Raw genomic sequence first — 115,343 nt, forward strand, 5'->3', positions numbered from 1 at the left:
CTTTTTTCAGCGATGAGATCCGCCATCACCGCACCCATCCACACCGACATCTGGGTACCGTGTCCGCTGTAGCCCATGGAGTAGAAGACCCCATCATGCTCGCCCGCGTGCGGCAGCCGATCGGCGGACATATCCACCATGCCGCCCCAGCAGTAGTCGATGCCCGCCTGCGCCAGCGGCGGAAAGAGGCTGGCCAGCGTTCCCTGCAGAATTTCACCGCTGCGCGAATCGGAGGTAGGATTGCTGACCGCGAAGCGCGCGCGGCCACCAAATACCAGCCGACGGTCGGCGGTGGTGCGGAAGTAGTTGCCGAGGTTGAGCGAGGTAACGTAGGTGCGATCCTGCGGCAGCACCTGGCGGATCAGCGCGTCGCCCAGCGGCGCCGTCACCACGATAAAGCTGCCCACTGGCACGATGCGGCGCTGGAACCAGCGGAACGGCCCGACGTTGGAGCAGCCGGTCGCCATCAGCACTTTATCGGCGAGGATTTCGCCTCTGGCGGTCTGCACCCGGTGGCGATAGCCGTCAAGGCGGGTTAAGCCCGTCACCGCGTGGTGCGGGAAAATTTTCGCCCCGCTGCGCGCCGCCGCTTCCGCCAGGCCGATGCCGAATTTGCCCATATGCATCTGGCCGCCGCGCTGTTGCAGCAGCCCGCCGTGAAAGGCGTCGCTGTCGACTTCGCGGCGAATGTCATCTTTGCCGATGAGCTCGATCTCGGGGTCCACGGTGCGGCGCATCAATTCCCAGGCCTCGCGCAGCCCGGCGAAATGGGACGCCTTGCTGGCGAGCTTGAGCTTGCCGCACAGGCGAAAATCGCAGTCGATCTGCTCGTTGCGCACCAGCTGTTCGACGTAGCTCACCGCATCGTCATAGGCGCGGTAGAAGCGCGTCGCTTTCTCTATGCCCTGGCTCGCCACCAGCGAGGCGAAGTTCTGCGCCACGCCGGTATTGCAGTGGCCGCCGTTGCGCGCCGAGGCCTGGCTCATCACCTCGCCGCTCTCAAGCAGCACCACGTCGAGGCCGCTGCGCGCCAGGCTCAGCGCCGCCGAGACGCCGGTAAAACCGCCGCCGATCACCACCACATCGGCGTGCGACGGCAGCGAGCCTGCCGCCGCGCCCTGAAACGGCGGCGCGGTGGCCTGCCAGAACGATTCGAGTTTCATAGCGCGATCCTCAGAGTCCGACCAGGGCGGGCAGTCCGCCGATGTCAGGGATTTCGGTATAGCCGTAGTAAGGGTTAGCCGGTTCATGACCGCGATTTACCCAGGCTTTATGGGTGATGCCGAGATCGTGCGCCGTCATCAGGTCGTAGCGGAAGCTGGAGGAGACGTGCAGGATCTCTTCCGGCCGACAGTTAAGCTTCTGCAGCATATATTCAAAGCCTTTCATCTGCGGTTTGTAGGCGCCCACCTCTTCGGCGGTAATCGCCAGATGGATCGGCGCGCCCAGTCGCGGAATATGGTGCGGCAGCAGATCCTTCATCGAGTTGCTGAGCAGCACCAGCGGGAACTCGGTCGCCAGCTTCGCCAGCCCGGCCGGCACGTCGGGGTGCGGGCCCCAGGTGGCGCAGTCGGTGTAGATATAGTCGCTATCCGCCTTATCCCATGCGACGCCCCACTTTTTGCAGGTGCGCTGTATCGCATTGCTCACCACGTCGTAATAGGGCTTCCAGGCGCCCAGCACTTCATCCAGGCGATAGCGGGCGAAATCGGTAGTAAAGGCCTGCACCTCTTCTGCCGCCACGCGATCGCTAAAGCAGCGCGCCGCTGCGCCTGCCATGTCGAAGTTAATCAGCGTGCCGTAACAGTCAAAGGTGATGAATTTCGGTTTAAACAGTGCCATGACGCGACCTCGTGTTGATCAGGAAAGGTTAAAAATCGATAAGTACGCTTTTCTGGCGCTGGCAGGCCTGAAACGCCTGCCGCCCCAAATCTTTGCCGATGCCGGATCCGAGAAAGCCGCCGGTGGGAATGATGAAATCGCCGGAGCGGCCGTAGCGGTTGACCCACACGGTGCCCGCCTCGATAGCGCGTATGGCGCGCATCGCGCGCGGCAGGCTCAGGGTATGCACGCCCGCGCACAGGCCGTAAATCTCATGCGCCGCCAGCCGTAGCCCCTCTTCTTCCTCGTCGAAGGTCTGCACCGTCAGCACCGGGCCAAATATCTCCTGCTGCACCGCCGGGTTATCCTGCGCCACGCCGCACAGCAGCGTGGGCTGCCAGAACCAGCCGTCGCGGGTGTCGGCGAAACGCTCGCCGCCCACCAGCACTTCCGCGCCCTGCGCTTTCGCGGCGGCCACCACCGACGCGACTTTTTGTCCCTGCCGCTCGTCGATCAGCGGCGCGTAGCGGCTGTCGCCATGCCAGGTGACGCCAGGCCTCACGCTGCGGCATAAGGCAGCGAGGCGATCGAGCAGCGGCGCGGCAATCGCGCGCTGCACAATCAGGCGGGTGCCCGCCACGCACGCCTGGCCGCCGTTGGCGGTAAAGCCGCGCAGAATGCGCTGCGCCAGCACCTCGATGTCGCCCGCGTCGTCAAATACCAGCTGTGGGCTTTTGCCGCCCAGCTCCAGCGTCACCGGCTTCATGCCGTGCTGCGCCACGTCGCTCATGATGCGCGAGCCGGTCAGCGTCGAGCCGGTAAAGGAGACTTTGCGCACCAGCGGATGGGTCACCAGCGCGTGGCCGGTCACCGCGCCGCTACCCTGCACGATGTTAAGCACGCCGGCCGGCAAGCCGGCCTGCACCGCCAGCTCCGCCATGCGCACCGTGGAGAACGGCGTCAGCTCAGAGGGTTTGAGCACCACGGCGTTGCCCGCCGCCAGCGCCGGGCCGCACTTCCAGGAGGCCATCGACAGCGGGAAATTCCACGGCGTAATGGCGCCGACCACGCCGTACGGCTCCGCGATCAGCATGCCGAGGCTGCTGTCGCGGGTAGGAAAGAGATCGCCGCTGTACTTGTCGGCGCACTCGGCGTAGAAGCGGATTGCTTCGGCGGTAAACGGAATTTCATGCTGCGCCACGTCGCTGATGGGGCGCGTGGAGCCGAGCGCCTCCAGCTGCGCCAGCAGGCTGTCCTGCTCGATGAGATCGGCCCAGCGGCGCAGCACCCGGCCGCGTTCGCGCGGCGCGCAGCCCGACCAGCCGCTGGTTTTCAGCGCCTGGTGCGCCGCCTGCACCGCGCGATCGACGTCGGCGGCGTCAGCCTCATGCAGCGTGGCGTAGACTTTGCCGTCCGACGGGCGTTTTACCGCGAACGCCGCACCCTGGGTCTGGATGTGATGGCCGTCAATATAGTGGCCGACAGGAAGCGAAACTTTTTCAGGGTCGAAACTTAACATGGATAAATCCTTATTTGTTACACCCGTCAACCATTATGGAATTAGCGCGCTGGCAGGGCTTATATTCAGCGCGAATAAGCTCATGACAAAAGGTAATGCAGAAAGTATGCCAGCCACCCGAAAAATTAAAATGCGTTTAAAACTGCGCAAAAAAATTTTCTGCCGTATTGAAAGCGGAAATTTTGCGTAATTGCCGAACCAATAAACAAATGATTTGGCTCACAAATTTCATGCATTGCCGTGGTGCATTGCGCATGAAACTTGCACTAAAATGGCCAGCGACGATAAAAACCCGACACAGCGCACAAAATAAAAAAGCGTTTGCCGCAGGTGCGGAAAACGCTTGCATCAGAAATTTAATGTTAAGGCTGAATTAATTCAGGCTGCCAATATGAAAGGTTTTCTGCTCCAGATATTCTTCAATGCCATAGCGCGACCCTTCCCGGCCTATTCCCGATAATTTTACGCCGCCGAACGGGGCGACCTCCAGAGAGATGGCGCCGGTATTAAAACCGACCATGCCAAATTCCAGCGCTTCGGCGACGCGCCATGCGCGGCGAATATTTTCCGTGAAGAAGTAGGCGCCCAGGCCATAGGGCGTATCGTTGGCCATCGCGATCGCCTCCTCTTCCTCGTCGAAGATAAACAGCGGCGCTACCGGCCCGAACGTCTCTTCATGGGCGATACGCATCTGGGTCGTGACCCCGCCAAGCACCGTCGGCTGCACGTACGTGCCGCTGCCGTGGCTGGCGCCGCCGGTCAGCAGCTCCGCGCCCTGCCCCAGCGCATCCTCGATGTGGCCGTTAACTTTCTCTACTGCGCGGTCGTTGATCAGCGGGCCGATGGTGCTGCCGGGCGCAAAGCCGTCGCCGACCTTGAGCGTGGCGACCGCCTCCAGCAGCTTCGCCACGAAGCGGGGATAGATGCCGCGCTGCACCAGAATGCGGTTGGCGCAGACGCAGGTCTGTCCGGCGTTGCGGAATTTGCTGACCATCACGCCCGCCACCGCAATATCGATATCGGCGTCATCAAAGACGATAAACGGCGCGTTGCCGCCCAGCTCCAGGCTCAGACGTTTAACGCTGTCGGCGCTCTGCTGCATCAGCAGCTGGCCGATGCGCGTCGAGCCGGTGAAGGAGATTTTGCGCACCAGACGGCTGCCGGTCAGCGCCGTGCCAATCTCCGTCGGCAGGCCGGTCACCACCTGCAGCACGCCGGCTGGCAAGCCGGCGCGCTCCGCCAGCACCGCCAGCGCCAGCGCCGACAGCGGCGTCAGCTCTGACGGCTTCACGATAATCGGGCAGCCCGCCGCCAGCGCAGGCGCGACTTTGCGGGTGATCATGGCGATGGGAAAGTTCCACGGCGTGATGGCCGCCGCCACGCCAACCGGCTGCTTCAGCACCAGGATGCGGCGATCCTCGCTCGGCGCCGGAATGGTGTCGCCATAGATACGGCGCGCCTCTTCGGCGAACCATTTGACAAAGCTGGCACCGTACAGCACTTCGCCCTTCGCTTCGGCCAGCGGCTTGCCCTGCTCGGCGGTCATGATGGTCGCCAGGTCGTCGGCGTTGTCGAGGATCAGCTGATGCCACTTCTCCAGCAGCGCGGCGCGGCTGGCATTCGGCGTCCTGCCCCAGGCGATACGCGCCGCCTCGGCGCAGGCGATAGCCGTTTCAGTCTCTGCACGGCCCAGCGCCGGAATGGTCGCCAGGGTTTCACGGGTGGCGGGATCGACCACCGGCAGGGTTTCGCCGTTATTTGCATCCTGCCAGCAACCGCCAAAAAGCGCCTGCTGGCGCAGCAGATCGGTATCCTTTAGTTGAAGACGCGACATCTTACTTCCCCTGTTTAATCGGTTTTCTTCCACTCTATCGCGTCGCCTCAGCGCAGGATGTTTTTCTCGCCGGGCAGAAACCGCAAACAGCGAGTTTTGCGCGCAGAAAGAAAATTTTATGCCGCACGGCTGCTATGCTCAGTTTTTAAACAAGGAGATAACCATGAGCGATCATATGTGGCGTGCGGTCGATGATTACTTCACGCAGACGCTGGTGAAACCGGATGCGGCGCTCTCGTCGGCGCTGGCGCGCAACGCGGCCGCCGGTCTGCCGCCGATTGATGTCGCGGCCAACCAGGGGAAACTGCTCTACCTGCTGGCGCGCATGATGAACGCCTCGCGCATTCTGGAGATCGGCACGCTGGGCGGCTACAGCACGCTGTGGCTGGCGCGCGCGCTGCCGGAGAACGGCAAAATCGTGACGCTGGAGTTTTCGCCGCAGCATGCGCAGGTGGCGCGCGAGAATTTCGCCGAGGCGGGCGTGACGGATAAAGTCGAGCTGCGGGTGGGACCAGCGCTGGAGAGTTTGCCGACGCTGCAGGGCCCCTTCGATATGATCTTTATTGATGCCGATAAGCGCAATAATCCGCACTACCTGCGCTGGGCGCTCAAGCTGGCGCGCGTCGGCAGCGTGATTATCGGCGATAATGTGGTGCGCAGCGGGCGGATCGTCGACTCGCAGTCTCCGGATGAAAACGTGCAGGGGCTACGGCAGTATCTGCGCGACATCGGCGAGAATCCGCACCTGACGGCCACCGCCCTGCAAACCGTCGGCAGCAAAGGCTGGGATGGCCTGCAGCTGGCCCTTGTCGAGTCGCTGCCGGATTAGATCTGAAAGTCGATCGCCGGCTCTTCTTCGTTTTGATAGGAGAGCGCCTGGCGTTTGATCTCTTCCAGCGACAGGTTGGCGTTGCACAGCTCCATAAACTGCCAGACATAGTTGCGCTGCAGCTGCCCGCGCTTCAGACCAAGCCAGACGGTATTGGCGTCAAACAGGTGATGCGCGTCGATGCGCACCAGCGCCTCTTCCGGCTGAATGTCGCACGCCTGATCGGCAAGGATGCCGACGCCCAGCCCCAGTTCGACATAGGTTTTCACCACGTCTGAGTCCTGCGCGCTCAGCACGATATCGGGCTTCAGGCCGGCGCTCTGAAAGGCGCGGTCGACGCGCGAGCGCCCGGTGATGCCCTGACGATAGGTAATCAGCGGGTAGCGGCTCAGGGTGCTGAGCGATACCGGCTGCTGCTGCGCCAGCTCATGACCGCGGGGCACCAGCAGCGCATGATGCCAGCTAAACCAGGGGAAGGCCGCGAGGCTGGGGTTATTTACCAGCAGTTCGCTGGCGATGCCGACGTCCGCTTCGCCTGCCAGCAGCATGGCGACGATCTCCTGCGGCGAGCCCTGGTTAAGCTCAAGCCGCACGTTGGGATAGAGCTGGCGAAACGCCTTGATGACGCGCGGCAGGCTGTAGCGCGCCTGGGTGTGCGTGGTGGCTATCGTCAGGATGCCGCTGGTTTCATTGGTAAAAACGTCCGCCAGCCGGCGTACTTTTCCCGCCTCGTCAAGAATGCGTTCGGCAATGGTCAGCAGCGCCTTACCCGGCTCCGTCATGCCCAGCAGGCGCTTGCCGCGGCGAATAAAAATCTCTACGCCCAGTTCATCTTCCAGATCGCGGATATGACGGCTGACGCCTGACTGTGAGGTAAATAGCGTATTTGCCACTTCCGTCAAATTGAACTCGCAGCGCGCTGCCTCACGGATGATTTTAAGTTGCTGGAAATTCACGATATTTACCTCACTTTACGAAATTGTTACTTCCGATGGTAAGAAGGTTTATTGATATCAACAAATAATAAAAAATTTATGCTTATGCGCAGTGGGAATATAAGGCAAGGGACATACGCGCTGCCGGAGAGCTTCTTTAATGCTTAAGCGCTAACGGGATCACAAAATGAAAGCGCAGCGGCCAGAGCGGCTTGAAGCGGAGAGGCTTCAACGCACACCCTGATAACATTACAAAAAGTAGGGATACTTATGCAGGCTGCAGATGTTTTAAAGATGAAGTTCCAAAGCGACAGGCTGCTGGCGCTTTATGCGCAACAGGGCGTGACCTCCACCTGGAAGGCAATGAAGGGAATAGGCTCTGATATTTACTCTGGCGTGGAGCGGGCTAGCTGGTATGCGTCGTGCCTGATTCCGGCCTGTCACGATGTTTGTGGTGGATTGATTTCAGAAGAAAAAAGAATGCTCTGCTCGATTTTGTCTGTTTTTCGCCGTCGTGATGTGATTGCTCATATGTTTAAGCTTTATTTTGAAATGATCATTGACGACTGCAGTGCCGGAAATAAAACAAATCGCATTCGACATGCCAATGCAAAAATTACCGAAGCTGCCACCTCCATACCGACAGGCAGAGCTACCCGTCTTGCCTTATCTCTGACGCTTGCTCAGTCGCTCGCTGCGTCTGATATTGTATCGCAGACCGCTATCAAACGCCTGTCGCGACGAATACCAACCATTGTTATGGCATTTCAGCTTTTTGGCACCGAGCAAAAATGCGCCCTTGCCGCCCGTCGGCTCAAGGCCCTTGATGCCGAATATTATGCAGTACTCTATCAGGCTGAAGTTGAGATGCTGTATTACTTTATTGAACCTGTGCTTTCCACGCTGATCACAAAACATCAATTGCAATTTCATCATGACTTTGATGGGTTTTACAGCTTTATAAAGGAAGCCTTTCATGTTTAAAAGCTTATTATCGATACTTTTTACTGAGATTTTATTTCCTGTCTGGATAGTTGCATGGGCATCTCTGTTCCTTTATCTCTTCCCAGACTATTGGCACATACTGACGCTAATATCGATAATTGTCTTTATTGTCATTCATCCAGTTTTATTTGGACGGTTTGATAAATACGATAAATAATCACTTGAAAAGGGAATTTTATGTCTAATCCAGCTTACCTGTGGCTAACAGATGAAAATGGCTCGCCGATGAGGGGGCCGTCGCTTGTGTCAGGCCGTGAAGGCGCCATCAAGCTAAAATCATTTACCCACAATGTTAATATTCCTGTAAATGGCAATACCGGCAGATTAACGGGAACGCGCGTTCATATGCCCATTATGTTTCAGAAAGAATTTGATCGCGTGACGCCGCTGCTTTTTCGCGCGCTAAGCACGGGTAAAACGCTCAGGTCCGCTATAATAAAAATGTACCAGATTAATGAGGCGGGTATAGAGCAGGAATATTTCAATATTATTCTTGAAGGCGTAAAGCTGACCTCTATCCCGGCGCGCAGACAGGGACGCACCTTGAAAGGGTCTGTTACGCTACGAGAAAATCACCTGGAAGCATTGCGACGGGAATATTCTTTTCACCGACTCATGGAATGAGCGAGCAACCGGTTAAGGCGGTTAACTGCTATATAAATAGGTCGGTCACTGCCTGATAACCTGTATGAAGGCGCAAAAGCGGCCCCGCAGGACCGCCAGCACCCCTTAACTGACCAGCAGCAGCGGCCGCTCTTCTGCCATCGGTTTATTCAGCAGCGACAGCAAAATATCTTTTACCGCCTGCGCAGAGGGTGAGAGCGGCAGGCGCGCCGACACGTTCAGCGACAGCGGCAGATTAAGCGCCGGACTGTTGATGCGCGCCATCCAGGCCTGAGTTGAGCTCACCAGTGCACGCGCGGCAGATTCCGGCAGCACCGTGACGCCCGTACCGCTGGCGACGGCGGCGGTCAGCATCGAGAGCGACTCGATCTCGCCGATAATGCGCGCGCTGAGACGACGCAGCGAAAAGGCTTCGTCTACCCGCTTGCGCACCGCGCTGTAGTCGCGCGGCAAAAACAGGCTCATCTGCGCCACCTCAGCTAAATCTACCGATCCGCCGGGGCAGTCGGTGGCGCCGACCAGATAAAGCTCCTCTTTCATCAGCGGCAGACTGGTGATGCCCGCCGTCGGCGCGCGATCGTAAAGCACGGCCATATCAAGCTGGCCGTTCATCACCTTTTCATTAAGCATACTGCCGCTGTTTTCATGCAGATAAACCAGAATCTCCGGATGCTGTTCGCGCACCGTTTGCAGCAGCGGCATGGTCAGCGAAGAGGCCGCCGTGCCTGGCGCCATGCCGATGGAGACCTGACCACTCAGCATCTGCCCGGCATTGATCACCGCCGTCTGCGCCTGTTCGCACTGCCGCAAAATGGTACGCGCATGTGCATAGAGGATTTTACCGGCTTCGGTCGGCGTCACGCCGCGCTTGGTGCGAATCAGCAGCTGCTGATCCAGCTCGTTCTCCAGCGTAGCGACCTGTTGACTGAGCGCAGGTTGCGCAATGTGCAGCACTTCAGCCGCCTGCGTCAAACTGCCAATATCGACGATTTTCACAAAGTATTTCAGTCGTCTTAAGTTCATCTTGCCTCCGTCACATTCCCCGAATGCCAATAACATCTGTTCTTGTGGCCTGCTGGCCGCCTGCTACAGAACAAATTGCAATTAGCAGGCCACTTTTTCTTGAGGCGCGATCAGGCTGCTGCAGAAAATTCCTAACAACGCGAAAAATAAGCCTTTCTGATTACCTGGAAAGAGTTAATAAGCAGCGGGAATGGTGCGTCGCTATAAAGGCGCCCCGCGGTTGCACTCTGCTGGTGCAGCCCCTGCGAGCCAGACGTGCATAAAAGTGATGACCCGAAGCAAAACCGAGGCGATAACGCGGCGGAAAGCGGGCAAATGGGGTGTATCCAGCAGGAAAACTTATTCAGAAAGAAAAAGGCCTGCGCGCGATTTCAGCGCAAGCAGGCCTGTAGCGGGAGAAATCAGCGTTTTTTGCGGTTGCGATGCATATCGATAGCGACGGCCGCCACGATAATGATCCCTTTGATAATGTCCTGAACGTAGGCGTCGACGCCGACGAAGGTAAATCCGCTTTTGATCAGGCCCAGAATGACCGCGCCAATCAGCGTGCCGGTAATACGCCCGACGCCGCCCATCAGGCTGCTGCCGCCGATTACCGCCGCGGCGATGGCGTCCAGCTCATAGGACATCCCCATGCTCGACTGGCCGCTGCTGACGCGCGCCGCCAGCACCACACCTGCCAGGCCTGAAAGCGCACCGGCGATGGTATAGACGATCACCAGATACTTGTTCACGTTAATGCCGGAGACTTTGGCCGAGGTCATATTGCCGCCGATGGCATAAACGTATTTACCGTAGCGGGTATGCTTCAGGGCGATATGAAACACCAGCGCCACAGCCAGGAAGATAATGACTGGCATTGCCCCCTGACCGACGGAGGTAAAGCCGTCAGAGAGAAAGCTGATCGGGTTGCCCTGCGTGTAGTACTGCGCCAGACCGCGCGCCGACACCATCATACCCAGTGTCGCAATAAACGGCGGAATGCCGGTGCGGGTAATAAGTACACCGTTGACCAGGCCGCAGAGCAGACCGACCCCGATCCCAGCGGCGACGGGCACCACGGCGGGCATATCTACCAGCGCCGGAAACATCGGCGACAGGCTGTCGGAGGTTTGCGCGAGGCTGGCCGCGACCACGGCCGTCAGCGCGATCACCGACCCTGACGAGAGGTCGATACCGGTGGTGATGATTACCTGCGTGACCCCGACGGCGATCACGCCGATAATGGCCACCTGGAGCAGGATCAGGATCAGCCGGTTAGTGTTCATCAGAAACGACTGATCGCGCACATACCAGCCGGCGATTTCAAAGATCAGCGCAATGCCGACCATCACGATAAAGATGCCGGTATCTTTAGGCAGTTTATGCCGCAGATTGCCGAAGAAGGATGAATGTTCAGCTGTTGGCGTAGCTGTTGCTTTAATATTGCTCATAGGTGTCTCGCGCCTCACTCGGATGCCAGCGACAAAATGGTTTCCTGGTCGGCCTCTTCTTTATCGAGGATGCCGGTAATCCGCCCCTGATGCATCACCATCACGCGGTCGCTCATGCCGAGAATTTCCGGCAGTTCTGACGACACCATGATGATGGCCACGCCGCGGTTGGCCAGCTCAGAGATCAAACGGTAAATTTCCGCTTTCGCGCCGACGTCAATACCGCGCGTCGGCTCGTCGAGGATAAGAATTTTGGGCTGCGCCAGCAGCCAGCGGGCAATCAGCACCTTCTGCTGGTTGCCGCCGCTCAGGTTGTTGATGATCTGATCCATGGTCGGCGTTTTGATATTCAGCCGCTGGATTTGCTCCATACAGTCCTGCGCCATCTTGACGTGGCTGACGAAGCCGCTTTTGCCGCTGTACTCGGGCATGTTGACGATGCTCATGTTCTCCATCACCGACAGCACGAGAAATAGCCCCGATTTTTTGCGATCCTCCGTTAAAAACGCCATGCCCTTTTCAATCGCTGTGGAAGGCGAATCGATAGTGACCGGCACGCCGTCGATCAGCACTTCACCGCTGTCGACGCTTTCCATGCCGAATAAACTCTCCATGACTTCGCTGCGCCCCGCGCCCACCAGGCCGGCAACGCCGAGAATTTCACCGCGCCGCAGGCTGAAGCTGACGTCCTGGAAGCGATCTTTACTGGTGAGGCCGCGGACCGTCAGCACCTCTTCGCCAATGGCGTTGTTGAATTTGGGAAAGAGCTGGGTCAGCTCGCGTCCCACCATCTGGGTGATGAGCGACTGACGGGTAAACTGCGCGGTGTGGTTGCTGCCGACCCAGCTGCCGTCGCGGAAAATGCTGATTTCATCGGTAATGGCGAAGATTTCGTCCATTTTGTGGCTGATGTAGATGATGGCTTTGCCCTGGGCGCGCAGGTCGCGAATGATAGTGAAGAGATGCGCTACTTCGCTTTCGGTCAGGGCGGAGGTGGGCTCATCCATAATCACGACGTCGGCGTTCCAGGAGACCGCTTTGGCGATCTCCACCATCTGCTGCGCGGCGATGCTCAGATCGCCCACCAGCCGGTCTGCCTTCAGGCGAATGTTAAGCTGGTTGAGCAGCGTCTGCGTCTGCTGGTTAAGCTTGCCGTGATCGACAAAGCCGTACTTCATCGGCTCCCGTCCCAGCCAGATATTCTCGGCGACGGTCATGTAGGGCACCAGATTAAGCTCCTGGTGGATCATGGAAATGCCGGAACGCAAGGCGTCCATGGTGTCCTGAAACTGCACCGGCTCCCCTTTAATGCGGATGGTGCCCCGATCGGGACGGTACATCCCGATCAGGCACTTCATTAAAGTGGATTTGCCCGCGCCATTTTCGCCCATCAAGGCATGAACCGATCCCGGACGCACGCGCAGCGAAACGTTATCGAGTGCCTTTACACCGGGAAAGAACTTGCTGATGCCTTCGGCTTCAAGCGCAAAAGCGGTCATACATCACCTCCGTACGGCTGAGTCGGGATCGGTTATTTCTGATTACGGTTCACGAACTGCTGCATATTGTCTTTGGTGATCAGCTGATAAGGAATATCGATGATTTTTTGCACTTTTTCACCCTTCGCCAGCTTGACGGCTGTCTGAACGGCGCCTTCACCCTGGCCGCGAGCGTCCTGGAACACCGTCGCAACCATCTTGCCGTTCTTGAGCATCTGCAGCGCGTCAGGCGTACCATCCACGCCAGCAATCAGAATGTGGTTAGGGTTTTTACCCAGCGCCTGGAGTGCCCCAATCGCCATCTCATCGTTGTTGGAGGCAATGGCCTGGATATCGTCGCCTGCGGTCAGCCAGTTACTCACCACATCGACCGCATCATTACGCATAAATTTGGCGGTCTGCTTCTGTACTACTTTGATGCCAGGGTATTTCGCGACCACCGCTTCAACGCCTTTGGTGCGGTCACGCGTGGCTTCGTTAGCGAGATCGCCCATCAGAATGGCAACGTTGCCTTTGCCGTTCATCGCCTTCGCCAGCGCTTCCATTTGCAGACGACCCGCCAGTTCAGAATCGGATCCTACATAAGCCATTTTGTCAGTTAGCTCCGCCTGGGGACGGCGGTTAACGAAGATCAGCGGGATGCCCGCTTTGGTGGCCTGATCCATGATGGGTTTAACCGCGTTGGTATCCACCGGATTGACGATGATGGCGTCAACGCCCTGACCGATAAAGTTTTGCACCTGCTGCAGCTGCTGCGAGACATCGCCTTTCGCGTCTTCCATCTGCCCCTGAACACCCTCTTTCTGCATCTCTTTCTGCATTGCAGTGCGCAGAATGGTGAGGAAGTTGTCGTCGAACAAGGCCATTGATACACCGACGGAGAGGTCTTTTGCCATCGCAGCAGCGGGCAACATGCAGGCTAACAGTGTGACAGCGAGCGTTTTTTTGATGTTCATGAGTAACCCTTATTGTCGTTAACTTGCCGACGTCGCTGAGGCTGAGAATGAAAAATATTTTTTACATTCACTCAACGTCGATGGCGGACTCAGTTCTGCTTACAGGGGTGAAATCTGGGTTTTGACGCTTTTTTGTGACCTACCCCTCCTTTTTACAATCACTTGTTTCTAATAAAGATAATTTTGAAATTCCGTTCCATTTTTCCTGACTGATTACGCGGGTGACAATAAGCAGTTTATTTATTCCATTAAATATGTTTTTGAAATTTTCATCATAAAAGCACTGAAACAGTTGTTTTAACATCAGCAAATAACAAAACTTTGACATGCATCTAACATCCAGCGGGAAATGCGTATAAATTGAGATCTTGTCAGCAGTTTGAAATCTCGCCGAATCTGTTGAAAAAGCGGCAATCCGCTGCTTTTGCGAGCGTTCAGTTGAAAAAAGTGAAATCGCGCTTTGACAAGCCAGAACGGCGTCGTTAATATTCGCCCCGTTCCAACGATTCCTCTGTAGTTCAGTCGGTAGAACGGCGGACTGTTAATCCGTATGTCACTGGTTCGAGTCCAGTCAGAGGAGCCAAATTTAAAAAGCCCGCTCAGGGAAACCTGAGCGGGCTTTTGTTCGTCTGGTAGGTTTGATAAGCGTGAGGTCGCAGCCTTATCCCTGCAGCTTACAGTCTACTCCGCTGTCTTCTTTATGGGATAAGTCACGAGAGGCTTGATCTCTTTAAGCACAAACATACTCTGCATCTCCTTGATTCCCGGCAGTCGGCGTACCACTGACATGGCGAAATCAGCATAGGAGTCGAGATCCGATGCCACAACCTGCAGCAGGAAATCGGCGTCTCCCCCGATGCTATAGCAGGCCACAACATCCTCCAGCGCGGTGACCTCTTCTTCAAACTTTCTCGCCTCCGCTTCACTATGGCTGTCGATGGCAACACGAACAAAAACCATCACACCCAGCCCGATTTTTTTACGATCAAGAACGGCGCGGTAGCCCTGAATCACTTCATCTTCCTCAAGCTTGCGTACTTTACGCCAGCAGGGAGACGCTGAAAGGTTTATCTTCTCTGCCAGTTCCTGATTCGTAACGCGCGCATCGTCCTGTAAAATTTTCAGGATCTTCATATCTGTCAGGCTGAGTGCCATAGAGGGAAATTCCTTTCTCATTAAAAGAGATAAAGGGTTATTTTTACCTGATAGTCCGCGTTACGTAAATGATATAGGCAACAATTTCCTCTTTTGCCCATGCATAATACATTCACTTTTCTAATGATATTAGGCAGCAACGCAAGGACAAAACTGACCCTATGTTAATGCACATCGTCATGTTTACGTTAAGGAACCCATGGAACTGGTCATCTCTGGAAGCCATAGATGCTGAAAGAGCCACGCGTGCTCACCCTCATCACATTGATGAAATTAAAGGATGGAGCTGCGGCAGAAATACCACTAAGCGGGATATTGCAGCGGATTTCGTGGTGATTGGCCTGTTTGAAAGCCGATCGGATCTGAATGCCTATATTATCCACCCCGATCATCAGAACGGGGTAGCGAAATGGAAATATATCGCGGACTGGAAAGTTGTTGATATAGAGCTTCCCAGTGATTTCACACTGAACAGTGGTTTGCTCTCGATGCTAGATGAGCTTCCCGTTTCCGGCTGAAATAATCCCTGTGCTATTGAGGATAAATAATGAAATTTGATGCAAGTCAACATCGCTGTACGATTATTATTGATAAAGATCTCCCCGCAGGCCAGGCTATGAATGCCGCGAGCGTTATAGGAATTAGTTTCGGCCGTACCGTTGAAAATCTTGTTGGACCTGATATGCAAAGCCTGGACGATATTAATTTTCCTGGTGTGATTTACTCACCGCTTCCCGTTTTGCTGGCATCAGGTCACTCTTTGCGTGAAATACAGGTGAGCGCGGAAAGCGACAAGGAGATTTACGTGATGCCGTTTAGCGCCCTGGCACAGTCGTGCAAAACCTATGACGAATATGGTGAAAAAATTTCCTCGGTAAAGAGTGAAAATATCGAGCTGGTAGCAATTGGCATCATTGGTCCAAAAAAGAAAATAACCAAGCTGACCGGAAATCTCCCACTCTATAAATAAAGCACTAAAGATAAAAATACACTAGCAGCAACAGACTGCTGATTATTGTGCTGCACGCATAACGACTTTACCTGGCTAAGGATGACAATATGCATGCTATTTTCAAAGAAAAAATAATTGAACAGGCCAAAAATATCTATCATCAACACCGTGACTTTAATGCAGGAAAATTCAGCACAGAACAGCTCTCTATTCACCAGAATAACCAACTGCGTGAGGTCGTCAAATATGCCAGCGAAAACTCTCCATTCTATCGTGAACATTTAAAAGGCCTGACCTACGCTGATTTAGAGGCACTGACCACCGATGGGATTAACGCGCTTCCTTTTACCACCAAAGATGACCTGAGGAATAATGGCAAATCGCTCGCCTCTGCCCCTCTTCACCAGAGCTGGATTTATTACGAAACTACGGGTACAACCGGCAAACCCACTCCCTGCCCTCGTAATGAAACGGATTCCATTCATAATAATACCCCTCTTATTATTCATTATCGCACTCTGTTTGAGCAGTTTGGTTCAAATCACATTGTGGGGGTCATGGGTCCAACTGAGCTTCATTCCACCGGCGATACCTTTGAAGATGTTTTTCGCAGCCTCGGTTACAGCGTGGTAAAAATGTGGCCGCGTTCGCCCGTGGTGGGCATGAAACGCGTTATGGCATTGATCAATGAATTGCAGATAACCGCACTGGTCTGTACGCCAGCGGTGGCTATTGCCGTGGCGCGTTTTATTCAAGCTTCTGGAGAAAAACCCTCCGCTACGAGCGTGAAGCTGATCCTGACGGTGGGTGAATTAACCACGCCGTCGCTGTTAAGAAACATTGGTGAGGTCTGGGGGGCACAGGTCTATAGCTGTATGTATGCCTCTCAGGAGTCCTCTATTCTTGCCGTCTGCGCGGCGGACAGTCACCTTTACACCATCCCGCTGAACAACTACTACGAGCTCATCGATCCCGTCAGTGGCAAAGGCTATGACGTTACGCTGGGGCAGGTGACTGGTGAACTGGTCATTACCCATCTCTATAAGGGACAGAAGCCGCTTGTTCGTTATCGTACCGGTGATATGGTGCGGTCGACTTATATGCCAGATGGCACCCAAAAAATTGTGCCTGTCGGTCGCGTGCGGGATGTTCTGACGCTTAATGGCGCCGCTTACTGCGCCTGGGATTTAGAAGCCGCGCTTCTTGAACGGCTCAACGGTTGCCTGGACTACGCGATTCAAATCGACAGAAGCGATGATGTTGACGTGCTTAATATCACCGTTGAGATGTTTGATAAGACATCTGATGTCTCCCAGGTGCTAAAAGAGGTGAAAGCACATGTCGAACAGCGCATTGCGGGCATTAAGGTCAACCTCGTTAAGGGCGAAACGAGTAGCGTAACCGCAACCTCAGCGATGGTGAGCTGGAAGGCAGCGCGCATCCACGATTTGCGACCTGCGGCAGATAACAGCGATCGTGAAGCGGCGCTTGCCCTGATCAACCGGGGTTTTAAATAATGAACGATACGTCCCCCAATAAAATCAGTGAAGCGGGCCCCATTCACCACCCCTGGAGCTACCTCAATGGCACGTTTGTTGAGGCAAATGCGGCGCTATTACCTGTCACGACGCAGGCATTTAATTACGGCACCGCAGTGTTCGAAGGCATTCGTGGTTACACACATTTTTCTGATGGAAAGCTAACGGTTTTCCGCTTAGACGAACATATTGACCGACTGCGTCAGTCGGCATCACTACTGTTAATCGATGATCTGCCCGATCGTCAGGCGCTGAAGGAAGTCATCTTGTCCTTGCTAAAGCGAAATGATGCCAGTAGCGACTGCTACATTCGCCCTATTGCTTATAAACGTCATCTTTTGCCTGGCAGTGGTTTCGGCGTAAAACTCTCTGGCATCAGTACCGGATTATCGATCAACACGCTTAATATGCGCGCCTATGTAAAACAGGATGGTCTTGCATGCACCATTTCCAGCTGGCGTCGCGTTTCCGATAACGCCATTCCCGCACGCGCTAAAATTACCGGAAGTTATGTAAACTCTGCACTTGCAATGGAAACAGCTCAGCGTGGCGGCTATAACGACGCCATTATGCTCAATCAGCAGGGTTATGTTACCGAAGCGACCACCTCTAACGTTTTTATTGTTAAAAACGGCAGGCTAATCACCCCCCCGGTGACGGCACAGATTCTGGAAGGGATTACGCGTGACACGGTGATTACACTGGCCGCCACCTGCCTGAAACTGCAAGTCGAAGAAAGAGACATCTTACCGTCTGAACTGTTGACCGCAGATGAATGTTTTTTAACGGGCACAGGCGTCGAAATATCACCAGTGAGTCAGATTGACCACCGAAAGCTTAATAGTATGGATACACAGAGTATCGCGATGACTATTAAAGGCCTTTACGAACAGTCGGTGCGTGGAGAATTAGACGCATTTAATCACTGGCTAATGCCTGTCTGTTGAACAACCCTGTTAGGTGAAACCATGCGCTATCATTTTATGGATATGGGCTTAAGTCATGCTGTTAACTGTCCGGTTTATACTTTAGGTCCTTCGGGTACCAGCAGTGAATATGCCTCTCAGTTTTTTTATCGCTGGATGAGTGATAATTACGCCAACAGCCATCATGACATTCATCTTAATGACTCTTATGAGTTAGCAAGAAATAACATCAAACATGAAAAAGGACTGCTTATTGTTGCCAATGCCTATCCGAAGATTAACGATTTTTATATGGATACGCGTCTGAAACTGCTGGCTACCTTTCTTTATAACACGCCGCTTTATGGTCTGGTGACAAACAAAAAATTGCCCGATCGACCATTATATATCGCTTCTCATCCAGCACCGGTTCCATTAATTGAGGAGTTGCTTCCTGATGGACTGCGTATTGCTCAGGTAATTGAGATGCCCTCCACCAGTGCGGCCGCACAGGCGGTGATATCCGGTGAGGTCGATGTCGCGTTAACCACTGAAATTGCCGCCGGCATCCATAAGCTCAACTTTATTTCACGAACGCGTCCGAAACATATGCTCTGGTCTGTGTTTGCCTCCCATATTTGAAAAGGATAAGACAATGACAAGATTAAAAATGCACACGCTCGACAGCGCGCCTGCGGCGAGTCGCCCTCTGCTGCAAAGTTCGATTGACGGTTTTGGCTGGATTCCATGGCAAAGCGCCTACATGGCAGAGTCACCCGCTCTGCTGGCATCTTACCAGTTTGCCCATGACGCCTTCTCGCACTGTTCGCTGAACGAAGAAGAGCGCACCATTGTGTGGATTACCACGGGCATCCTTAACTAGTGCGCCTATACGGTTCAGGCGCATAGCTGGATCGCACAGCATAAAGGGGTTTCGCCAGCGATTCTGGATACGCTTGCTCACCAGCCTGAGGCCCTGCCAGTCAGGCTGGCCGCGCTTTATTGCTTTACGCGTCAGGTCGTTTTGGCCCAGGGCCAGATCCCCGAAAGCGCGGTAGAGGCGATGCTGGCGGCAGGATATAGCCGGCAAAATATGCTGGACGTTATCCTGGGGGTTTCCCAAAAAACCATGTCAACGCTGCTCAACAGCATTGCCCATACCCAGATCGAGCCTCAGTTTCACCCTGAGGCGACACCCTGATAACGGACACTCTCCATGCAATTCATTAGTCGAAAGCAGGTGGAGCAGGTTTTATCGCCCTCAGCGTGCCTGCAACTGAGCCGGGACGCTTTTGCACTGCTCAGCCAGGGTAAAGTGAAACAGACGTTGCGCAGCGTTATTGCCTCTGAACAAGGCAGCCTGATGGGTACGATGCCCGCCTGTATTGAAGAAGGGCCCTATGCTGGGTTTGGCCTCAAAACCGTTAAGGTCGATTTCAGCCGCCACGCGCAGTCTACGTCCCACGAGGGGTGTATTCTGCTCTATGATGCGTCGGAAAAGGGCGACCTTGTTGTTGTTGACGCCGCCTCAGTGACGGAATTACGCACCGCTGCAGCTTCTGCGCTGGCTACGGATATATTGGCACCGCCTGGTGCCACCCGTCTGGCTATACTGGGCACCGGCGTTCAAGCCAGAAAACATGCGCAAATGATGATGGAAATCCGTCCGCTGCAGCATATTTCTGTCTGGGGAAGAAGTGAAGCACGCGCGTCTGTTTTTGCGGAATGGTGTCAACAACAGCTGGGACTGTCCGCCACCGTGGCGATGACGCCAGCTCAGGCGGTGGCAGAGGCGGATATCATCTGTACGGTGACGGCTGCAAAGGTGCCGTTTCTCCATTGCAGAGACCTGCCAGCTCAGTGCCATATCAATGCCGTAGGGGCATCTGCTCCCGGTTTTCAGGAAATCGACAGCGACATCTATGCGACGGTAGCACTCTACGTTGACGACCGCGAGGCGGTCTGGCACGCCTCTACCTGTCTGCTGGAGGCAAAACAGCAAGGATTGATCCCGCAGGAATACTGGGGGACAGAAATAGGAGAACGGCTTACCTCAGATGTACAGCCGACCTCGCTCAGGCTGCAGCGAACCCTGTTTAAGTCCGTGGGCCTTGCAGTGCAGGATCTGGTCTTTGCCCGGGCGGTGGTGGCGCAAACCCCGCTATCCATCCACCCCACTCTTTAATAACCTCTCTGCCCGCATCTCATTTTGACAGGAATACTTATGTTAGGAATGGCTCAAATAATTTCTTATATCGCCGCGCTCGGTTTAGCCGCGGCAATCCCGGGGCCGGGAATGACCGCCCTGGTCGCTCGCAGCGTTAGCGGAGGTGCCCGAACCGGCTTTACGATGCTTGCCGGCCTGATCCTCGGTGATTTGATCTACTTATCTATCGCGGTATTTGGTCTGGCGGTGGTCGCCCATAATTATTCATCCGTATTCACGCTGATCAACTGGGCGGCCTCACTCTATTTGTGCGTGCTGGCATGGCAGTTCTGGCGCTATCAGCCTGAGGCAGTCAGCATTGACCAGAAAGCGACAACGCAGGAGCTGGCATCAGCCTGGCTTTCAGGGCTAACAATCACGCTCGGCAATCCCAAAACCATCGCCTTTTATCTGGCGATACTGCCTCTGGTTATCTCGCTGGATAATGTCTCATTACAGATTTGGGGCGGAATGCTGGTGCCCCTCACCATTTTCGTGCTGCTGAGCGTTGGCGCGGTTTTTATTCTCGCAGCGCTTAAAATTCGCCACCTGCTCACCAGCGCTAAGGCGCAGCAACGCCTTTTTCGCTCGGCTGGCGTGATTATGCTGCTGGCGGCGTTTGGCATGGTGGTGAAGACGCTTTAGCGCTACACCGCCTCCTGCGCCACAATCCGCTCTGTCTGATGCTCATCAAGCCAGGATTTCAGCTCCTCTGATGGAGGCGCGTCGATGAACAGCGCCGCTACCGGCGCAATATTACCGATCGTTACGGCGGCGGAAGCGGTGTATTTAGTGTGGTCAGCAGCCAGAAGAGTATGACGCGCGTACGCCATCATCGTTTTCTGCAATAAGCTTTTCAAACGTTCTGCCCACCCAGTAACGCCTTGTGTTTAAGATTATCAAGCCAGCACGTAAATTCTTGATCGGCAACCGGGAGCATCGGGTCGTAAAAGCGCTTTTAATTACTCATTTGATCCCTTGCGCAGAGCACCACGCCGGTGCTTTCGGGATCGAAGGCGCAAAAAGCGCGATAGGGATGACCCCGACATTGAATGCGCAGCTTTTTTATCTTGATAAAGCGCGAGCCTCTGATGATATCGGCTCAGGGCCTGGGCTGTGGCCGATAATGTTGAGGATCTCGCCCTTAGTATACGCAGTTGCTTATCTCCGAATAATGATTTTTACGAGAATACTATTCCCGAAATGAATATAGACAGGCAACCGCTCGCGTCGCCAGACCGATCCCGCGGGCTGTGATACCATGCTGGCTGGATTTTCTTAGTGACTAAGCGCTATGTCGGACACCTCACCAAAACGAAAAAACGACCCTGAAGGGCTGAAAAAACGCATCCTCGCTGGCGCCCTGACCACCTTCGCCGAGTTCGGCATGCAGGGCGCGCGTCTGGAGCAGATCGCCGAAAACGCGCAAACCACCAAGCGCATGGTGGTGTATCACTTCGGCAACAAAGAGAAGCTCTATATTGAGGTGCTGGAGCAGGTCTATCAGGCGATCCGCCAGCATGAAACCGGCCTGAACCTGGCGGCGATGGAGCCGAAACTGGCGATGAGCAAGCTGGTGGAAGCGAGCTTTGACTACCACGTCTCTCATCCCGACTTTATGCGGCTGGTCTGCACCGAAAACCTGCTGCGCGGTCGTTATATCTCGCAGTCGCCGCGCATCAAGGCACTGAACCGCAGCGCCCTTGACGTGCTGGACGATATTCTGGCGCGTGGCCAGCAGCAGGGCGTGTTTATTCGCGAGGTCGAAACCATCGATGTGCACCGCCTGATCAGCAGCATCTGCGTGCACCACGTCTCTAACCGCTATACCTTCAACGCCCTTTTCAGCCCTGATAACAGCGAAGAGGAGAGCGTCAGCCGCAATCGCCAGCTGGCGGTCACGGCGACGCTGCGCTACATCAGTAAAGTGGGTTAAGGGAAGCGACAACGCTGTGATGGGCTACGCTTAACTAATGCCAATTAACCGATCTCAACACAGGAACGCAGTCGTGAGCAGAGACGCCGAACGTTATCCTCTACGCAACACCACCCTCAGCGCCGAAGACGATGCGCTATGGAACTGGGCGCAAAACGCCCGGGTTGGCAGCCGCCAGCAGTTACACCAACCGCGCAGCGAGGCGGAATTACAGCAGCTGCTGCGCGATAGCCACGGCCGCGTGCGCGTGGTGGGCAGTCGCCTGTCGCCGGGCCGCATGCTGAATGTCGCAGAGGATGATCTGCTGGTGGATATCAGCGCCCTTTCCGGCCTGCTGGCGCAGGATGAGCAGAGCGTCACCGTCGGTGCGGGCACCACGCTTAACGATCTCTATATTCAGCTTACCGCGCTGGACCGCATGCTCGCCGCCTCGCCCGGCGTAATTGCGGTACAGAAGCTGGCGGGCGCGATGGCCACCGGCACCCACGGCCAGGGGCTGCATCAAAGTTCGCTGGCGGACGAGGCGCTGCGTATTCGCATGGTGCTGGCTGACGGATCGATCCGCGAGTTTACGCGCGGCGAGCCGGACTTTCCCGCCGCTCAGGTGACGCTCGGCGCGCTCGGCATTGTCACCGCCGTTACGCTGCGCACTCAACCCTTCCGCATTTACACCTGCCATAAAAACGCGGTGTCGGCGGATAATCTTGAGCAGGATCTGCTGCGCTGGAACAGCGAATACGCGCTGAGCAAGGCCTGGTGGTTCGTTGACGATAACCTGATGCACGTCTGGAATGCGAACGAAGCGAGCGCGCAGGAAACCGCCGAGTGGCAGGCGAACGGCCGCGAAGTGGTGAAGCACGCCGACCAGGGCGACGACAGCCTGAACAGCACTATCGACCAGACGCTTGAGCAGATGCACCGCGACACGCAGATCCACGGCAAAGGCGGCAAGCAGTTCCGCACCGTGACGCGCTTCCGCGACTTTACCGACGTGACCGGCGACATTTACCAGCTCTTCTGCCGCGGCATTGCGGTACCGCAGATCAACGTTGAAATTGGCGTTCCTCTTTCCCGCACCCCGGCCGTTATCAGTAAAATCAAATGCTGGTATGCCGCAGAGCGGCCACATATGCACTACCCGATTATCCTGCGCTGCACCGGCGCATCGGAAGCCTGGCTCAGCCCTGCCTACGGCGAGCCGACCTGCTTCTTCGGCTTTGTGGTCTATTACGCCGACGACGGTTCGCTGTCGCAGGATGGCCTGCACTTTCTGACTGAGGTAGAGAAGCTGCTGGCCGAAGAGGGCGGCCGCCCACACTGGGGCAAATATTATGACGCCGGACGCTACGTCTGGCGCGACGTGTATCCGCACTGGGACAACTTCCGCACGCTGTGCCGCGAGCTGGATCCACAGCGCCGCTTCAGCAACGATTATCTGACCGCGCTTTTCGACTGACTTTTACAGGGAGAGAACCATGTTTGCATGGGTTACGCTGCTGACGCAGCCCGATTATCTGGTGGGCGTTAAGGCGCTGCACCGTTCGCTGAAGCAGAGCGGCACGCGCTGGCCGCTGGTGGTGATGGCCACCAATGCGATTTCGCAGACGGATTGCGCAGCGCTGCAGGCAGAAGGCTGCGTGGTGCAGCCGGTCGATCCGATCTACCCCAACAGCGCGCTGGAACAGCACTACGCCTCGGCGCAGTTCGGCGAGGTCTGGACCAAACTGCGCGCCTGGCAGCTGACCGACTACGCGCGGGTGGTGTTCCTCGACGCCGATATGCTGGTGCTGCAAAACATGGATGAGCTGTTTACGCTCGATCTTGGCGACAACCTGCTGGCCGCCTGTCACGCCTGCCGCTGCAACCCTAATCAGATCGCCTCCTATCCCGCCAGCTGGCAGCCGGAAAACTGCCACTATACCTGGCAGGATCGCGGCGAGCCTGCGCCTGTTCTGCTGGATAATTACCTCAACGGCGGATTTCTGGTGCTCACGCCGGATAATGAAGTTTTCGAAAAGCTGGCGCAGCGCGTTGCCGCGATTGTGGATCTAAAGGCTTACCCCTTTTCGGAGCAGGATCTGCTGAACGAGGCGTTCCACGGCCGCTGGCTGCCGCTCTCCTATATCTACAACGCGCTGAAAACCCTGCCTTTCCAGCACAGCCGGATGTGGAAAGAGAGCGAGGTGAAGAACCTGCACTTTATTCTGGCGAAGCCGTGGAAGCGCGATTTGCAGCAGCCCGAGAGCGAACGCGACCGCTACTATGCGCTGGATAAGCTGTGGTGGGAGAAAGCCGCAGGATGATCATTTGGGCGCGCGGCTTCACGGGCCGCGCGCTGCGCCGCTAAACCGTCTGCCAGCGCCGCTCGGCGGCGGAGACCGCAATGGCCTCCAGCACCTTCTGCACCTGCAACCCTTCGGCAAAATCGGGCCACAGGCGATCGCCCGCCGCGATGCCGTTAATCAGGTCGCGAATTTCCACCGTTTTCTGATCGTTAAAACCGATGCCATGCCCGGCCGAGACGCAGAAGTTGGCATAATCGGGATGCGCCGGACCGGTCAGGATGGTTTTAAAGCCCTGACGCCCCGCCGGTTCGTCATGCAGATAGAGCTCCAGCTCCGCCATGCGCTCCTGGCTGTAGCGCAGCGTGCCTTTGGTGCCAGTGACGACATAGGTCAGCCCCATTTTACTGCCGCAGGCGATGCGTGAGGTTTCAATTACGCCGTGCGCGCCGTTGCGAAAGCGCAGCAGCGCGCTCGCCTGATCCTCATTCTCTACCGGCAGCTGGCGGCTGGGATCTTTCGCGTCGGGACGCGTTTTGATCACCGTCATCATGTCGCCGCTCACCTCTTCGATGTCGCCGACCAGATAGTGCGCCATATTGACGATGTGCGCCGCCAGATCGCCCAGCGCGCCGAGCCCCGCCAGCGCCTTCTGGCAGTGCCAGTCGAGCGGCGTCTCCGGCTTCGCCAGATAATCCTCGTTGTGGGTGCCGTAGAAATGGACCACCTCGCCAATCTCGCCGCGCGCAATAATCTCTTTCGCCAGCTGGCTGGTGGGGTTTTTCATGTAGTTGAAGCCTACCAGGGTTTTCACCCCGGCGGCCTGGGCCGCCTGCACCATCTCTTCGGCGTCGGCCACCGAGAGCGAGAGCGGCTTTTCCGAATAGACATGCTTGCCGTGGCGGATCGCCTCCAGCGCCATCTCTTTATGCAGGAAGTTGGGCGCGCAGATATCCACCACGTCAATCGCCGGATCGCGCACCAGCTCGCGCCAGTCGCCGGTCGAGCGGGCAAAGCCAAAGGCAGCCGCCTGCTTCTCTGCCAGCGCCGGATTGACCTCCGCCAGCATCTCCCGCACGATTTCGCCTTTTAGCGGAAAAACCGTCGGTGCCTGCGCGTAGGCGATAGCGTGGCAGCGTCCGATATAGCCGCTGCCGATCATACCGATCCTGACTTTGTTCATCGACTGCCCTCTTGTTTCATAAAATGATTTTCACGGAATATACGTTTCGAAATAAACCCAGGCAAACGGCAGAGATGAGAAGTGTGAGCGGCTTTGAAATCTTAATGTTAAGAGAACTGCTGGGTTATCCAGGTAGCGTGACGCACGCGCCGCAACAGGCGTTTTTTTTCATTGCCCATAGCGGAGAAAAATAGTTTTCATTTGTCAGGTGTGAGCATGTTAACGGCGCAGCGGCCTCTGGCGTTTATTTCAGCAGTTGAACGTTTTTGTGAAAAAGGGCTTTGACATGGCCGGTGCGGGTCGATAATATGCGCCCCGTTCAAGCGATTCCTCTGTAGTTCAGTCGGTAGAACGGCGGACTGTTAATCCGTATGTCACTGGTTCGAGTCCAGTCAGAGGAGCCATATTAGAAAAGCCTGCTTTTGAAGCAGGCTTTTTGCTTTTCGGCGTCATGGCGTTAACTCAAAATAGCATCCAGCCTGGCAAGCACTTCATTTACAACAGCGTCAGGTATGCGTTCCAGCCGCTTGCCGTTCCGGGCTGCCATATCAATGGTTCTGGGCTGGTCACAGCGAATAACTCCAATCGTTTTTGTCCCTGCCCCTTCCAGTGAAACGGTGAAACCTGCCGTGCGAGCAAAGTTTCCGCCGCTGGTAACGGGAACAACAACAGGTAGCCGGGTCAGCTGGTTAAACGATGCCTTCGATACGATAAGCACCGGACATTTTCCACTTTGCTCGTGGCCAGCAATCGGATCCAGTGAAACCAGCCAGATTTCTCCTCTGTCCATTTACAGGATCTCCTTGCCCACCGCAGGCGCATCAATCCATGCTCGCTCTTCTTCGCTTATTTCAGCGTGCGGATCGCACTGCGCCAGCAGTTCCTCAAGCGAATAACGGGGCCGTTTCTGGGGTTCAATAATCAGGCATCCATTATCAATGGTCATACCTACCTCGCTGTCCGTCGACAGCTCCAGCGTTTTCAGCACGGCGGGAGGAACCGCCAGCATGATGGATCCGCCAACCTTTTTCAGGCGAATTGTATACATAAAGCACCTCCGAATATTATATTTTAATATAACATCTACGGTGGGCGATGCATAATTATTCATCAGATTCACTGTGATTTCCTTAACGTAATAAAGCGTGAAGAAAGCCTTAATCCATCGGAAGACAAAGCCGGCAGTCTTCAAAGGCAATATTTACGGTAAAACGGCAACCATTCTCATACATCAGGCGCTTCTTTCAGGTCATGAAGCACTTCGTGCACGCAGGAGCTTAGTTCCAGGTAAGAAGGCCGATAATAGAAAACTGTTTTTGCGGTTCAAAGGATTATGACGGATCTGATAAACGAAATGCGGCGCAGCTTCCGTATCCAGCCTGCGCCGCAGGGATATCAGCGGTAACGCGAAGGCAAGTTTTTCATGCGCAATGCCCAGCACAGACAAAAACTGGCCTGTCTTATCGAAAAAATTAATAACTAAACTCTTGTTCTATTGATTTAAAAAGCCCGCTAAGGGAAACCTGAGCGGGCTTCTTGCATTTATCGTCCCGACAGCCCGCCTCGCTACTCAGCCTGCCGCAGCGTTCTGATGGACGGCACCAGACAGGCCGCCAGCGTCGCCGCCAGCACCGCCGCGGCGCAGCAGAGCAGCACCGTCTGGTTGCCGAAGCGCATCGCCAGCGGCCCGGCGGCCAGCTCGCCCAGCGGGATGGTGATAAAAGATCCCATCGCGTCGTAGGCGTAAACCCGCGCCAGACGGTCGCGCGGAATGTGGGTTTGCAGCGCCTGCGCCCAGATCACGCCAAACTGGCCGAACCCCATACCGGCGATGCAGAATGCCCCCATCAGCCAGCCGGCCGGTGCGCCGCCTGCCAGCAGCAGCATAGGAAAGGCACAGAGCGCCACCAGCGTCACGCCGGTGAACATCGCGCGGCGCGGACGCCAGCGCAGCGCGATGGCGGAGCCGATAATCAGCCCGACGCTTTGCGCCGCAATCATTACGCCCCAGCGGGCGCGGCCAAAGGCGTCGTCAGCGATAACCGGGCCCAGTACCATCACCATCCCGGTGAAGGCGGCGTTAACCACGGCAAACTGCGCCACCACCGCCCAGACCCAACTGCGGGCGGTGAATTCTCGCCAGCCGTCGCGCAGATCCTGCCAGAGCGTCGCGGCAGAGGCCGCCGCCTGCGCGCCGGTGCGCACCGCGTAATAGAGCGGCGCGGCCAGCGCGAAGCCCAGCGCATCCACCGCCAGCCCCCAGCCTGCGCCCAGGGTGCTGGTAAGAATGCCGCCCAGCGACGCGCCAATAATGGTGCCGGCATAAACGCCCGACTGAATAAAGGCGTTCGCCTGGCGTAACCTTTGCGCCGGCACGGTTTGCGGCACCAGCGCCGATGAGGCGGGCAGCGCAACGCCTGCGGCCGCCCCGTTGACGGCACTCAGCATCGCCAGAGCGGTTAGCGTCGCGGCCTGCTCGAGCACCAGCCAGGCGACGCCGCTCTGAGAGAGTGCGGCGACAAGCGACGAGAGCAGCAGCACCCGATTGCGCGAGTAGCGATCCGCCAGCACGCCGCCAAACAGCAGAAAGAGGACGTTGAACAGCGAGCGCGCGGCAACCACGACGCCGAGATCGGCGGCGGAACCGCCCATATCGAGCACGGCGAAGGCGAGCGCCACCGGCGCGACGCTGTTGCCCAGCACCGTCAGCGTGCGGGCGAAAAAGAGGTGGCGGAACGGCGTGTAGTGAAAGGCGTGGCGTGGAGTGTTACGCTTCACGGCTGCGCTCCCTGCTGCCGAGCCTGATCCTTATGCTGCTGATAGTGCCTCCCTGTCGCTGGCTGCCGTCGATGTCGTGTAGGGCGAAATCATAACCGGAGTGGCGCGCGCTGCCCAGCCCCATCCCGCTCGCGCCGCATGCTTTGCCGCCGCCGAGCGGTTATCCTTACCCTGTTTATGTCAGAGAAATGAGAGCAGTTGATGGCCGCTACACGGGATATTAAAACCGACATACTGGACGCGACGCTGACGGTGATCATCAACGAAGGCGTGCGCGGCACCACCTATCGCCGGGTGGCCGATGAGGCGGGCCTCTCGCCCGGCACCCTCACCTATCACTTTCCGCAAACCGATCTGCTGCTGATGGGCGCCTTCAGCTATATGGTCGATACCATCTCCCAGGCGTTCCGCCAGCGCATGCAGAGCGCCACCGAATGCGCGGACGCCTGCGAAGCTGTGGTGGATTTGATTTGCGGCGATGTCTGGGCCAGCCAGCGTCATCTGATCCTGAGTTTCGAGCTTTACTCGCTGGCGGCGCGAAAAGCGACGTTTCGCCAGCTGCTGCAGCTGTGGATGTCGCGCAGCCGGGCGTCGCTGCACCTCTGCTTTCCCATGGAGACGGCCTGCGCGCTGGATGCGCTGATTGAGGGTTTAACCATCCATAACCTGCTCAACGACGCACCGATGAGCCGCGACGCTGTTTTGCGGGCGGTGCGAAAAATAGCTGACCCGATTCGAGAATAATATTTCGCCTCCCCCCTCGCGCCGCGCCATTTTTGTATTATTCTCTCGTACATCCGTACGACAAACAGGAGTCGCGATGACGCCTCAACAACAGGCTCGCGGCAAGTGGGCCATTTTCGGTCTGATGTTTATTCCCGGCTTTACCTGGGCTTCCTGGGTCAGCCGCACGCCCTTTATGCGCGACAGGCTCGACGCCTCAACTGAACTGATGGGCATGATCCTGTTCGGCTTCTCCTGCGGCTCGATGCTCGGCGTACTGCTGGCTGGCAAGCTGATCGCCCAGCTCGGCACGCAGCGGGTGATGCGCTACGGCATGGTGATTTTGCTGCTTGGCCTGGTGCTGATGGCGCTCAGCCTGACGATGGCGAGCGCGCTGGGCGTCTTCGCCAGCCTGACGCTGCTGGGGGGCGGCACGGCGCTGATGGACGTGGTGATCAACGTCGAGGGCGCCGCGTTCGAACGGGCGCTGGGCCGCTCGGTCATGACCATCATTCACGGCTTTTTCAGCCTCGGCACGCTGGCGGGCGCGCTGGCGGGGCTATTGATGACCGCCGCGGAGTTGAGCACCAGCCTGCACTTTGCCGCCGTGCTGCTGGCGGATGTGCTGATCGCCGCCGTGGCGCTGCGCCACCTGCCAGCGACCAGCGACGGCGAACGCAGTGAACAGACGCACAGCGGCGGCTTTATCGCGCAGGTACGCCATGAGCTGCGCGATCGCCAGCTGCTGATCCTCGGCATGGTGATCCTGGCGATGGCGCTGGCGGAAGGCTCCGCCAACGACTGGCTGCCGCTGCTGATGATTGATGGCCATAACCTGAGCCACACGCAGGGCACGCTGGTCTATGCCGGTTTCACCGCGGGCATGACGCTGGGCCGTTTTCTGGGGGGCTATGTGGTCGATCGCATCGGCCGCGTCTGGATGCTGCGCGTCAGCGCCTTCTCTGCCGCCTTCGGCCTGATGCTGGTGATCTTCTCCGATAATTCATGGCTGGCGGCGGCGGCCGTGCTCTTCTGGGGCATCGGCGCGGCGCTCGGTTTTCCGCTCACGGTCTCCGCGGCAGGCGACGGCCACAACAGCGCGATTCGCGTCACTATCGCGGCGACGCTGGGCTATCTGGCCTTTCTGGTGGGGCCGCCGGGACTTGGCTTTATCGGCGAGCACGCCGGGCTGCGCATGGCGATGCTGCCGGTGCTGGCGCTGGTGGTGATCGCGCTGTTCTGCGCCGGGGCGGCGGGCAGCCGCAGGCAGGAAAAAGCGCAGCAGGCGAGCTGATCCAGGCAAAAAAAAACGGCGGCCGAGGCCGCCGTTCTCACGCTTAGCGCCAGCCTAACTCCGGTGCGACATATTTCAGAATCGCTTCAATCACGTGCGCGTTGTAGTCGACGCCGAGCTGGTTCGGCACCGTCAGCAGCAGCGTGTCCGCTTCGGCAATCGCCTCATCCTGCGCCAGCTGCTTAACCAGCGCTTCCGGCTCCGCCGCATAGCTGCGGCCGAAAATGGCGCGCGTTTTCTCGTCGAGGAAGCCGACGGAATCCTGATCCTGGCCGCTGCGGCCGAAGTAGGCACGGTCCATGTCGTTCACCAGCGCAAAAATGCTGCGGCTGACCGACACGCGCGGCTCGCGCTTATGCCCCGCCGCTTTCCAGGCCTCGCGGTAGGCGCGGATCTGCTTCGCCTGCTGGACGTGGAACGGCTCGCCCGTTTCGTCATCCTTCAGGGTTGAGCTTTGCAGGTTCATGCCCATTTTTGCTGCCCACTCGGCGGTAGCGTTGGAGCCGGAACCCCACCAGATGCGTTCGCGCAGCCCTTCCGAGTAAGGCTCCAGGCGCAGCAGGCCCGGCGGGTTCGGGAACATCGGCTGCGGATTCGGTTTGGCGAAACCTTCGCCACGCAGCACCTCTAAAAAGGCTTCCGTATGGCGACGGCCCATATCGGCGTCGGTTTCGCCCTCCTGCGGCGCATAGCCGAAGTAGCGATAGCCTTCCACCACCTGCTCCGGCGAGCCGCGGCTGATGCCGAGCTGTAGACGGCCGTTGGCGATCAGGTCCGCCGCGCTGGCGTCTTCCGCCATATAGAGCGGGTTTTCGTAGCGCATATCGATCACGCCGGTGCCGATTTCGATTTTGCGGGTGCGCGCGCCGACCGCCGCCAGCAGCGGGAACGGCGAGCTGAGCTGACGCGCGAAGTGGTGCACGCGGAAGTAAGCGCCGTCCGCGCCCAGCTCTTCAGCGGCGACCGCCAGATCGATGGACTGCAGCAGCACGTCCTGCGCAGAGCGGGTGGCGGACTGTGAAGAGGGCGTCCAGTGGCCGAAGGATAAGAAGCCAATATTTTTCATCATTCTGTTCCTTTCGCGGGCAGGTTTCGCCCCTGCGTGAGAGATAAGATTCGATGGGCAAAGGTTACGTCAGCCGCCTCCACACTGATAGCCAATAGTTTTCAACCGCATCATCAAGTTTTTCGACATAAGTCAGTCAATCAGGATCTTTCTCTTTTTTGCTGGCGCGCCCGGTGAATAACGAGGCGGGCGGAGGGCGACGCTGCGCCGCGTATCAGGAGATAATGCGCTGGGAGTCGCAGGCCGCCGCGCTCGGCGTGACGGCCCTGTAACGCGCCCCGCGCTTAGTGACGCGCGGCGACCACCGCATCCGCCACCTGACGCGGCGCCTGCGCGTAGTGGGCGAACTCCATGCTGTAGGTGGCGCGCCCCTGCGTCAGCGAGCGCAGCGCCGTGGAGTAGCCGAACATCTCCGCCAGCGGCACTTCGGCGCGGATAATGCGGCCGCCAAAGTGCTCATCCATGCCCTGCACCTGTCCGCGACGCGATGAGAGATCGCCCATAATGCCGCCAGCATACTCCTCCGGCGTTTCGACCTCGACCTTCATCACCGGCTCAAGCAGCACCGGATCCGCCAGCTTCGCGGCGGCGCGGAAGCCGAGAATGGCCGCCATGCGGAACGCCATCTCCGAGGAGTCGACGTCGTGATAGGAGCCGAAGGTCAGCGTCGCCTTCAGGTCGACGATCGGGTAGCCGGCAATCACGCCGCTGTTCAGCGCCTCGCGGATGCCCTTTTCCACCGACGGAATATATTCGCGCGGCACCACGCCGCCTTTGGTGGCGTCTTCGAACACAAAGCCGCCGCCCGGCTGCAGCGGTTCCAGCGTCAGCACCACGTGACCATACTGCCCTTTACCGCCGGACTGGCGCACAAACTTGCCCTCGACGTCGCGTACCGCCTTGCGCACTGTTTCGCGGTAGGTCACCTGCGGACGGCCGATATTTGCCTCGACGCCGAACTCGCGCTTCAGGCGGTCAACGATAATCTCCAGATGCAGCTCGCCCATGCCGGAGATAATCGCCTGGCCGGACTCCTCGTCGGTGTGCAGCCGGAAAGAGGGATCTTCCGCCGCCAGCCGCTGCAGCGCCAGGCTCATCTTCTCCTGATCGCCTTTGGTTTTCGGCTCGATCGACAGCGAGATGACCGGCTCCGGGAACTCCATGCGCTCCAGCGTAATAACGGCGTTGGGATCGCACAGCGTTTCGCCGGTGGTGACCTCTTTCAGCCCGACGCAGGCGGCAATATCCCCGGCGCGGATCTCCTCTATTTCATGGCGCGCGTTGGCGTGCATCTGCACGATGCGGCCGATGCGCTCTTTTTTGCCCTTGACCGCGTTCCAGACGCTGTCCCCCTTGCGCAGCACGCCGGAGTAGACGCGTACAAAGGTGAGCTGGCCGACGAAGGGATCGCTCATCAGCTTGAACGCCAGCGCCGAGAAAGGCTCGTCATCGCCCGGATGCCGCTCCGCCTCGTTGCCGTTCTCATCCACCCCTTTGATGGCCGGAATATCGGCCGGCGACGGCATCAGCTCGACCACCGCATCCAGCATGCGCTGCACCCCTTTGTTCTTGAAGGCTCTGCCGCACAGCATCGGCTGGATCTCGTTGCGCAGCGTGCGCTGCCGCAGGCCGGCGATAATCTGGTCATGCTCCAGATCGCCGCTCTCCAGCCAGGCTTCCATCAGTTCATCGCTCGCTTCGGCCGCCGCCGAGACCATTTTTTCGCGCCAGGCGTTCGCCTCGTCCAGCAGCGCGTCGGGGATCGGCGCGTAGCTGAAGGTCATGCCCTGCGACGCCTCGTCCCAGTAAATCGCCTGCATTTTCAGCAGATCGACCACGCCGCTGAAATGCTCTTCCGCGCCGATGGGGATAACGATCGGCACCGGATTCGCGCTGAGGCGATCCTGCATCATCTGCACCACGCGGAAGAAGTCTGCGCCCTGGCGATCCATTTTGTTGACGAACGCCAGCCGCGGCACATGATATTTATTCGCCTGACGCCACACGGTTTCCGACTGCGGCTGTACGCCGCCGACGGCGTCATAGACCATGACCGCGCCGTCCAGCACGCGCATCGACCGCTCGACCTCGATGGTGAAGTCAACGTGGCCGGGGGTGTCGATAATATTGATGCGGTGCGGCGCGAAGCTGCCGTCCATGCCGGGCCAGAAGCAGCTGACCGCCGCCGAGGTAATGGTAATGCCGCGCTCCTGCTCCTGCGCCATCCAGTCGGTCGTTGCGGCGCCATCGTGCACTTCACCCAGCTTGTGGCTCATTCCGGTGTAAAACAGGATGCACTCGGTGGTGGTGGTTTTACCGGCATCGATATGCGCGGAGATGCCGATGTTGCGGTAACGCTCAACGGGAAGTGTTCGGGGCATGATGCGTCCTTAGTCGGTAGACGTGTGGCGCGGCGCGCAGGATTGCGCGCCGTCGGAAAAACAGCTTACGCCCACTGTACGACTAAATGCGAACAGTTTGAGCTATAATTGTACAATTGACAGATCGTAGAACAGGAATACCATGCTGGAAAATCATCCGCAGTCGCACGAGATTAAGCTGGAAAACGTGCTGTTTGCGCTCGGCAATCCGATTCGCCTTGCCATTCTTCAGACGCTGGCGCAGCACGGCGAGCAGAGCTGCAATGCGCTGCGCGGCGAGATCGCCAAATCGACCATGACGCACCACTGGCGCGTGCTGCGCGACAGCGGCGTGATCTGGCAGCGGCCCGTCGGGCGGGAAAATCTGATTTCGCTGCGCCGCGACTGCCTGGATCAGCGCTTTCCCGGCCTGCTCCCCGCCCTGCTGGCGGCGATAGCGCGGCGCTGAGCAACGCAACGCTGGCAACCGCCGCCGTCAGGTCTTAAGGTAGGAGCCTCAACGGCTAAGGGAAAATCGATCATGCGCATTCTTATCGTAGGCGCCGGGGCGACCGGCGGATATTTTGGCGCGCGCCTGGCGCAGGCGGGACGTGACGTCACCTTTCTGGTGCGCGAGCGTCGCTTCAAACAGCTCAGTGAAAACGGCCTGGTGCTGCGCACGCCGCAGGGCGTGGAGAAACTGCAGCCGCAGCTGGCGCAGGCGGGATCGCTGCGCGGTACCTGGGACCTGATTATCCTGACGGTGAAAAGTTTTGCGCTGGCGCAGGCGATAGAAGACATTGCGCCCGTCGTCGGCGAACAGACGCTGATTATGCCGATCCTCAACGGCATGCGTCATTTCGACACGCTGCGCGAACGCTTCGGCGATAAGGTGATCGGCGGGCTGGTAAAAATCAACGCGACGCTGGGCGCACAGGGTGAAGTGGTACGGATGACGGCGCTGCACCAGATCTATTACGGCGCGCTGGATGGCCGTAACGACGCGCGGCTACAGCGCGTAGACGAGGCGCTGCGCGCAGCCAGCGTCGACACCATTTTCAGCGACAATATTATCGGCGAGCTCTGGGAGAAGTGGCTGCTGCTGAGCACGCTCGGCGCAGTCTGCTGTCTGGCGCGCGGCGATACACAGCAGGCGCTCACCGCCGAGGGCGGCGAAACGCTGCTGCGCAACATCTTCAGCGAGGTGCTGGCGACCATTACCGCCGACGGCTACCAGCCGCGCCCGGCGGTAACGGCGAAAATCCTCGCGCTGCTGAGCAATCCCGCGACGCCGATGACCTCCTCGATGTATCGCGATTTGAGCCAGGGCTTTGATATCGAAGCGGAACAGGTGATCGGCGATCTGGTGAAACGTGCGGCGCGCAACGGCGTCAGCGTGCCGCTGCTCAACGCGGTGAACGTCAATTTACAGGTTTATTTAAAGAGCCGTTAACTAGCGCCCGGCAGCCAGCCGCGCCTGCACAGCGGGCAGCTGCATCAGACGATGCCAGGCGGCGTCTACCGCGTCGGGCATTTCGACTTCGCCGAAAAAGCCGGCCCCGCGCGGGCCGTAGCCCTGCTCATCGTTGCGCAGGCGCTGCACTTCGCCCATCAGCAGCTGCACGAAGCGCTCCAGCGACCACAGCCCCTGCGGCGGCGCGCCGGTGATGTGCGCCATGCCGGAATCAAGCGTTACGACCGGGGTAAATACCGGCCAGTTGATAAAGCGCGGCGCGTCGTCGCGCTCGCGCCACTGCCAGCGAAAAGTGGCGTCGGCGCGGCGCTGCAGCAGCGGATCCTGAATCAGTACCACGCGCTGCGGCCGCAGCTGGCGGGCGTCGAGCAGGCGCTGGCTGAAGGCGGCGTTTTCGCCGGAGTTGCGCGACGCTTCCTCCAGCAGCAGATTTTCTTCGTCGAGGCCGCCGAAAACGCGGGCAATCGCCGCCAGCATCTGCGCCTCGCTTTTGCCGCGCGTCTCGATATTGCGATAGAGCGGATGCAGCGCCATCGCCTGCGCCAGCGCGCCGGTGGCGTGGCCGATGCCGCCGCTGAGCAGCAAGGGCAGCCCGAACCTTTTCGCCAGCGCCACCGCGCCCTCGATATTCGGCAGCACGGCGTGGCCGGCAAGTATCGCCATATCCGCTTCGATGTCGCCTTCGACGGGCATCTCGTCCAGCGCCAGCCAGGCGGCAATAAGATTGAGATCCTGTATGGCCTGAGGGTTAAGCTGCATCTTTCCTCCGTTCGGGTTGTGCGCAGACACGCCTGCGCGACGAAAATTTTGTTACACTGGCCGCCTCTGTCCAGTGGAGAAATCAATGACTTCCCGCGCTATCACTCTTGATGACGTCGCCCGCCTTGCCGGCGTCTCCTACCAGACCGTTTCCCGCGTGCTTAACCATTCGCCGCAGGTCTCCCCGCGCACGCGGGCGAAAGTGGAAGCGGCCATGCAGCAGCTCAACTATGTGCCAAACCGTGTGGCGCAGCAACTGGCGGGCAAAGCGACGCGCACGCTCGGGCTCGCCACCAGCGATCTGGCGCTGATGGCACCGGCGCAGATCGCCTCGGCGATCCAGCAGCGCGCCAGCCGCGACGGTTACCATCTGGTGATCGCCATGCGCAGCCACAACAGCGCCGCCGAGACCGTCAACGAACTGCTGGCGCAGCGCGTCGATGCGCTGATGATTAACCTGCCGCTGGCCGCTGCGGAAGCGGAGCAGATCCAGACGCTGTGCGGCGACAAGCCGGTGATTTTTATGGATGTCGAACCCCAGGCGCAGGTGGCGCAGTGTCAGTACTCCAACGCGCGCGGCGCGCGGGCCGCCGTCGAGCACCTGGTCGCGCTGGGGCATCATCAGATTGGCCTGCTAAACGGTCCGGCGCAGGCAATTTCGGCGCAGCTGCGCGAAGCGGCGTGGCGCGAGGCGCTGGCGTCACACCACCTGACGCCCTTCTGCACGCTGCGAGGCGACTGGAGCGCCCAGTCTGGCTACCAGGCGATGCTGCAACAGCTGCCCGATCGCCTGCCGCAGGCGCTGCTGGTGGCGAACGATCAGATGGCGCTTGGCGCGATGCGCGCGCTGCATCAGCACGGGGTGGCGATTCCGGGCGAGATATCGGTGGTCGGCTATGACGATACCGCCGAAAGCGCCTGGTATCAGCCGCCGCTCACCACGGTGCGTCAGGATCTGCAGGCGCTGGGGGAGCAGTGTGTCGAGACGCTGCTGGCGCATCTGCAGGATACGCCGCCGCCCTCCCGACCGCTGGAGCCGACGCTGGTACTGCGCGCCACCACCGCCGCGCCGGGCGGCGACGGACCCGGTGCCGAGGCGCTGGCGCAGCAGCTGCAGCGCATCGCGCGCCAGCTGCTGCAGCGCTAAGGGTGGAGTAAAAGCGTCTATTCTTTTCACACTGTTTGTCAGGGAGATAAACATGCCGACTGTTCTTAGAATTGGCCCTTACCGCTTCTATTTTTACAGCCATGAACCCAACGAACCCGCGCACATCCACGTTGATAAGGAGGGTGCAACGGCTAAAATATGGTTGCATGACTTGAGCGTGGCGCGCAGTGTGGGTTTTGCTTCGCATGAGCTACGTGAACTTCAGCGTCTGGTGAAAGAGAACCAGAATCATCTTCAGGAGGCCTGGGATGCTTACTTTACAAAGTGAGAATGATATACGCGTCATGAAGGTCCATATTGACGATGACCGTCTGACTGTGGACCTGATGGACGGGCGCACTATCTCCGTGCCAGTTGCGTGGTACCCGCGTCTGGCTGCCGGCACGCCTGAACAGCGTCAAAAATGGGAATTGTGTGGCGCAGGCTACGGCATTCACTGGCCCGATCTTGATGAAGACCTGAGTACAGAGGGTCTGCTGCGTGGTGCAAAGGGAATATTATCAGGACAATGACGCTGATTTTCTCTGTATCCGTACCGTTATTCGTGACGAAACGCATATGAAAAAAAACCGCAGACTTAAAAAGCTGCGGTTTTTTTACGCTATGAAGATGAATTTGTCTTCTGTACGGCCAGTTACTGCGCTTTCGGCTCGCCCATCGATTTCAGTTTTTTCGACAGGTCGCGACGCTCTTTCGACAGATCGGCGTTTTTGATGATGTATTCATCAACGCGATCTTCGTAGTCGGAACGCATCGAGGCGATGATTTCCTGAATCGCCTCAATGCTCATGCCTGGTTTGATATATTCGCTCAGGTTATCCAGCAGCAGAACGCGCTTCTGGTTATCACGGATTTTCTTTTCGTTATCAGTGATTTCACGCTGCAGTTTGTTTTTACGACGGAACATACGCACAAACTCCAGTACGTCCTGAAATGATTGCTTGGCATTTTCCATGGTGGCACCTTTTTTTGGGCCTGCTTACGCAGGGGGTAGAGTCATAACCTTCAGCTTAGCGGTTCGCCAGCCGGGGCGACAATTGTCGCCGCTAAAATCGGACTGGCGCTTATCTTAGCGCAAAGAATGCGGCTTTCACATTAAGTCATTGTCCCTGGTGATTATTTGCGCAGCGCGAGGCGGATCAAATCGGTCATACGCTCCAGCTGCTTCGCCAGTTCCAGGCTCAGCCAGACATAGCCATAGATAGGCGTCTCTTCCAGCCCTTCGCTGCCCGCATCGGCGATCAGCTGCTTGAGCTCGCGGGTGATTTCCGTCAGCTCGTGGCTGTTGGCCACCACCTCGTCGGTCTCGCCGCGCAGCGCCAGCGCCGACAGCGCCTGCAGCGTCTTTTCGGTCATCTGCTGGGTGCGCCGCAGCGTCGGCGCGTTGAGCAGGATAAGGTGCGTTTCGCGCGAGGCCCACCAGGCTTCAATCTGCATCTCCACCGTGTTCACCATATTACGGTTAATGGTCTGAATCGCCTCGAATACCGATTTGGGAATGCGCGTCTCTTTACTCGCCGGTACCAGCAGCGCGCGCATTTTCACGACGCTGGTCAGTAGCTTGCCCAGCGGCTTTTTCAGGCGCGGCTTCTCTATCAGGTTAGGGGAAAACCCGGCGTGATAAATTTTGGCGATCTCCGCCAGCGAGTCCGACAGCTGAATGCGCCAGTGGGTATAGGCGCGCTGCGCCCAGATGGCGCTGAACAGCAGCGCCAGCAGCGAGCCGAGGATCACGTCGCCGCCGCGCCACAGCGCTACGGTGAAATCGCCCGCTGGCGCGCCGACCACCACGCTGAGCGTAATGCCGATCAGCAGCGCCATATAGGGATGTTTCCCCAGCGTCAGGTAGCCGCACACCATCATCACAATGCCGCACCAGGCCAGCATTACCGGCAGCGACACCATCTCCAGCTTGAGGGCGATCAGGCCCGAGATCGATCCGGCGAAGGTGCCGCAGATACGCTGAATGGCGCGCGGAAAAACATTGCCCCAGGTAGAGATTGGCCCCATCACCACCACCAGCGTGATCAGTGGCCAGGTGCCTTCGGGAATACCGGTAAGCCGCACCAGCAAAAAGGTAAGTAAAAAGGCGATGGCGATACGTATGCCATGCACGCTGCGGTAGTGGCGATAGAACCAGAACTCGATATTCGATATGGGCTTATCTGGGCGCAAGTTGGCTTTCCGGTTAAGGATCATAAAGTGCGTTATTTTATCCCATGACGTTGCTAAGGCTTAATGCCGCTTCTACATTTCAATACAGTTTTGACACCTTCTTACAATTATCAACACCGGCTTTACAATCAACCAAAACCATAAAAACAACCCTATAACCCTATCTCTTTTTTGCGTTTATTTGATAACACGACTGAAGGAAGCGACATGAAGAAAAGAGCCAAAACGTTGCCGGGCGTCACGCGGCGGCAGGTGTTGACCTGGTCTACGCTAGGCGTAGCCGCCACCGTTACCCGCGCGGCCGACGCCGTCTCCCTGAAAGGCTCGCCTGGCTGGACGCCCTTCTCCGATAACCCACCTGAAACCTTCGCCCCGCCCGGCTGGCTCTTTTTCACTCAGGAAGAGGCGGAAACCATCGAAGCCATCGTCGATCGCCTGATCCCCGCCGACGAGCTGAGCGTGGGCGGTAAAGAGGCGGGCTGCGCGCAGTTTATCGATCGCCAGCTGCACGGTTTTTACGGCACGTTCGAGCGCCTTTATATGGAAGGCCCGTTCCAGAAAGGCACCGCCGAGCAGGGGGATCAGTCGCCGCTGGTACCGCAGCAGCGCTACCGCCAGGGTCTGGCCGCACTCGACCGTTACGTTCAGCAGACCTCCCAGAAACGTTTTAAAGAACTGACGCCGCAGCAGCAGGACGCGCTGCTGGCCGCGATGGAAGCGGGCAAGGTGCACTTCGAGGGCTTCGATGCGCAGTCGCTGTTTATCGAGGTGCTGAACAACACCATGGAGGGCTTTTTCGCCGATCCCATCTACGGCGGCAATCGCGATATGGCGTCATGGAAGATGCTGGGCTTTCCCGGCGCGCGCTACGACTATCGCCCCTACATCGAGCGGCACAACGAAGATCTGCATCTCGAACCCATCAGCATCGCACAGTGGAAAGGCAGGGATAAGCCATGAAAAAATTACCTAAAACGGATGTCGTGGTGATCGGCCTCGGCTGGGCGGGCTCGATTATCGCCAATGAGCTGGCCGACGAAGGGCTGGAGGTGATCGGCATTGAGCGCGGTCCGTGGCGCGATACCGCGCGCGATTTCAATATCGGCACCGTGACCGACGAACTGCGCTATGTGATGCGTGAAGAGCTCATGCTGCGCACGCGGCAGAATACCTGCACCATGCGCAATAACCCGTCGCAGACCGCGCTGCCGATGCGCACCTGGGGATCCTTTCATCCCGGCAACGGCACCGGCGGCGCGGGCAACCACTGGGCGGGCATTACCTTTCGCTTTCAGCCGCACGAATTTCAGCTGAAGAGCTACCTCACCGAGCGCTACGGCGCCGACGCGATGCCCGGCGAGCTCACGTTGCAGGACTGGGGCACCACCTGGGAAGAGATAGAGCCGCACTATATGCAGTTCGAACGCGTGGCGGGCACCTCCGGCTACGCGGGTAACCTCAACGGCGAGAAGCGCGCCGGCGGCAACCCGTTCGAAGGCCCGCGCAGCGGCGACTATCCCACGCCGCCGCTGCGTCAGCCCTACGGCCCGACGCTCTTCGCGCAGGCGGCGAAAGAGATGGGCTATCAGCCCTTCCCGGTGCCCTCTTCGCTGGTTTCTGAGGCCTATACCAATCCCTACGGCGTCACCATGGGCCCCTGCACCTTTTGCGGCTTCTGCACTAACTACGGCTGCGCCAACTACTCTAAAGCCAGCGCCATCACCACCGTGCTGCCCGCGCTAATGCGCAAAGAGAACTTTACCGCCTGTACCAACTGCGAAGTGCTGGAGGTGCTGACCGACTCCAGCGGCAAAAAGGCGACCGGCGTCACCTATGTCGACTCCTCCGGCGATACCTGGGAACAGCCCGCCGATCTGGTGATTGTCGCCGCCTTTACCTTTGAGAACGTGCGCCTGATGCTGCTGTCGCAAATCGGCGAAGCCTACGATCCGGTCACTAACAAGGGCACCACCGGTCGCAACTACGCCTACCAGACCGCCAACAACGTGACGCTGTTTTTCGATGATAAAAACTTCAATCCCTTTATCGGCGCGGGCGCGGTCGGCATGGGCATCGATGAGTTCAACAACGATAACTTCGACCACAGCGGCCTCGGCTTCTTCGGCGGCGGCAGTATCCGCGTGACGCCGATCGGCTCTGCGCCTATCGGCTATCGGCCGCTGCCGCCCGGCACGCCGAAGTGGGGCTCGAAATGGAAGCGCGCGCTGAAAGATAACTACCTCAGCACCATGTCTATCGGCTGCGAGGCGAGCAGCTACACCACGCGCACCAACTACCTTTCGCTCGATCCCAACTATAAAGATCCGCACGGCCGTCCGCTGCTGCGCATTACCTTCGACTTTTCGCAGAACGATCTGAAGATGGCGCAGTACTGCACCGGCAAGGTGGCGGAGATCGCCAAATCGATGAACCCGCGCGAAATGATCGTTAAGCCGATGACCGGCCACTGGAACAGCGTGCCCTATCAGTCTTCTCACGTCGTTGGCGGCTTTGTGATGGGCGCTGACCCGAGCACCAGCTCGGTCAACAAGCATCTGCAGGTCTGGGACGTGCCGAACCTGTTCGTGGTGGGCGCCTCCGCCTTTCCGCAGAACCCCGGCTATAACCCGACCGGCACCGTGGGCGCGCTGGCGTTTAAGGCCGCGCACGCCATTCGCACCTGGTATCTGAAACGCCCGGGGGAGATGATTACCGCATGAAAACGCTGAATGCACTCTCCGCTGCGCTGCTGCTGGCCGCGAGCGTTACTGCCCAGGCGCAGCCGGAGTATGACCAGTATGCGCGCGGCAGCTACCTCGCCACCCTCGGCGACTGCACCGCCTGCCATACCACCGACGCGAAGCAGCCCTATGCGGGCGGCGTCAAGATTAATACCCCGTTTGGCGTGCTGGCTGGCGCCAATATCACGCCGGATCACGAAACCGGCATTGGCGACTGGAGCTATGACGACTTCCGCCGCGCCATGACGGAGGGCATCGGTCATAATGGCAAGCGGCTCTACGGCGCGATGCCGTTTACCGCCTATACGAAGATGTCCGAGCGGGACCTGCAGGATCTCTGGGCATGGATGCAGACGCTGCAGCCGATCCATCATGAAGTCGAGACCAACCAGCTGCCCTTCCCCTTCAATATCCGCACCAGCCTGATTGCGTGGAACTGGCTTAACTTCGATAAGGGCACGTTTATACCCGACGCGAAAAAGTCGGCGGAGTGGAATCGCGGCGCCTATCTGGTGCAGGGGCTCGGCCACTGCGGCACCTGTCACACCTCGAAGAACTTTCTCGGCGGCGACAAAGGCGATCGCTTTCTTAGTGGGAGCGAAGTTGAGGGCTGGTACGCGCCCAATCTCGGCGCAGACGCCCATACCGGGCTGGGCAAGTGGACGCAGGAGGATATCGTCAGCTATCTGCGCACCGGCGTGAACCGCTACGCCATCGCTTCCGGTCCGATGGCCGACGCGGTGCGCCACTCGACCCAGTACTGGCGCGATGAGGATCTGCGCGCGGTGGCGACCTTCCTGAAAGAGGGCAACACGCATGATGAAGAGGTGCCGCAGCCGCTGGCCGCCAGCGACGAGCGCATGAAGCTCGGCGCGCAGATTTATGAGGCGAAATGCTCCGCCTGTCACAGCCCTGGCGGACGCGGCGAGAAAAATATTTTCCCGCAGCTGGCTGCCAATCCGCTGATTAACCAGCCGAATGCCACCTCGCTGATCCGCGTCGTCAGCGCGGGCAGCCGCGGCGTCGATACCGATGCGCGGCCGACCGCGCCCGCTATGCCCGCCTTTGCGGGGGTGCTGGATGACGAGCAGATTGCGGCCGTGCTGACCTATGTGCGCAACAGCTGGGGCAACGCCGCCGCGCCGGTGTCAGCCAGCGACGTTAAGGATGTGAAGGACGATCTGAAGTAACGATTAAAGGCGGCACGGAGGCCGCCTACGCTGTCAGAATTTCTGCTTCAGGTAGTCCTGAAGACGCGTGAAGATGCCCGCTTTTTCTACCGCGGAGAGCGTGACCAGCGGATAGCTCGCCAGCTGTTTGTCCTTATCGATCACCTGAATCTCGCCGATGGTTTCGTTGGCCTTCAGCGGTGCCTCAAGCTCCTTACGATTGATCACATATTTGGCCTTCACGTTCTGGATCTCGCTGCGCGGCAGCGACAGGTAGACGTCGCTGGCGGTGCCGACAGGGACGCTGTGCGGCGCCCCGTACCAGACGTTTTCGGTGCCGATTTTCTTGCCCACGTGAAACAGCTGCACGGTATCGAAGGTGTTCTGGCCCCAGACCAGCAGCTTGCGCGCCTGCTCTTCACGCCCTTTTGCGCTTTTGCCGCCCATCACGACCGCGATCAAGCGGTGCTGGCCGACCACGTTAGAGGCGATGATATTGAAGCCCGCCGTTTCGGTATGGCCGGTTTTCAGGCCGTCGACGTGCAGATTGTTGTCCCACAGCAGCCCGTTGCGGTTGTTCTGCGTGATGCCGTTCCAGGTGAGGGTTTTCTCGCTGTACATGGCGTAGAAATCGGGTTCGCCGTTGATAATGGCGCGCGACAGCTTCGCCATGTCCCGTGCTGAGGAGAACTGGCCCGGGGCATCGAGGCCGTGCACGGTTTCAAAGTGCGTATTGGTCAGGCCCAGCTTTTGTACGTACTGATTCATCATATTGACGAAGCTCTGCTGACTGCCCGCCACGTAGTCGGCCAGCGCCACGCAGGCGTCGTTGCCGGAGTCGATGATGACGCCGCGGCTGAGGTCGCGCACGGTGATCTTGTCGCCAGGCTTAATAAACATCAGCGAAGATCCTTTGAACACCGGGTTGCCCGCCGCCCAGGCGTCTTTACCGACCGTCACCACGTCGTCGCGGGTGATTTTTTTCGCGTCAATGGCGCGATCGACCACGTAGCCGGTCATCAGCTTGGTGAGGCTGGCGGGGTTGCGGCGCTCATCCGGATTGCCGGCGGTCAGCACCTGTCCGGTGGTGGCGTCCATCAATACCCAGGAGGCGGCGTCAATCGACGGTGGCGTCAGGGGAAATGGCATATCGTCGGCCTGGGCCAGCGAAGCCAAAAAGAGAGTTCCAGTTACAGTGATCAACAGACGCCTTTTCAACACTTCATCCTCAAGGTTACGGGGAAAACAGCGGCTCGTTTTACGGCAAAAGGCATAAACAGGTTTGATTAAATTGAAAAAAAGTGTGACCAGCCTGCCTGCTGCGCAGGCGTGGTTGTGACCTGCGACGCAAGCGACTATGCTGTGCGTTGTTTTCTCAGTACAGGATATGCTCGTGCCCGCCTCTGAACGCACTTTTCTGTTTCACGATTATGAAACCTTCGGTAAAAGCCCGTCGCTGGATCGTCCGGCGCAGTTTGCCGCGCTGCGCACCGACAGCGATTTTAACCCTGTCGGCGAGCCGCAGATTTTCTACTGCCGCCCCGCAGACGACTATCTGCCGCAGCCGGAAGCGGTAATGATTACCGGCATTACGCCGCAGGTGGCGCGCGCGCGCGGCGTATCGGAGGCGGAGTTCGCCGCCCGCATCTATGCGCTCTTTACCGAAGAGCAGACCTGCGTGGTGGGCTACAACAATGTGCGCTTCGATGACGAAGTCACGCGCAATATCTTCTACCGCAACTTCTTCGATCCCTACGGCTGGAGCTGGCAAAACGGCAACTCGCGCTGGGATCTGCTCGATGTGATGCGCGCCTGCTACGCGCTGCGCCCCGACGGTATCGTCTGGCCGGAAAATGAGGACGGCTTTCCCAGCTTTAAGCTGGAGCACCTCACCAAAGCCAACGGCGTGGCGCATGAGAACGCGCACGACGCCATGTCCGACGTCCACGCCACCCTGGCGATGGCGAAGCTGGTGAAAGAGAAACAGCCGAAGCTGTTTGAGTTCCTGTTTACGCATCGCAATAAAAATAAGCTGATGACGCTGATCGACATTCCGCAGATGAAGCCGCTGGTGCATGTCTCCGGCATGTTCGGCGCGGCGCGCGGCAATACCAGCTGGGTCGTGCCGCTGGCGTGGCATCCGGACAACCGCAACGCGCTGATCGTCGCCGATCTGGCAGGCGATATGACGCCGCTGCTGGAGCTGGACGCGGATGCGCTGCGCGAGCGGCTCTACACGCGTAAAAGCGATCTGGCCGACGACGAAGCGTCGGTGCCGATTAAGCTGGTGCATATCAACAAGTGCCCGGTGCTGGCGCCGGCCAACACGCTGCGCCCGGAAGATGCGGCGCGTCTGGGAATCGACCGTGAGGCCTGCCTGGCGAATCTGGCGCTGCTGCGTCAGCATGCCGACGTGCGTGAGAAGGTGGTCACCCTCTTCGCCGAGGCGGAACCCTTTAGCACGCCGGACGATGTCGACGCGCAGCTCTATGACGGCTTCTTTAGCGACGCCGATCGCGCAGGCATGAATATTTTGCGTCAGACCGCGCCCGCCAACCTGCCGGCGATGGACCTCACCTTCCAGGATGCACGCGTGGCGAAGCTGCTGTTCCGCTACCGTGCGCGCAACTTCCCCGGCACGCTGGATGACGCCGAGCAGCAGCGCTGGCTGCAGCACCGCCGCGAAGCCTTAAACGCCGAGCGCGTGCAGGCATTTTTGCTGGAGCTGGAGTCGCTGGCGAGCCTGCATGAAGGGGATGCAGAGAAGATGGCGCAGCTCAAAGCGCTTTATCTCTACGCGCAGGAACTGGTCTCATAAAGATATAACGATGCGCTGGTGCGCACTCTTCTCCTTTTCTCCTCCACCCTCCGGGGGAGAAATGTCATAAGCCGGTTACACCAGCGCCCACACCAGCCAGGTCAGCGCAAAGCCGCTCAGCCCCATGATGGTGGTCAGCACCGTCCAGGTTTTCAGGCCGTCGCCGACCGACAGCCCCAGATAGCGCGTGACCACCCAGAAGCCCGCATCATTAACGTGCGACAGCCCCAGACCGCCGAAGCACGCCGCCAGCGTCACCAGCACCCGCTCCATATCGCTGGTGCCGCTTACCGCGGAGGTAAGCAGTCCGCTGGTGGTCAGGATCGCCACCGTGGCCGATCCCTGCGAGGCGCGCAGCGCCAGCGACAGAATAAAGGCGGCGGGCACCAGCGGCAGATGCAGCGTCTCCAGCGTCAGCGCCAGCGCCTTGCCGACGCCCGACTCCACCAGTACTTTGCCGAAGGCGCCGCCTGCGCCCGCCACCAGGATCACGCTCGCCGATCCCGGAATGGCGCGGCCGGTCAAATCTTCCAGCTTGTCCCTGCTCCAGCCGCGACGCACGCCCAGCAGCCAGGCGGCCAGCGCCAGCGCAATCAGCAGCGCGATGGGCGGCGTGCCGATCACCGTCATCACTTTACCTGGCAGGCTGTCGGCCGCCAGCAGCGAGTGGGAGAGCGTGCCGAGCACAATCAGGAGGATCGGCACCACAATCAGCCCGGCGATGGTGAGCGCGCCCGGCGGCGCCGGCTCGTTCTTCTTCTCCGCGCCTTTCGGCTTCGCCATTTGCAGCTGTTCCAGCACCTCTACCGACAGATGGTACTGGCGGCGATTCATCGCTTTCGCGACGTAGTAGCCGATAATGCCCACCGGCACCGAAATCGCCAGGCCGATCATCATCAGCCAGCCCATGTCGGTATGCAGAATGCCTGCCGCCGCCGCCGCACCCGGATGGGTCGGCAGCGCCACGTGCACGGTGAGCATCACGCCCGCCATCGGCAGACCGAACTTCAGCGGCGAGACGCGCGCCACCTTGGTAAAGCCGTAAATCAGCGGAATAACGATAATAAAGCCGACCTCGAAAAACACCGGTATGCCGAGAATAAAGGCCGCCATGGTTAGCGCCGCGACGGTGCGCCGGATGCCTAGGCTTTTGCTGAAGCGCTGAGCCAGCGACTCCGCTCCGCCCGAGGCCTCAATCACCGCGCCGAGCATCGCCCCCAGCACGATGATAATGGCGATATGGCCGAGCAGGCCGCCCATGCCGCTCATAATGGTTTCCATAATCTTTTCAGCCGGAATGCCCGTCGCGATGGCGACCAGCAGGCTGACGATCAGCAGGGCAACAAAGGGATGGACTTTGGCCTTAATGACCAGCAGCAGCAGGATAACAATGCTGGCGGTGGCAATGGCTAACAGCAGTGCGGTGGACATGGTAAACCTCAGATAGGGTTATCTTTATATGAATAATGAGTAGGGTAATGTCTGGCCCAGATGCAGCATTAAAACCGGCGTCGCCACGCCGGGGTGTTCAGTGCCTCTTCAGGATTTTTTCGCCCAGGGCGCGAACCATCCGAGGCCGTCCAGCGTGCTACCGCGCGGAATATATTCGCAGCCGATCCAGCCCGCATAGCCCACCTCGTCCAGCAGGTTAAACAGCCAGGGATAGTTGATTTCGCCCTCATCCGGCTCGTGACGATCCGGCGCGGAGGCGATCTGGATATGGCGATAGCGGCCGAGGTTCTCGCGGATCAGGTGGCTGAGATTGCCGTCCACCAGCTGCGCGTGGAACAGGTCGAGCTGGGTAAAGACATTGGGGCGATCGATGCGCGCCGCCATCTCCAGCGTCTGATACTGGCTGGCATAGAGATAGCCCGGCTTAGTGACCGGATTGAGCGCTTCCAGCAGCAGGTTGATGCCGTGCGGCGCAAAGCGCTCCGAGGCATAGTGCATATTGCGCACAAAGGTGTCGGCGTAGGCCGCGCGATCGGCGCCCGGCGGCACCGTGGCGGCCATGATGTGCACCTGCGGCACCGCAAGCGCCAGCGCATACTCCAGCGCACGGTCGATATCGGCGCGCGCCTCCGCCTCTCGGCCGGGAATGGCCGACACGCCCCACTCGCCCGCCGCGACGTTGCCCGGCGCGGTGTTGAACAGCACCAGCTTCAGGCTGTTCTCGTCCAGCAGCTGCCTGAGCTGCGCCGCCGGATAGTCGTAGGGAAAGAGAAACTCCACCGCCTCAAAGCCCGCCTGCGCCGCGGCGGCGAAGCGTTCGGTAAAGGGCACTTCGTTAAACTGCGTTGAGAGGTTTGCGGCAAACTTCGGCATTATCGGCTCCTTAATTCCGCCACTTCCCTGTCGCTGAGATAGCGGATAGCGCGGTCGCCCAGGGTAAACATCAGTCGGGCGGTCTCTTCCAGCTCTTCGGTATTGTCGGCGGCTTCGCGCAGCGATTTGCCGACCACGACCGGGCCGTGGTTCGCCAGCAAGAAGGCGCGATACTGGCCTGCCAGCCGCGACAGATCTTCCGCCAGGCGTTCATCCCCGGGCTTGTAGTACGGCACCACCGGCACGTCGCCGACGCGCATCACCACGTAAGGGGTGAACGGACGAATGCAGTTCTGCGCGTCCAGCCCTTCAAGGCAGGAGAGCGCAGTCAGGTAGTGGCTATGCAGGTGTACCACCGCCTTGCAGTCGGGATCTTTCATATAGAGCGCGCGGTGAAAGGCGATCTCTTTTGACGGCTTATCGCCGGAGAGCCACTCGCCGGCCAGCGTCACCTTCGACAGGCGATCGGCCTCCAGCTCACCGAGGCAGGAGCCGGTCGGCGTGGCCAGCAGATTGCCGTCTTGCAGCAGCAGGGAAAGGTTGCCGGCGGAGCCGGTGGCGTAGCCGCGGGCGAAAAAAGAGGCGCCCAGCTTCACCATCTCTTCGCGGGCCTGTTGTTCAGTCATGGGCAAACTCCGTTTGCGCGCGGCGGAAAAACGCTTCGTCGCCGAAATTGCCGGATTTCAGCGCCAGCGACAGCGGTTGATAAATATCCCGCACCCAGGGCACGCCCGGTGAAATCGTCGGGCCGATATGGAACCCGGTGACGCCAAGGCTCTGCGCCACCACGCCAGAGGTTTCGCCGCCCGCGACGATAAAGCGCTGCCAGCCGCGCGCGCTGAGTTCGCGCGTCACGGCGGCGAACAGCTGCTCGACCGCCTCGCTGCTGCGCTGCGCGCCATACTGCTGCTGGATTTTTTGCAGCTGCTGCGCATCGGCGGTGGCGTAGAGCAGCGGCGCCAGCGGCTGGTCGCTGTGCGCTACCACCCAGTCGCACAGCGCCTGAGCGTAGGCCTCGGCGTTCTCCAGACAGCGCGTCACCTCGACCTCATGGGAAGGAGCCAGCTGACGATAGGCGCTGACCTGCCGGTTGGTCATCTGCGAGCAGGAACCGGAGATCACCACGGCACGCCCGCCCTGCGGACGGCCTGCGTTTTCCGCATCGGCGCCCGCACTGCCGCCCTCGGCCCACTGGCGCGCCAGCCCGATTGCCAGGCCAGAGCCGCCGGTCACCAGGCGCATATCACGTAGCGCTTCGCCCTGCGTCAGCAGATGCTGTTCGTTGAGCGCGTCCAGCACCACGTAGTTAACGCCCTGCGCCTTTAATGCGTTCAGCTGCTCACGTACCGCCTGCGCGCCCCGATCCAGCAGCGGCGCGGCAATTAACCCCGCTTTACCGGATGACTGGCGCGCCATCAGGCGCAGCAGGTTGCTGTCGGTCATCGGCGTCACCGGATGATGGCGCATACCGGAGTCGCTCAGCAGCTGCTCGCCGACGAACAGATGGCCCAGATAGACGGTGCGTCCGTTGACCGGCAGCGCCGGCGAGATCGCCGTCTGGGTTTCGCCCAGCGCCGCCAGCAGCGCATCGGTGACCGGGCCGATATTGCCCTGTTCGGTGCTGTCAAAGGTGGAGCTGTATTTGAAGTAGAAGCGATCGCAGCCCTGCGCCTGCAGCCAGCGCAGCGCAGCGAGCGACTGCTCCACCGCCTGCCCTGCCGGACAGGATCGCGACTTCAGGCTGATCACAATCGCCTGCGCGGTCAGCGCGTCATGCTGTTGCGGCACGCCGTTGAACTGGATCGTAGAGAGGCCGTTCTGCACTAGAAAGCTGGCGATATCGGTGGCGCCGGTAAAGTCGTCGGCGATAATGCCTACACGCGTCATGCTCACCTCTTTGCCTGCGGCAGTTCGATACCGCTGAAAATCTTGATCACCGCGCTGTCGTCTTCACGGCCATGGCCGGCGTTGCTGGCTTCGGTAAACATATTGAGCGCCGTGGAGGCGAGCGGCAGCGGGAAGCGCAGCGATTTGGCGGTATCCGCCACCAGCGTCAGATCCTTAACGAAAATATCGACGGCCGATTTCGGGCTGTAGTCGCCGTCCACGACTTGACGCATGCGGTTCTCAAACATCCAGGAGTTGCCCGCCGCGTTGGTTACCACGTCATACATGGTATCGAGCGGAATGCCGGCGCGCGCCGCCAGCGCCATCGCTTCCGCGCCGACGGCGATATGCACGCCCGCCAGCAGCTGGTGAATGATTTTAACCGTCGAACCGAGGCCGATTTCGCTGCCGACGCGGTATACCTTAGCCGCCACCGCATCCAGCACCGGCTGCAGGCGCTCGAACGCCGCGTCGCTGCCGGACGCCATCACCGACATCTCGCCGGTTGCCGCCTTCGCCGCGCCGCCGGAGACCGGTGCGTCGAGCATCAGCAGCTGATGCTGCGCCAGCTGCTCTTCAATCTGCTGCGCGTCCTGCGCGGAGATAGTCGACGAGACCATCACCACGGTGCCCGGCTTCAGCTTCGCCGCCAGCCCGCTGTCGCCGAACAGGATGCCCTTTACCTGCGCGGCGTTTACCACCAGCAGCAGCACCGCTTCCAGCTGGTCAGCAAAGCCGTCGGCGGAGGATTGCGCATCGCGTGCGCCCGCCTGGCGCAGCATCTCCAGCGCGGCGGGATTGAGATCGACGCCCCAGGTATTCAGCCCGGCGCGAATGCAGGAGGTCGCCGCGCCCATCCCCATTGACCCTAACCCGATAACACAGACGTTTGAGAGTGGCACTGTCGGCCTCCGTTGTTAATTTAAGTGATTATTTGTTTGATGTTGTTAATACTGGCAGGATTGTGGGGGGATAAACGTGTCTTGTGTCACATATTTTCACTTAGCGGACTGATTAAGAACATTTCTTCACAATCAACACATCATTCTGAAATGTAAGAGCATTATTAAATATACAGCTAGGCATGGCGGCAATTTTTTCCATTCAGCCGATCTGGCAAATGCTTTACACTGTGAAAAATTGATAAGCATGGAGTGCAGAAATGATACCGATTGAACGTCATCAGCAGATCCTGGCGCTGGTCGCCGAGCGCGGCGTGGTCAGCATTGCCGAACTGACAGAACGGCTCGGCGTGTCGCATATGACGATCCGGCGGGACGTGCAGAAGCTGGAGGAGCAAGGCGCGGTGCTGTCGGTCTCGGGCGGCGTGCGTTCGGCCGACCGGCTGGCGGCGGAGCCGTCGCATCAGATGAAGACGACGCTCTATAACGCCGAGAAGAACGCCATAGGCCGCTACGCCGCCCAGCATATTCCGCGCAACAGCTGTATCTATCTGGATGCGGGCACCACCACGCTGGCGCTGGCGCGCGAGCTGCTGGAGCGCGACGATCTGCTGGTGGTGACCAATGATTTTATGGTGACCAACCTGCTGATGGAGGCGAGCGGCTGTCGGGTGATTCACACCGGCGGCAGGGTGTGTCGCGATAACCGCTCCTGCGTAGGCGAAAGCGCGGCGCGCAGCCTGCGCCATCTGGCGATCGATATCGCCTTTATTTCCGCCTCCTGCTGGGGTCCGCGCGGCCTGTTTACCCCCGACGAAGACAAGGTCATGGTGAAGCAGACGGTGAGCGAGGTAAGCAGTAAGCGCGTGCTGCTGAGCGACAGCTCGAAGTACAACAAAATCGCCACTTTCCTGGCGCTGCCGCTGGCGCGTTTCGACAGCATCGTGACCGATACGCAGCTCAGCGCCGCCGCGCGCAGCGCGCTGAGCGAAGGCAGCTGGGAGCTGGTGCTGGCGGAGTAAGTGCGGAGACGCGCATAAAAAAGGGGTGAGGCTTGCGCCTCACCCCTTTTTCACCGCAGGCGAATTACACTTCTTCGCTGTACTGCGGCACCGGATTACGGAAGCTGCGGGTAACAAACGCGAGATAGACAATGCCCACGGCGGCCCAAATCAGGCCCAGCACCATCGAGCTCTCTTCCAGGTTAATCCACAGCGCGCCCACCGTCAGCGCACCGAGCACCGGCAGCACCAGATAGTTGATATGGTCGCGCAGCGTGCGGTTACGCTTCTCGCGGATCCAGAACTGCGCGATCACCGACAGATTCACAAAAGTAAACGCCACCAGCGCGCCGAAGTTCACCAGCGCCGTTGCGGTCACCAGGTCAAAACGGATCGCCATCAGCGCTACCACGCCAACCAGCAGCACGTTCAGCGACGGCGTGCGCCATTTCGGATGGATATAGCCGAAGAAACGCTCCGGGAAAACGCCATCGCGGCCCATCACGTACATCAGACGCGACACGCCCGCGTGCGCTGCCATACCTGACGCCAGTACGGTCACCACCGAGAAGATCAGGATGCCGAACTGCAGCACGTGGCCCGCCACGTAGAGCATGATTTCCGGCTGCGACGAATCGGGATCCTTAAAGCGCGAGATATCCGGGAAGTAGAGCTGCAGGAAGTAGGAGGCCACGATAAAGATCAGGCCGCCGATCAGCGCCGTCAGGAAAATCGCGCGCGGAATGGTGCGCTCCGCGTCTTTGGTCTCTTCCGACAGCGAGCTGATGCCGTCAAAGCCCAGGAACGAGAAACAGAGGATAGTCGCGCCGGTAATCATCGGCACCACATGGGCGTCAGCGGACCAGAACGGCTGCGAGCTGGTGAGCGTGCCCGCGCCTTCGCCGTGCGCCACGCCGTAAATCACCATGCCGGTAATACCGATCATCACCACAACCTGCAGCACCACAATGACGCTGTTGAAGTTGGCCACCGTTTTAATGCCGCGCAGGTTAGACATTGTCATAAATGTCACCAGCAGCACCACAAAGATCCATGACGGGATACCCGGCACCAGCGCTTCGAAATAGTTTTTCGCCAGCAGAATATTGATCATCGGCATGAACAGGTAGTCCAGCAGGGATGACCAGCCGACCATAAAGCCGACGTGCGGACTGATCGCCTTCTGAGCGTAGGTATAAGCGGAGCCCGCAGATGGGAAGCGGCGTACCAGCTTACCGTAGCTTACGGCGGTAAACAGAATCGCAATCAGCGCGAAGGCGTAGGCGGTGGCGACGTGACCGCTGGTCAGACCCGACACGATACCGAAGGTATCAAACAGGGTCATCGGCTGCATGTAGGCCAGGCCAATCATGACGACCGGAAGCAGGGTCAGAGATTTTTTCAGGTGGGCACGCTGTGGTGCTGAGGTATCAAGCGACATGTTTCAGACCTCCCTGGGCGGATTGCATCACGGGAGCGAGGAAGGCGGCGTTATGAGCCTGCACGGCGCCGTAGTCATCACGGAAGCGAGAGCCAGCGCGGGCTGGCTGAATGAATAACATCCCCATCTTTGTTTCCTCAGTTCGTACGCTTGCGCGTTTTTTAACGTGTATCTATCCGGGCGTGCCCGGCCTCATGCAAATCGGTTAAGTACATGCAAAAAAAATAACCGAGGCTCTTAAAAGCATCGGTTATATTCGGAATTTTGCAGGCCGCGTATTCTGCCCTAAAGTGATGCAAAAACACAAGACCCGCTGATAAGTATAGCGACTTTTTTCTCAGGCGTTTTTCAGCATCCAGTCAATCTCCGTGGCGGTGACCAGCCGCTCAAACTGCATCATCTCGTGGCGCTTGCAGCTGTGCCACACCGCGCCGAAGCGCTCGCCCAGCAGTTTTTGCAGCGGAAAGCTGCTTTCAAATTCAAACAGCGCTTCGCTCTGGCGCACCGGCAGCGGGATGCCCTCCGCCTCGTGACCATTGCCCTGCACCGGCTGCGGCAGCGGCAGCGGCAGCGCGGTATCCAGACCGTGCAGAATGCCCGCCAGAATCGCCGACATCACCAGATAAGGGTTGGCGTCCGCGCCCGCGACGCGGTACTCGACGCGGTGGTTTTCCACATCGCCGCAGGGAATGCGCAGCGCCACGGTGCGGTTGTTATGGCCCCAGGAGGCGCGCAGCGGCACGTAGGCATCCGGCACGAAGCGGCGATAGGCGTTGACATTGGGTGCCAGCAGCGCCATCGAGGCGGGCATCAGGTCGAGCATGCCCGCCAGCGCGCGCTTCAGCAGCGGCGAGTCGCTGCCGTCATCGGCGGCGAAGGCGTTATGATCGGCAGCGTCCAGCATGCTGATATGCACGTGCATGCCGCTGCCCGCATACTCTTCATAGGGTTTGGCCATAAAGGTGGCGGTCATGCCGTGGTTCTCCGCCACCTGACGGATCAGTCTTTTAAGCTGTACCGCATGGTCGCAGGCGCTCAGCACGTCGCGGGTATGGTGCAGGTTGATCTCAAACTGGCCGGGCGACGCTTCCGCCAGCGCGCCGTCGGCGGGAATGTTCTGCTGGCGCGCCAGCGCGTCGATATCGCGCAGCACCGCGCCGAAGTGATCGAGATTATCCACCGAGTAGACCTGGCTCTGCATATTGCGTTCGCTGCTGCCTGGTGCGCACGGCGGCTGAATATAGCCCTCGGCGTCGCGGGCCTTGTCGACCAGATAGAACTCCAGCTCTACCGCTACCACCGGAAAAAGTCCCTGGTTGCGTAGCTGCTGCCACAGCCGGTTCAGGACATTACGGGGTTCAACGTCAAAGGGAGTGCCATCTTGGTTGCACATGGTCAACAGCAGTTGGGCGATGTGCGCAGGATCGGAAGCGGAGGGAACTAAAGTGCCGGGAACCGGCATGCAGAGGTTGTCTGGTTCGCCGAGAGATTGCCCGAGGCCAGCTTCTTCGACGGTGTTGCCGAGGATATCCATAGCGAAAACCGAGGCGGGGAAATAACACCCTTTTTCCAGTTTCGCCAGCGCGGTTACTGGAATACGTTTGCCGCGAAAGACGCCGTTTAAATCATTTAATAAAATATCGACATACTGCGTTTCAGGGTGGCGTTCCAGCCAGTTTTTCACTTCAAGCTGGAACGCGCTGGTTCGTCTCTCTTCACTGTGACGCGTGAAGTCTTCTACTTCCACGAGGTTCGTCATATCCCACCCGCCTTCTACCGTTGATTGGTTTGCGCAATGCTCAAAATAACAGCCACTCCTCTAACATAGCGCCAACACAAAAAGTGTGCAAATGTAACAAATCTGTTTGAGAAACAAACAGCGCATTGCTAGATTGAAAAAATATTGCACGTTTTTACCCGCTGCGGGCCCGATCGGTGAATTTTTTGAACAGCGAGTCGAGGAGTGAAATGGGCATTATTTTTAACAACCCTTTGATCGGCGTAGCGATGTGCCAGATTGATCATGATGGCCATCTCACCCAGTCGGTGCATAACAAATATCTGTCGGCGATAGCCCAGGCGGGCGGCGTGCCGCTTGCCCTGCCCCAGCAGCTCTGCGCGACGCCGCATCTGCTGGAGCAGGCGCTGGAGAGGCTCGACGGCGTGATGCTCACCGGCAGCACCAGCAATGTCGAACCCTGGCACTACGGCGAGGCGGGCAGCGAGCCGCATGCCGATCCCGGCCGCGACCGGCTCGCCTTCGCTATTATTACCTGGGCCATCAGCCGCAGGATGCCGCTGTTCGGCATCTGCCGCGGCATGCAGGAGCTGGTGGTCGCCAACGGCGGCGCGCTGTGGCGCGATCTCGACGCGCGCAAAACCGGGCTGGCACATCATCCTGCGCCGACGCTGCCGCTAAATGAGCAGTACGCCCTGGCGCACGACATCTTTCCTGAAGCGGACGGCCTGCTCGCCTCTCTGCTGGGCAGCGACGCGATGCGGGCGGTGAATTCGCTGCATCATCAGGGCATCCGCGAAACAGGCCCGCAGTTGCGCATCGAGGCGCGCGCGCCGGATGGCCTGATCGAAGCGGTCAGCCTGCGCCACCATCCCTTCGCCCTGGCGGTGCAGTGGCATCCCGAATGGCAGCCGGAACAGAACGACGCCTCCCGCGCCCTTTTCGCGGGGTTTATCCACGCCGCACAGCACTATCACGAGGAAAAATCACCATGAACGATGCCGCTCTGGCGCCTGGACGACGCTTATCGCAAATCCGGCAAGAGTTGGGATTGTCTCAGCGCCGCGCCGCTGAACTGTCAGGTTTAACCCATAGCGCCATCAGCACCATTGAACAGGACAAGGTGAGTCCGGCAGTCAGCACGCTGCAAAAGCTGTTGAAGGTGTACGGGCTGTCGCTGTCGGAGTTCTTCTCCGAACCCAAACACCATGACGCGCCGAAGGTGATCGTCAGGCCAGCCGATCTGGTGGAGATCGGCAGCCAGGGGGTGTCGCTGAAGCTGGTGGACAACGGGCAGGCGAAGCGCTCGCTCGGCATGCTGCTGGAGACCTATCAGCCCGGCGCCAGCACCGGGGAAAAGCTGCGTCATCCGGGCGAAGAGACCGGGACACTGCTGGAGGGAGAGATCACCCTGGTGGTCAACGGACAAAGCTACCACCTTAACGCGGGCGAAAGTTATGTGATCGATACCGGGCTGCCGCACAGCTTCACCAATCTCTCGGCGCAGCCCTGCCGTATCGTCAGCGCTCATACGCCCGCTAATTTCTGAGCAGTTCGCAGGCAGGAGGTTGAGATGAAACATGTTGAAAGCTACTACGCGGCGACCGCCAACGACCATGCGCCCTGGCCGACGCTGCAGGAGAGCATCCAGTGCGACGTCTGCGTGATCGGCGCGGGCTTTACCGGCCTCTCCGCCGCGCTCTACCTCACCGAGGCGGGCTATGACGTGGTGGTGCTGGAGGCGGCGCGCGTCGGCTTCGGCGCCAGCGGCCGCAACGGCGGTCAGGTGGTTAACTCCTACAGCCGCGACGTGGACGTCATCGAACAGCGCTACGGCAAAGAGAGCGCGCGCATGCTCGGCAGCATGATGTTCGAGGGCGCGGAGATCATTCGCGACCGCATTGACCGCTACGCCATCGCCTGCGACTACCGGCCCGGCAATATCTTCGCCGCGCTTAACCCGCGGCAGATGAATCACCTGCGCCACCAGCAGAAGCTGTGGGAAAAGTATGGCAATCACCATCTGGAGCTGCTCGACGAGCGCGGCATCCGGCGCGAAATCGCCACCGAGCGCTACGTCGGCGGCCTGCTGGATCGGCGCGGCGGCCATCTGCATCCGCTTAACCTGGCGCTGGGTGAAGCGGAGGCGATCCGCCGTCACGGCGGGCGCATCTATGAAGGCTCCGCCGCGACGGCGCTGACCTACGGCACGACCAATCGGGTGAAAACGGAGCACGGCGAGGTAAGCGCCACCTTCGTGCTTTTCGCCGGCAATGCCTATCTGCCCTCGCAGCTGGAGCCGCGCCTGACGCGCAACAGCATGGCGTGCGGATCGCAGATCCTCGCCAGCGAACCGCTGAGCCGCGATCGCGCGCTGGCGCTGCTGCCGAATAATCACTGCGTCGAAGACTGCAACTATTTGCTCGACTATTTCCGCCTGACGGCGGATAACCGGCTGCTTTACGGCGGCGGCGTGGTCTACGGCGCGCGCGATCCCGGCGACATCGAGGCGCTGATCCGCCCCAAACTGCTGCGCACCTTTCCGCAGCTGCGCGATCTCTCCTTCAGCTACCGCTGGAGCGGCAACTTCCTGCTGACGCTGTCACGGCTGCCGCAGTTCGGACGGCTGGAGAACAACGTCTACTTTATGCAGGGCGACAGCGGCCACGGCGTCACCTGCACGCACCTTGCCGGCAAGCTGATTTGCGAAGCGCTGCGCGGCGATGCGGAACGCTTCGACGCCTTTGCGAAGCTGCCGCACCTGCCTTTCCCCGGCGGGCGGCGCTTTAAGGTGCCGCTGACCGCGATGGGTGCCGCCTGGTATGCGCTGCGCGACCGGCTTGGCGTCTGAGCCACCCTATTCCAGCGGCATTTTTGCCGGGTCGTCGTAGCTGTACTCGTACCCCAGCTCGTTGCAGATGCGCGAGCCGTCAATCAGCTTGCCGGTGTCGCCGGACGCTGAGGGCAAAAAGGTGGGCGGCGTCAGGCCCAGCTGGCGCGAGACAGCGGGGTAAAAGGTCGCGCGCGACGGATGTTTTGACGCGCAGAGGTTATAGACGCGCCCGCCTTTCGGCGTCTGCAGCAGCAGAGTAATGGCGCTGACCACATCATCCAGATGCACCAGATTGACGCCGTGTGCGCCGTTCTCCAGCCCGGTTTTTCCCGCCAGAAAGCGGCCGGGATGGCGACTCGGCCCCACCAGCCCCGCCAGCCGCAGAATGTCGACCTGCGTACCGGGCAGATCGTGCAGCCAGCTCTCCAGCGCGGTCAGGGTTTTGCCCGCTACCGTTTCCGGCTGAAGAACGCTGTTCTCTTTCATTACGCCGCTGCCGCCGCCGTAGACCGAGGTGGAGCTGGTAAAGATAATGCGCGGCACCTGCTGCGCCAGCGCGCTGTCCACCACGTTCTGCACCGCCTGCATATAGCTTTCGCCGCCTTCCGCCGTGCGGCTGGCGGGCAGGGTGACCACCAGCGCGTCGACCGCCAGCAGCCGGGCGAGATCCTCGGCGTCGCACTCGATTTCCGGCGTCAGCCGCAGCGGCACCGCGTCGATGCCGCAGCGGCGCGCCGCCTCGACGCCGTCCAGCGTGGTTTTACTGCCGGTGACCTGCCAGCCGCGTGCCGTGAGCGCCAGCCCCAGCGGCATGCCCAGCCATCCCAGACCGATAATTGCGACCTTCTTCATATTGACTCCTGCGCGTGACTCACTGCCGTCCATCTTAGTGCGCCCCGCTGTCGTATCGCAAAGGTTAAAAAAGGGTTGCGCATCGCCGCTATCTTCGCTAGGTTAATCAACACGCAAATGAATACGCATTCAGCAACGGAATAGATTATGACACGCGTTCAGTTCAACCATCATCATCACCATCACCCTGACTAGTCTTTCAGGCGATGTGTGCTGGGAGACATTCAGATCTTCCAGTGGTGCGAACGCAAAGAGAACCCCCGGAAGATCGCCTTCCGGGGGTTTTTTTATGGGCTGGCGCAATACCTTTTCAGACAGGAATGAAACAGAGGACAGGACCGATGTTAGATAACAAGCGAATTCGCATAGCTATGCAGAAATCTGGCCGTTTAAGCGATGACTCACGCGAGCTGCTGGCGCGCTGCGGCATTAAAATTAACCTGCAGCAGCAGCGTCTGATCGCCTTCGCAGAGAATATGCCGATCGATATCCTGCGCGTGCGCGATGACGATATTCCCGGTCTGGTCATGGATGGCGTGGTGGATCTCGGCATTATCGGCGAGAACGTGCTGGAAGAGGAGCTGCTGACGCGCCGCGCACAGGGCGAAGATCCGCGCTACTTCACCCTGCGCCGTCTGGACTTCGGCGGCTGCCGCCTGTCGCTGGCGATGCCGGTGGACGAAGAGTACAGCGGCCCGCAGTGCCTGAATAACGCCCGCATCGCCACCTCCTATCCTCACCTGCTGAAGCAGTACCTCGATAAAAAAGGCCTTAACTTTAAACCCTGTATGCTGAACGGCTCGGTGGAAGTCGCGCCGCGCGCCGGGCTGGCCGACGCGATTTGCGACCTGGTGTCAACCGGCGCCACGCTGGAGGCTAACGGCCTGCGCGAAGTGGAAGTGATCTACCGTTCGAAAGCGGTGCTGATCCAGCGCGACGGCGAGATGGCAGCGGAGAAGCAGGAGCTGATCGACAAGCTGATGACCCGCATCCAGGGCGTGATCAAAGCGCGCGAATCGAAATACATCATGATGCACGCGCCGAGCGACCGCCTGGAAGAGGTGATCCAGCTGCTGCCTGGCGCTGAGCGTCCGACCGTGCTGCCGCTGGCGGGCGACCAGAGCCGCGTAGCGATGCACATGGTCAGCAGCGAAACCCTGTTCTGGGAAACCATGGAAAAACTGAAAGCGCTGGGCGCCAGCTCGATTCTGGTGCTGCCAATTGAAAAGATGATGGAGTAAACCATGGCCTTTATGACCCCCGTCGAATGGCAGCAGTGCAGCGAGGCGCAGCGTCAGGCGCTGCTGCAGCGCCCGGCCATCGCCGCCTCCGACGCCATCAGCGCCACGGTGCGCGAGGTGCTGGATGAGGTTAAAAGTAACGGCGACGCGGCGCTGCGCGCCTTTAGCGCGCGCTTCGACAAGGCGCAGGTAGCGGCGCTGCGCGTCACGCCCGCCGAGATTGCCGCCGCCGGCGCGCGACTCAGCGACGACCTGAAGCAGGCGATGGCCGTGGCGGTCGCCAATATCGAAACCTTCCACAACGCGCAGCAGCTGGCGACGGTGGATGTCGAGACCCAGCCCGGCGTGCGCTGCCAGCAGATCACCCGGCCGGTGCGCTCAGTCGGCCTCTATATTCCGGGCGGCTCCGCCCCGCTCTTCTCGACCGTGCTGATGCTGGCGACCCCGGCGCGCATCGCCGGCTGCGGCCGCGTGGCGCTCTGCTCGCCGCCGCCCATCGCCGATGAGATCCTCTATGCGGCGCAGCTGTGCGGCGTCGAAGAGGTGTTTCAGGTCGGCGGCGCGCAGGCGATCGCCGCCCTCGCCTTCGGCACCGAGAGCGTGCCGAAAGTCGATAAGATCTTCGGGCCGGGCAACGCGTACGTCACCGAGGCGAAACGCCAGGTGAGCCAGCGTCTCGACGGCGCGGCGATCGATATGCCCGCCGGTCCGTCGGAAGTGCTGGTGATCGCCGACGAAGGGGCAACGCCCGCCTTTGTCGCCTCCGATCTGCTGTCGCAGGCGGAACACGGCCCCGATTCGCAGGTGATCCTGCTGACCCCGTCGCTGACGCTGGCGCAGCAGGTGGCTGAGGCGGTTGAGGCGCAGCTGCAGGCGTTGCCGCGCGCCGCAACCGCACGCCAGGCGCTGGCAAGCAGCCGCCTGATTGTGGCGCGCGACCTGGAGGAGTGCGTGGCGATCTCCAACCAGTACGGCCCGGAGCACCTGATTATTCAGACGCGCCAGCCGCGCGATCTGGTGGACGCCATCACCAGCGCCGGGTCGGTGTTTCTCGGCGACTGGTCGCCGGAGTCGGCGGGCGATTACGCCTCCGGCACCAACCATGTGCTGCCGACCTACGGCTACACCGCGACCTGTTCCAGCCTCGGCCTGGCCGATTTTCAGAAGCGCATGACGGTGCAGGAGCTGACGCCGCAGGGTTTCCTCAACCTCGCCGCCACCATTGAGACCCTGGCCGCCGCCGAACAGCTGGAGGCGCACAAAAACGCCGTTACCCTGCGCGTCGCCGCGCTGAAAGAGGAGCAGGCATGAGCCGCAATATTGAAGAGCTGGCGCGCGACAACGTGCGCGCCCTGACGCCCTACCAGTCCGCGCGCCGCCTCGGCGGCAACGGCGACGTCTGGCTTAACGCCAACGAATTTCCGCTGCCGGTGCCCTTTGAACTGTCGCAGCAGACGCTGAACCGCTACCCGGAGTGTCAGCCGAAGATCGTGATTGAGCGCTACGCCGCCTACGCCGGGCTAGAGCCAGAGCAGGTGCTGGTGAGCCGCGGCGCCGACGAGGGCATTGAGCTGGTGATGCGCGCCTTCTGCGAGCCGGGCAAAGACGCCATTTTGTTCTGCCCGCCGACCTACGGTATGTACAGCGTCAGCGCGGAAACCATCGGCATTGAGTACCGCACCGTACCGGCGCTCGAGAACTGGCAGCTCAACCTGCCGGCTATCGCCGAACAGCTCGACGGCGTGAAAGTGGTCTATATGTGCAGCCCCAACAACCCGACCGGCAACTTGATCGATCAGGAGGATATCCGCGCGCTGCTCGAGATGACCGCCGGAAAAGCGCTGGTGGTGGCCGATGAAGCCTATATCGAATTCTGTCCGCAGGCGACGCTGAGCGGCTGGCTGAAAGATTATCCGCACCTGGTGATCCTGCGCACGCTGTCGAAGGCGTTTGCGCTCGCCGGGCTGCGCTGCGGCTTTACGCTGGCAAATAAGCCAGTCATCGATCTGCTGATGAAGGTGATTGCGCCCTATCCGCTGGCGACGCCGGTCGCCGACGTCGCCGGGCAGGCGCTGAGCGACCAGGGCATCGCGCTAATGCGCCAGCACGTCGCCGAGCTGAACGCCAGCCGCGCCTGGCTGCTGGCGCAGCTGCCGCAGCTTAGCCTGGTGCAGCAGGTCTTCCCGAGCGAGACCAACTATATTCTGGCGCGCTTTACCGATTCGCCTGCGGTATTTAAATCCCTGTGGGATCAGGGCATTATTCTGCGCGACCAGAACAAAAATCCGGGCCTTGCGGGATGCCTGCGCATCTCAATCGGCACGCGTACAGAGTGCGAGCGCCTGATCGCCGCGTTACAGGCTTTATCTGTGGAGAGAGCATGAGCCAGAAGACCCTTTTTATCGATCGCGACGGCACCCTTATCGCCGAGCCGCCTGAAGATTTTCAGGTGGATCGCCTGGAGAAGCTGGCGTTTGAAGCCAACGTCATCCCGGCGCTGCTGGCGCTGCAAAGCGCCGGCTACCGGCTGGTGATGATCACCAACCAGGACGGGCTGGGCACCAGCAGCTTTCCGCAGGCGGATTTCGACGGCCCGCATAACCTGATGATGCAGGTGTTCAGCTCGCAGGGGATCCAGTTCGACGAGGTGCTGATCTGCCCGCACAAGCCGGAAGATAACTGCGACTGCCGCAAGCCGAAGACCAAAATGGTCGAGGCCTGGCTGGCAGAGGGCGCCATCGACGTAGCGAACAGCTATGTGATCGGCGACCGGCTGACCGATATCCAGCTGGCGCAGAATATGGGCATCCAGGGCATCCGCTTCGGCAGCGAAGGCGAGGACTGGGGCGCGATTCAGGCGCGCCTGACCAAACGCGACCGCCACGCGCTGGTCAACCGCAACACCAAAGAGACGCAGATCCGCGCCGAGGTGTGGCTGGACCGCGAAGGCGGCAGCAAAATCAATACCGGCGTCGGCTTCTTCGACCACATGCTGGACCAGATCGCGGTGCACGGCGGCTTCCGCATGAATATCGAGGTGAAAGGCGATCTCTATATCGACGATCACCACACTATCGAAGACACCGGGCTGGCGCTCGGCGAGGCGCTGCTGAAGGCGCTGGGCGACAAGCGCGGCATCGGCCGTTTCGGCTTTGTGCTGCCGATGGATGAGTGCCTGGCGCGCTGCGCGCTCGATATCTCCGGCCGTCCGCATCTGGAGTTCAAGGCGGAGTTCAGCTATCAGCGCGTCGGGGATATGAGCACCGAGATGGTCGAGCACTTCTTCAGCTCGCTCTCCTACGCCATGATGAGTACCCTGCATCTGAAAACCAAAGGCAAGAACGATCACCATCGCGTGGAGAGCCTGTTTAAAGCCTTCGGCCGCACCCTGCGCCAGGCGATCCGCGTTGAGGGCAACACCCTGCCCAGCTCGAAAGGAGTGCTGTAAATGAACGTGGTGATCCTCGATACCGGCTGCGCCAACCTCTCCTCGGTGAAGTGGGCGGTAGAGCGCCTTGGCTACACGCCCGACGTCAGCCGCGATCCTGACGTGGTGCTGCGCGCCGACAAGCTGTTTCTGCCGGGCGTCGGCACCGCGCGCGCGGCGATGAACCAGCTGGAAGAGCGCGACCTCGTCGACCTGATCAAGGCCTGCACCCAGCCGGTGCTCGGCATCTGCCTCGGCATGCAGCTGCTCGGCAGCCGCAGCGAAGAGAACGGCGGCATCCCCACCCTTGGCATTATCGACGCCGAATGCGGTCTGATGGATACGCGCGGCCTGCCGCTGCCGCATATGGGCTGGAACCAGATTACCGCCCAGGCGGGCAACCACCTGTTTCGCGGCATCGACGAAGAGAGCTATTTCTATTTCGTGCACAGCTACGCCATGCCGGTCAACGCCAGCACCATCGCCCAGTGCGATTACGGCCAGCCGTTCACCGCGGCAGTGCAGAAAGATAACTTCTTCGGCGTGCAGTTCCACCCCGAGCGTTCCGGCAAAGCGGGCGCGCAGCTGCTGAAAAACTTCCTGGAGATGTGATGATTATCCCTGCGTTAGATTTGATTGACGGCAAAGTGGTGCGTCTGCATCAGGGCGATTACGGCCAGCAGCGCGACTACGGCAGCGATCCGCTGCCGCGCCTGCAGGATTACGCCAGCCAGGGCGCGACGGTGCTGCACCTCGTGGACCTGACCGGCGCGAAAGATCCGGCGCAGCGCCAGATCCCGCTGCTGCAAACGCTGCTTAACGGCGTCGACGCCGTGGTGCAGGTCGGCGGCGGCATCCGCACGCGCGACGATGTGAAAGCGCTGCTGGATGCGGGCGCCAGCCGCGTCGTGGTCGGCTCCACGGCGGTAAAAGCGCCGGAAGAGGTGAAAAAGTGGTTCAGCGAGTTTGGCGCCGAGGCGATCGTGCTGGCGCTGGACGTGCGTATCGACGCGGCGAACCGCAAAGAGGTCGCCATCAGCGGCTGGCAGGAAGCGGCCGGCGTCACGCTGGAAGAGGTTATCGCCTGGTTTGAGCCGGTCGGCCTGAAGCATGTGCTCTGCACCGATATTTCGCGCGACGGCACCCTGAGCGGCTCCAACGTCGCGCTCTATCAGGAAGTGACCGCGCGCTATCCCGACATTGCGTTTCAGTCCTCCGGCGGCATCGGCGCCATTGAGGATATCGCGGCGCTGCGCGGCAGCGGCGTTAAGGGCGTCATTGTTGGACGCGCCCTGCTTGAAGGTAAATTCACGGTTTCGGAGGCTATCGCATGCTGGCAAAACGCATAATTCCCTGTCTTGACGTGCGCGACGGCCAGGTCGTCAAAGGCGTTCAGTTCCGCAATCACGAGATCATCGGCGACATCGTGCCGCTGGCGCAGCGCTATGCGCAGGAAGGCGCGGACGAGCTGGTGTTCTACGATATCACCGCCTCAAGCGACGGCCGCGTGGTCGACAAAAGCTGGGTGTCGCGCGTGGCGGAAGTGATCGATATTCCCTTCTGCGTGGCGGGCGGCATCAAAAGCGAAGAGGATGCGGCACGCATTCTTGAGTTCGGCGCCGATAAAATCTCCATCAACTCCCCTGCGCTGGCCGATCCCGAACTGATCACCCGCCTGGCGGATCGCTTCGGCGTGCAGTGCATCGTGGTAGGCATCGATACCTGGTTCGACGAAGCCACCGGCAAATATCACGTTAACCAGTATACCGGCGACGAGGCGCGCACCCGCGTCACCCAGTGGGAAACCCTGGCGTGGGTCGAAGAGGTGCAAAAGCGCGGCGCAGGTGAAATTGTCCTGAACATGATGAACCAGGATGGCGTGCGCAACGGCTACGATCTGGTGCAGCTGAAAAAGGTGCGCGACCTGTGTAAGGTGCCGCTGATCGCCTCAGGCGGCGCGGGCACCATGCAGCACTTTCTCGACGCCTTTGAGCAGGCGAACGTCGACGGCGCGCTGGCCGCCTCGGTGTTCCACAAGCAAATTATCAATATCGGCGAGCTGAAAAGCTTCCTGAAAGAGAACGGAGTGGAGATTCGCGCGTGTTAACTGAAGAACAGCTGGCCCAGCTTGACTGGGTCAAAACCGAGGGCATGATGCCCGTTATCGTGCAGCACAACGTCTCTGGCGAAGTGCTGATGCACGGCTATATGAATCAGGACGCGCTGGCGAAAACCCTGAGCGACGGCAACGTTACCTTCTTTTCGCGCACCAAACAGCGCCTCTGGACCAAGGGCGAAACCTCCGGCCATTTTCTGCGCGTCGTCAGCATTACGCCAGACTGCGACAACGATACGCTGCTGGTGCTGGCGGATCCCATCGGGCCGACCTGCCATCGCGGCACCTCAAGCTGCTTTTCGCCTGCCGCACCTGACTGGGTGTTTCTGCATCAGCTGGAGCAGCTGCTGGCGTCGCGCAAAAGTGCCGATCCGGCCAGCTCCTATACCGCTAAGCTCTACGCCAGCGGCACCAAGCGCATCGCGCAGAAAGTCGGCGAAGAAGGGGTTGAAACCGCGCTGGCGGCGACGGTAAACGATCGCTTTGAGCTGACCAACGAGGCCTCTGACCTGCTCTATCACCTGCTGGTGCTGCTGCAGGACCAGGATCTCGACCTCAGCGCCATCATCAACAACCTGCGCGCACGGCATAAATAGCGGTGCGCCATGCTGCTCAACATTGGGACAGGTGCAGGACGTTGAGCAGCATGGTTCTCTTTTCGCTTCAGGATCCGGTATGACCACCCATGAAAAATTGATTGCCCTGCTGGAACAGCATCAGGCGCGCTATCAGCTGATGAGCCATGAGGCGACCGGCAAATGCGAAGCGGTGGCGGCGATCCGCGGCACCGCCGTTGGCCAGGGCGCGAAGGCGCTGGTGTGTCACGTCAAAGGCAACGGCGTCAAACAGCATGTGCTGGCGGTGCTGCCTGCGGATCAGCAGGCGGATCTCAGTAAGGTTGCTGAGGCCGTCGGCGGCCGGCGCGCCTCGCTCGCCAGTCCGGCTGAGGTCGAGTCGCTGACAGGCTGCGTGTTCGGCGCCATTCCGCCCTTCTCGTTTCATCCCGATCTCAGGCTGGTGGTCGATCCGCTGCTGTTTGAGCGCTTTAGCGAGCTCGCCTTTAACGCCGGACGGCTCGACAGGTCGGTGATATTGAACACTGAGGATTACCGCCGCCTCTGCAATGCTAACGTAGTGAAAATAATCCAGTAATTGTCATCACAGTCGCTGGCGGGTACTCTGCTTTATTCAACATCACGATAAAAGAAGAGACTATGACTACTCCTGGCTTCTCACGTCTGCGCAACGCGCTGATGACCGCCCTACTGGCAGGCTGCGCCTTTGGCGCGCAGGCAAAAATCGATCAGGTGCGCTTCGCCGTCGATCCGACCTATCCGCCGTTTGAATCCAAAACGCCGCAGGGCAAATTGGTCGGCTTCGATATCGACCTTGGCAATGCCCTCTGCCAGCAGATGCAGGCGAAGTGCGTCTGGGTGGAGAGCCAGTTCGATGGCATGATCCCGGCGCTCAAGGCGCGTAAGTTCGACGCCATCCTCTCCGACATGGGTATTACCGAAGAGCGCCTGAAGCAGATTGACTTTACCGTGCCGCTCTATGACACCCATACGCAGCTGATTGCCCGTAAAGGCTCGGGTCTGCTGCCGACCGCCGAGTCGCTGAAGGGTAAAACCGTCGGCGTAGAGCAAGGCACGGTGCAGGAGCGCTACGCGCGCGCCAAATGGCAGCCCTTCGGCGTCAACGTGGTGCCTTACGGCGACCAGGCGCAGGTGGAGAGCGATCTGATCTCAGGACGGCTTGATGCGGTATTCACCGATGCCGCGCAGGCGGCGATGGGCTTCCTGAAACATCCGCAGGGCCAAGATTTCGAGCTGGCGGGTCCGATTGTGCAGGATCCGATTATCGGTCCGGGAACGGCGATCGGCCTGCGTAAAGGCGACAGCGAGCTGAAAACCGCGCTGGACAGCGCCTTTGCCGAAATCAAAAAGAACGGCACCTTCGACAAGATTCAGAAGCGCTATTTCGCGACCGATATTTCCATTCAGCAGTAGTCTGAGGCGACCCAGGTGGTCGCCCGCTTTGATTCGGCACTATACTTTTCTTCATTTCCTGGGCGCAGTTGCGCCCTCTTCTAAATGAAAGGACAATCAGCGCCCTATGCATCAACAACATCACCCCCTTCTCAGCGCCTCGCTGGGCACGCAGCGCGAAATCGTCAGCTTCCACTTCGGCGAAGAAAAATATAAACAGGTTTATATCCAGGCGTCGCTGCACGGCGATGAGATCCCTGGCATGGCGGTCGCCTGGTTTCTGAAGCAGAAGCTGATGGCGCTGGAGTCCGCTGGCAGGCTGCGCGCCGGCTTTACGCTGGTGCCGGTGGCCAACCCGCTGGCGCTGAGCCAGCACTGGCACGGCACCCATTTGGGACGTTTTCACAGCGAGTCGGGCCAGGATTTCAACCGACGCTTCCCCGCGCTGGGCGAGAAGCTGGCGGCAGAGCTGGCGGGATCGCTGACGCCGAACGAAGGCGACAATAAACGGCTGATCCGCGACGCTATCGATCGCCACTACCGTGACGTGATTGCCAAAACCGAGCTGGAAGCGCAGCGCTTTACGCTGATGCGCATGGCAAGCCAGGCGGATCTGATGATTGATTTGCACTGCGACTGGGAAGCCCTGACACACCTCTACACCACGCCGCACGCCTGGCCGGATATTGAGCCGCTGGCTCGTTGGCTCGGCAGCGAAGTGCAGCTGCTGGCGCAGATTTCCGGCGGCGAGCCGTTCGACGAAGCCTGCTGTGAACCCTGGCTGACGCTGGCGCAACGCTTTGGCGACCAGTATCCGATGCCGCGCGGCCTGCTGCCGGTGACGCTGGAGCTGCGCGGCGTGCGCGACGTCGATCCCGATCAGGCGGAGCAGGATGCGGAGGCGATTATCAATGCGCTGCGTGAAGGCGGCTATATCGCCCCAGAAAGCCCGACGGTGTCGGTGGAAGTGGCGGCGGCGGTGATTGGCGGCGACGAGCTGGCGCTGGTGACGGCCAATGCCGAGGATATCGCGGGCATGACCGAGAGCAGCGCGGCGGCCAGCGCGCTGGAAGCGGTGGATGTGCCGGAAGAGAGCGGCGTGATTAAGCAGCGTCATACTGAAGGCGCAGGCGCGGTCTCCCCTGCCCTTAAACATCCCGCTACGCCGCTGGCTGCGTGCGAGTATATTCACTCGCCGGTATCGGGGCTGATTCTGCATCGCAAGAAGCTGGGCGCGCATATCCGTCCGGGCGAAGTGGTAGCGGAAGTGGTGGATCCGGTGACGGACTTTGTCACGCCGCTGGTGGCGGAGTTCGGCGGCGTGCTCTATGCGCGGCACTGGACGAAGTTTGCGACGGCGGGGATGCTGGTGGTCAGGCTGGCGGGGGAAGATGAGGTGAGGAGCGGGGATTTGCTGGTGGGGTAAAAAAAAAGGCTTCCGGATGGAAGCCTTTTTGCTGTTTAGTCCAGCCACTCGGTGTGGAACACACCCTCTTTATCGATGCGCTTATAGGTATGCGCGCCGAAGTAGTCGCGCTGCGCCTGAATCAGGTTGGCAGGCAGCACTTCTGAACGATAGCTGTCGTAGTAAGCGATAGCGGCAGAGAAGGTCGGCGTCGGGATACCGTTCTGCACGGCATAGGCCACGACGTCACGCAGCGCCTGCTGATACTGGTCAGCAATGTCTTTGAAGTACGGTGCCAGCAACAGGTTCGCAATGTTTGCATCTTCCGCGTAGGCATCGGTAATCTTCTGCAGGAACTGCGCGCGAATGATGCAGCCAGCGCGGAAGATTTTAGCGATTTCACCGTAGTGCAGATCCCAGTTGTACTGCTCGGAAGCCGCGCGCAGCTGAGAGAAGCCCTGAGCGTAAGAAACGATTTTGCCCAGATAGAGCGCGCGACGCACTTTCTCAACGAATTCCGCTTTGTCACCGGTAAAGGCCTGCGCCTGCGGGCCGCTCAGCACTTTAGACGCGGCAACGCGCTGCGTTTTCAGCGAAGAGAGGTAACGGGCGAATACGGATTCGGTGATCAACGACAGCGGTTCGCCGAGATCCAGTGAGCTCTGGCTGGTCCACTTACCGGTGCCTTTGTTAGCGGCTTCATCCAGAATGACGTCAACCAGGTAGTTACCCTCTTCATCTTTCTTGGTGAAGATATCCTTGGTGATGTCGATCAGGTAGCTGCTCAGCTCGCCGTTATTCCACTCAGTGAAGGTTTTCGCAAGCTCTTCGTTGCTCAGACCCAGCGCACCTTTTAACAGCGCATAGGCTTCTGCGATCAGCTGCATGTCGCCATATTCGATACCGTTGTGAACCATTTTCACATAGTGGCCAGCGCCATCTGGACCAATGTAGGTCACGCAGGCTTCGCCATCTTCAGCACGGGCAGCAATTTTGTCCAGGATGGGGGCAACCAGCTCGTACGCTTCTTTCTGACCGCCAGGCATGATAGACGGGCCTTTCAGCGCGCCCTCTTCACCGCCAGAAACGCCGGTACCGATGAAGTTGAAGCCCTGGTCAGACAGCTCTTTGTTACGACGGATGGTATCTTTGTAGAAGGTGTTACCGCCATCAATCAGGATATCGCCCTTATCAAGGTGTGGCGTCAGGGAAGCAATGGTTTTGTCGGTCGCTTCGCCTGCCTGCACCATCAGCAGGATACGGCGCGGTTTCTCCAGGGACGCTACAAACTCTTCAACGGTGTAGTAAGGCGCCAGTTTTTTGCCTTCGTTCTCGGCGATGACTTCATCGGTCTTTTCGCGCGAGCGGTTGAAGATAGAGACGGTGTAACCGCGGCTTTCAATGTTGAGAGCCAGGTTACGGCCCATCACTGCCATACCTACAACGCCTATCTGTTGCTTGGACATTTTTTACTCCTGTCTGAAGATGCTTTGTGGAACTTATCCTGCTTCATTAAGCATACGGGAACCATCTAACATGCAAGTTTACATGAATTTTGTAAATGGTGAACCTACTGCAATAATACTTTTAGCTAAAAAAGATTATATTTCATACAGGAGATTCTGACTAAAGAGAAAAACATTGATAACAGGAATGATCGTCAAAGATTAAGACTGTGAAAAAATCACTCTGATATATAAAGCATATCGACCATCTTTAATTTTTCTTCCCTGACCTTTTTAAAATTATCGCTAAACTCAAGACCATTATTAGCAATGTCATCAAGGCTAAGATTAAGCGTTATAATAGATTCATCATCAAGGTTAAATGATTTCCAGTTAGTAACTTCCTCTAAGCTAGAAAATTTATTTCTGTAATATTCATTCCAGTAAAATGAAATTCCCTTTAGGCCCATACTGGCTACAATCAGCTGAAAATGAAAGCGCGTGGAAATAAAGTAATCGTTAGGAGATAAAGTAAGGCCTTGCGTCCACAAAATATCGAATGGAACAAAGGTCACTTTAGCATGCCGTGCTTTTACCGTTTTGTATAGTTCGCCATCGACGCCGGGACGGAATTCATAAAAAATGATCTGTCCATCAGGATGGGCAGCATTGAACTGAGTAATGAGAATATCGATATTACCGAGTAACTTGTCCTCCGCATTAACAATATCAGCGGATTCGTTACTCAGACAGAGCCTGAGAGATGGAACAGAGCTTTCGACCAATCGCACGTTCTCATTGAAAGGGAAAGAAAAATAATCATCTCCTACAAATGAAAGGTTATTCAGTGACAACGCATTGAGCACTTCATAACTTGAGGCGTCTCGAACATCAAAAATTTCAAATTTGCAAATAGCCGACTTAAATTTAGCCGCATGCTCAGGTGAAAGCGGGTATAGCCCCAGCCCAGTCGCATAACAAGGGATGTTAAATTTATCAGCAAAAAAAGCAATTAACTCAATTAGTCGCGAATTCGCACCGCTAAAATCGTTAATGTATCCTCCCCCGGTAAGATGAAAACTTTGCATTTCAGGCAGGAGATTGAGCATTAACCTTTCGCGAACCGGAAGCATAATTGGATCAGCGAATTTATCTGGAATCTCGCCTTCTGTTCCCAAAGCCTGAGCTAGAGTCCAGAAGTAATTTACACAGGTCACTTCAGGGAAAAGCGTTTGCGCAACGACCGGATCGACGGCATCAAGATAGATATGCGCGTTCGGCCAAGCTCTTTTAATGACATTAACCCAGCCTCGCGTGAGCATATCATCGCCATAATTTGGCATTCCAGCGGCTGATACCAAATAAAAATTTTTATTGGTTGCTCTAGATGGAGATGGTTCAGATAAACTTTCTGTACGATTAAAATCACTCATTAACTTATCAAAAATACCCATCGTGCAGAAACCCTCATATTGTCTCAGAATTATACAGCAACTCATAAATTTGAAGAGTTCGAGTCAAAACAAATTTTGAGTCGAATTTTGTTAATACAAGATCTCTTCCATAAGTCGCCATGACGCTTCTGCGTTCCGCATTTAATAGTAAAATTTCAAGTTTCTCGGCTAACGAGGCGATGTTTCCCTTTTCGACAAGAAAGCCATTGCGCTCGTTTTCGATGATGCTGCAACAGCCTCCTGAATCATAGGCGATAAGCGCCCGGCCTATAGCCGCTGATTCAATCAAAATGCGTGGTACGCCTTCAGCATAGGTCGAAGGTAAAGCCACGATATTTGCCTGAGCGATAACCGATTTCATATCAGATCGCTTACCAAGCCATGTGATTAAACCTTGTTTATCCCAAGCGATAATATCTTTATGCGGAATAGCATCGATATCCTCAACCGGGATACCAGCCACATAAATTTCAAAATCGCTGTTTCTCTGACGTAATATTTTTTTTGCAGCAATTAAATCCAACAGCCCTTTCTGTTTTAATAAACGCGCCGCAAACAGAACAACCGGAGGCTGGCGATGGACTTCAGACTGAAAATTAAACAATTGTGTATCAACGCCTGCGCCATCAATAACGATGGTTCGCTCTTCATCTACGCCGGTGGCTTTGATAAAGTTCCTTTTATCATCTTGATGTTCAAAGATGATATATGAATTTTTATTTTTTAACAGAATCTGATAAAAAGGCAGAACAATCTTACGGATGACAGACAACGTCGAACTTTGATCGGTAAATATTCTTCCCAAACCAACAATACTCAACACCAACTTCTTTTTCATCAAAAAAGCATACAATCCAGAGTAAATACAGGCCTTGATGGTAGCCGCATGAATAATATCAGGTTTGATTCGGTGTAAAGTGAAGCATGAACGAATGAAAACCCAAAAGAAGATAAAGGGGTTTATGGACTGAGGCTTGACATCTAACTGATGACAGATAAATCCCAGACTCTCTAGTTTTCGGAGGATCTCTTCATTATTAAAATCACTAATGACATGAACCTGATAGCCATGACATTGCGCATATCTGGCTCTTTCGAGCCAGTGAAGATCAAAATACCAGTCAGTGTTTACAAAATAACATATGCTTCTCATAATATATTTCCATCAAAATCGTTTCCCTTTAATACCTAACAGCCCATCACAAAGCCCGCGCAAAAAGAAACTAAGGTATTTGCGCTTATGAGGCTGCTTTATAACGATGGAAAAATATTTAGTTAACCTCAGTGTAATACCCAGCATGGTAAAAGGTTTATTAAACTTAAATAGCTGACGTGACAAAAGAAGATTTCTAACTAGATAATACACTTTCCACTGAGGAAGAATTATTCCATTACTACTTGAAACGTCATGGATAAACACAAGGTCAGGACAGTATAGCATTTTATTTCCTGCCTGATTTAGATGGTATGAATAATAGAGATCATCAAAATAGATGAAAAGGTCATCATGCAGAAAAGGCAAAGAGTATTTAATGACATCCTGCCGGACAATAGCGCCCACAAAAGAGAGCGTTACACACTCGCTCTGCTGATCCTGCGCAGGCTGAAAAAATGAAGAACACCAGAGATAATGCATATCTTGCAAGAAATTTTGAGGCATTTTTCTGAAAGGCAAGTTCATGCGACAAAGCTGATTCTTTTTGTCTATAACCCGACAAGAAAATGCAGCATAGCTGTCTTTTGACATAGCCTTAAAGCGCGAAACCAGTGTTTCATCTGGATAAGCATCATCATCAAAAAGGGCAACCCAGTTGCCCATAATATGCTGACTAATATATTCAAGGCCAATTTTGAACCCACCGGCCCCACCGCTATTTACGCCAGAATAAACAACTCTGCACTGTTCGCTTTCAATGCTCTTCAACCATAACCCTGTCCCGTCAGAAGAGGCGTTATCGACGATTACAATCTTATCAAATTGCGCTTTTCTGGTAGCCTCAATGCACATCTTAAGTTTATCAAGACGATTATAAGTTACTATTAAAGCCGTAATGCTCATCTAACATTGACCGTAAAAACGGGCATATCCGCATTGTTTGCAGCCTGTGTGAGGAAGATTTCTGCGGTTTTCAAGGCTTCGGCTATGGTTACATCCATATCCAGATAACGATAGGTGCCTAATCTTCCTATGAATGTAATGTTCTTTTCGCGGGCGGCAACATCTAGATACTTATCCAGCAGTTGCATCTCCCCAACCTGGCGTATTGGATAATAAGGAATATCATCAGTGCCGCAGCTGCGGCTAAATTCCTTATAACAGACCGACTTTTGATGCGTTTCCCATGGAGAAAAATATTTATGCTCAGTAATACGCGTATAGGGAATATCCTGTTCAGGATAATTCATTACTGCGCAGCCCTGATAATCGCCATCATAGGTAAACTTCTGGAAATCAAGAGTACGGTATCCCAGGCGTCCAAATTGATAATCATAAAAGGCATCCAGCGGGCCACTGTAAAAAACATGGTCATATTTAGCCTGCATGGATTTATCGAAAGAGGTGTTCAGATCAATGGTGATGCCCGGGTGTAAAGCGATATTCTCAATAAGCTTTGTATAACCTTCCGCTGGCATTCCCTGAAAACGATGATTGAAATAGTTATCATCATAGTTAAATCTGACAGGCAGACGCTTAAGGATTGAAGCTGGCAGCTCGGAAGGCTGCATGCCCCACTGCTTAATGGTATAGCCCTTGAAAAAAGCTTCATACAACTCTCTCCCCACGAAGCGTAACGCTTGCTCTTCGAAGGTTTGCGGATTGGTGATGCTTTGATCGCCTTTTTCTTCAACAAAGGCTTTGGCCTCATCCGGGGAAAGACAAACGTTAAAAAATTGATTAATAGTGAGCAAATTGATCGGCAGCGAGAATACTCTCTGCTTATAGACCGCTTTTACTCGGTTTGTATAGGGCATCATTTTAGTAAAACGCTGCATATATTCCCATACAACTTCATTGTCTGTATGAAAAATATGAGGGCCGTATACATGCACCATTACCTGGGATTCGCTATCGCGCGCGTCATAGCAATTGCCACCAATATGATCACGCTGATCGATAATTCTAACCTTAAGGCCTTTTTCAGCCAGTTCTCTTGCTATCACCACGCCTGAAAAGCCAGCGCCTACGATAAGAACTGATTTATCACTATTCATTGTCTTATTTTACCCTAAAATGGCACGTCTGATTTTGTAATACAGGTAAGCAATATCGCTTCTTCTCTTTGAACCGCGAGGGGCAAAACGATCTAGGTAAGGCATTAACTTACGTTTAACTTTTGTTTGGAAAAGAATCTGTGTCTGAGGCGGTGAAACCGATACGCTGGTAGGAGGATGCGCACTAAGCTTTTCATAAACTTCTTTTTCCCAAGGCGTGCCCTGAATAAATTTGATAAAGTTATCGAAATAATCAACTTTATCCGTGTTCCAGGGTTTATTTTCGCCAGCAAAATGAATCATTTTAGGATTTTCGCGAGCTTCTAAATAGCGCATGTAGGTTGAAAAAATCAGGTTTGGGTAGAAGGTTTCGGTATTACCGTTCCCATGATAAACGTTCCACTCGAGGGGCAAGAAAGTTACCCGACCAAAAAATACTTTATTCATAATATCCTGATCGAGAAACCAGAAGCTTTGTCCTTTAAGTTCTTTCATTAGCTGCTCAAAGATATTATCTTTGTTCATTTGCTCGATATTGAATACCATGATCCCGCCCTGAAAATACTCTTCCGGTCGAGACATTTTCAGCGTCTGTTTCAAATATTCACCGGCAGGCTGAATGCCAGCATCAGACTGAGCGATGTTGCCAAACTTAACAAAACCTTCCATAACAATATCCTGCACTGCTGCAACATAGTTATCATGTAACTCGGTTTCAAATAGCTCAGCAATATCGCTTTCAACTACAGTATCCGTATCAATAAACAGTACCTTACTGTAATTACGCATCAAGCGCGGAATAAACAGTCGTGAATAAGTCGCAACTGTAAATGGTGGTCTGATATAGGCATCTTTAATTTCATCAAATGCATGAACATTAAAAAACCTGATACTGAAATTTTTACTAACAAAGCAAAGTTCGATTAATCTTCTTTGATTTCGCTTTGACAATCCATTGTCTAAAATAACAACATCATAATTATAATTCTGATTTGATGCTTTGATAATAGAGTTAAGCAACGCACCTAAACTATGTGCATAGTTGTCATCTGAACAAACAACCACAGGTATATTATTTTCTTCGAAAGCTGGCTCGAGATAGCTATTGAAGGTTTCTTTTTGAACAAATGTACGCTGAAGCTCTTTCAGCTTTACCGTTGAGTATTGCTGCTTATAAAGAACGAAAATATTGAACAAACGTTCAGAAATATGTCCGAACACTCGTTTTTCTTGCCCACTATAATTTTCAAAAGCAAGTTTAGTTTCAAGCTCATCGAGAATGCCAAATAGCCATTCCGAATATTCTTTGAAAATATCACTACGCATAACAAACATGTTGGTATAGTAGCCGTCATGCGCATCATTAAATTTTTTTACGGTAGCATAGTATTCAGGGTGTCTTTTCAGCAATATATCAATAGCATTCTGATAGTCTCTGATATGCAAATGGTCTGATACCTGATAGTGCTCATAGTTAGATTTGCTACCAGCCGCTTTTACCGACCACTTCTTGGGCACTATAATATCCGCACCATCAAGACATTGTAAAATTGCCGCTTCATTTAATCCAAAGATGTTTTCATATTCTTCAGTAATTTCTGGATAGTTGACCATTCCCCATACATCTTCGGGCTGATTCTGATTCTCAGAAAAATTAAAATGGCGGCGATAGTGCATAAAACCGACATAATCAGTTTCAGGAGCGTTCTTCCATACCCAGTAGTGAGCCGTCAGTTCGCAATAAAACGGGTTTTTAAGTGAAATGTTATCCCCGATATTATCGCCTGGGCAACAAATATCGCTGTATGAGAGTGCCTTACCAACATGAAGCGGATGAATAACTGGCGACGTTAGGAATGCACTCGGCTTATGATGGCTGGTATATATTGATACACTTTTCATTAACTATTCCGTTTAGATAACTTAAGACATGGTCTTTGAGTAAGATTCCAGAATTTTTTCAGAATCCCCCATTTCACGTAAGCGATGGTTTTCAATCCAGATAACGCGGTCGCATATTTTTTTCACGTCTGCAATATTATGGCTAACAAACAATATCGTAACGCCTTTACTACGGAATTCATTTATTGTATTAATGCATTTTCTTTGGAAAGCAATGTCTCCAACTGCCAGCACTTCATCAATGATGAGTATATCGGGATCGACTTGGCTAATAACGGAAAAACCGAGCTTGGCCAACATACCGCTTGAATAGACTCGAATAGGTTCGTCGATAAACTCCCCCAATTCGGAAAACTCAATGATTTTTTCAATCCTTTCCTTCAATTCTTTTCTGCGCAAACCTAATAGTACCGCATTAAGTTTGATATTTTCTCTGCCTGTCAGTTCAGGATGAAAACCGCCGCCTAGTTCCAGCATTGACGCGACTCGTCCGGTAACGCTGACTGAGCCGCTGGTAGGCTTGAGTACGCCTGCAACTAGGCCCAAAGAGGTACTTTTACCTGCTCCGTTTCGACCGATTAAAGCGACTGATTCACCCTTTTTAATCTGAAAATTAATATTTTCAATAGCGAGATAGCTTCGGCCTTTAAGCAAATTCCAGGCGCGTTTAGGACTGAAGATGAGTTCTTTAATACCCGAGCCTATATGATGATAGAGTGGATACCGTTTAGTAACATTCTTGAATTCAATGACAACGCTCATTATAAAATCTCAGCGAATCTAAATTTCAGCTTATCAAATATGAATGATCCAACCAGCACTGAAACTATTCCATACAGATACACCTCTGTGACGAGATGATAGTTAATGCTGTTATTCATAAAGAGTTCTCGCCAGCTTAATATCATAGAAGCCAGTGGGTTATAGTCGATTAAAAATCGATATTTTTCAGGAATCATATCTGCTGAGTAAAGGATAGGTGTGCAATAGAACATAATCATGATAGCTAAAGCAACAAATCTTTCCAGATCTCTGAAGAACAAATTTAGCGTGGAAAATGCCAGTGCAAAACCCAGCATAAGTATGATTTGGCCTATCCCGATAAGCGGTATGCCCCAGAGCCAGTTCCAGTCAGGAGACATATCATAAATCAGCAAGAAAACGATTATTACAGGGATGGTGCAAAGAAAATGCAGACATTCCATTAATACGTTACTGACAGGAATAACGGAGCGAGGGAAAACCGTTTTTTTGATAATCTGGGCATTAGCCAGAAATGAAAACAATGAGTTATTCGTTGCGCTTGCAAACCACTGCCACGGAAAAAGCCCGGTAATGATAAAGACAGTGTAATTAGGGATCTGTACGCGCATAATTAATTTGAATATAAAAAAATAAATCATCGCGAATAACAGCGGGTTTGCAACAGACCAAAGATAGCCAAAGAAACTACTTTTATATCTTACCTTAAGCTCTTTTTGGGTTATTACAATAATTAAATCAAATAGATAACCTAAACTATGCTTCATAATTATCTCAGTGTATTGTATCCAATTTTTTTCTACATTGCGCTTAAAACATACTCATCTGAATATTTAACTTACGCTTTGTGATTTAAAACCTGAATGACGTGATCATACATCTCGGCCATGCCTTCCAATATATTTTTATAACTCACCTTGTTAATTTTACTATTAACCTTGCTGTTATCTAATACACTGTAGACTACATCGCCCACTTTGTGTTCATGCAATTCGATGATGAGAGGTTTTCCCGTCACTTTCTCTGCGCTAATAATAATATCTTGAAGCGTGGTGCCAACGCACGTGCCAGCATTATAAATTGCATTCCACGCATCGCTGGCCATCAACTTAGTGGTAATTTCACAAAGATCGCTGACGTGAATGTAGTCTTTGCATATTTTCGTGCTGCCGAAAATCTTCAGAGTTTGCCCCAGATGAGCATGTTTAAGCGCTACGCCAATGATCTTATCCAGCTTCTGGTACTTACCATATACGTTTGCAGGCCGAATAATGATATGGCTGAATTCGGGATCTATGCGCGAGTAAAATTTTAAATAGTTCTCGACGCTTTCCTTCATCCAGCCGTAGAAACTTTCTGGCGCTGTCGAGTCTTTTTCGGTAAGTGGAGTTGAAGATTTACCGTAAACGGAGCCACCCGATGACATATAAACTAACCGTTTAACGTTATTTTCTTTCATAACGCCGATTAAATCTATAATGGCGGATAAATTAAGTGCCAGATGGTCCTGGCAGGAGTTAATCTTTTCAAGCGGCGTAAATGTCGTCATTGAATGAACAACAACATTTATATCATGCTCTTTAAAGATTGCATTGAGACTATCAATGTCTTTAATGCTTCCTTTTATATTAAGGACATTTTCATGAACGAAGGGAGATGGTGAGCGGCCATAGTTGATCACTGAATAGTTCAACTTACATAAGTATTCTATCAGGTTTGCACCAATGAAACCCGAACCACCAATAACCAAAATTTTTTGCATACGCTGACCTTAGCACTTTTTTACACTCAGATAACATCAGGGTAATCACGTCCATATGATTAATGTAGACGACTTTTGAGGCAACTTGGTTTTACTTAGCTGAATTGTCATTTCGCTGACAAGATTTTGAGAAGAAATAATTATCTCAATCCGTAACTACCGACTCTGAGTTTCACTGACTTATTTTAACAGCGCGTAAAGATACTGACCATATTCCGTCTTTTTTAACGCGTTTGCCAGCTTAGCGACTTTGTCTTTAGATAACCACCCTTTATTATAGGCAATTTCTTCAAGGCAGGCGACTTTAAAACCCTGACGTTTTTCAATAGTATGTATAAATTGTGATGCTTCCAGCAGACTGTCATGGGTCCCGGTATCTAGCCAGGCAAAACCACGCCCTAATTGTTCAACACGGAGTTTACCCTCTTGCAGGTACATCTCATTCAAGGTTGTGATTTCCAGCTCGCCACGCGATGAAGGTTTTACTTTTTTCGCATACTCGACAACATGCTTATCATAGAAGTAAAGCCCCGTGACTGCCCATTCTGACTTAGGCTGACTCGGTTTTTCTTCTATCGAAATTGCTTTATTGTTTTTATCAAATTCGACTACGCCAAAACGCTCAGGATCTTTAACTTTATATCCAAAGACAGTTGCGCCTTCATTATGTTTTGCTACTTCCAGTAACTTCGGCGCAAAACCCTGACCAAAGAAAATATTGTCGCCCAGTACCAGCGCGCAGCTGTCGCCGTTAATAAAGTCTTCGCCAATAAGAAAGGCCTGTGCCAAGCCGTCTGGCGAAGGCTGCTCACGATACTCTAGTCGGATACCAAAATCAGAACCGTCGCCCAGTAATCTCTTAAAAAAAGGTAAATCTGAGGGCGTAGATATGATCAGTATGTCTTTAATATCCGCAAGCATCAAAACGGAAAGAGGATAATAGATCATCGGTTTGTCGTAGACAGGCAGTAACTGTTTAGACAGTCCGCGTGTGATTGGATGCAGCCGGGTTCCAGACCCCCCTGCTAAAATAATTCCTTTCATTCATCCTCCTTGTTATTCAGACCTAACCGTTCACCTTTATAAGAGCCGTTAAGCACTTTTTGCCACCACTCTTTATTATCCAGATACCATGTCACTGTCTTACGAATGCCGCTTTCAAATGTCTCTTCCGGCTTCCAGCCCAGCTCTTGGTTAATTTTCGTCGCGTCAATGGCATAACGCAAATCGTGACCAGGCCGGTCTCTGACAAAAGTGATCAGTTCTGAAAAGGAATTAATACCCTGTGGCTTAATGGTAATTAACTCATCAAGAATTTGACAAATAATTTTTACAACTTCGATGTTTTGTTTTTCATTATGACCACCGATGTTATAAGTTTCGCCAACAGCGCCTTCGTTTACCACTTTGTAGAGCGCTCTGGCGTGATCTTCTACGTAGAGCCAGTCGCGAACCTGTTCGCCATTGCCATACACAGGCAGGGGCTTGCCAGCCAGCGCATTGATAATGGTTAACGGGATAAGTTTTTCCGGGAAATGGTAGGGGCCATAGTTATTTGAACAGTTCGTAATGATGGCTGGTAAGCCATAAGTCCTGTTCCAGGCTCTCACCAGGTGATCGCTTGCAGCTTTTGACGCTGAATAGGGGCTACTTGGCGCATAGGGCGTCGTTTCGATAAAGAGTGAGTCTGTTCCATGGAGATCGCCGTACACTTCATCCGTAGAAATATGATGGAAGCGGAAATTTTCCTTTTTAGCGCCATCTAGCGTGTTCCACCAAGCGCGAGCCACTTCTAACAGTGCATATGTCCCGACAATATTGGTATTGATAAAATCAGCGGGACCATCAATGGAGCGGTCTACATGACTCTCAGCGGCCAAGTGCATGATCCAGTCTGGCTGGGTTTTATTCACGACTTTTGTCAATGCATCCGTGTCGCAAATATCAATCTGATGAAATTGATAGCGTGCGTTTTGACTAATGTCAGAGAGCGAATCGAGATTACCCGCATACGTTAACTTGTCGATATTGATGACTTCGTCATTAGTATGATTAATGATATGGCGCACAACTGCTGAGCCGATAAACCCCGCTCCACCCGTAACTAAAATCTTCATAATCGTCTCATTATTCCTGACAAGTATTAAAAGGACTAAAGTCCCACTGTACAAATAACAGACACCATGGACAATAGCCACGCTACCGCCCTTGGGTTACAGCTCCCAGCATGCTGTTTGTTACCAGAATTTATGGTTTTCTTGTTGACACAAGCTCCGCGAAGTAGTAGCGCAACCTTTTGATAAATATTGTTTTATTATCATTTTAATAATAAAGGTAAATATTTTTGCCGAGCAAATTCTAACATTCGGTGTAATTAAAAACGAACTAAATGCGATTTGGTACGAGTTGTTAGTTCACTTTTTAATCGTTAAAACGGTGCGGCTTATGCTCCGGGATATGTCAATTTCAGGCAATAAGATTGGTATTAAAATTCAGGCGGGAGGTCTGAAGAAGAGGAAAAGCGGGGCAGACCGGGGTCCGCCCTCAAAATTAACGAAATCCGTCAGGATTTTTCGACTGCCACTTCCACGTATCGCGCATCATCTCTTCGATCCCGCGCGTCACGCGCCAGTCCAGCTCTTTATCCGCCAGGCTCGCATCGGCCCAGAAGGCCGCCAGGTCACCGTCGCGACGCGGTTTAATCTCGTAAGGAATCTGCTTACCGGACGCCGCTTCAAACGCCTTGATCATCTCCAGCACCGAGTAACCTTTACCCGCGCCGAGATTGTAGGCCTTGTAACCTTCAACCTTCGGTAAATGGTCAAGCGCTTTCAGGTGCCCTTCCGCCAGGTCGACGACGTGAATGTAGTCGCGCTGACAGGTGCCGTCCGGCGTCGGGTAGTCGCCGCCGAATACGCCCAGCTGCGGCAGACGGCCAATCGCCACCTGCGCAATATAGGGCAGCAGGTTGTTGGGAATGCCGGTCGGGTCTTCGCCGATCTCGCCAGACTCGTGCGCGCCGACCGGGTTGAAGTAGCGCAGCGCGATGGCTTTGAATTTCGGTTCGGCGAAGGCGAAGTCGCGCATCACGAACTCAATCATCAGCTTGGAGGTGCCGTAAGGGCTGGTGGTTCCGCCAATCGGCGTGGTTTCCACGTAGGGAACCGGCGCATCGGCGCCATACACGGTGGCGGAAGAGCTGAAGATAAAGTTATAGACGCCAGCGGCGCGCATCTCTTCCAGCAGCACCACGGTGCCCGCAACGTTGTTCTCGTAGTACTCCAGCGGCATGCGGGTTGACTCCCCTACCGCCTTCAGCGCGGCGAAGTGGATCACCGACGCAATATCGTTGCTGGCGAACAGATCGCGCAGGCAGGCGCGGTCGCGAATATCGCCTTCAACGAAGGTCGCTTTTTTACCTGCCAGCTTCTCAACGCGATTAATCGCCTCGCGCGAGGCGTTGCACAGGTTATCCAGTACTACAACGTCGTCGCCGCGCTGCAATAACGCCAGCACCGTATGCGAGCCGATGTATCCCGCCCCGCCCGTTACCAAAATAGCCATGTGTGCTCCTGTCTAAGCTGCCGCGTCGGTGCGCGGCAAAACGTGAGAAAAGGTTATTTTGCCAGAATTTTCTCAATGGCGGCGCGGAAATCCTGCCCCATGCTGTTGCTGCGCAGACCGTATGAGACGAACGCCTGCATATAGCCAAGTTTACGACCGCAGTCGAAGCTGCGACCCATCAGCAGCGCGGCGTCGACCGGCTTCTTCTGGCTCAGGCTGGCGATAGCGTCGGTCAGCTGAATACGGCCCCATGCGCCCGGCTCGGTGCGCTCCAGCTCGCCCCAGATATCGGCAGAGAGCACATAGCGGCCCACCGCGGCCAGATCGGAGTTCAGCGGCGCTGGCTGATCCGGCTTCTCGACGAAATCGGTGATGGCGCTGACGTCGCCCGGGTTATCCAGCGGCTGCTCGGTGGTGATAACAGAGTACTCAGAGAGATCGCCGGTCGGCATATGCTGCGCCAGCACCTGGCTGTGGCCGGTCTCTTCGAAACGCGCCACCATGGCGGCAAGGTTGTAGCGCAGGTGGTCGGCGGTGGAGTCATCCAGCAGCACGTCCGGCAGTACCACGACAAAAGGATTGTCGCCGATCATCGGGCGCGCGCACAGAATCGAGTGGCCCAGACCCAGCGGCTGCGCCTGGCGCACGTTCATAATGGTCACGCCCGGCGGGCAAATTGACTGCACTTCGCTCAGCAGCTGACGTTTTACGCGTGCTTCGAGCAGCGCTTCCAGCTCGTAAGTGGTATCGAAGTGGTTTTCCACCGCATTTTTGGAAGCATGGGTGACCAGCACGATCTCTTTGATGCCTGCGGTAACGCACTCATCAATGATGTATTGAATCATCGGTTTATCGACGACAGGCAGCATCTCTTTTGGAATTGCTTTCGTCGCCGGGAGCATATGCATACCGAGACCCGCAACCGGGATTACTGCTTTAAGCTTGGTCATATTTTTTCCATTTCATGAAGTGAATACGTGCGGTCGATTATGCAGGATCGGCCAGAACTGCAAGTATAATCTTTATCCGAAAATCTGATACTAAATGCCTGTCATCCCTTAGAAATTCATCATTTTCCCACTGTTCGGACGTGCCATAAAGTGAGCAAAGACAAGCGTTAACCTGCATGCTAAAACCTGCCGCAGGATCAGCAGCCTCTCTGGATTAATGCCAGGCTAAAAAAGACCCGGGCGGCACGCGTGCCGCCCGGGAAGAAGTGCGCCGATCAGAGCCAGCCCTCAAACCATTCCGGCTTTACGAACAGGTTGAAATGGTTTACCAGGGCGATGACCGCGATAAATATCGCCGACACCGATACCCACTGTCGCGCATAGGGCATAAAGCGAATGCCGATCACCGGCCTGATAAAGAACGGGTGCGCGAAGGCGGAGATCAACACCTGCGAGATCGAGAGCGTCAGCGCCACATAAAGCACGTTCGGCCAGATAAAGGTGGTCGCCAGCACCGCCAGCACCACCAGACTCGCCACCACATTCCAGTAAAACTCAACGCTGGTGCGCCCGTTTGCCTGCGAAATCGCGCCGGTCAGCCCGCCCATCGGCCGCAGCATGCCGAACAGCAGCATCAGCGGGATCAGATGGTAGACCTGCTCGTGCGACGCGCCATACAGCACGCGCACAATCACCGGCGAGAGAATGCCGATGGCGAGGTACATCGCGCTGCTGAACAGCATGATGACGAAGGTGCCCTTCAGGAACAGTTTTTTCAGCTGCTCTGGATCCTGCTGCTTCTCGGCGAAGCGCGGCAGCGCCAGGCGGTTAATCACCGGCGACACCAGCTTGAGCGGCTGCAGAATCAGCTCTTTCGCCAGCGAGTAGATGCCGAGCATCTCGGCGCCCATCACCTTGCCGACAATCAGCGCATCCGCCTGGGTGCGCAGCTGGTTAATGGTCTGCGAGCCGAGCTGATAGATGCCGTAGCGCACCGCGCCGACAAAGGTCGCTTTATCAAACTCCCACGTCGGCCGCCACCCCTTCTCCCCGAAGGCAATCAGGCAGAGGATGCGGGTAAAGGCGTTGATAAACAGGCCAAGGATCGCCGCGGCAACCGTCAGCGAGGTGAAGTAGAGCATCGCTACGGTGCAGGCGAACGCAAACAGTTTGGTGGCCATCTCGATTTTGGCGAGCAGCACCATACGTTTGGTTTTGATGTAGTGCGCCTGATACTGCGACAGGTGCCCCAGCACGAGGAAGTTGAGGCTGGTGAGCATAATCAGCCCCACCAGCTCCGGCAGGTGGTAGAACCAGGCAATGGGATAGGCGACGCCGATCAGGATCAGGCCGGTCGCCAGGCTCAGCGACACGTTGACCCAGTATATAGTGCTTTGCTCGCGTCGGGTAATCTCATGGCGGTGCACGATATAGCTGCTCATCCCCATATCCTGCAGCACGGTGGCGACCGCCAGGATAGCGTTGATGATCGCCAGCAGCCCCAGCTCGTGCGCTTCCAGCTTGCGCGCCAGCACGCTAAGCTGCAGCACCTGCAGCAGTGCGGCAAAGCAGGTACTGCCAAACAGCCATACCGCCTGTTTTTTCAATCCGCTCACGCCAGCTGCTCCAGCAGCCTCGCCAGCTCGCCGTAGGCGATGTGCTGGTTGAATTCCGTTTCGACCTTGCGGCGCGCCGCTGCAACGACCGGCGCGACGTCAATATCGCCCTGAGAGAGCCTGAAGAGCGTATCGGCCAGCGCCTCGGCGTCGTTTTCCGGCACCAGCCAGCCTGAAACGTTGTTCTCGATCAGCTCTGGGATCCCACTGTGGAAGGTGGAGACCACCGGCAGCCCCACCGCCATCGCCTCCATCAGCGCGACCGGAATGCCTTCCATATCGCCATCGGCGGCGGTTTTCGACGGCAGCAGGAAGATATCCGCCTCGCTCAGCGCGGCGCGGATCGCCTCCTGGGGCTTGAAGCCCGGCATGCTGACGCAATCCTCCAGCCCGGCGTTAGCGATATGCTCGCGCATCATCTCATCCTGATCGCCGTTGCCGATAATGGTGAACTCAAACTGGCCGCCGCGCTGCTTCAGGATCTCGCTGGCCTTCACCGCCACGTCGAGCCCCTTCTTCTCGGTGAGTCGCGCCACGGAAACAATGCGCAGCGGCGAGTGAAACGCCTGACGCGGCTCGAAGTTGAACTTCTCCGGCTCGATGCCCATGCGCGTCACGTGGATCTTCTCCGGCGGGCAGCCCATCTCGATCAGCTTGCGCTCCCACAGATGGCTAATCGGCAGCAGCAGCTCGCTCTGTTCGAACAGATTGACGTAGTCCTGCTTATGCTCTTCCAGGATATGGCGGCGCGAAATATCCGCGCCGTGGAACACCGTCGCCTGTTTGCCCACCAGCACGCCCAGCTCGCGCAGCTTATTGGCCAGCGCGCCCGCATAGCCAAAATGCACCAGGAAGACGTCGGCGGTATAGGGCTGGTGGGTATTCGCCACGATAGAGGGCAGCAGCAGCTTGCTGGACTGCGCGCCGTAGCGCCGCACGTTCAGCGAGCGGATCAGCGCCGGTTTCGCTACCTTCGGCAGCACCAGCTTCAGGCGCTGGTTGAGCTTGTCGAGGTTCGAGACCTTCTCTTCCGGCAGCAGATAGTGGGTGCGCGCCGCCAGCTGATACTCGTCGAAGGCTGCGTGACGGTTCACCAGATCGCCCGGGAACACGGAGATAATTTCGACGTCGTAGCCGGCGTCAATAAAATGGGTCACCTGGTTCAGCACGAAGGTCTCAGAGGCGACCGGGAAACGCATGGTGAAAAAAGTCAGTTTCATAGCATTACCCCAATACGTTGAGGATCTCTTCTGTGATCCGGTTACCGACTTCGCGCTCATGCGCAACCGCCGTATCGACCTGCTGCCTGATGGCGTCGTAATTCGCCAGCACCTCTTTTACTTTGCCGATCAGCGAGCCGTCCATCAGGCTCTTCACATCGGTCGCCATCTGCGGCAGACCGAGCTGATTCATCACGCCCATCGACTTGTGTTCATAGTTGATCGCCACGGCCGGCGTGCCGAAGTTCATGGAGATAATGGCGGAGTGCAGGCGCGTGCCGATGGTGAGATGGCAGTGGCTCAGCAAGATGCCCAGCTCCAGGTCATTGAACTCATCCATGATGACGTGGTAATTCTCCGGGCGCTCGACGCGGTCGCGCAGGGTCAGCGCCACCATGCGATCGTCTTTGGCATAGCTGTCGATGCCGGTGCAGGTGGAGAAGGCGACCACCTGATAGCCTTCGGCGATCATCGCGTTGATCACGCGGCCAAAGGCGGCTTCATACTCTTGCTGCGTCACGCCCAGGCGCTTATCGAACGGCGCCAGCTCGCGCACGGTAATGGCGATGGTTTTGCGGCGGCTGATGATGTTTTGCCAGTGCTGCAGGTTATGGCTCGGCTGCTCGACGCTGCGCGCGCGCACCAGAAAGGCGGTGTCGACGCCGGGCGCCACTTTACGCGTGGTGACGCCATCTTTTTTCATCAAATCGAGGCTGACCGACTCGCGCAGCACCAGGCTGTCGACGCGGTCAAACACAAAGTTCGCCAGCGCGTTAACACGGGGGTTCTGAAAAGGGCCGACCGAGTGGCCGATCAGATAGATCGGCTTTTTTGCCATCAGGGCGCAGAGCGCATGGTCGAACTGCGTCACGCCGTAGAGATCGACGAAGAAAGAGCCGCCGACCTGGATAATGGCGTCGTACTGCTTCAGGCTGTTGGCGAAAGTTTGCAGATGCGCCGGTACGGAAAAGGATTTGAACGGTCCGCCTTTGCCCAGGTGCGCCATCATAATGTTCGGCATCAGTCGGTTGGCGACCTTGCGCTTTACCGTGCCGATCAGGCCCTTCGCCGCTTTGCTGTTGTGCAAAAACAGCGAATCCTGCTGAATCTCCTGCTGGAGCAAATACCCAGAGCTCGTTGGATAACGACTGATCGCGTCAATCTCTATATCACTGCGGGCAGCATGTATTGAATCGATCAGCCCGCGCAGAATCGCGCCATCCCCGCGATTCCCACACGTGTGGTTACCCACCAATAAAATTTTCATCAACAACTCCGAAAAATTCTTTTAATTTTTTACCCGACCGGTAACGCTGCGATGCGTCGGGTAAACAAGCCGCCCTGTCCTGACGGGCAAAGTAAACTCTGCGTTTAAAAAACAACCAATATGCAAGCTAAAAACAACTCCAGAGGATGTGGCTCGCGCGCCTCCCTGCGCGCGATAACGCGTTATTCGCCCTTCACGGCGAAATAGGGCACGGCGCACTGTTCGCCGTTAATCACCATTGAGATAAAACCTTTCGGCTTGCTGGTGTCCACCTGTCCGGCGTTAAGCGCGCGCGACGCCAGCAGCAGGTCGCCCTGCTCGTTGCCGCCGATGCCCGCCTTGCCGTTATGCAGGCTAAAGCGCTGCGGCGCCGCCACATTGCCGGACGGCGGCGATGCTTTCTCCATGCTGGCGCTGACGCGTGCGCAGCGGCCGGTGGCGAAACGGTCTTTGCTGGTAGTTTTCATCAGCACCACCGCCGACGGCGTCCAGCCCGCTAGCTTGACGAAGATGCGCACTTCGCTGTCGCTGGCGGCAACGTAGCGCACCTCGACAACCGGGCTGCTGCCCTCCGCAGACCAGCTCGCTTCCGCCTTGCTCTTCTTGCGCTGCACCTGGATCACCGCGCGGCCGCCGGTCGAGCGATCGGCGATCGGATTCATCAGCGGCTGGCTGGTGCTGCCGTTGCTGAACTCCGACTGGCCGAAGATTTCGATTTCCCAGGCGTCGCCGACGTCCGGCGAATAGAGCGTGCCCAGCTCAAACCACGTCTGCTGGGCGCTGTTGTTCACCAGCCGCCAGCGCGAGGTGATGTAGTTGTATTTCAGGCTGCCGTCGATGGCGACGCCGTAGGACTCCACGCGCGTCGATCCCATCTCCCAGACGTTGAGCCAGCGCTCGCCCTGATCGGAGTTATCGATCCAGCTGCCGGACTGCAGATTGGTCTGGCGCATATTGAGGCGCGAGTTGTGCGCAATCAGCGGGTTTTTACAATCTTCCAGGCTCAGGGCATCGACAATCCACTGACCGTTGGAGATGTCGCCCGGATGGTCGCAGTGCTCGATCCAGCCGTTGTGAATAATTGACTGGCTGCAGCGCGGCAGGTTGAGCACCATGCCGCCGCGGCAGTTCTGCGCGTTGAAGTTGGAAAGCTCGATAGCGGTGCTGTGATCCCAGGCGCCCGCCTTGCGGCCTGACCAGCCCGCTTTAATCACGTCGCCGGTGCAGCGCGAGGCGTACCACTGGTCGATTTTGCAGTCGAGCGTATCCAGCAGGCTGAGCGCGGTGCCGCCCACCGCGTTAAAGCGCAGACAGGCGCCGCGGAAGAACTGGCCGCCGTCGCAGGTATTGCGGAACAGCCCCTGTTTATTGGGACGCTTGTCGCTGTTGCCGTTGAAGATCAGGTTGGAGATCTCCACCCAGCGCGCGTTGACGTCGAAGACGAACTCTGACTGGCCGTCGGAGACAATAGTGGTGGCGGGGAAGTAGCCGAAGTTGACCATTGCGCCGGAGATGCGGAAAAAGCGGCGCCCTTCGCTGCCGAAGTCGCAGGCGGAGACAAAGAAGGTGCCGGCGGGAAACTGCACGCAGATAGGCTGCTGTGCCTGTTCCGACCACTGGTACATCGCCTTGATGGCGGGCGCGGCGTCAGTTTTGCCGTCGGCGATGGCGCCGAAGTCAAACAGCGACAGGCGGTTAAAATCGTCCACCACGCGGCGCCAGTAAAAGCCCTCGCCGGCGAAGTTCACGCCGCCGTCATCTTTTGCGCTCTGGAAGCTGCCGACAAACTCGCCGCCGCCCACTTCCAGTCCTTCGTGCCAGCTTTTCAGCTTGATTTTCGCCCCTTCGAACAGCGGACGGGTTTTGCGCAGCTCCTCAACCGAGGCGATCTCGCCAATCAGCTGATAGCCGCCCGGCTGCGCCAGCCGCTGGCTGAACGCCGCCTGGCCCGGTCGGCTGACGTCGGGAATGTTAAACAGCGTATTGCCGTCTTTATCTTTCACCGTCATTGAGTGCGACGGATCGGCGATCAATGCGGCGTTGTCGTGAACGAAGCGGGCGAAGCTGCCTTTATTGAGCGCAATTGGCTGGGTAATTTGCGCCAGCTTGCCGCTGTCGTCGCGCAGAAAAACCGGGATCTGGTTGCCCGCCTGGCTGGCGTCGCTGCCCGCCTTGCCGATCCAGAGCTGCCCTTCGAAGCCCTGCCAGAACTGCGGCGGCATGGCATAGAGGTTCTCCGGCGTCAGAATCGGCACGTCCCCTTTTGGTACCGCGGCCGGATCGACCGCTTTCAGGGCGACGCCGCTGCTTTTCGCGGCGTGGCTGGAGAACGCGCTGACGGAGAGTGCGGCAACAATGGAGGAGGCTGCGCTCTGCAAGACTTCTCTTCTTTTCATGCATCTAATCCCGTAGTCAATGGGGCCGCGCAATGGGCCATAACAGTTGTCCCCTGAGGCACGTTGCAATCAGGCCCGTCCCTTGCCGCTGTTAAACCAGCGCCAGCCAGCTCTGCTTGATCTGCTTACCGTCGAATTTCAGCGCGGTAATTTTTGTTTTCTGACTCATGGCGTAGAAAAGCGCGTCGTCGCTGGCAAGCTGGTCCATGCGCGCCAGGAAGGTCGCTTTGTCGTTCATTGGCACCAGGAAGCCATCTTCGCCCTGGTTGATAATCTCCTGCGGGCCGGTTGGGCAGTCATAGGCCACCACCGGCAGCGACCAGGATTTGGCCTCGAGCAGCACCAGCGGCAGCCCTTCATAGCGCGAGGTCATCAGCGCCATATCGCTTTCGCGGTAGTAGTCGTTGATATTGCTGACGCGGCCAACGAACCTGACGCTGTCGGTGATGCCGAGCGCCGCCGCCTGATCTTCCAGCTGCTGGCGCAGCTCGCCGTCGCCGGCGATCGCCAGCGTCCACTCCGGATGGGTTTGCGCGAAGTCGCGCCAGATATCGAGCAGCAGATCGAACCCTTTCTGGTGATCGAGACGGCCCACCGCCAGCGCCTGACGGCTGCGCGAGGTGCGCTCAAAGGCTTTGTATACCACCGGATTGGGGATTTGCTTGCTTGGGATGCGCCAGCGGGAGAAGACCTGATGGTCTTTATCGGTCAGGACGATGACCCGATCGTAGTAGCGCAGCAGCAGGTACTTGAGGAGCTTGATCGGCTTGCTGAAGGAGTTGATGGCGATATGTTCGCAGGCATAGGCCTTGAAGCGTTTTTTCTTGCCGGAGAGCAGGCTCCAGAAAGCGAACATCACGCTCAGACGCCCCATGCTGATCAGAAAGACGCTGTCGACCTCTTCGCTGTGAATGCGTCTGACAATGCTTTTGATCGGGTTGCTGTGTCCCTCGAAGCTGACGATCTCTTTGACGTGCTCAAAGGGGTAGAAGGTTTTTCCGCTGCCTTCCAGCGAATAGATGGTGACGTCGTGCGTTTCGCCCAGACACTCGGACATAAAGTTGCAGATGTTCTCAGTGCCGGCATACGAATAGGCATCTTTGATCACCAGGACGATTTTTTTCATGTAACGCTACCCACCTCAAAAGAGTAAAAAGACAATCCTGTTATCGATGCTTAAGGGTAAACAGCACGCCGTTCACCATATACCAGCCGTAATAGTAATAGATTTTTAAAGGATTGTTTTTATAGATAATTCTTAATAATTCCAGGTGCCATTTCGCCGCTTTATTCTTGTTGCGCGAAAGGGAATCGCCTAATTCGTAATAGTTGACGAGAATGCTCTGAATCACGCGCGCCTGCTTGTAGCGGGTGAAGAGTTCGTAGAGGAACAGGAAATCCTCGTGCCCTTTACGCTGGAAGAATATTCCCTGCGGCGGACGGCGGAAGCAGACCGAGGAGAAGCAGACGCGATACTGCTTCTTCACGAAGTTTTCCTGCTGAAGGTAAGGTTTGCTGTAGGTGATGTCGTGATCGGCGTTTTTGGTTTTGTAGTGATATTCGGTGATCACGAAATCGTCGCCGGAGGCGATGGCGGCCGCCTGCTGCGCCAGCTTGTCGACGTGCCATTCGTCGTCGCTGTCGAGGAAGGCGATAATTTCCTCTTTTGCCGCACGCAGCCCGACGTTGCGGGTCTCCGCCGCGCCGAGGTTCACCTCGTTGTCGAGAATGGTAATGCGCGGATCGTTGCAGTGCTCGCGCACCAGCGCCAGCGAATCATCGGTCGATTTGTCGTTGATCAGGTAAAGGTGCCAGTCTGGCCAGGTCTGGTTCATTACCGACTGCACGGCGCGTAAAACCGTCTGGCGTGCGTTATACATCGGCATCACAATGCCTACGGTGCCAACATGATTCGTCATATTCATACCTGAATAAAAAAGTGTCGTTCCGGGAAAAACGCTCCCGCGTCGGGGAGCAACAAGAAGTCAGGAAACCGCTTTTTCACCGCCCAGCCGCGCCCTTAACTTGTCTTTCACGCGGTTAAGGAAATAGGACTGGTTATCTTTGTTGGTGAGAAAGAAGTAGCGCGCGAAGGTCAGGCTCGCCATCAAAGACTTGCCGTCCATTTTGTAGCGCAGCGGCAGCTTAAACGCCTTATAGGTGTCGATATCGCGCGCGGTCAGGTGCGGCTTCATGGCATCCAGCCAGAAAAGCGAATATTTCACCGATTCGCCTTTATGCTTGGATCCAAATTTCGTCACCAGATGGTAGGTGGCGAGCGGGCGCGCGATCATCACGAACTCATAGCCGAGACGATCGGCGCGAATGCAGAAGTCGTAATCCTGATGGCGGATATAGCGCGTATCAAACTGGATGCGTGCGGCATCTTCGCGCTTCAGCACGATGGTGCTGGTCTGGATAAAGCCGTAGCAGCCAAAAAGATACTCCGCCACGGTTTCGTTTTTGCCTGGCGTCTGCATCGGCATCACCTTCAGGAAGCTGCCGTCCTGATAGATGTTCACCTGGCTGTAGATGACAAACTTGCTTTTGCCCTGCGCTTCCAGCTCCTGGATTTTACGGCTGGTCTCCAGCAGCTTGTCGGCATGCCACTCGTCGTCCGCGTCGAGAAAGCTGATGTAGTCCCCTGTCGCCAGCTCAATGCCTTTATTGCGCGCGCCTGCGCCGTTCAGTTTCACCTCGGAGAGCACCAGGTTAATGCCCAGATCCCGATAGCGCTCGCTGTTGACTACCTCCGCCAGCGCCGCCGCATCGGCAGATTTGTCGTCAACGATAATCACTTCGAAATTGCGGTAGCTCTGCGCCTTGACGCAATCCAGCGTCGCAACGATCGACTGCGACGCGTTGTACGCGGGGATTACAATGGAGAAACGAATGTCCTTCATGCCAGTACCTCTTAAAAACAGGGCTGAAATCGATAAAAAAACGCGCTGCGTGCCGCGCGGCGGCGTCGCACGCAGCCGTGATAATCAGTAAGGGTTACCGGTGCGATCCTGCTTGGCTGGCGCAACTTCGGCCGCGACCTTCTTCTTGTTGCTGCTGCCGATAAAAGGCTTTTCAACATAGAGATAGGTTATCTTCGCCACGTAGAACGACAGCACGAAGAAGAGCGTGGAGATCAGGGTGTAGACCACCACGTTATGCGGCACCATGCTGAGCGGGATCTGCTTAATGAAGTAGAGCACCACGCCGTGGATCAGATAGAGGCTGTAGCTCACCTCGCCGATCGACATCAGGGTTTTGTTCTCCAGCATGCCCAGCAGGTTGTTGCCGCTGCTCACCACGAAGAAGATGGCCGTCAGGCAGCAGAGAAACACCAGATACCAGAAGGCGTTGCTGGTGAAGGCGAGCGCGAAAATCGCCAGCAGGATGCAGGCCACGCCCGCGATGCGCGACGCTTTAAACATCGCCAGCCGGTCACGCCAGGTATAGGCGAAATAGCCCATCGCAAAGCCCAGCACCGGACGCGGGTCGGTATAGGTTTTCCCCCACAGGCGCAGTGCCACGGCGACGCAGAAAATCGCGCCGATCGAGCCGAGGATAAGCAGGGTTTTGTACTTGCCGTGGGTGGCGCGGTTCACCACAAAAATCAGCGGGATAGAGAGATAGAGCAGCCACTCCAGGCGCAGCGTCCACTCTACGCCAGCGTTAACGTCGGCGGTGAGAAAATCACCCATATGATAGCTGCCGACGAACAGCAGCCAGAGTACGGCGTCGGTGATGCTGTGCGCGTTGAGCTGCAAACCGCCCTGCGCAAGGCCGACCAGAATGATCACCAGCCCGGAGAACCAGAACATCGGCACAATGCGGCGCACGCGCGACTTCAGCAGCTTCCAGGTGAGCTGGCTTGCCGGCATGCCGTCGTTGTCCAGCCAGCGATAGAACAGAAACGCCGAGATCATAAAGAAGAGCAGCACGCCGAACTTGCCGGCGTTGACAAAAAAGTTGCCTTCGGAGAACCAGACGAAATAGTCCTTATCGAAGATCCAGTTGCCGTCCAGCGAGTAGAGATAGTGCACCAGATGGGAAAAGGCGACGATGCTGGCCAGCAGCGCGCGCAGCCCGGAGATGCTTTTAATGCCGCTGCCGTTGTAAACGCCCTTATGGAACCCGGTCGCGCGCAGAAAGAGCAGCGCCAGACAGAATGACGCCACCATAATGAATACGTACATGACAACTCCTGAAGCCACAGAGTGAGGTTGGGTTTAGCTGCCGGTCTGCGACAGCTGCTTACCGAAGCTGGCACTGATAACGTTAAAGGTCTGCTGCGCTTTTAGCTTATACAGCGATTCGGACGGGTGAATGCAATCCGCCGACATGTCGCTCTGCCAGTCGCGCTGCGCCTTAATGGCCGTCCACTGCTTCACGATCGGCACGCCTTCCGCTTTTGCGACCTCATTGAGCTGATAGACGTAGGGCCAGACATTCCAGCGCTCAACCTTGCCGCAGATGGGATTAGGCTCCTGCAGCACCACCAGCTTGTTGTGCGCCTTCGCCTCTTTCACCAGCGCGGTCATGATGCGGCCATACTCTTCCGGGCTTTCCAGGTGCGTGTTCTTGTCTTTGAAAAAGTAGTGACGCGCATCGTTGATGGCATAGTTGAGCAGGATAAGCTGCGCGCTGGAGTTCGCCATGCGTTCGCGCCAGCCGCTGGTATCCTCCGTGCCCTTGTTGTAGAGCAGTTCCGCCGCCTGCGCGCCCGGCACACCGTGATTTTTAACCTCGACAGCGTCGCCATATTTGCTTTGCAGCATTTTTTGCAGCCAGGCCATCTCGTTGCCCGGCGCGATGATGTTTTTCCCGCCGGAGGACATCACGCCCGCCGTGGTGGAGTCGCCGTAGGCGTCGATAATAAATGCGCCTCGATCGGCGGCCTGCGCGAAGCAGGAGGCCGAAAGGATGGCTGCAGCAATAAGTGATTTCGTCATGTTACCTCCCCGGTTAATGGAACAGCTTAAATTCCTGAGCAACTTCATAGCCGACAACGGCCTGCTTCAGAGAAATCGTGTTGTAGTAGAGGTAATAGACAAGGAAGAACGCGAACATCGCGAACATGGCCGGCTTGAGTATCGGGCGCACCTGATACACCAGCGAGGCTAAAATAATCGGCTCGACCTGCAACAGGTAGTTGGAGAGGCGCGCGCCCGACGAATAGTTATAGAAGAAGATACGGATGCCGCCGCCGATGGCGAAGGTCAGCACCAGCAGATAGTTAAGGCGATACTGCTGATAGTTATATTTTTTAATCTCGTTGCTCAGCAGGAAATAGACGAAGATAAACACCAGCATGATGTTTTTCAGGTTTGACACTGAGAAGATGCTGCCTTCGCCCGCGTTGGAAGTTTCGTTGCTGTAGCCCTCCGCCCTCTCCCCCAGCGATCCCATATGGGCTGAGATGAGCGAGATAAAGCTGGTGCCGCCGACTTTCGAGGCGGGAATGCTCAGCAGGATAATCGCCACCGGCCACCAGCGCGAGTCGCGGATAAACAGGAACGGCACGATGGTCACCACCATTACCGCGGTGTTGTGGCTGAAAAACGACAGCAGGGTAAAGCCGAGCGCCATCCAGTAACGCTTCAGGTAGATATACCAGATTACGCCGAGGAACAGCGCCGAACTCAGGCCGAAACGGATCTGGTTCATATCTTTGTTAATAAAGATATGCGCCGAATAGAGCGCCAGCGCCAGGATGGGATAAGGCGACATCTTTTTGAAGAAGACCGCGTTAACCGCCACCGCCAGCAGGCAGAAGATAAACAGGAAAATGTCGGCGTTGTGCGATACCAGGCTGGTGAGATACGCCAGTACGAAAATCAGCGGTTCGTAGCGGAAGAACGCCACCGTCTCACTGAAGCCGTTCACCTGAATGCGGTTAATAAAGTCGGCGAAAAAGCTGCGGTACTGATAATCATCCATGCCGGTGCCGAGGCCGCGGATCCCGCCGAACACCACCAGCGTCGCGGCGGCGATGCAAAACAGATAAGTCAGGATGTGCGTGGTGCGTTCGTCTTTTTTTAGCAGGATTTCTACGATCGCCATCAGCAGCAGAAATCCTGATAGATACCAATATGGAGCCATGGTGTGATTCCTTAATTCCACACGTTGCCAGCTGACAGGCGTTTACGCCTTCTGCGTAAAGCCGCGCCTGAGGGCGCCTGCCTGTTGCTGAACCATTTTGTTATGGGCGCCCGCCCGGTTATGCGTGTTATGCGTGGCGTCTGGCGCGAAACACAGAATCACCTGTGTAGATCGTTGCGTGTTGTCTTTAACGGACGATAAAAGGGGCGGTCTTGCCGCCCCGTTAATCGTCAAAGTTTAGCTTTTGGTCGGCTTGCCGTATTCGTAGTCGTAATAGTCGTAGCCATGACCGTAGGCATTGGCGGCTTTACGCACCACGGCGTTCAGAATCACGCCTTTGATCTCGATGCCGTTCTGCGCGAAACGCTTGAAGCTGACGTCGATCTCTTTCGCGGTGTTGGTCTCAAAGCGCGCCACCATCAGCGAGGTACCGGCCAGCTTGCCGATAATCGAGGCGTCGGTAACGGCCAGAATCGGCGGCGTATCGATCAGCACCAGGTCGTAGTTCTTGCTCGCCCAGTCCAGCAGCTCACCCATGCGGCGGTGCATCAGCAGCTCCGACGGGTTCGGCGGCACCTGGCCGCGCGGCAGGAAGTCGAAGCCATACGGACCGCGCTGAATCAGCGCCGGGCTGAACTCGGTTTTGCCAGAGAGCACGTTAGAGAGACCCGACTTGTTATCCGCGCCGATCAGGTCGTGGGTATAGCCGCGACGCATATCGCCGTCGATAAACAGCACGCGCTGACCCGCTTTCGCCACCAGCGTCGCCAGGTTGGCGCAGATAAAGGTTTTACCAATGCCTGGGCTCGCGCCGGTGATCATCAGGATATTGTTTTTCGCCTCCATCATCGCGAAGTGCAGGCTGGTACGCAGGCTACGGATCGCTTCGATAGAGAGGTCGGTCGGGTTGCCCAGCGCCAGCAGCGTTTCGTGCGGATCGGTCTTCACTTTTTGACCGCGACGCGCCAGCGCTTCGGTGTCTTTCTTGCGCTGCCATTCAGAGAGCGGCACGCTCGCATAGACGTTCATGCCCAGCTCTTCCAGCTGCTCCGGGTTCTCAATGCCGTGATGCAGCAGCGCCTTCAGCAGTACCAGACCCACAGAGACCACCAGACCAAGCAGCAGGCTGGCGGCGATAATCAGCGTTTTCTTCGGCGCGACCGGCGCGTTAGCGGTTTCCGCGTTATCGATGATACGCACGTCGCCGACGGTGCTGGCTTTACTGATGCCCAGCTCCTGCTGACGGTTCAGCAGCTGCATGTAGATCTCCTGACCCGACTGTACGTCGCGGGTCAGACGCAGGATCTCTTGCTGCGTCTGCGGCATCTGGGAGATTTTCTTGTTCAGCTGTGCCTGCTCGCCTTCCAGCGTTTTACGTTTTTCCAGCAGCGCGCGGTAGGTCGGGTGGTCTTTGGTGAACAGCTGCGACACTTCTGCTTCGCGGAAGGTCAGCTCGTTCAGCTGGCTCTGCACGCTGACAGAGGAGTCGAGCGCCGATTTCGCTTCCAGCGACATATCGACCGATTCGTTCTGACGACGGAACGCGTTCAGCTTGTTCTCAGCCTCGTCCAGCTTAGCGCGCACCTGCGGCAGCTGGTTGCGCAGGAACTCGAGGCTCTTCTCAGCCTGCTCAGATTTGCGCTCAACGTTTTGCAGCAGATAGTTGTTGACGATCTGGTTCAGCACCTTGCTGATCTGCTCCGGATCTTCCCCGACATACTGCAGACCCAGCACGCCGGTATCTTTGCCTTTATCGGCCACGGTCAGGTTTGCCAGCACGGAGTTGATCGCCTGCAGCTCGTTCAGCTTGGTGACGGTGAAGCTGGTGCCCTCTTCCGCCTGAATGCCGCTGACCAGCATGGTGATTTCGCCGTGCTGCTCCAGACGACCTACCTGGCCTTTAAACAGCTCGTCGCCATCTTTGGTCACGGTGTAGGTTGTCGGGCTGTTGACTTCCAGCTCAACGCTGCGCTTGTCGATAGTGCGCGGGATATCCAGACGGGAGATGGCGATCTGCGCCGGTTTGTTGCCCATCAGGCGCGACAGGCCTTTACCGATAATCGGAAAGTATTTCTGCTCGACCACGGTATCCAGACCGAGATCGCTCACGGTCTTACCGATGACCATGCGCGATTCCAGGATCTGAATCTCGGTATCTGACTCCGGCGTCGCCGGCATCAGGGTTTGCAGATCCGAAAGGACGGAGCTGCTGTTTTTCTGCTCAACCTGCACCATGGCGTCGGCGCTGTAGATCGGCGTTGCAAAGAGTGTGTAGAGCGTTCCCACCAGCATAAAGAAGGCGGTTACGGCGACAATGATCCAGCGATGATCGATCAGCTGTCCCAAAAGGTGGCCAAGATCGAATCCCGTCGACTCCTCTCTTGGCGCGGTCATAACCTTATTTTTAATATTCATGGATAATCCCAACTATCGGCTTAATACGTTGACCCATTTCTGGGTAGCGTTTTCCAGTAACCCGTAAACCTCTTCAAAGGCCTCACGACTTTTTCTATACGGATCCGCGATTTCCTGTTGGTTGAGCCAGTGCCCAAGCAGCATGGTTTTTCCGCGCGCGGCTGGATCGATGCGATTGACCTGTTCGATATGACGTTTCTCCATCACCAGAATCAGGTCGAAATCGCGGCACATACTGGCGGTCAACTGCTGCGCGTGATGCCCCTCCAGCGAGAGGCCATGACGCGCGGCCACCTCGCTGGCGGTTTGATCCGCCGGATAGCCCTTGAGGGCGCTGAGCCCCGCCGAGGCGATACGCTTTTCCGGCAGCGCGCGCTTCAGTAAGCGCTCCCCGGTAGGAGAGCGGCAGATGTTGCCGACGCAGACCACTAACACGGACGAAATCATGGCTAAACCTAGTTCGACCAGTTGCGGAAACGCAGCGCCGCCTCGCTCGCATCGTTGATGCCGGCGATGGTCGGCAGCAGCTGCGAAATCACGCGGTTCCAACGCGTCAGCGGCGTCGAGGTGACATAGACGATATCGTAAGGTTCAAGTTGGAATTCGGTACCCATGACCATCGCCGCCGCATCTTTGGTGTTCAGCTGATAGATGTTGGCGATTTTGGTGCGGTTTGTGCCGCGAATCGGACGGATAACGAATACGCCGGTGGCGTCAGCGGCGGTCTGATCCATACCCTGGGCATTGCCCAGCGCTTCAGCCAGCGTCATGCCGCTGCGGTCCATTTTCAGCGTCGACTGCTGACGCACTTCGCCCATCACGAAGACTTTGAGATCGTCGTTGCGCGGCACGTAGAGGATATCGCCCGGATAGAGCAGATGGTTCTGGCTCAGGTCGCCGTTCTGCATCAGCGCCTGCAGCGAAATGCGCTGCTCGGTGCCGTTGTGCGTCAGCACCACGTTGCGCCAGTCGGCGTCCGCCGCCAGGCCGCCCGCGGCGTTGATGGCGTCCAGCACCGTCAGCGGCACGTTGGTGATGGGCTGCTGACCCGAGGTGGTCACGGCGCCGGTCACATAGGTTTTCTGCGACTTAAAGGAGGCGATGCTGACATCGACCTGCGGGCTCTCGATATACTGCGCGAGGCGACGCGCGATCTCGCCGCGCACTTCAGTGACCGTACGGCCAACCACGCGGACTTTGCCGATATAGGGGTAGAAAATAGTGCCGTCGGAGTGCACCCAGTTGCCGGTGTCGCTGGCGCTGCGGTACTGACCGGCCGGTGTGGTCAGCTCGGGGTGATCCCAGACGGTGACGTTAATCACGTCGCCGATGCCGATGCGGTATTCATAGTTCTGGATTTCGTTCTGCAGCCCTGGGTTAGCCTGCGCCACCAGCGGCTTGGGTCGCATCTGTTCGACCAGGCGCGGCGTTAACGGGAAGACGTTGACATATTTGTCGATGTCATAGTTGCTGTCCTGCTGCTCAACGACATCTTTTCCGCTAGTGGAAAGGTGCTGGCCTGGAACAACCGTACACCCTGAGAGAAATGTGGCGGATACCAGCATGGGTATCAATTTCGTTTTGATTGTAATCATCTAGATCTTCGCTATCAGTTATTGATTGATAGAGGCGAAAACGCCGCTGTGTAAGCGCTGAAAAAAAATAAACTCGCCAGCCTAAGTACTGAAAATGCCCGTCATTATCACTTGCTCCCTAACTCTTTTTTGTTGCTACCGTTTAACTGGGCGGAATAAGCAAATGCATGAGATTGCCTTCTGCATCAATTAACGGCTTCCTTCAGCCACGATAATGGCGGCTCTCGCCAATGACGTTGCCAGCAGCGGCGCCAGGAACCCGGGAGCGTCCATATTTCGCTCCCCGCACTCGCCTGCTATCAATACGCCCCATCGCGCTTCAGTACGACACCGACCGTTTTGAACAAAATGGCGATATCGTTCCACAGCGACCAGTTTTTTACGTACCACGAATCAAAATAGACGCGCGTTTCGTAATCAACGTCGTTACGACCGCTGACCTGCCACAATCCCGTCATGCCCGGTTTCGCCATCAGATAGTAATCGACATCCCCGGCATAACGGCAAAGTTCATCTTCAATCACCGGGCGCGGACCGACGAGGCTCATGTCGCCGCGCACTACGTTCCACAGCTGCGGCAGCTCATCCAGGCTGGTTTTGCGGATGAAGTGGCCGACCTTAGTGATGCGTGGATCGTTTTTCAGTTTGAAATCTTTATCCCACTCGGCGCGCGCCACCGGATCGGTGCGCAGCACCTCTTCCAGCACCTCTTTGGAGTTGATCACCATCGAGCGGAACTTCAGGCATTTGAACTTGCGGCCGTTCATGCCGACGCGTTCGTGTCCGTAAATCGGCGGTCCACCATCGCGGCCGACCAGAAAGCCGAGCACCAGCAGCGCAGGCAGCAGCATAAGAATAATCGACAGCGCACCGACAATATCGAACGCGCGCTTCAGGAAGCGCGAGGTACGCTTCGCCAGGTTGTTGTTCACGCGCAGGATCATCACTTCATGGCTGAAGATATAGGCCATGTCGGTGCCGTAAAGCGGCACGCCGCGCAGCGTCGGGATAACGGAGACCGAGCGGCAGTTATGTCTCGCCAGGTTCTTCAGCCACAGGTCGCGATACTGGCTCTGCTCAAACTCCACCGCTACGATGAACTGCGTTTCACTGTGGGTCAGGTTCCAGAGTTCCGCCTCTTCGCGCAGCACCGGCACGCCGGCAATGCTCGCCTGCGGGCAGGTACCGTCTACGTCATAAAAGGCGATAACGTCGAAACCCATGACCTCTTCGCTCTGCAGCGCCTGCCAGGCTTCCTGCGCATTTTTGCTGCTGCCGATAATAATGGTCTGCTTTTTCCACAGGCCATAATGATTAAGCAGATGTTTAACCACCGCGCGCGACACCGGAATTAAGACCAGCGCCAGCACCCAGGTCAGCAACCAGACGAAGCGCGACATTTGCCACTGCGACAGCGCGGTAATCGACAGATCGATAATAGAAAAAATAAGAATGGTACGAAAAACTTCTTTCAGCTCGAACCAGAATGGTTTGCGGTAGGTAAAGTGACGCAGCCTGACCCAGAACCATCCGACGCAAATTATCGACAGGAGAATATGCGTAGCTATTTTCAAATGCAGATCTTTTTCAGAAATATCTGCCAGCGGTGAATCAGACATCATATTAATTAACGCCAGCGCTATAAATAATGCGGCGTTAAAACAAATTAAATCCGAACCTGCCAACAACAATTTAGTGAAAAGACTTTTAAACGTAATTTCAGTATCGCGCATATTTAACTCTTTATTTTATTTCCTTTAACCCGTGACGCCCTGAGCTGTGTAATAATTGAGCAAATCAGTTTCTTGTCGACATATGCGTAACTGAGGGGGAGTTCCAGGGTGCGTTCACATCCGTTTCCTGTGCCAGAAAACAAGAAAATCATGATGAATACCAACAGATTACTCTGACTTAACCTGTCGTGACGCACTGATTGTTTTATAAACATAAAAGGCGTTTCAGGCACGCTACCGCCCTTGGCTGTCGCTGCCAATACCGCTTTTGATATCCTGTTTCCAGCCTGTCTTTCTCGGGCCGGTTGCCTGATGCATACCCACGAGACAGATCACAATTCACTACATTGGGTGCCAAATCAGTGGGCGAATATCAACATAAGCGCAGACTTTTAACAGCACGTTGCTATACTAGTTATTACTGGCTTCTTTACAAGTAGGCCCCGCCGTCCCCTGACTATTTTAGGAAAAAGACTACCAGCCATTAGTATTGAGGCCCGCCATCCGGGAAAAATGAAAGTGCAATACCCTGCGCAAAAATCAGATTAATACCCTATTCGCCACGTTAATAAATTCTCCCGCCGCCGTGATACATTCAAAATGGATTCATCAATATTTCATCGGCCCGCCATCTTATGCTTTACCGAATGCTGGCTCAGTGCTGAAAGAAATCAGACGCTATCTTTTCATTATTCTCTGTGGACGCGCTAAACCACGGGCGCGACAGCCTGTTGTACCCTGCCCGCGGCTCCACTATCCTCAGACTTTACTGACTTCGATATATTCAGGCGGCTAAGGCATGTTGGAGGTGTTTGCGGATCCCTCGCTATGGGCGGGATTAATTACGCTAATCGTTCTTGAACTGGTGCTGGGGATCGATAATTTGGTCTTCATCGCTATTCTGGTGGAAAAGCTGCCCGGCAAAGATCGCGACCGGGCGCGCGTTATCGGTTTACTGCTGGCATTGCTCTGTCGTTTGCTGCTGCTGGCGTCGCTTTCCTGGCTGGTTACCCTGACGCAGCCGCTGTTTACGCTACGCGGCCACCCCTTTAGCGCACGCGATCTCCTGCTGTTGCTCGGGGGGCTCTTCCTGCTCTTCAAGGCAACCACCGAGCTAAACACCCGGCTGGAAGGTCAGGATCATGACGATAATCAACAAAAACGCGGCGCTAAATTCTGGCCAGTAGTGGCGCAAATCGTGGTGCTGGACGCCATTTTCTCGCTGGATGCGGTGATCACCGCCGTCGGCATGGTGAATCAGCTGCCGGTGATGATGACCGCCGTGACCATCGCGATTCTGCTGATGCTGCTCGCCAGCAAGCCGCTGACGCGCTTCGTTAACCGCCATCCGACTATCGTTATTCTCTGCCTGAGTTTTCTGCTGATGATCGGCTTTAGCCTGGTGGCGGAAGGACTCGGCTTCGTTATTCCCAAAGGCTATCTTTATGCGGCGATCGGCTTCTCAATCGTGATCGAGGCGTTTAACCAGCTGGCGCAGCGCAACCGCCGCCGCGCGCTGTCGGCGGGTCGCCCGCTGCGTCAGCGCACGGCGGAAACCGTACTCAGGCTGCTGCGCGGCGAAGCGGACCACGCCGAGCTGGACCCGCAGAGCGCGATGCTGATCGCCGACAGCGATCGCCAGGCGCTGTTTAACCGCCAGGAGCGGGTTATGATCGCCCGGGTGCTCAACTTCGCCCAGCGCCACGTCAACAGCATCATGACCTCGCGTCACGATATCGAACACATCAATCTGGATGATGACCCGGCGGAAATTATGGCGCGTCTTGACCGCAATCAGCATACGCGCCTGCTGATCACCGACCAGAGCAATGAACTGCTGGGCGTGGTGCACGCCATCGACCTGCTGCATCAGTCGCTGCACCATCAGTCACTGGATTTGCGCGCGCTGGTGCGTCAGCCGCTGGTGTTTCCCGAGCGGCTGACGCTGCTGCAGGCGCTGGAGCAGTTCCGCCAGGCGCGGACCCATTTTGCCTTTGTGGTCGATGAATTCGGCTCGGTGGAGGGCGTGGTCACGCTGAGCGATTTGATGGAAACCATCGCCGGCAACCTGCCCCTTGAGGGCGAGGAGATCGACGCCCGCTACGACGTGCAGACGCAGGGCGAAGGTCGCTGGATCGTTAACGGCAATATTCCGCTGGAGGATTTAGCGCTTTACGTCAGGCTGCCGCTGGATGAACGGCGCAGCTACCATACGCTGGCAGGTCTGCTGATGGACAGCCTGCAGCATATTCCCGAAGAGGGTGAGACGCTGCAGGTCGGCAGCTATCAGCTGCGCACCCTGCAGGTAGAGAACCATCGCGTGCAGAAGGTGGAGATCCTGCAACAGACGCAGGATCTCGATTACGAAGTGTGACTCACGGCCGCAGCAGCTTGCGCAGGCTGTCGTCGTCCTCTTTTTTCGGCTGGCGGTCCAGCCACTGATTCAGGCGCGATTTCGCCTCGCTTTGCAGCTGCTGACGCAGCACCTGGTCGACCGGCAGCGAATACTGCACATTATTCCAGCTGCCGTACATGCGCAGCGGGATCGCCTGCTGCGACAGCAGCGCGACCACCCTGTCGTCGCCTTTCCAGCCGGTGAGCGTCAGGCCGAAGGTCACATCCAGCTGCTGCGTCGGCATATTCACCTCGCCGCCGCCCTGCAGCTTGAGCCGATCGCCCTCGCCTTGCAGATTCGCCAGACGCAACACGCCGTTGTTCAACGCCAGCGTACCGCTAAGCTGGCGGATCCCCTGATCGGCGCTCTCCTCGCCGCTGACCCGGTCGCTGACGCGCGCCACCGCGCGACGCACCATCTGCTGCAGGTTAAGCTGCGCCAGCTTAACGTCGCCGCCATTAAGCTGCGCGTCGCCGCGCCAGTGATGTTTCGCCGCCTCCAGCGAAAGCCCCTCGCCGCTCAGGTCGCCCTTAAGCGAAACGGTGCCCTGAACGATCTGTGGCATGTCGAGGGCGGCGAGCAGCGGCTGAATCGCGACGTGGTTCAGCACCGGCTGCAGCGCGACGCGGGTTTCCGGCTGGCGAATATCGACGGTGCCCGGCACGGAGAAATCGCCGTCGCCCAGCTTGCCGCTCAGCGCGCGCAGGGCAATAAGCCCCTGCTGGCTGGTCACGTCCAGCCCAAAATTTTGCAGCGTCAGACCGTGCCACACCGCGCTGTCCGCTTTTAAATTCACGGCCAGATTCATATCGTTAAGCGGTGAATTGAGATTATTTTGCACGCGCGGCTCGGCAATGACCGGCGCACGGGCGACCGTGGCGTGCTGCGTTCCGCTGCTCGCCTGCGGCGCATTCCCCATCAGGTTATCGAGGTTCAGCTGCGTGGCGTGCAGCTGAAGCGCAAGCTGCTGTGGGGAGGTCAGCGAACCGGTCGCTTCACCCGTCAGCGCGCTGTCGTTAGCGCTCAGCTGCATCTGCGTTAGCGCAAACTGCTGCGTCTCTGCGCGCCAGCTACCCTGCGCGCTCAGCGTGCCTTTAATACCCTGCGGCGGCATACTGGCGCCGCTCAGCGCATAGTTAAGCTCGTCGATTTTGCCGCTCAGGCGGTGCGGATACTGCGACGCGTCGAGCTGGCCTTTCAGCGACAGCACCGCGCTGCGCTGGTTGCGCGTCAGGCTGGTGCTGAGTTCGATATTCGCCAGGTGGCGCGCGTCCTGATTGAGAGTGAGGTTGAGGTTGCGGAAGTTGTACTCGTCGCCGCCCGGCTGGCGCCAGATGAGCAAGCTGTCGGCGACGCGCAGCTGGCTGATATCGAACGACCAGCCTGCCGCGGGCACGTCGGCTTCGCTGCGGCCGGGCGCAACCGGAGCGTTTTGCGGCTGCTGCGGCGCGCTTTCGGGCGTGGCGCGCACCACAGCGTTGCTCAGCATCACCTGGCTGACGCTGAGCTGATGCGACAGCAGCGGCCAGAGATTAACGTCGAGACGCATATTTTCCGCCGTGACCAGCGGCTGCGACGCGCCGGGCGCGGTCAGGCTCATTCGTCCCGCCAGAATGCTGAGCTTAGGCCAGACGTGCCAGCGCAGATCGCCGCTCACCACCAGCCGATAACCACTACGTTGCTCGACCTGTTTCACCATATAGGATCGAAAATCGTTGGGATTGACCAGCAGCACCAGCGCGGTCATACCTGCAACGATGACCACCAGTAAAATGGCCAGCGTGGTTATCACTCTTTTCATCACATCCCCATGTTCGCGGTTTAATCTTTGTCGATACGACTGGCGACAGCACCCTGCTGTCCGCGATATTTAGCGTCTTCGCGACGGTTATAAGGCCGCGCCGCCGGACCAGAAAGCGGTTCGAAGCTCAGCGCGCCGATCAGCATGCCCGGGCGCAGCGCCAGCGGCAGCTTACCGGAATTATAGAACTCCAGCACGATGCGGCCCTGCCAGCCGGGATCGATACGGTGCGCGGTAACGTGCACCATCAGCCCGAGGCGCGCCAGCGAAGAGCGGCCGTCCAGCCAGCCGACCAAATCGTCTGGAATGGTGACTGACTCGAAGGTCACTGCCAGCGCCAGTTCGCCAGGATGCAGAAAAAAGGCTTCGCCCTCCGGCAGCACAATCTCATCGCTCATCACGCGATCCAGCGCCGCGCTGACCTCATCTTTCGGACCGCTTAAATCAATAAAAGCCGCCGTGTGGCCACGGAATGTCCGGAACTGGTTGCCCAGGCGCACATCTACGGTCGCGCCGTTAATGCGCTCGACCGGCGGACGCGGATCGATAGCCAGCCGGCCGTCATCCAGCCAGGCTTCAATATCGCGGTCACATAATCTCATTCACCTGTCTCCATGATATAAGTGTAGCGAACCGCCTGAAACGCGCGTGGCAGGCGGCTCGCTGCGCGTCAGACCCGACGCGTCTATTCGAAAAACTGATTGATTCTGGACTTAAGAATATCAATGGCGATACGGTTTTTCCCGCCGCGCGGCACGATAATGTCGGCGTACTGCTTAGAAGGTTCAATAAACTGCAGGAACATCGGACGTACGGTTTTCTGATACTGGCTCATCACTGAATCCATCGAGCGGCCGCGCTCGTTCACGTCACGCTTCATGCGGCGCATCAGGCAGATGTCGAGCGGCGTATCGACGAAAATCGAGAAGTTCATCTCCTGGCGCAGGCGCGCGTCGGTCAGCAGCAGGATCCCCTCCAGAATAATCACCTTCTTCGGCTTCAGATGAATGCTGTCGCGGGTACGCGTATGCTCGACGTAGCTGTAGACCGGCAGGTCGATAGCCTGACCCGCTTTTAGCGCCTGCAAATGCTGCAGCAGCAGATCGTGATCCATCGCGCTGGGATGGTCGTAGTTGGTTTTTACCCTCTCTTCCATGGTGAGGTGGCTCTGGTCCCTGTAATAAGCATCTTCCGGGATGACCCCGATATGCTCGTCACCGACCTGATCGCGGATTTCACGATAGAGCGTGCTGGCGATTAAACTTTTTCCGGATGCGGAGGCACCGGCAATGCCCACAATCACGCACTGATGAGACTTGTCAGTCATACTTTTTTTAAGACCTGATACTGGAGCCTGCGCTGTACGCGGATTAGGCGTTTTGACGCAGGACGGAATGGAGAGGGTTTAGTAGGCGCTAAGTATAGGGATTTCACGCTTTTGACGCCAGAGAAAAGCCGCGCGCGCCATTTCAGCATTTCCCCTTTTCAAACCGAAACCATTACCCGATAAACTACCTGACAGATCTGTTTTTACTTATGCGGCTGGCGTATCAGGCGACGGAAACGCGTTCCGCCCCGACGATGGCGCGGGAATATCACTGCCAGCCCACAATAAAGGAAGCTTATGCACTGGAGAACACTGACCTATTTCGGCGACAGCATGCTGCTGATCCCGACTGCGGTAATCATCGCCCTCATCCTGCCGTGGAAGAGCGACAACCGCCGCACGGTCTGGTACTGGCTGCTCGCCTTTGGCCTTGCCGGCCTGCTGGTGAGCCTGTCAAAAATTCTGTTTCTCGGCTTCGGCATCGGTAGCGCCCGATTCAACTTTACCGGCTTCAGCGGGCACAGCGCGATGTCGGCGACGCTCTGGCCGGTGATGCTGTGGCTGGTCTCTGGCCGCTGGCCGACCCCGCTGCGGCTGATCGCCATCGGCGTCGGCTATTTCATTCCGCTGATGGTGGGTTTCTCGCGGCTGGTCATCCATGCGCACTCCGCCAGCGAAGTGGCAACCGGGCTGCTGCTGGGCTTTACGCTCAGCTCCGCGTTTCTGCTCAGCCAGCGCCGCACCGCGCTAAAGGGCTTTAGCTGGCCGCAGGTCGGCGCGGCCTTTTTAGTGCCGCTGCTGCTGCTGGGACACGGACGCATCGCCACCACGCAGCAGTTTCTTGAACGTTTCTCCGCCGATCTGGCTGGTCTGGAAAAACCCTTCACCCGCGCCGATCTCTTCCGGCAGTAGCCGCGCTGTGCTCTGTTGCGCCGCAGCAGGGCCAGTCAATTCGTTGAATAACGCGCTAATTTGATTTAACAGACCCTTAGAGGCATCAATGTGCTAGCATGCCCCCAAGAGTATGACTGGCGCATTTTTCGTCATCCAGACGCGGTGCGCGCTGCCGGGTTAGTGAATGAGTGTTGAACTGTTGTCCTCGCCGGACAAACCGCAAAGTCCCCTGTTGAACGCCCTGATTCTGGCGGCGCTCGCTTTTTTGCTGACGCTTTTCTGCCTGGAGCTGATCGTCTTTAGCGGCCGCATTTCGTCTCTCTGGTTCGCAACCGCGCTGATGACCATCGTGGTCTTTCGCTCACCCCCCCGACATGCGCCTCTGCTGATAGCGGGCTGTGCGGCAGGCACCGCGCTGGCAAATGGGCTGATACTCGGGTTGGATCTGGCCAATTTAAAATTTACCCTTGTTAATGTGCTGCAGGCGCTGGTGGGCGGCACGCTGCTACGCGCGCTGCTGAAGCCTCAGGCGCCGCTGAACTCGCTGCGCGACTGGCTGCGTTTTGTGATGCTGGTTGGCGCGATCGCGCCGCTCATGGGCGGCGTGCTGGCGCTGTGGATGATGAACATCAGCGGCAGCGGCATCTTCTCTTTTTTCTCGACCTAGGTGGTTTCTGAAATCATCGGTATGCTCGCGCTCGGTCCGGTACTGCTGCTGATGCCCTGGCCGCTGCGCCCCTTAACGATTCGCCTGCGCCGCCTGGCGGAGTTCCTCATTACCCTGTTGCTGACGGCGGGCGCGAGCTGGTTCGCGCTACGCTTTATGCCCTGGCCGTTCACTTTTATCGTGGTGATTCTTTTCTGGTGCGCCGTGCGGCTGCCGAAGCGCGATGCGTTTCTGGTGTTTCTGCTGAACGCCTGCGCGATATCGCTGACCCTGGCGCTCGGCCTGGCCACGCTCAGAACGCGCGGCGACCTGCCGGGGCAGGTTGCCAGCTGGCTCCCCTTTCTGCTGGTGCTGATCCCGAGCCATATCATGGCGCTGGTGATGGACGCCTTCCGGCGCGAAAAGCACCATATCAGCGAAAGCGAAACCCGGTTTCGCCACGCGATGGAATATTCCGCCATCGGCATGGCGCTGGTATCACCCAAGGGGGAGTGGCTTCAGGTTAATCACTCGCTCTGCCTGACGCTGGGCTTTCCCGCCGCCGAGCTGAAAAAGCTCACCTTCCAGCAGATCACTCATCCTGACGATCTGCAAAACGATCTGCAGCATGCCGACCGGCTGCTGCGCGGCGAGGTTGACGCTTATACCATCGAAAAACGCTACTTCCGCAAAAGCGGCGAAATCGTCTGGGTGCGCCTGACGGTGTCACTGGTGCGCGACGGCGCGCAACAGCCGCTCTATTTTATTGCGCAGATTATCGACATCTCGGAGCTGAAGCAGAGCGAGCAGGTGAACCGCCATCTGATGGAGCGCATTACGCTGGCTAACGAGGCGGGGGAAATCGGCGTCTATGAATGGAATCTGACGCGCAACGAGATGATGTGGGACCGCTATATGTACCGACTGTTTGACCTTCCCGCGCACCAGCCGCCCAGCCGCGAGCTGTGGCGCAGTCAGGTGCATCCGGCGGATCGCGAGCGGCTCGACCGCGCGCTGCAGCCGTCGGAAAAGGTCGACGTTTTCGATATTGAGTATCGCATCCTGCGCGTCGACGGCGTGCGCACCCTGCGCACCCAGGCGCGCCGCTTTTTCAACCAGGACGGCCGCATCGAACGCATGCTGGGGATCTGTCAGGATGTGACCCACCTGCGCAACCTGACCGACGCGCTGTTTGAGGAAAAAGAGCGCATGGCGATTACGCTCGACTCTATCGGCGAGGCGGTGATCAGCACCGACAGCGACATGCGCGTAACCTTTATGAACCCGGTGGCGGAGAAAATGAGCGGCTGGCGGCAGGAAGAGGCGGCGGGTATCCCGCTAAGCGAGCTGCTGCATATCACCCAGGGCCTCCACGGCGAGCCGGTGGAAAACCAGCGGCTTCGCCATCTGCCGATGGAGAAAGTCACGCCCGCGCTGGATGACGAACTAGTGCTGCACGCGGCCGACGGCGGCGTTGTGGCGATCCACTACAGCATTACCCCGCTGCGTACGCTGCAGGGCGAAGAGATCGGCGCGGTCATGGTCATTCAGGACGTCAGCGAATCGCGCCGGATAATGCAGCGGCTCAGCTACAGCGCGCTGCATGACACCCTGACCCGGCTACCGAATCGCGCCAGCTTCGATCGTCATCTGCAGCGTCTGCTGGGCGAGGCGGTGACGCGCGGGCATCAGCACGTGCTGGCGTTTATCGACCTCGATAAGTTCAAAGCGGTCAACGACAGCGCCGGGCACGCGGCGGGCGACGCGCTGCTGCGCGAACTCGCCGAACTGATGCAGCGCCATCTGCGCGGCGCCGATTTTCTGGCGCGCATCGGCGGCGACGAGTTCGCCCTGCTGATGCCGGAGTGCGCGCTCTCGCAGGGGCGTGAGGTGGTGCAGCGCATTGTCTCAGCGGTCAACCACTACGCCTTTAGCTGGCAGGGCAGCACGCATTACGTGGGTGCCAGCGCTGGACTGACGCAGATTGCCGCCGACAACGGCGTCGGCGCGGAGGTGCTGTCACAGGCGGACATCGCCTGCTATAACGCCAAAAAAGCGGGCCGTGGGCAGCTTATGGTATACATGCCGCCAGCGCGCTGAGCCGCTTGCCAGCCCTGCTCAGCTGCGCTAAAGTCGCCCCCTTTTTTCCGGGAGGGGCATCAGATGTTCATTGGTTTCGATTACGGTACAGCGAACTGTTCCATTGCCGTGTGCGACGAGGGCACGCCGCGTCTGCTGACGCTGGAGAAGGGCCAGCGCCTGCTGCCGTCGATGATTGCCGCACCGACGCGCGAAGCGGTGAGCGAATGGCTCTATCGCCACCATCAGGTTCCGACACCGGATGCAGAAACCACCGCGCTGCTGCAGCGCGCGCTGCGCTATAACCGCGAAGAGGACATCGAGGTGTCGGCCAACAGCGTGCAGTTCGGCCTGAGCGCGCTGCAGCACTATATGGCGGACCCGGAAGAGACATGGTTCGTAAAATCCCCAAAATCTTTTCTCGGCGCCAGCGGTCTGAAACCGCAGCAGATCGCGCTGTTTGAAGATCTGGTCTGCGCCATGATGCGCCATATCCGCGAGCAGGGCGAAGCGCAGCTCGACACCGCGATCGACCAGGCGGTTATTGGCCGTCCCATCAACTTCCAGGGACTCGGCGGCGATGATGCCAACGCCCAGGCGCAGGGTATTCTGCTGCGCGCCGCGCAGCGCGCCGGTTTCCGCGACGTGGAGTTTCAGTTCGAGCCGGTCGCGGCGGGACTCGATTTCGAAGCGACGCTGGAGAGAGAGACGCGCGTGCTGGTGGTGGATATCGGCGGCGGCACCACCGACTGCTCGATGCTGCTGATGGGTCCGGAGTGGCGCAAGCTGTCGGACCGCCGCGCGAGCCTGCTCGGCCACAGCGGCTGCCGCGTCGGCGGCAACGATCTCGATATTATGCTGGCGTTTAAGACCCTGATGCCGCTGCTCGGCCTGGGCGGCAGGACGCAGAAAGGCACCGCCCTGCCCGCGCTGCCGTGGTGGAACGCGGTGGCAATTAACGACGTGCCGGCGCAAAGCGAATTTTACTCCGCCGCCTGCGGCAAGCTGCTGCGCGATCTGGTGCGCGACGCGGAACAGGGCGCGCAGGTGGCGCATCTGCTGAAGGTGTGGCAGCAGAAGCTCGGCTATCGTCTGGTGCGCGCGGCGGAGGAGAGCAAGATCGCCCTTTCCGACCGCGCCGCTTTCGACGCCAGCCTGGAGTTCATCGCGCCGCAGATGCACGCCGCCATCAGCGACACCCTGCTGCAGGAAGCGATTAATCAGCCGCTGGAACGGATTCTGGAGCAGGTGCATCTGGCGCTCGCCAGCTGCGACGCGAAACCTGAAGTGATTTATCTGACGGGCGGCAGCGCGCGTTCGCCGGTGCTGCGCGCCGCGCTACAGCAGGCGCTGCCGGAAACGCCGATCGCCAGCGGCGATGATTTCGGCTCGGTGACGGCCGGTCTGGCGCGCTGGGCAGAGGTGATGTTTCGCTAACGAATCTGTCTGGGTAGCGCTTTCAGGCAGCTGAGAAGTTTAATACGCGGGAGGCAGGGTCCGAAGAGCAAAGCGTCCCGCGACAGGGATGTCGCGGGACGAGCGCGCAGGGAAGCCTTGAGCGACTTTGCGATCGGATCCTGCCTCCCGCGTAAGCGCCTTAATAGCAGCATTAAGCGGCCCATGGCAGCCGCTCGCTGCGCTATCAGAAGTTGATATTGGCGCTGATGCCGCCGACAAAGGCGTCTTTTACTTCGCTCACCGCACCCGGCGCGACAATATACTGCAGGTTCGGACGCACCTGCAGCCATTTCGCCAGCTTCACGTTGTAGTAAAGCTCGTAGTTATATTCCGAACCATCCTGAATTGGCAGATAGGTCGGGCTGTCGAAGTCCGTTTCGCCGTTGGCGGCGTTTTGCTGACGCTGCGCGCGAGTGTAATCGCTGTTGACATGAATGCGCGCCGCGGCAATGCCGATCTCATCTTCAGGACGGGCGTCGAACGGGCCCGCCCAGGTAAAGGCGATCGACTGATAGTTGTCGGTCTTCGAGGTTTTGTGATCGTTCATCACCGCCTGAACCGACACGCCGATGCCGCGGCTGGCGTCGCCGCCCTGCGCGGTCAGCTGCTGCTGCAACAGCACATAGCCGCCGTAAGCGTGATCTTTATCCTGATAGGCGCCGTCGCGCCAGCTGCCGTACACGTCGCCGTTGGCGGACGAATAGTAGTAGCCGATGCGGTAGTTACCCGGCAGCTTGTCCGGGCCCAGCGTCGGCTTCCAGCCCAGTTCCACCGGCACCAGGTTACCCTCGGAGTTGCTGGTGTCGAGGCGGAAACCGTCGCCGCGATCGTAGTTGGCGCGGTTCTGGTTATAGAAACCAACCTGGAAGAAGACGTCCGGCGTGATGTTGAGCTTGACGCGGCCGCCCCACTGCGACACCGGCCAGTTAAACCAGCGGTCGCCGCGCCAGTTGCCCGCCTGTCCGCTGCCGAACGCCAGGTTCTGGAACTTGCTGTTGAAGTTGTCGAAATCTTCGCCGACGGTGACGCGGCCCGCCTTCAGGTTGACGACGTCGTCAAACAGCCCCTTGCTGAGCCAGAACTGCGTCAGACGCCAGGTCTGGCCGCGGCCATACACTTCCTGCACCGAAGAGAGCATGCCGGCACGACGATCGCCGACCTGCTCGGAAATATTGCGGCCGTCACGGTTGGTGATAGTGGCCTGGAACTGCGTATCCTGCCAGCCGAGCAGCTTTTCCAGATCGAGGTTGGCGCCGAACGCCCACTGATCGCTGTAGCGCATAGAGGTGTTGGTATCAGCGCCGCCGCCGAGGTTGGATGCGCTTTCCATGGTGTAGTTAACGTCAAATTTAACGCCGTCATTTTCCAGCTGCGTTCGCGAGCCGCCCCAGTCGCCGAACATATAAGGCGAGTCATAGCTAAAGGCATCTGCGGCCACAGCAGAGGCGCTCAGCATGGCAAACATCAGGGAGCCGGCCGCCACGCGGCGCAGCGGGAAGGGTTGCACTGCTTTTTTTCTGTTCATAATCGTTCTTCTTATCTGACTAAGGGTTATTTCCACGCAGAGAATAATGCTGCAGAAAGTTCAACTTTTGTAAAAATGTGCGCACGAATAAGCAAAGAGACAGTTTTTTCAGACAACTGTGAAGGGGATCGCTGAATGGAATCGCGGCCGGGATTAACGCATTATCTGGCACGCAAATTACAGACGAGGCGCTAGCGCCCCGCCTGGCGGGATTAGCGGCTGGCCTGCGCCAGTTTTTCACTCTCTTCCGGCGAGAGACGCAGCTGCGTTGCGCCGATCAGATCTTCGAGCTGGGCGAGCGAGGTGGCGCTGACGATTGGCGCAGTAATGCTCGGCCGCGCAATCTGCCACGCCAGCGCGACCTGGGCTGGCGTCACGCCGTGCGCCTCACTGATCTCGTCCAGCGCCGCCAGAATAGCCAGCCCGCGTGGGTTAAGGTACTTCTCAACCACGCCCTGCCCGCGCGCGCTTTTGCCAGCATCCGCCGCGCTGCGGTATTTGCCGCTCAGAAA

Annotated in this window: 103 protein-coding genes, 2 tRNA genes, 4 pseudogenes and 1 other annotated feature (2 of these 110 only partly in view); of the genes and pseudogenes, 48 read left to right on the plus strand and 61 right to left on the minus strand. The window is 57.2% G+C overall.

Annotation, left to right across the window (positions count from 1 at the left end):
• The 3 genes in view from Q9R34_RS07860 to Q9R34_RS07870 are tightly spaced (at most 28 nt apart) and all read right to left on the minus strand, a layout consistent with a single transcriptional unit that may run on beyond the window.
• Positions 1-1,163, minus strand: partial view of an NAD(P)/FAD-dependent oxidoreductase gene (locus Q9R34_RS07860; protein ID WP_485893030.1) — the 5' portion only. 115 nt of this gene lie to the left of the window's left edge; the window shows 1,163 of its 1,278 coding nt (coding positions 1-1,163); the start codon lies at positions 1,161-1,163; its stop codon lies beyond the left edge, outside the window.
• Positions 1,164-1,173: 10 nt separating this feature from the next.
• Positions 1,174-1,842, minus strand: coding sequence for a haloacid dehalogenase type II (locus tag Q9R34_RS07865; RefSeq protein WP_434122986.1), 669 nt, complete (start codon positions 1,840-1,842; stop codon positions 1,174-1,176).
• 28 nt (positions 1,843-1,870) lie between these two features.
• Entirely contained in the window at positions 1,871-3,340 is a 1,470-nt protein-coding gene (locus Q9R34_RS07870) for an aldehyde dehydrogenase family protein (protein ID WP_434122985.1), read from the minus strand.
• Between Q9R34_RS07870 and Q9R34_RS07875 the strand changes: the two genes are divergently transcribed.
• On the plus strand, positions 3,339-3,530 hold the full coding sequence (locus tag Q9R34_RS07875; RefSeq protein WP_485893031.1) for a hypothetical protein: 192 nt from the start codon (positions 3,339-3,341) through the stop codon (positions 3,528-3,530). The genes Q9R34_RS07870 and Q9R34_RS07875 overlap by 2 nt on opposite strands.
• 183 nt (positions 3,531-3,713) lie before the next feature.
• On the opposite strand, the gene Q9R34_RS07880 is transcribed toward Q9R34_RS07875, so the two are convergent.
• Positions 3,714-5,174, minus strand: coding sequence for an NAD-dependent succinate-semialdehyde dehydrogenase (locus Q9R34_RS07880; protein WP_434122983.1), 1,461 nt, complete (start codon positions 5,172-5,174; stop codon positions 3,714-3,716).
• A gap of 163 nt (positions 5,175-5,337) precedes the next feature.
• Between Q9R34_RS07880 and Q9R34_RS07885 the strand changes: the two genes are divergently transcribed.
• The gene (locus Q9R34_RS07885) at positions 5,338-6,003 is read left to right on the plus strand and encodes an O-methyltransferase (protein WP_434122982.1); all 666 of its coding nucleotides are present in this window, start codon (positions 5,338-5,340) and stop codon (positions 6,001-6,003) included.
• Here Q9R34_RS07885 and cbl read toward each other — a convergent pair.
• The gene (cbl, locus tag Q9R34_RS07890; RefSeq protein ID WP_434122981.1) at positions 6,000-6,959 is read right to left on the minus strand and encodes an HTH-type transcriptional regulator Cbl; all 960 of its coding nucleotides are present in this window, start codon (positions 6,957-6,959) and stop codon (positions 6,000-6,002) included. The genes Q9R34_RS07885 and cbl overlap by 4 nt on opposite strands.
• 249 nt (positions 6,960-7,208) lie before the next feature.
• Here cbl and Q9R34_RS07895 point away from each other — a divergent pair, with 249 nt between their 5' ends.
• A complete protein-coding gene (locus Q9R34_RS07895) occupies positions 7,209-7,922 on the plus strand; it encodes a hypothetical protein (protein WP_485893032.1) in 714 nt (237 codons plus the stop codon).
• Between the two features lie 198 nt (positions 7,923-8,120).
• Positions 8,121-8,583 (plus strand): annotated as a pseudogene (locus tag Q9R34_RS07900) (Hcp family type VI secretion system effector).
• 89 nt (positions 8,584-8,672) lie between these two features.
• Here Q9R34_RS07900 and nac read toward each other — a convergent pair.
• From nac to Q9R34_RS07920, 4 genes are all read right to left on the minus strand, one after another.
• On the minus strand, positions 8,673-9,590 hold the full coding sequence (gene nac, locus Q9R34_RS07905) for a nitrogen assimilation transcriptional regulator NAC (RefSeq protein WP_434122976.1): 918 nt from the start codon (positions 9,588-9,590) through the stop codon (positions 8,673-8,675).
• A 401-nt stretch (positions 9,591-9,991) separates the two neighbouring features.
• On the minus strand, positions 9,992-11,014 hold the full coding sequence (locus Q9R34_RS07910) for an ABC transporter permease (protein WP_434123322.1): 1,023 nt from the start codon (positions 11,012-11,014) through the stop codon (positions 9,992-9,994).
• A gap of 23 nt (positions 11,015-11,037) precedes the next feature.
• Positions 11,038-12,522, minus strand: coding sequence for a sugar ABC transporter ATP-binding protein (locus Q9R34_RS07915; protein WP_434122974.1), 1,485 nt, complete (start codon positions 12,520-12,522; stop codon positions 11,038-11,040).
• A 32-nt stretch (positions 12,523-12,554) separates the two neighbouring features.
• The gene (locus Q9R34_RS07920; RefSeq protein WP_434122972.1) at positions 12,555-13,478 is read right to left on the minus strand and encodes a sugar ABC transporter substrate-binding protein; all 924 of its coding nucleotides are present in this window, start codon (positions 13,476-13,478) and stop codon (positions 12,555-12,557) included.
• A 507-nt stretch (positions 13,479-13,985) separates the two neighbouring features.
• Between Q9R34_RS07920 and Q9R34_RS07925 the strand changes: the two genes are divergently transcribed.
• Positions 13,986-14,061: transfer RNA gene (locus tag Q9R34_RS07925), tRNA-Asn, on the plus strand.
• Positions 14,062-14,159: 98 nt separating this feature from the next.
• On the opposite strand, the gene Q9R34_RS07930 is transcribed toward Q9R34_RS07925, so the two are convergent.
• Positions 14,160-14,633 (minus strand): Lrp/AsnC family transcriptional regulator, encoded by a 474-nt coding sequence (locus tag Q9R34_RS07930; RefSeq protein WP_103796846.1) that lies wholly within the window; start codon positions 14,631-14,633, stop codon positions 14,160-14,162.
• A gap of 161 nt (positions 14,634-14,794) precedes the next feature.
• Between Q9R34_RS07930 and Q9R34_RS07935 the strand changes: the two genes are divergently transcribed.
• The 8 genes and pseudogenes from Q9R34_RS07935 (at position 14,795) to Q9R34_RS07970 (ending at position 20,879) form a co-directional block, all read left to right on the plus strand.
• Entirely contained in the window at positions 14,795-15,151 is a 357-nt protein-coding gene (locus Q9R34_RS07935; protein WP_485893033.1) for a Dabb family protein, read from the plus strand.
• A 29-nt stretch (positions 15,152-15,180) separates the two neighbouring features.
• Complete coding sequence (locus Q9R34_RS07940) at positions 15,181-15,603, plus strand: DUF2000 domain-containing protein (RefSeq protein ID WP_485893034.1); 423 nt, start codon at positions 15,181-15,183, stop codon at positions 15,601-15,603.
• 89 nt (positions 15,604-15,692) lie between these two features.
• Positions 15,693-17,102, plus strand: coding sequence for a phenylacetate--CoA ligase family protein (locus tag Q9R34_RS07945; protein ID WP_485893035.1), 1,410 nt, complete (start codon positions 15,693-15,695; stop codon positions 17,100-17,102).
• Positions 17,102-18,070, plus strand: coding sequence for a branched-chain amino acid transaminase (locus tag Q9R34_RS07950; RefSeq protein WP_485893036.1), 969 nt, complete (start codon positions 17,102-17,104; stop codon positions 18,068-18,070). Before Q9R34_RS07945 ends, Q9R34_RS07950 begins: the two co-directional genes overlap by 1 nt.
• A gap of 21 nt (positions 18,071-18,091) precedes the next feature.
• A complete protein-coding gene (locus Q9R34_RS07955; protein ID WP_485893037.1) occupies positions 18,092-18,670 on the plus strand; it encodes a bacilysin biosynthesis protein BacA in 579 nt (192 codons plus the stop codon).
• A 13-nt stretch (positions 18,671-18,683) separates the two neighbouring features.
• Positions 18,684-19,229: pseudogene (locus Q9R34_RS07960) on the plus strand (carboxymuconolactone decarboxylase family protein).
• A 15-nt stretch (positions 19,230-19,244) separates the two neighbouring features.
• Complete coding sequence (locus Q9R34_RS07965; protein WP_485893038.1) at positions 19,245-20,213, plus strand: ornithine cyclodeaminase family protein; 969 nt, start codon at positions 19,245-19,247, stop codon at positions 20,211-20,213.
• Positions 20,214-20,252: 39 nt separating this feature from the next.
• Positions 20,253-20,879: a LysE family translocator gene (locus Q9R34_RS07970; protein ID WP_485893039.1), complete on the plus strand. Its 627-nt coding sequence runs from the start codon at positions 20,253-20,255 to the stop codon at positions 20,877-20,879.
• 2 nt (positions 20,880-20,881) lie between these two features.
• On the opposite strand, the pseudogene Q9R34_RS07975 reads toward Q9R34_RS07970, so the two are convergent.
• Positions 20,882-21,076: pseudogene (locus Q9R34_RS07975) on the minus strand (DeoR family transcriptional regulator); the annotation flags it as partial.
• 452 nt (positions 21,077-21,528) lie between these two features.
• On the opposite strand from Q9R34_RS07975, the gene Q9R34_RS07980 reads away from it, so the two are divergent.
• The 3 genes from Q9R34_RS07980 (at position 21,529) to Q9R34_RS07990 (ending at position 24,473) form a co-directional block, all read left to right on the plus strand.
• The gene (locus tag Q9R34_RS07980) at positions 21,529-22,170 is read left to right on the plus strand and encodes a TetR/AcrR family transcriptional regulator (RefSeq protein ID WP_485893040.1); all 642 of its coding nucleotides are present in this window, start codon (positions 21,529-21,531) and stop codon (positions 22,168-22,170) included.
• 73 nt (positions 22,171-22,243) lie between these two features.
• Complete coding sequence (locus Q9R34_RS07985) at positions 22,244-23,626, plus strand: D-arabinono-1,4-lactone oxidase (protein WP_485893041.1); 1,383 nt, start codon at positions 22,244-22,246, stop codon at positions 23,624-23,626.
• A 19-nt stretch (positions 23,627-23,645) separates the two neighbouring features.
• Complete coding sequence (locus Q9R34_RS07990) at positions 23,646-24,473, plus strand: glycosyltransferase family 8 protein (RefSeq protein ID WP_485893042.1); 828 nt, start codon at positions 23,646-23,648, stop codon at positions 24,471-24,473.
• Between the two features lie 40 nt (positions 24,474-24,513).
• On the opposite strand, the gene Q9R34_RS07995 is transcribed toward Q9R34_RS07990, so the two are convergent.
• The gene (locus Q9R34_RS07995) at positions 24,514-25,635 is read right to left on the minus strand and encodes a Gfo/Idh/MocA family protein (RefSeq protein ID WP_485893043.1); all 1,122 of its coding nucleotides are present in this window, start codon (positions 25,633-25,635) and stop codon (positions 24,514-24,516) included.
• Positions 25,636-25,963: 328 nt separating this feature from the next.
• On the opposite strand from Q9R34_RS07995, the gene Q9R34_RS08000 reads away from it, so the two are divergent.
• Positions 25,964-26,039 (plus strand) — tRNA-Asn (locus tag Q9R34_RS08000).
• Between the two features lie 53 nt (positions 26,040-26,092).
• Here the strand turns inward: Q9R34_RS08000 and Q9R34_RS08005 are convergent.
• The 3 genes from Q9R34_RS08005 to Q9R34_RS08015 all read right to left on the minus strand — a co-directional run bounded on the left by Q9R34_RS08005 (position 26,093) and on the right by Q9R34_RS08015 (position 28,413).
• Positions 26,093-26,425: a type II toxin-antitoxin system PemK/MazF family toxin gene (locus Q9R34_RS08005; RefSeq protein ID WP_485893044.1), complete on the minus strand. Its 333-nt coding sequence runs from the start codon at positions 26,423-26,425 to the stop codon at positions 26,093-26,095.
• Positions 26,426-26,683 carry an AbrB/MazE/SpoVT family DNA-binding domain-containing protein gene (locus Q9R34_RS08010; RefSeq protein ID WP_485893128.1) on the minus strand — a complete coding sequence of 86 codons (258 nt, stop codon included), beginning with the start codon at positions 26,681-26,683 and terminating at the stop codon, positions 26,426-26,428.
• Between the two features lie 518 nt (positions 26,684-27,201).
• Positions 27,202-28,413, minus strand: coding sequence for an MFS transporter (locus Q9R34_RS08015; protein WP_485893045.1), 1,212 nt, complete (start codon positions 28,411-28,413; stop codon positions 27,202-27,204).
• 201 nt (positions 28,414-28,614) lie between these two features.
• Here Q9R34_RS08015 and Q9R34_RS08020 point away from each other — a divergent pair, with 201 nt between their 5' ends.
• Positions 28,615-29,157, plus strand: coding sequence for a TetR/AcrR family transcriptional regulator (locus Q9R34_RS08020; RefSeq protein WP_485893046.1), 543 nt, complete (start codon positions 28,615-28,617; stop codon positions 29,155-29,157).
• A 76-nt stretch (positions 29,158-29,233) separates the two neighbouring features.
• The gene (locus tag Q9R34_RS08025; protein ID WP_485893047.1) at positions 29,234-30,430 is read left to right on the plus strand and encodes an MFS transporter; all 1,197 of its coding nucleotides are present in this window, start codon (positions 29,234-29,236) and stop codon (positions 30,428-30,430) included.
• A gap of 43 nt (positions 30,431-30,473) precedes the next feature.
• Here the strand turns inward: Q9R34_RS08025 and Q9R34_RS08030 are convergent, their stop codons facing one another.
• A complete protein-coding gene (locus Q9R34_RS08030) occupies positions 30,474-31,496 on the minus strand; it encodes an LLM class flavin-dependent oxidoreductase (RefSeq protein WP_485893129.1) in 1,023 nt (340 codons plus the stop codon).
• A gap of 284 nt (positions 31,497-31,780) precedes the next feature.
• A complete protein-coding gene (gene fusA, locus Q9R34_RS08035; RefSeq protein ID WP_485893048.1) occupies positions 31,781-33,877 on the minus strand; it encodes an elongation factor G in 2,097 nt (698 codons plus the stop codon).
• Positions 33,878-34,019: 142 nt separating this feature from the next.
• Between fusA and Q9R34_RS08040 the strand changes: the two genes are divergently transcribed.
• Positions 34,020-34,325 (plus strand): ArsR/SmtB family transcription factor, encoded by a 306-nt coding sequence (locus Q9R34_RS08040; protein ID WP_485893049.1) that lies wholly within the window; start codon positions 34,020-34,022, stop codon positions 34,323-34,325.
• A gap of 72 nt (positions 34,326-34,397) precedes the next feature.
• On the plus strand, positions 34,398-35,309 hold the full coding sequence (locus Q9R34_RS08045) for a ketopantoate reductase family protein (RefSeq protein WP_485893050.1): 912 nt from the start codon (positions 34,398-34,400) through the stop codon (positions 35,307-35,309).
• Here Q9R34_RS08045 and Q9R34_RS08050 read toward each other — a convergent pair whose 3' ends face one another.
• A complete protein-coding gene (locus Q9R34_RS08050; RefSeq protein ID WP_485893051.1) occupies positions 35,310-36,089 on the minus strand; it encodes an ElyC/SanA/YdcF family protein in 780 nt (259 codons plus the stop codon).
• Positions 36,090-36,174: 85 nt separating this feature from the next.
• Here Q9R34_RS08050 and Q9R34_RS08055 point away from each other — a divergent pair, with 85 nt between their 5' ends.
• Genes Q9R34_RS08055 through Q9R34_RS08065 form a run of 3 tightly spaced genes read left to right on the plus strand, consistent with a single transcriptional unit; the run spans position 36,175 to position 37,769 of the window.
• Entirely contained in the window at positions 36,175-37,236 is a 1,062-nt protein-coding gene (locus tag Q9R34_RS08055; protein ID WP_485893052.1) for a LacI family DNA-binding transcriptional regulator, read from the plus strand.
• Positions 37,237-37,288: 52 nt separating this feature from the next.
• On the plus strand, positions 37,289-37,525 hold the full coding sequence (locus Q9R34_RS08060; protein ID WP_485893053.1) for a DUF4160 domain-containing protein: 237 nt from the start codon (positions 37,289-37,291) through the stop codon (positions 37,523-37,525).
• Positions 37,506-37,769, plus strand: a complete 264-nt coding sequence (locus tag Q9R34_RS08065) for a DUF2442 domain-containing protein (RefSeq protein ID WP_434122943.1) — start codon at positions 37,506-37,508, stop codon at positions 37,767-37,769. Before Q9R34_RS08060 ends, Q9R34_RS08065 begins: the two co-directional genes overlap by 20 nt.
• 122 nt (positions 37,770-37,891) lie before the next feature.
• Here the strand turns inward: Q9R34_RS08065 and tmaR are convergent, their stop codons facing one another.
• Both tmaR and Q9R34_RS08075 read right to left on the minus strand, forming a co-directional pair.
• The gene (gene tmaR, locus Q9R34_RS08070; RefSeq protein WP_033791495.1) at positions 37,892-38,212 is read right to left on the minus strand and encodes a PTS system regulator TmaR; all 321 of its coding nucleotides are present in this window, start codon (positions 38,210-38,212) and stop codon (positions 37,892-37,894) included.
• Positions 38,213-38,373: 161 nt separating this feature from the next.
• The gene (locus Q9R34_RS08075) at positions 38,374-39,432 is read right to left on the minus strand and encodes an FUSC family protein (RefSeq protein ID WP_485893054.1); all 1,059 of its coding nucleotides are present in this window, start codon (positions 39,430-39,432) and stop codon (positions 38,374-38,376) included.
• Positions 39,433-39,639: 207 nt separating this feature from the next.
• On the opposite strand from Q9R34_RS08075, the gene Q9R34_RS08080 reads away from it, so the two are divergent.
• Genes Q9R34_RS08080 through Q9R34_RS08090 form a run of 3 tightly spaced genes read left to right on the plus strand, consistent with a single transcriptional unit; the run spans position 39,640 to position 43,363 of the window.
• Positions 39,640-40,392: a gluconate 2-dehydrogenase subunit 3 family protein gene (locus tag Q9R34_RS08080; protein ID WP_485893055.1), complete on the plus strand. Its 753-nt coding sequence runs from the start codon at positions 39,640-39,642 to the stop codon at positions 40,390-40,392.
• Positions 40,389-42,152, plus strand: a complete 1,764-nt coding sequence (locus tag Q9R34_RS08085) for a GMC family oxidoreductase (protein WP_485893056.1) — start codon at positions 40,389-40,391, stop codon at positions 42,150-42,152. Before Q9R34_RS08080 ends, Q9R34_RS08085 begins: the two co-directional genes overlap by 4 nt.
• A complete protein-coding gene (locus Q9R34_RS08090; RefSeq protein WP_485893057.1) occupies positions 42,149-43,363 on the plus strand; it encodes a c-type cytochrome in 1,215 nt (404 codons plus the stop codon). The genes Q9R34_RS08085 and Q9R34_RS08090 overlap by 4 nt, the downstream gene beginning before the upstream one ends.
• 33 nt (positions 43,364-43,396) lie before the next feature.
• On the opposite strand, the gene dacD is transcribed toward Q9R34_RS08090, so the two are convergent.
• Complete coding sequence (dacD, locus tag Q9R34_RS08095) at positions 43,397-44,560, minus strand: serine-type D-Ala-D-Ala carboxypeptidase DacD (RefSeq protein WP_485893130.1); 1,164 nt, start codon at positions 44,558-44,560, stop codon at positions 43,397-43,399.
• 169 nt (positions 44,561-44,729) lie between these two features.
• Between dacD and sbcB the strand changes: the two genes are divergently transcribed.
• On the plus strand, positions 44,730-46,160 hold the full coding sequence (gene sbcB, locus Q9R34_RS08100) for an exodeoxyribonuclease I (protein WP_485893131.1): 1,431 nt from the start codon (positions 44,730-44,732) through the stop codon (positions 46,158-46,160).
• A 75-nt stretch (positions 46,161-46,235) separates the two neighbouring features.
• On the opposite strand, the gene Q9R34_RS08105 is transcribed toward sbcB, so the two are convergent.
• The 5 genes from Q9R34_RS08105 to ltnD form a co-directional block, all read right to left on the minus strand.
• A complete protein-coding gene (locus tag Q9R34_RS08105) occupies positions 46,236-47,591 on the minus strand; it encodes a GntP family transporter (protein ID WP_485893058.1) in 1,356 nt (451 codons plus the stop codon).
• Between the two features lie 108 nt (positions 47,592-47,699).
• Positions 47,700-48,485 carry an HPr family phosphocarrier protein gene (locus tag Q9R34_RS08110; RefSeq protein WP_434122935.1) on the minus strand — a complete coding sequence of 262 codons (786 nt, stop codon included), beginning with the start codon at positions 48,483-48,485 and terminating at the stop codon, positions 47,700-47,702.
• The gene (gene otnC, locus Q9R34_RS08115) at positions 48,485-49,111 is read right to left on the minus strand and encodes a 3-oxo-tetronate 4-phosphate decarboxylase (protein ID WP_485893059.1); all 627 of its coding nucleotides are present in this window, start codon (positions 49,109-49,111) and stop codon (positions 48,485-48,487) included. Before otnC ends, Q9R34_RS08110 begins: the two co-directional genes overlap by 1 nt.
• Complete coding sequence (gene otnK, locus Q9R34_RS08120) at positions 49,104-50,372, minus strand: 3-oxo-tetronate kinase (RefSeq protein WP_485893060.1); 1,269 nt, start codon at positions 50,370-50,372, stop codon at positions 49,104-49,106. Before otnK ends, otnC begins: the two co-directional genes overlap by 8 nt.
• Positions 50,373-50,374: 2 nt before the next feature.
• Positions 50,375-51,274: an L-threonate dehydrogenase gene (ltnD, locus tag Q9R34_RS08125; RefSeq protein WP_485893061.1), complete on the minus strand. Its 900-nt coding sequence runs from the start codon at positions 51,272-51,274 to the stop codon at positions 50,375-50,377.
• Positions 51,275-51,534: 260 nt separating this feature from the next.
• Here ltnD and ygbI point away from each other — a divergent pair, with 260 nt between their 5' ends.
• Positions 51,535-52,296 carry a DNA-binding transcriptional repressor YgbI gene (ygbI, locus tag Q9R34_RS08130; RefSeq protein WP_485893062.1) on the plus strand — a complete coding sequence of 254 codons (762 nt, stop codon included), beginning with the start codon at positions 51,535-51,537 and terminating at the stop codon, positions 52,294-52,296.
• Between the two features lie 64 nt (positions 52,297-52,360).
• Here the strand turns inward: ygbI and Q9R34_RS08135 are convergent, their stop codons facing one another.
• Both Q9R34_RS08135 and Q9R34_RS08140 read right to left on the minus strand, forming a co-directional pair.
• Positions 52,361-53,716 carry an APC family permease gene (locus Q9R34_RS08135; protein WP_434122930.1) on the minus strand — a complete coding sequence of 452 codons (1,356 nt, stop codon included), beginning with the start codon at positions 53,714-53,716 and terminating at the stop codon, positions 52,361-52,363.
• 337 nt (positions 53,717-54,053) lie between these two features.
• Entirely contained in the window at positions 54,054-55,475 is a 1,422-nt protein-coding gene (locus Q9R34_RS08140) for a glutamine synthetase family protein (protein ID WP_485893063.1), read from the minus strand.
• Between the two features lie 209 nt (positions 55,476-55,684).
• Here Q9R34_RS08140 and puuD point away from each other — a divergent pair, with 209 nt between their 5' ends.
• Genes puuD through Q9R34_RS08155 form a run of 3 tightly spaced genes read left to right on the plus strand, consistent with a single transcriptional unit; the run spans position 55,685 to position 58,305 of the window.
• Entirely contained in the window at positions 55,685-56,449 is a 765-nt protein-coding gene (gene puuD, locus Q9R34_RS08145) for a gamma-glutamyl-gamma-aminobutyrate hydrolase (RefSeq protein WP_485893064.1), read from the plus strand.
• Positions 56,446-57,003, plus strand: a complete 558-nt coding sequence (gene puuR / locus Q9R34_RS08150) for an HTH-type transcriptional regulator PuuR (RefSeq protein WP_434122927.1) — start codon at positions 56,446-56,448, stop codon at positions 57,001-57,003. The genes puuD and puuR overlap by 4 nt, the downstream gene beginning before the upstream one ends.
• A 24-nt stretch (positions 57,004-57,027) precedes the next feature.
• Positions 57,028-58,305: an NAD(P)/FAD-dependent oxidoreductase gene (locus tag Q9R34_RS08155; RefSeq protein WP_485893065.1), complete on the plus strand. Its 1,278-nt coding sequence runs from the start codon at positions 57,028-57,030 to the stop codon at positions 58,303-58,305.
• Positions 58,306-58,311: 6 nt separating this feature from the next.
• On the opposite strand, the gene Q9R34_RS08160 is transcribed toward Q9R34_RS08155, so the two are convergent.
• Positions 58,312-59,139, minus strand: coding sequence for an SDR family oxidoreductase (locus Q9R34_RS08160; RefSeq protein ID WP_485893066.1), 828 nt, complete (start codon positions 59,137-59,139; stop codon positions 58,312-58,314).
• 147 nt (positions 59,140-59,286) lie between these two features.
• Between Q9R34_RS08160 and hisL the strand changes: the two genes are divergently transcribed.
• The 12 genes from hisL (at position 59,287) to Q9R34_RS08220 (ending at position 69,337) form a co-directional block, all read left to right on the plus strand.
• Positions 59,287-59,334, plus strand: coding sequence for a his operon leader peptide (hisL, locus tag Q9R34_RS08165; protein WP_100396937.1), 48 nt, complete (start codon positions 59,287-59,289; stop codon positions 59,332-59,334).
• Positions 59,310-59,430 (plus strand) — a sequence feature (His leader region). Its footprint overlaps the gene before it by 25 nt.
• 50 nt (positions 59,431-59,480) lie before the next feature.
• Positions 59,481-60,380, plus strand: coding sequence for an ATP phosphoribosyltransferase (hisG, locus tag Q9R34_RS08170; protein WP_434122924.1), 900 nt, complete (start codon positions 59,481-59,483; stop codon positions 60,378-60,380).
• A gap of 3 nt (positions 60,381-60,383) precedes the next feature.
• Positions 60,384-61,691, plus strand: coding sequence for a histidinol dehydrogenase (gene hisD / locus Q9R34_RS08175; RefSeq protein WP_485893067.1), 1,308 nt, complete (start codon positions 60,384-60,386; stop codon positions 61,689-61,691).
• Positions 61,688-62,764 carry a histidinol-phosphate transaminase gene (hisC, locus tag Q9R34_RS08180; RefSeq protein WP_485893068.1) on the plus strand — a complete coding sequence of 359 codons (1,077 nt, stop codon included), beginning with the start codon at positions 61,688-61,690 and terminating at the stop codon, positions 62,762-62,764. The genes hisD and hisC overlap by 4 nt, the downstream gene beginning before the upstream one ends.
• A complete protein-coding gene (gene hisB / locus Q9R34_RS08185; protein ID WP_434122920.1) occupies positions 62,761-63,828 on the plus strand; it encodes a bifunctional histidinol-phosphatase/imidazoleglycerol-phosphate dehydratase HisB in 1,068 nt (355 codons plus the stop codon). Before hisC ends, hisB begins: the two co-directional genes overlap by 4 nt.
• Positions 63,829-64,419, plus strand: a complete 591-nt coding sequence (gene hisH, locus Q9R34_RS08190; protein ID WP_434122919.1) for an imidazole glycerol phosphate synthase subunit HisH — start codon at positions 63,829-63,831, stop codon at positions 64,417-64,419.
• Complete coding sequence (gene hisA, locus Q9R34_RS08195) at positions 64,419-65,156, plus strand: 1-(5-phosphoribosyl)-5-[(5-phosphoribosylamino)methylideneamino]imidazole-4-carboxamide isomerase (protein ID WP_434122917.1); 738 nt, start codon at positions 64,419-64,421, stop codon at positions 65,154-65,156. Before hisH ends, hisA begins: the two co-directional genes overlap by 1 nt.
• The gene (gene hisF, locus Q9R34_RS08200) at positions 65,138-65,914 is read left to right on the plus strand and encodes an imidazole glycerol phosphate synthase subunit HisF (protein WP_485893069.1); all 777 of its coding nucleotides are present in this window, start codon (positions 65,138-65,140) and stop codon (positions 65,912-65,914) included. The genes hisA and hisF overlap by 19 nt, the downstream gene beginning before the upstream one ends.
• Positions 65,908-66,519 carry a bifunctional phosphoribosyl-AMP cyclohydrolase/phosphoribosyl-ATP diphosphatase HisIE gene (gene hisIE / locus Q9R34_RS08205; RefSeq protein WP_434122914.1) on the plus strand — a complete coding sequence of 204 codons (612 nt, stop codon included), beginning with the start codon at positions 65,908-65,910 and terminating at the stop codon, positions 66,517-66,519. Before hisF ends, hisIE begins: the two co-directional genes overlap by 7 nt.
• A gap of 79 nt (positions 66,520-66,598) precedes the next feature.
• Positions 66,599-67,075, plus strand: coding sequence for a YbaK/prolyl-tRNA synthetase associated domain-containing protein (locus tag Q9R34_RS08210; RefSeq protein ID WP_434122913.1), 477 nt, complete (start codon positions 66,599-66,601; stop codon positions 67,073-67,075).
• Between the two features lie 62 nt (positions 67,076-67,137).
• On the plus strand, positions 67,138-67,932 hold the full coding sequence (locus tag Q9R34_RS08215; RefSeq protein ID WP_485893070.1) for an ABC transporter substrate-binding protein: 795 nt from the start codon (positions 67,138-67,140) through the stop codon (positions 67,930-67,932).
• A 106-nt stretch (positions 67,933-68,038) separates the two neighbouring features.
• Positions 68,039-69,337, plus strand: a complete 1,299-nt coding sequence (locus Q9R34_RS08220; RefSeq protein ID WP_485893071.1) for a succinylglutamate desuccinylase/aspartoacylase family protein — start codon at positions 68,039-68,041, stop codon at positions 69,335-69,337.
• 35 nt (positions 69,338-69,372) lie between these two features.
• Here Q9R34_RS08220 and gndA read toward each other — a convergent pair whose 3' ends face one another.
• The 27 genes from gndA to wbaP all read right to left on the minus strand — a co-directional run bounded on the left by gndA (position 69,373) and on the right by wbaP (position 102,706).
• On the minus strand, positions 69,373-70,782 hold the full coding sequence (gndA, locus tag Q9R34_RS08225) for an NADP-dependent phosphogluconate dehydrogenase (protein ID WP_485893072.1): 1,410 nt from the start codon (positions 70,780-70,782) through the stop codon (positions 69,373-69,375).
• Positions 70,783-71,000: 218 nt separating this feature from the next.
• Entirely contained in the window at positions 71,001-72,215 is a 1,215-nt protein-coding gene (locus Q9R34_RS08230) for a polysaccharide pyruvyl transferase family protein (protein ID WP_485893073.1), read from the minus strand.
• A gap of 13 nt (positions 72,216-72,228) precedes the next feature.
• Positions 72,229-73,368 (minus strand): glycosyltransferase family 4 protein, encoded by a 1,140-nt coding sequence (locus Q9R34_RS08235; RefSeq protein ID WP_485893074.1) that lies wholly within the window; start codon positions 73,366-73,368, stop codon positions 72,229-72,231.
• 12 nt (positions 73,369-73,380) lie between these two features.
• Positions 73,381-74,274 carry a glycosyltransferase gene (locus Q9R34_RS08240; RefSeq protein WP_485893075.1) on the minus strand — a complete coding sequence of 298 codons (894 nt, stop codon included), beginning with the start codon at positions 74,272-74,274 and terminating at the stop codon, positions 73,381-73,383.
• The gene (glf, locus tag Q9R34_RS08245; protein ID WP_485893076.1) at positions 74,271-75,428 is read right to left on the minus strand and encodes a UDP-galactopyranose mutase; all 1,158 of its coding nucleotides are present in this window, start codon (positions 75,426-75,428) and stop codon (positions 74,271-74,273) included. Before glf ends, Q9R34_RS08240 begins: the two co-directional genes overlap by 4 nt.
• Before the next feature lie 9 nt (positions 75,429-75,437).
• Positions 75,438-77,330 (minus strand): DUF4422 domain-containing protein, encoded by a 1,893-nt coding sequence (locus Q9R34_RS08250; protein ID WP_485893077.1) that lies wholly within the window; start codon positions 77,328-77,330, stop codon positions 75,438-75,440.
• A gap of 21 nt (positions 77,331-77,351) precedes the next feature.
• Positions 77,352-78,092 carry an ABC transporter ATP-binding protein gene (locus Q9R34_RS08255; RefSeq protein WP_485893078.1) on the minus strand — a complete coding sequence of 247 codons (741 nt, stop codon included), beginning with the start codon at positions 78,090-78,092 and terminating at the stop codon, positions 77,352-77,354.
• Positions 78,092-78,859, minus strand: a complete 768-nt coding sequence (locus Q9R34_RS08260) for an ABC transporter permease (RefSeq protein WP_485893079.1) — start codon at positions 78,857-78,859, stop codon at positions 78,092-78,094. The genes Q9R34_RS08255 and Q9R34_RS08260 overlap by 1 nt, the downstream gene beginning before the upstream one ends.
• A 71-nt stretch (positions 78,860-78,930) precedes the next feature.
• Positions 78,931-79,854, minus strand: coding sequence for an NAD-dependent epimerase/dehydratase family protein (locus Q9R34_RS08265; RefSeq protein WP_485893080.1), 924 nt, complete (start codon positions 79,852-79,854; stop codon positions 78,931-78,933).
• A 180-nt stretch (positions 79,855-80,034) separates the two neighbouring features.
• A complete protein-coding gene (gene rfbA, locus Q9R34_RS08270) occupies positions 80,035-80,898 on the minus strand; it encodes a glucose-1-phosphate thymidylyltransferase RfbA (protein WP_485893081.1) in 864 nt (287 codons plus the stop codon).
• Positions 80,895-81,971 (minus strand): dTDP-glucose 4,6-dehydratase, encoded by a 1,077-nt coding sequence (gene rfbB / locus Q9R34_RS08275; protein ID WP_485893082.1) that lies wholly within the window; start codon positions 81,969-81,971, stop codon positions 80,895-80,897. The genes rfbA and rfbB overlap by 4 nt, the downstream gene beginning before the upstream one ends.
• A 433-nt stretch (positions 81,972-82,404) precedes the next feature.
• Positions 82,405-83,418 carry a UDP-glucose 4-epimerase GalE gene (galE, locus tag Q9R34_RS08280; RefSeq protein ID WP_434122898.1) on the minus strand — a complete coding sequence of 338 codons (1,014 nt, stop codon included), beginning with the start codon at positions 83,416-83,418 and terminating at the stop codon, positions 82,405-82,407.
• 53 nt (positions 83,419-83,471) lie between these two features.
• Complete coding sequence (gene galF, locus Q9R34_RS08285; RefSeq protein WP_485893083.1) at positions 83,472-84,368, minus strand: UTP--glucose-1-phosphate uridylyltransferase GalF; 897 nt, start codon at positions 84,366-84,368, stop codon at positions 83,472-83,474.
• 275 nt (positions 84,369-84,643) lie between these two features.
• Positions 84,644-85,984 (minus strand): lipopolysaccharide biosynthesis protein, encoded by a 1,341-nt coding sequence (locus tag Q9R34_RS08290; protein ID WP_485893084.1) that lies wholly within the window; start codon positions 85,982-85,984, stop codon positions 84,644-84,646.
• On the minus strand, positions 85,981-87,204 hold the full coding sequence (locus Q9R34_RS08295; protein WP_434122895.1) for a glycosyltransferase: 1,224 nt from the start codon (positions 87,202-87,204) through the stop codon (positions 85,981-85,983). Before Q9R34_RS08295 ends, Q9R34_RS08290 begins: the two co-directional genes overlap by 4 nt.
• Positions 87,205-87,208: 4 nt before the next feature.
• Positions 87,209-88,471, minus strand: a complete 1,263-nt coding sequence (gene wcaK / locus Q9R34_RS08300) for a colanic acid biosynthesis pyruvyl transferase WcaK (RefSeq protein ID WP_434122894.1) — start codon at positions 88,469-88,471, stop codon at positions 87,209-87,211.
• A gap of 182 nt (positions 88,472-88,653) precedes the next feature.
• On the minus strand, positions 88,654-90,867 hold the full coding sequence (locus tag Q9R34_RS08305) for a phage tailspike protein (protein WP_485893085.1): 2,214 nt from the start codon (positions 90,865-90,867) through the stop codon (positions 88,654-88,656).
• Between the two features lie 91 nt (positions 90,868-90,958).
• On the minus strand, positions 90,959-91,993 hold the full coding sequence (locus Q9R34_RS08310) for a glycosyltransferase (protein WP_485893086.1): 1,035 nt from the start codon (positions 91,991-91,993) through the stop codon (positions 90,959-90,961).
• Between the two features lie 40 nt (positions 91,994-92,033).
• Positions 92,034-92,786 (minus strand): glycosyltransferase family 2 protein, encoded by a 753-nt coding sequence (locus tag Q9R34_RS08315; protein WP_033750743.1) that lies wholly within the window; start codon positions 92,784-92,786, stop codon positions 92,034-92,036.
• A gap of 66 nt (positions 92,787-92,852) precedes the next feature.
• The gene (locus Q9R34_RS08320; protein ID WP_485893087.1) at positions 92,853-93,770 is read right to left on the minus strand and encodes a glycosyltransferase family 2 protein; all 918 of its coding nucleotides are present in this window, start codon (positions 93,768-93,770) and stop codon (positions 92,853-92,855) included.
• Positions 93,771-93,854: 84 nt separating this feature from the next.
• Positions 93,855-95,057 (minus strand): acyltransferase family protein, encoded by a 1,203-nt coding sequence (locus Q9R34_RS08325; RefSeq protein WP_485893088.1) that lies wholly within the window; start codon positions 95,055-95,057, stop codon positions 93,855-93,857.
• A gap of 33 nt (positions 95,058-95,090) precedes the next feature.
• A complete protein-coding gene (locus tag Q9R34_RS08330; protein WP_485893089.1) occupies positions 95,091-95,813 on the minus strand; it encodes an SGNH/GDSL hydrolase family protein in 723 nt (240 codons plus the stop codon).
• A 13-nt stretch (positions 95,814-95,826) separates the two neighbouring features.
• Positions 95,827-96,963, minus strand: coding sequence for an EpsG family protein (locus Q9R34_RS08335; RefSeq protein ID WP_434122887.1), 1,137 nt, complete (start codon positions 96,961-96,963; stop codon positions 95,827-95,829).
• A 237-nt stretch (positions 96,964-97,200) separates the two neighbouring features.
• Complete coding sequence (wzc, locus tag Q9R34_RS08340; RefSeq protein ID WP_485893090.1) at positions 97,201-99,378, minus strand: tyrosine-protein kinase Wzc; 2,178 nt, start codon at positions 99,376-99,378, stop codon at positions 97,201-97,203.
• Positions 99,379-99,390: 12 nt separating this feature from the next.
• Entirely contained in the window at positions 99,391-99,825 is a 435-nt protein-coding gene (locus Q9R34_RS08345; protein ID WP_033791542.1) for an arsenate reductase/protein-tyrosine-phosphatase family protein, read from the minus strand.
• 8 nt (positions 99,826-99,833) lie between these two features.
• Positions 99,834-100,973 (minus strand): polysaccharide export protein, encoded by a 1,140-nt coding sequence (locus Q9R34_RS08350; protein WP_033750198.1) that lies wholly within the window; start codon positions 100,971-100,973, stop codon positions 99,834-99,836.
• A gap of 299 nt (positions 100,974-101,272) precedes the next feature.
• Positions 101,273-102,706, minus strand: a complete 1,434-nt coding sequence (wbaP, locus tag Q9R34_RS08355; RefSeq protein WP_485893091.1) for an undecaprenyl-phosphate galactose phosphotransferase WbaP — start codon at positions 102,704-102,706, stop codon at positions 101,273-101,275.
• 799 nt (positions 102,707-103,505) lie between these two features.
• Between wbaP and Q9R34_RS08360 the strand changes: the two genes are divergently transcribed.
• A complete protein-coding gene (locus tag Q9R34_RS08360; protein ID WP_434122884.1) occupies positions 103,506-105,080 on the plus strand; it encodes a TerC family protein in 1,575 nt (524 codons plus the stop codon).
• 1 nt (position 105,081) lies between these two features.
• Here Q9R34_RS08360 and asmA read toward each other — a convergent pair whose 3' ends face one another.
• From asmA to udk, 3 genes are all read right to left on the minus strand, one after another.
• Positions 105,082-106,902, minus strand: coding sequence for an outer membrane assembly protein AsmA (gene asmA, locus Q9R34_RS08365; protein WP_485893092.1), 1,821 nt, complete (start codon positions 106,900-106,902; stop codon positions 105,082-105,084).
• Positions 106,903-106,922: 20 nt separating this feature from the next.
• Positions 106,923-107,504, minus strand: coding sequence for a dCTP deaminase (dcd, locus tag Q9R34_RS08370; RefSeq protein WP_033750209.1), 582 nt, complete (start codon positions 107,502-107,504; stop codon positions 106,923-106,925).
• 83 nt (positions 107,505-107,587) lie between these two features.
• Positions 107,588-108,229, minus strand: coding sequence for a uridine kinase (gene udk / locus Q9R34_RS08375; protein ID WP_434122882.1), 642 nt, complete (start codon positions 108,227-108,229; stop codon positions 107,588-107,590).
• A 297-nt stretch (positions 108,230-108,526) separates the two neighbouring features.
• Here udk and Q9R34_RS08380 point away from each other — a divergent pair, with 297 nt between their 5' ends.
• The 3 genes and pseudogenes from Q9R34_RS08380 (at position 108,527) to yegD (ending at position 113,285) form a co-directional block, all read left to right on the plus strand.
• Positions 108,527-109,141 (plus strand): phosphatase PAP2 family protein, encoded by a 615-nt coding sequence (locus Q9R34_RS08380; protein ID WP_434122881.1) that lies wholly within the window; start codon positions 108,527-108,529, stop codon positions 109,139-109,141.
• A 166-nt stretch (positions 109,142-109,307) separates the two neighbouring features.
• Positions 109,308-111,869 (plus strand): annotated as a pseudogene (locus Q9R34_RS08385) (diguanylate cyclase).
• A gap of 63 nt (positions 111,870-111,932) precedes the next feature.
• Positions 111,933-113,285, plus strand: coding sequence for a molecular chaperone (gene yegD, locus Q9R34_RS08390; RefSeq protein ID WP_485893093.1), 1,353 nt, complete (start codon positions 111,933-111,935; stop codon positions 113,283-113,285).
• Between the two features lie 205 nt (positions 113,286-113,490).
• On the opposite strand, the gene Q9R34_RS08395 is transcribed toward yegD, so the two are convergent.
• Complete coding sequence (locus Q9R34_RS08395; protein ID WP_485893094.1) at positions 113,491-114,831, minus strand: carbohydrate porin; 1,341 nt, start codon at positions 114,829-114,831, stop codon at positions 113,491-113,493.
• Between the two features lie 212 nt (positions 114,832-115,043).
• On the minus strand, positions 115,044-115,343 hold the final stretch of the coding sequence (locus tag Q9R34_RS08400) for an aldo/keto reductase (RefSeq protein ID WP_485893095.1). It continues 660 nt past the right edge of the window; 300 of the gene's 960 nt are visible here — the last part of the coding sequence; the start codon falls outside the window, past its right edge; it ends in the stop codon at positions 115,044-115,046.

Origin of the sequence: Enterobacter sp. BRE11, from assembly GCF_031844285.1 — a bacterium.
Lineage (GTDB): Bacteria > Pseudomonadota > Gammaproteobacteria > Enterobacterales > Enterobacteriaceae > Pantoea.

Bases quoted from the DNA above. Each gene is read 5' to 3' on its own strand.
- Q9R34_RS07865 (WP_434122986.1), bottom strand. From the start codon at position 1,842: ATGGCACTGTTTAAACCGAAATTCATCACCTTTGACTGTTACGGCACG.
- Q9R34_RS07875 (WP_485893031.1), top strand. From the start codon at position 3,339: ATGGATAAATCCTTATTTGTTACACCCGTCAACCATTATGGAATTAGC.
- Q9R34_RS07870 (WP_434122985.1), bottom strand. From the start codon at position 3,340: ATGTTAAGTTTCGACCCTGAAAAAGTTTCGCTTCCTGTCGGCCACTAT.
- Q9R34_RS07880 (WP_434122983.1), bottom strand. From the start codon at position 5,174: ATGTCGCGTCTTCAACTAAAGGATACCGATCTGCTGCGCCAGCAGGCG.
- Q9R34_RS07885 (WP_434122982.1), top strand. From the start codon at position 5,338: ATGAGCGATCATATGTGGCGTGCGGTCGATGATTACTTCACGCAGACG.
- Q9R34_RS07895 (WP_485893032.1), top strand. From the start codon at position 7,209: ATGCAGGCTGCAGATGTTTTAAAGATGAAGTTCCAAAGCGACAGGCTG.
- nac (WP_434122976.1), bottom strand. From the start codon at position 9,590: ATGAACTTAAGACGACTGAAATACTTTGTGAAAATCGTCGATATTGGC.
- Q9R34_RS07915 (WP_434122974.1), bottom strand. From the start codon at position 12,522: ATGACCGCTTTTGCGCTTGAAGCCGAAGGCATCAGCAAGTTCTTTCCC.
- Q9R34_RS07920 (WP_434122972.1), bottom strand. From the start codon at position 13,478: ATGAACATCAAAAAAACGCTCGCTGTCACACTGTTAGCCTGCATGTTG.
- Q9R34_RS07930 (WP_103796846.1), bottom strand. From the start codon at position 14,633: ATGGCACTCAGCCTGACAGATATGAAGATCCTGAAAATTTTACAGGAC.
- Q9R34_RS07935 (WP_485893033.1), top strand. From the start codon at position 14,795: ATGTTAATGCACATCGTCATGTTTACGTTAAGGAACCCATGGAACTGG.
- Q9R34_RS07940 (WP_485893034.1), top strand. From the start codon at position 15,181: ATGAAATTTGATGCAAGTCAACATCGCTGTACGATTATTATTGATAAA.
- Q9R34_RS07945 (WP_485893035.1), top strand. From the start codon at position 15,693: ATGCATGCTATTTTCAAAGAAAAAATAATTGAACAGGCCAAAAATATC.
- Q9R34_RS07950 (WP_485893036.1), top strand. From the start codon at position 17,102: ATGAACGATACGTCCCCCAATAAAATCAGTGAAGCGGGCCCCATTCAC.
- Q9R34_RS07955 (WP_485893037.1), top strand. From the start codon at position 18,092: ATGCGCTATCATTTTATGGATATGGGCTTAAGTCATGCTGTTAACTGT.
- Q9R34_RS07965 (WP_485893038.1), top strand. From the start codon at position 19,245: ATGCAATTCATTAGTCGAAAGCAGGTGGAGCAGGTTTTATCGCCCTCA.
- Q9R34_RS07970 (WP_485893039.1), top strand. From the start codon at position 20,253: ATGTTAGGAATGGCTCAAATAATTTCTTATATCGCCGCGCTCGGTTTA.
- Q9R34_RS07980 (WP_485893040.1), top strand. From the start codon at position 21,529: ATGTCGGACACCTCACCAAAACGAAAAAACGACCCTGAAGGGCTGAAA.
- Q9R34_RS07990 (WP_485893042.1), top strand. From the start codon at position 23,646: ATGTTTGCATGGGTTACGCTGCTGACGCAGCCCGATTATCTGGTGGGC.
- Q9R34_RS07995 (WP_485893043.1), bottom strand. From the start codon at position 25,635: ATGAACAAAGTCAGGATCGGTATGATCGGCAGCGGCTATATCGGACGC.
- Q9R34_RS08005 (WP_485893044.1), bottom strand. From the start codon at position 26,425: ATGGACAGAGGAGAAATCTGGCTGGTTTCACTGGATCCGATTGCTGGC.
- Q9R34_RS08010 (WP_485893128.1), bottom strand. From the start codon at position 26,683: ATGTATACAATTCGCCTGAAAAAGGTTGGCGGATCCATCATGCTGGCG.
- Q9R34_RS08020 (WP_485893046.1), top strand. From the start codon at position 28,615: ATGGCCGCTACACGGGATATTAAAACCGACATACTGGACGCGACGCTG.
- Q9R34_RS08025 (WP_485893047.1), top strand. From the start codon at position 29,234: ATGACGCCTCAACAACAGGCTCGCGGCAAGTGGGCCATTTTCGGTCTG.
- Q9R34_RS08030 (WP_485893129.1), bottom strand. From the start codon at position 31,496: ATGAAAAATATTGGCTTCTTATCCTTCGGCCACTGGACGCCCTCTTCA.
- fusA (WP_485893048.1), bottom strand. From the start codon at position 33,877: ATGCCCCGAACACTTCCCGTTGAGCGTTACCGCAACATCGGCATCTCC.
- Q9R34_RS08040 (WP_485893049.1), top strand. From the start codon at position 34,020: ATGCTGGAAAATCATCCGCAGTCGCACGAGATTAAGCTGGAAAACGTG.
- Q9R34_RS08045 (WP_485893050.1), top strand. From the start codon at position 34,398: ATGCGCATTCTTATCGTAGGCGCCGGGGCGACCGGCGGATATTTTGGC.
- Q9R34_RS08050 (WP_485893051.1), bottom strand. From the start codon at position 36,089: ATGCAGCTTAACCCTCAGGCCATACAGGATCTCAATCTTATTGCCGCC.
- Q9R34_RS08055 (WP_485893052.1), top strand. From the start codon at position 36,175: ATGACTTCCCGCGCTATCACTCTTGATGACGTCGCCCGCCTTGCCGGC.
- Q9R34_RS08060 (WP_485893053.1), top strand. From the start codon at position 37,289: ATGCCGACTGTTCTTAGAATTGGCCCTTACCGCTTCTATTTTTACAGC.
- Q9R34_RS08065 (WP_434122943.1), top strand. From the start codon at position 37,506: ATGCTTACTTTACAAAGTGAGAATGATATACGCGTCATGAAGGTCCAT.
- tmaR (WP_033791495.1), bottom strand. From the start codon at position 38,212: ATGGAAAATGCCAAGCAATCATTTCAGGACGTACTGGAGTTTGTGCGT.
- Q9R34_RS08080 (WP_485893055.1), top strand. From the start codon at position 39,640: ATGAAGAAAAGAGCCAAAACGTTGCCGGGCGTCACGCGGCGGCAGGTG.
- Q9R34_RS08085 (WP_485893056.1), top strand. From the start codon at position 40,389: ATGAAAAAATTACCTAAAACGGATGTCGTGGTGATCGGCCTCGGCTGG.
- Q9R34_RS08090 (WP_485893057.1), top strand. From the start codon at position 42,149: ATGAAAACGCTGAATGCACTCTCCGCTGCGCTGCTGCTGGCCGCGAGC.
- sbcB (WP_485893131.1), top strand. From the start codon at position 44,730: ATGCTCGTGCCCGCCTCTGAACGCACTTTTCTGTTTCACGATTATGAA.
- Q9R34_RS08105 (WP_485893058.1), bottom strand. From the start codon at position 47,591: ATGTCCACCGCACTGCTGTTAGCCATTGCCACCGCCAGCATTGTTATC.
- Q9R34_RS08110 (WP_434122935.1), bottom strand. From the start codon at position 48,485: ATGCCGAAGTTTGCCGCAAACCTCTCAACGCAGTTTAACGAAGTGCCC.
- otnC (WP_485893059.1), bottom strand. From the start codon at position 49,111: ATGACTGAACAACAGGCCCGCGAAGAGATGGTGAAGCTGGGCGCCTCT.
- otnK (WP_485893060.1), bottom strand. From the start codon at position 50,372: ATGACGCGTGTAGGCATTATCGCCGACGACTTTACCGGCGCCACCGAT.
- ygbI (WP_485893062.1), top strand. From the start codon at position 51,535: ATGATACCGATTGAACGTCATCAGCAGATCCTGGCGCTGGTCGCCGAG.
- Q9R34_RS08135 (WP_434122930.1), bottom strand. From the start codon at position 53,716: ATGTCGCTTGATACCTCAGCACCACAGCGTGCCCACCTGAAAAAATCT.
- Q9R34_RS08140 (WP_485893063.1), bottom strand. From the start codon at position 55,475: ATGACGAACCTCGTGGAAGTAGAAGACTTCACGCGTCACAGTGAAGAG.
- puuD (WP_485893064.1), top strand. From the start codon at position 55,685: ATGGGCATTATTTTTAACAACCCTTTGATCGGCGTAGCGATGTGCCAG.
- puuR (WP_434122927.1), top strand. From the start codon at position 56,446: ATGAACGATGCCGCTCTGGCGCCTGGACGACGCTTATCGCAAATCCGG.
- Q9R34_RS08155 (WP_485893065.1), top strand. From the start codon at position 57,028: ATGAAACATGTTGAAAGCTACTACGCGGCGACCGCCAACGACCATGCG.
- Q9R34_RS08160 (WP_485893066.1), bottom strand. From the start codon at position 59,139: ATGAAGAAGGTCGCAATTATCGGTCTGGGATGGCTGGGCATGCCGCTG.
- hisG (WP_434122924.1), top strand. From the start codon at position 59,481: ATGTTAGATAACAAGCGAATTCGCATAGCTATGCAGAAATCTGGCCGT.
- hisD (WP_485893067.1), top strand. From the start codon at position 60,384: ATGGCCTTTATGACCCCCGTCGAATGGCAGCAGTGCAGCGAGGCGCAG.
- hisC (WP_485893068.1), top strand. From the start codon at position 61,688: ATGAGCCGCAATATTGAAGAGCTGGCGCGCGACAACGTGCGCGCCCTG.
- hisB (WP_434122920.1), top strand. From the start codon at position 62,761: ATGAGCCAGAAGACCCTTTTTATCGATCGCGACGGCACCCTTATCGCC.
- hisH (WP_434122919.1), top strand. From the start codon at position 63,829: ATGAACGTGGTGATCCTCGATACCGGCTGCGCCAACCTCTCCTCGGTG.
- hisA (WP_434122917.1), top strand. From the start codon at position 64,419: ATGATTATCCCTGCGTTAGATTTGATTGACGGCAAAGTGGTGCGTCTG.
- hisF (WP_485893069.1), top strand. From the start codon at position 65,138: ATGCTGGCAAAACGCATAATTCCCTGTCTTGACGTGCGCGACGGCCAG.
- Q9R34_RS08210 (WP_434122913.1), top strand. From the start codon at position 66,599: ATGACCACCCATGAAAAATTGATTGCCCTGCTGGAACAGCATCAGGCG.
- Q9R34_RS08215 (WP_485893070.1), top strand. From the start codon at position 67,138: ATGACTACTCCTGGCTTCTCACGTCTGCGCAACGCGCTGATGACCGCC.
- Q9R34_RS08220 (WP_485893071.1), top strand. From the start codon at position 68,039: ATGCATCAACAACATCACCCCCTTCTCAGCGCCTCGCTGGGCACGCAG.
- gndA (WP_485893072.1), bottom strand. From the start codon at position 70,782: ATGTCCAAGCAACAGATAGGCGTTGTAGGTATGGCAGTGATGGGCCGT.
- Q9R34_RS08230 (WP_485893073.1), bottom strand. From the start codon at position 72,215: ATGGGTATTTTTGATAAGTTAATGAGTGATTTTAATCGTACAGAAAGT.
- Q9R34_RS08235 (WP_485893074.1), bottom strand. From the start codon at position 73,368: ATGAGAAGCATATGTTATTTTGTAAACACTGACTGGTATTTTGATCTT.
- Q9R34_RS08240 (WP_485893075.1), bottom strand. From the start codon at position 74,274: ATGAGCATTACGGCTTTAATAGTAACTTATAATCGTCTTGATAAACTT.
- glf (WP_485893076.1), bottom strand. From the start codon at position 75,428: ATGAATAGTGATAAATCAGTTCTTATCGTAGGCGCTGGCTTTTCAGGC.
- Q9R34_RS08250 (WP_485893077.1), bottom strand. From the start codon at position 77,330: ATGAAAAGTGTATCAATATATACCAGCCATCATAAGCCGAGTGCATTC.
- Q9R34_RS08255 (WP_485893078.1), bottom strand. From the start codon at position 78,092: ATGAGCGTTGTCATTGAATTCAAGAATGTTACTAAACGGTATCCACTC.
- Q9R34_RS08260 (WP_485893079.1), bottom strand. From the start codon at position 78,859: ATGAAGCATAGTTTAGGTTATCTATTTGATTTAATTATTGTAATAACC.
- Q9R34_RS08265 (WP_485893080.1), bottom strand. From the start codon at position 79,854: ATGCAAAAAATTTTGGTTATTGGTGGTTCGGGTTTCATTGGTGCAAAC.
- rfbA (WP_485893081.1), bottom strand. From the start codon at position 80,898: ATGAAAGGAATTATTTTAGCAGGGGGGTCTGGAACCCGGCTGCATCCA.
- rfbB (WP_485893082.1), bottom strand. From the start codon at position 81,971: ATGAAGATTTTAGTTACGGGTGGAGCGGGGTTTATCGGCTCAGCAGTT.
- galE (WP_434122898.1), bottom strand. From the start codon at position 83,418: ATGGCTATTTTGGTAACGGGCGGGGCGGGATACATCGGCTCGCATACG.
- galF (WP_485893083.1), bottom strand. From the start codon at position 84,368: ATGACCAAGCTTAAAGCAGTAATCCCGGTTGCGGGTCTCGGTATGCAT.
- Q9R34_RS08295 (WP_434122895.1), bottom strand. From the start codon at position 87,204: ATGAAACTGACTTTTTTCACCATGCGTTTCCCGGTCGCCTCTGAGACC.
- wcaK (WP_434122894.1), bottom strand. From the start codon at position 88,471: ATGAAAATTTTATTGGTGGGTAACCACACGTGTGGGAATCGCGGGGAT.
- Q9R34_RS08305 (WP_485893085.1), bottom strand. From the start codon at position 90,867: ATGAAAAGAAGAGAAGTCTTGCAGAGCGCAGCCTCCTCCATTGTTGCC.
- Q9R34_RS08310 (WP_485893086.1), bottom strand. From the start codon at position 91,993: ATGAAAAAAATCGTCCTGGTGATCAAAGATGCCTATTCGTATGCCGGC.
- Q9R34_RS08315 (WP_033750743.1), bottom strand. From the start codon at position 92,786: ATGACGAATCATGTTGGCACCGTAGGCATTGTGATGCCGATGTATAAC.
- Q9R34_RS08320 (WP_485893087.1), bottom strand. From the start codon at position 93,770: ATGAAGGACATTCGTTTCTCCATTGTAATCCCCGCGTACAACGCGTCG.
- Q9R34_RS08325 (WP_485893088.1), bottom strand. From the start codon at position 95,057: ATGTACGTATTCATTATGGTGGCGTCATTCTGTCTGGCGCTGCTCTTT.
- Q9R34_RS08330 (WP_485893089.1), bottom strand. From the start codon at position 95,813: ATGACGAAATCACTTATTGCTGCAGCCATCCTTTCGGCCTCCTGCTTC.
- Q9R34_RS08335 (WP_434122887.1), bottom strand. From the start codon at position 96,963: ATGGCTCCATATTGGTATCTATCAGGATTTCTGCTGCTGATGGCGATC.
- wzc (WP_485893090.1), bottom strand. From the start codon at position 99,378: ATGAATATTAAAAATAAGGTTATGACCGCGCCAAGAGAGGAGTCGACG.
- Q9R34_RS08345 (WP_033791542.1), bottom strand. From the start codon at position 99,825: ATGATTTCGTCCGTGTTAGTGGTCTGCGTCGGCAACATCTGCCGCTCT.
- Q9R34_RS08350 (WP_033750198.1), bottom strand. From the start codon at position 100,973: ATGATTACAATCAAAACGAAATTGATACCCATGCTGGTATCCGCCACA.
- wbaP (WP_485893091.1), bottom strand. From the start codon at position 102,706: ATGCGCGATACTGAAATTACGTTTAAAAGTCTTTTCACTAAATTGTTG.
- Q9R34_RS08360 (WP_434122884.1), top strand. From the start codon at position 103,506: ATGTTGGAGGTGTTTGCGGATCCCTCGCTATGGGCGGGATTAATTACG.
- asmA (WP_485893092.1), bottom strand. From the start codon at position 106,902: ATGAAAAGAGTGATAACCACGCTGGCCATTTTACTGGTGGTCATCGTT.
- dcd (WP_033750209.1), bottom strand. From the start codon at position 107,504: ATGAGATTATGTGACCGCGATATTGAAGCCTGGCTGGATGACGGCCGG.
- udk (WP_434122882.1), bottom strand. From the start codon at position 108,229: ATGACTGACAAGTCTCATCAGTGCGTGATTGTGGGCATTGCCGGTGCC.
- Q9R34_RS08380 (WP_434122881.1), top strand. From the start codon at position 108,527: ATGCACTGGAGAACACTGACCTATTTCGGCGACAGCATGCTGCTGATC.
- yegD (WP_485893093.1), top strand. From the start codon at position 111,933: ATGTTCATTGGTTTCGATTACGGTACAGCGAACTGTTCCATTGCCGTG.
- Q9R34_RS08395 (WP_485893094.1), bottom strand. From the start codon at position 114,831: ATGAACAGAAAAAAAGCAGTGCAACCCTTCCCGCTGCGCCGCGTGGCG.